Here is a 102676-nt window from a genome sequence, read left to right as displayed (position 1 = left end):
CTTTTTTTTTTTCCCCGCCCACCCCCCTTATATACTTTTTTCTTTCAACACTTTCCCCCCCCCGGTGGTTGTTCCTTTGTGTTCGACGGCATGCCGTCGAACCCCCCTGGGTAACGGGTGAGCGGCGCACTTCGACTGCGCCGCTCACCCGGGGTGCAGCGGAGTTGCGAGTCGAACTAGCAGATCACGAGGCTGACGGTGGAGTGCGCGCCGCAGCCCAGCAGGGACAGGCCGGAGGCGGAGGTGCTGCCGCCGCCACCGCTGCTGCTGCCGCCCGACGCCATCGCGTTGGAGGCGGCCTCGGGGGTCTCCAGGTCCTGCAGGTCGAGGATGAAGTCCATGGTGGTAACTCCTTGGTCGGGGGGACTGGATCGGGGTACTGCTACCGACCCGCGAGGGCCGGGGCTTTGAGGAACGGCAACATCGGGGTGCCGTTCGCGAGGGTGCCGAGCGCCAGGAGCACGCCCGCCCCACCGGTGTTCAGGTCCATCGACAACCGCCGGAGCTGGATGCCGGGGAACGCCAGTCCGCCCTGGTAGGGGATGGCGTGCCAGGAGAGCGAGGCGAGGTGCCGGTCGATCGCGCGCCGGGGCCCGCCGGTGTGCACGAGGGTGGCCAGCAGACCGGCCCGGCCCAGCATCAGCGCGGGCTGGATGACGAACTCGCCGGTCGTGGCGCTGAGCAGGTCCGGCAGCTTCTCCAGCACCGGCAGGTCCGGCTCGACCAGGCGGAACTCGTTGAGCACCAGGGCGATGCCCGCGCTGCCGGTGCCGACGTAGGGCAGGGTGCGGGCGGTGCCGTCCCGGACCTGCGTCGAGCCGTCCAACGCGATCATCGTCTCGGCCAGGTCGCGCTCCAGCGCCTTGACGCCCACGTCCAGCCAGTGCCGGTCGCCGGTGCGCTCGAACAGGCGCAGGAACAGCAGCGCGGGACCGGACCAGCCGTGGTCCAGGCCCGCGCGGGCCTTGTCACCGGGCGGCTCGACGTTCGCCAGCGCGGTGTCCAGGCGCTCGGCCAGCTCGAGCGCCTGCTCGGCGTAGGTCTCGTCGTCGCGCGTGCCGGCGAAGTGCAGCAGGTTGAGCGCGATGCCCGCGAGGCCGGAGCCGAGACCGTGGTCCTCGGTGTCGGGCACCATCGCGGCGTAGGAGCGGACCAACTCGCCCGCGAGGTCGTGGTGGCCGAACTCCTCCAGCACGTACGCGATGCCGTGGGCGCCGCTGAAGAAGCCGGGCTCCTTCGGCGGGTCGCGGCGCACGGCCTCCAGCAGCCACCGCTCGTGGTCGGGGAACCGGCCCTGACCCGTGACGTCCAGCGCGTGCAGCACGCCCGCCGCGCCGTAGCCGAAGGTGGCCCCGCCGGTCTCGAACTGCTCCACGTCACCGGGGAACAGCCGGTCGTCGCGCTGCGGGGTGGCGCTGGCCAGGATCGCCGCCGCGACCATCTTGAGCACCACCGGCAGCTCCGGCTCCGGCGCGTCCAGCGCGGTCGTGGGCGACTCGGTCGGCGGGTCGACGCGGCGCTCCATGCCGGCGAGGATCTTCGCGCAGTACTCGTCGGACAGGCCGAACCGGCGCCGGACGAAGTCGACGTGGGTCCGCAGCTTCACCGGCGCGAGTTCGAGGATGGTGATGAGCGGCAGGAAGACGTACAGGCGCAGCGCGGCGAGGGCGTGCTCGTCGATCTCGAAGCCGCTGCGGTCCGGCGGCGCCTGGAAGCCCGGCGAGCCGAGCGTGGGCTTCTTGTCCTCCTCGACGCGGAACGCCAGCTCGAAGTCGATCAGCGAGATGGAGTCGTCGTCGTCCACCAGGATGTTGAGCGGGTGGAGGTCGCAGAACACCAGGCCGCGGGCGTGCACGTCGCCGATGATCCGCTCGACGTCGGCGATGATCTTCAGCGCGCGCTCGGTGTAGGCGGCGACCGCCTCGTCGGAGACCTCGTGGTGGGTGAGCGGGTAGTGCTGCCCGAGCCACTGGCCGAGCGGGCGACCGGGCACTTCGGACATGGCCATGAACTCGTGCTCCCACGCCGTGAAGCGCTCGAACACCTCGGGCACGCCCGGGACGCCCGCGACCAGCTCCAGCATCTCGTGCTCGCGGTGCAGGCGGGCGACCGCGTCGACGTTCAGCCGGTCCAGGCCCGAGTGCGGCCTGGCCTCCTTGAGCACCACCCGCCGGTCGTCGGACTTGCGGATCGCCTCGTACACGCCGCCGCCGTTGGAGAAGTGCAGCGAGCGGAGCACCCGGTAGGGGAACTCGTCCGCGCTGCCCGCCCGGCGCACGGCCAGGTGCTCCTCCAGGCACGCCGGGATCTTCACCCACTCCGGTGTCCAGAAAGTCGGCTTGCGCTGGTCGGGCACGAGCGTGCCGTCCGGGCCCTCGATGGCCAGCACGCGCTTGCCGTCCTTCTCCAGCCACTGCTCGACGAACCCGCCGTAGCGGACGAACAACGGGCCGGCGCCGTAGCGGAGGTCGCTCAGGATGTAGGCGCCCGGCTGGCCCCGGAGAATGTCGGACAGCTCCCGCAGCGTCGACTCCAGTTGGGACTCGTCGGCCGGGTAGATCGTGATGAGCTTGCCGCTGCCTTCACGGGGCGCGTACTTCGAGTTGCGGGCCAGCACGATGGACCTGGTGCGCAGGTACTTGAACGGGATGCGGCGGGCCACCAGGTACTCGTAGGACTTCAGCAGGACCTCGCCCGCGTTCAGCACGGTCGCCGAGACGTGGATCTTCCAGCCCTGCTTCGGCAGGGGCACGTCCCGCGGGTAGGTGTGCCGCCAGATGTTGCGGTCGCCCTGCGACCACCCCTCCGGCAGCGCCGGCAGCACCTGCGAGAAATCGTCGTCGGCGGTTTCCGCGTGGCTTTGGACGTCGTAGAAGAGACGGTCCGCGAAGCAGTACGCCTCATAGCGGAGATCCACCGGATTTCGCCTCCTTGCAATTTCTTCGACCGGCATATTCCCGCACGACGACGCCGGTGAAGCCAATCCACCATTTCGGGGGGTGTCGTCGTCCGTACGAGCTAATGAGTTTTCCTCGGATTGACACTGCCGGTGGACTCAGGTTCGCAAGGTTCACCCGATCGTCATGTTTGAGCACTCGATGCAGCGGAAACGGCAGGCGAACAACACCTAAACGAAACGCGATCGTTCATCGGTTTGCGGCGTGGCGACCTGGGGTTTTCTTCTTTGTCCGCTGAATTGCGGGTTCGGTCACGGACCGTTGTCGCGTCGTGGTCTGCGACGTTCGGACGCGATTTTTGCTCCGATGAACCCGCAAAGTGGTGGGAAAGGGGCTTCGGCTTCACGTCGTGACCATTGTCGGTAGCCGTGTCCGTCGGGTTGAACCGCATCGTTCGGGGCAACCGCTGGGCCGTACGGGTGGTTCCGGGCGCGGACGGGGGTTGTGGCACGCTCCTGAGGTGTCCGCGAGACTCGTGCTGCCCGCCGTGCTGCTGGTCGCCGCCGCGACGGCGGGCGTCGGCGTGCTGGCGCGCGAGGTCTACCAGCGGCCCGCGGTCGTGCCGGACGACGAGGTCGTGGCGACCGCTTCGGGGTCGTCGGAGCCCGTGCCGCGCAGCGCGCAGCCGGGCAGCGGCACGGTGCGGCTCAGCGCCGACGCGGCGCAGCACCCGGACGGCGAACGCGTGCGCGAGGTGCTCCAGCAGTTCTTCGACGCCATCAACGACCACGACTACGAGCAGTGGGCCAAGACCGTGACCGCGCACCGGGTGGGCCAGACGCCGAAGTCGCGGTGGCTCTCGGACTACGAGAGCTCGCGCGACGGGTCGATCCTGGTGCACCGGGTGGAGTCGGTGTCACCGACCAGGCTGCGGGTGCTCATGACGTTCACCAGCACGCAGGACGTCGCCAAGGCGCCCGCCGACCTCCAGGCCGACTGCATCCACTGGCGCGTGGTCTACCCGTTGCAGGTGGACCGCGACGCGCTGCGGGTCGACCTCGGCACCGAGGGCTCCACGTCCCAGTTCACCGCCTGCTGACACGGCGGTGGGGTCGCCCCCCGACGGAACGACCCCACCCACACCGGTCCCGCCTACAGCGGGATGTTGCCGTGCGCGCCCCGCCCGGCGGGCGCCGCCGCCAGGGCCTCCGCGAGCTTGCGCCGCGTCCGCGTCGGCTCCACGACCTCGTCCACCACACCGATCGCGATCGCGCGGTCCACGCCGCCCGCGATCCGCTCGTGCTCCGCCACGAGCTCGGCGTGCAGCGCCTCCCGCTCCTCGTCCGGCACGGCGGCCAGCTTCTTGCGGTGCAGGATGCCGACCGCGGCCTTGGCGCCCATCACGGCCACCTCGGCGATCGGCCACGCGAACACCGCCGTGGCGCCCAGCGACCGCGAGTTCATCGCGATGTACGCGCCGCCGTACGACTTGCGGGTCACCAGCGTCACCCGCGGCACGACGGCCTCGCCGAACGCGTGCAGCAGCTTCGCGCCGCGCCGCACCACGCCGTCCCACTCCTGGCCGACGCCCGGCAGGTAGCCCGGCACGTCCACCAGCACCAGCAGCGGCACGCCGAACGCGTCGCACATGCGCACGAACCGCGCCGCCTTCTCCGCCGACAGCGAGTCCAGGCAGCCGCCCTTGCGGATCGGGTTGTTCGCGATCACGCCGACCGTGCGGCCACCGAGCCGGCCCAGACCGACCACGATGTTCGCCGCCCACTTCGCCTGCAGTTCCTCGAACGAGTCGTCGTCCAGGATCGCGCGCACCAGCGGCTTGACGTCGTAGGCCCGCTGCGGCTGCTCCGGCAGCAGCGCGCGCAGGTCGTCGCCGTCGGGCACCGAGTGCAGGTCGAACACGCCCGGCTGGGCGAACAGGCCGGTGAGCCGCCGCGCCCGCCGGTAGGCGTCCGGCTCGTCGTCGGCGACCACGTGCACGACGCCGGACTTGCGCCCGTGCGCCTCCGCGCCGCCCAGCCCGTCCATGTCGATCTGCTCGCCGGTCACCGACCGGACCACGTCCGGCCCGGTCACGAACACCTTGCCGGCCGGGGCCATGATCACCACGTCGGTCAGCGCCGGGCCGTACGCGCCGCCGCCCGCCGCCGGGCCGACCACCACGGAGATCTGCGGCACCCGACCGGACGCCCGGATCATCGCGGCGAACATCCGGCCCATGCCGTCCAGCGACTCCACGCCCTCCGGCAGCCGCGCGCCGCCGGAGTGCCAGACGCCGATCACCGGGGTGCGCTCGCGCACCGCGATGTCGATCGCCTCCACGATGTGCCCGCACCCCTCGGACCCCAACGCGCCGCCCATGCGCGTGGCGTCGCTGCAGTAGGCCACGACCTTCGCGCCGTTGATCCGACCGCGCACGGCGACCATGCCGCTGCCGTCGCGGGGCCGCAGCGGCGCGATCGACCCCGGGTCGAGCAGTTGCGCGAGCCGGACCTCCGGGTCGCGCGGGTCGGTCCCGCCGTCCGCCCCGGGGTCCACCGGTCGGGCCGCAAGGGCAGTCATCGCGAAGCTCCTCGTGAGACGTCGGGCCCGGAGTGCTCAGGCCTGGGTGAAGACGAGCGAGACGTTGTGCCCGCCGAACCCGAACGAGTTGTTGACCGCGGCGATCAGGTCGATCTTGCGCGGCTCGCCGGTGACGACCTCCAGCTGCACCTTCGGGTCCTGGTTCTCCAGGTTCAGCGTCGGCGGCACGATGCCGTCGCGGACCGACAGCAGCGTGGTGATCGCCTCCACCGCGCCCGAGGCGCCCAGCAGGTGGCCGTGGTTGCCCTTGGGCGCGGTCAGCACCGGGTGGTCTCCCACCGCCCGGCGCACGGCCTGCGGCTCGATCACGTCGCCCACCGGGGTGGACGTCGCGTGGCAGTTGACGTGGCCCACGTCGGCCGGGTCGACGCCCGCGGTGCGGATCGCCTTCGCGATGGCCCGGGACTGCCCGATGCCCTCCGGGTCGGCCGCGGTAATGTGGTGGCCGTCGGAGCTGGTGCCGATGCCCGCGAGCCTGCCGTAGATCCGGGCGCCGCGGGCGCGGGCGAAGTCCTCGCGCTCCAGCACCATGATCCCGGCGCCCTCGCCGAGCACGAACCCGTCCCGGTTGACGTCGAACGGGCGCGACGCGCGTTCCGGGTCGTCGTTGCGGGTGCTCATGGTCCGGGCCTGGATGAACCCGGCCATGGTGATGGTGGTGATGCACGCTTCCGCGCCACCGGCCACGACCACGTCCGCCTCGCCCGACTTCAGCATCCGGTACGCCCAGGCCAGCGCCTCGGCGCCGGACGCGCAGGCCGACACCGGCGCGTGCACGCCCGCGCGGGCCTTCAGGTCCAGGCCGACGTGCGCGGCCGGGCCGTTGGGCATGAGCATGGGCACGGTCAGCGGCGACACCTTGCGCAGGCCCGACGCCTCGATCAGGTCGTCCTGGTCGAGCAGCGTCATCGCGCCGCCGATGCCGGTGCCCACCACGACACCGAGCCGCTCGGGGTCGACGTCGTCGTCGCCGAAGCCCGCGTCCGCCCACGCCTGGCGGGCGGCGACCACCGCGACCTGCTCGCAGCGGTCCAGCCGGCGCGCCTCGACGCGCGGCAGCACGTCGGTCGGCTCGACCGCGAGCGGCGCGCCGATCTTCACCGGCAGGTCGAAGCGCTCCACGAAGTCGGCCGTCAGTGCGCGCACGCCGCTGCGGCCGGCCAGGAGGGCGTCCCAGGTGGAGGCGACATCGCCACCGAGCGGGGTGGTGGCACCCAGCCCGGTGACGACGACGTCGTTGCTACTGGTCATGCGTTGCTGGCGATGTAGTTCACCGCATCGCCCACGGTCTTGAGGTTGGCCAGCTCGTCGTCCGGGATCTTCACGCCGAACTTGTCCTCGGCCTGCACGGCGATCTCCACCATGGACAGCGAGTCGATGTCCAGGTCGTCCACAAAGGACTTGTCAGCCGTCACGTCGGCCGCCTCGACACCGGCGACCTCCTCGACGATCTCGGCGAGCCCCTTCTGGATGTCCTCGTTGCTCACTGAAAATCCCTTCCTTCTTGCTTCGCCGGCTGGGTCGTCCCACCGGAGTCTGGAATAGCGGTCACGGCAGCCGGACGACCTGTCCCGCGTAGGACAGGCCGGCCCCGAAGCCGACGAGCAGCGCCACGTCACCGCTGCGCACCTCTCCCGCCGCGCGCATGTGGTCCAGCGCGAGCGGGATCGAAGCGGACGAGGTGTTGCCGGAGTCCACGATGTCACGAGCGATCACCAGGTCTTCGCGCGCACCCTTGGCGTGCAGGCGCTTGGCGATGGCCTCGACGATCCGCAGGTTCGCCTGGTGCGGCACGAAGACGTCCACGTCGGACACCTGCAGGCCGGCCAGCTCGACCGCCTTGAGCGCGATCGGCGCGATCTGGGTGGTCGCCCAGCGGAAGACCGACTGGCCCTCCTGGAAGATGAACGACGCGCGGTCCTTGACGTGGATCATGTCCACCAGGTCGCCCGCGCTGCCCCACGACACCGGGCCGATGCCCGGCTCGTCGGCCGCGCCGACGACCGCCGCGCCCGCGCCGTCCGCGAAGATGATCGCGGTGGACCGGTCGTCGGCGTCGACCCAGTCGGTCAGCTTCTCCGCGCCGATCACCAGCACGTGCTTCGCCGTGCCCGCGCGGACCAGGTCGGAGGCCGTGCCGAGGGCGTAGCAGAACCCGGCGCACGCGGCGTTCAGGTCGAACGCGGCTGCGGCCTTGATCCCGATCCGGTCGGCGACCTGCGCCGCCGCGTTGGGGATCTGGGACGGCATGGTGCAGGTGGCCACGATGACCGCGCCGATGTCCGACGGCGACAGCCCGGCGTCGGCCACGGCCTTGGCGCCCGCCTCGACCGCCATGTCCACCAGCCGCTCGTCGGGCTTGGCGATCCGGCGGTTGACGATGCCGACCCGGTCCCGGATCCACTCGTCCGAGGTGTCCATGCGCAGGCTGAGGTCGTGGTTGCTGACGATCGTCTCGGGCTGGTAGCTGCCGAGGCCGAGGATGCGGGTGCCGATCGAGCCGGTGGGGACCGAGAAGGTGGTCACTCGGCCACCTCCGCCGGTGTCGCGGTGATCATCTCGACGACCTGGTCGAGCTGGTCGGGGGTCTTGAGGCCCAAGGTGGGTGTGCCCTTCAGTTCGCGCTTGGCCAGGCCGGTCAACGCGCCCGCCGGCGGCAGCTCCACCACCGCGGTCACGGCGCGCCCGGCCAGGGTTGCCTGGCAGGCGTCCCACCGCACGGGGCGGGTCACCTGGGAGATCAGTCGGCTCAGCACCTCGTCGCCGTCGGAGACCACGGCGCCGTCGGCGTTGGACAGCAGCGGCAGCCCGGGGTCCTTCGCCACGATCCCGGCGGCACGGGCGCGCAGCGCCTCCTCGGCGGGGGCCATGTAGTGGGTGTGGAACGCGCCCGCGACCTTCAGCGTGCGGATCTTCGCGCGGGCGGGCGGCTGCTCGACCAGCGCCTGCAGCGCCTCCAGCGGGCCGGCGGCCACGATCTGGCCCGCGCCGTTGCGGTTCGCGCCGACCAGGCCCAGCTCGTCCAGGCGGGCGAGGACCTCGTCCTCGTCGCCGCCGAGCACCGCGGCCATGCCGGTCGGCGTCAGGGCGCAGGCGGCGGCCATCTCGGCGCCGCGCACGGCGGCCAGCGCCACGGCGTCGTCGGTGCTCAGCACGCCCGCGATGGCGGCGGCGGCCAGCTCGCCGACGGAGTGGCCGCCGACGATCGTGTCGGCGGGCAGCTCGACGCGGCGGCGCAGCTCCTCGTAGGCCAGCAGGGCGAGCGCCACCACCAGCGGCTGGGTGACGGCGGTGTCCTTGATCTCGTCCGCGTCCGCCGTGGTGCCCAGCCGGGCCAGGTCGAGACCGGTCGCCTCGGACCACGCGGCGACGCGCTCGGCGGCACCCTCGACGTCGAGCCAGGGGGTGAGCATGCCGGGTGTCTGGGACCCCTGTCCGGGGGCGAGGAGCGCGATCACCCGCTCACTGAACACGGTCGCGGCGGTTTCCGGTGATGTCGCCACGGACGAAACCCGAGACCAAGCGTTGTAGGGTGTCTACAAATGTGACTCGGAGATGAACGTAGAACGACCTTGCGTGTTGTCGATGAGCCCCCAAACCGGACATGCGTCGTGCGTCACACCCGGTCGAGGTCACCACAACCCGCGGGCGCGGGCGAGCCGCCCCACGGACAACGCGACCCGCAGCACCAGGGCGTCACGGGGGTCGTTGGCGTTCCTCCCGGTGAGCTCGGTGGCCCGCTTGAGCCGGTAGCGGACGGTGTTCGGGTGCACGAACAGCTTGCGCGCGCACGCCTCCAGCACCCCGCCCACTTCGAGGAACGTGTCCACGGTCTCCAGCAGCGCGCCGCCCGCCTCCTCCAGCGGCCGGGCCACCCGGTCCACCAGCTGCCACTCCGCCTCCGGGTCGCCCGCCAGCGCCCGTTCCGGCAGCAGGTCCAGCGAGCGCACCGGCCGCGGCGCGCCGGGCCACCCCACCACCGCGCGCAGCCCGGACAGCGCGTCGCCGGCGCTGCGGTGCGCGTCGGCCAGGCTCGTCACGGTCGGCCCCGCCACCACCGGGCCGGGGCCGAACGCGTCGGACATCCGGACCAGCGACTCGCCCCGCTCCGTCTCGCCGCCCAGCACCACCACGAGCCGCGAGCCCTGCACGCTCAGCAGCACCGGCCGCCCGATCCGGGCCGCCCGGCTGCGCACCTCGAACACCACCGCGGGCGGGTCGTCCGACGGCGGGTTGCCCACCAGCACGGTCGCCTCCGCCGCCGGGTCCCAGCCCAGCGCGGTGGCCCGCGACAGCAGCGACTCCTCCGCGTCGCCACGCACGATGCCGTCCACGACCAGCGCCTCCAGCCGGGCGTCCCACGCGCCGCGCGCCTCGGCCGCCGCGGCGTAGGAGGTGGCCGCGGAGAACGCGATCTCCCGGCCGTACCGCAGCACGCCCTCGGTCAGCAACGCGCGCTCGGCCTCGCTCTCGGCCAGCCTCGGCAGCAGCTCCTCGAACAGCTCCAGCGCGATCCGCACCAGCTCCACGGTCTGCCGCAGGCTCACCCACCGCGAGATGTCCTTGGGCGCGGAGCGGAACGCCTCGGCGGTCAGCCGGATCGCCTGCTGCGGGTCGTGCAGCCAGGACACGAACCCGGCGACGCCGTTCTGGATCAGCAGCAGCACACCGGCCCGCTGGTCGGCGGGCATCCGCCGGAACCACGGCAGGCGCGCCTCCATCTCGGCCACGCTCGCGGCGGCCAGGTCGCCCGACGCCCGTTGCAGGGTCCGCAAGGTGGCCCGCGACAACGCGGTTGAGCTGGTCATACCGCACACGATCGCACGGGCGGCGGAGGCCGACACCAACGAGTGACTCATCCTGACGCTGCGCGCTGATCGTCCTACCGTCGGTGGCGTTCTGACCGGCTCGTTCGGGAGGGTGCCGTGCGCAGGTACATGTCAGTCGGACTGGTGGTCGCCACCGTGCTGGCGACGGTGGTCACGCCGTCGTTCGGGACGGCGCGCAGCGATCCGCTGGCGGAGTTCCACTCGCAGCCGCTCACCTGGTCGCCGTGCAAGCAGGCATTGGAGTGCGCCGAACTGGTCCTGCCGCTGGACTACGCCCGGCCGCAGGCGGACCGGATCTCGCTCGTGATCAGCCGGCGCAAGGCCGCCGACGCCGCGCGCAGGCGGGGCGTGCTGGTGCTCAACCCCGGCGGTCCGGGCGGCTCGGGCCTGGGCATGCCCGCGTTCCTGGCCAACAGCGAGGTGGCCCAGGTCTACGACCTGATCGGGTTCGACCCGCGCGGCGTCGGCGGCTCGACCGCCCTGACCTGCCGCACCGTGCCCGCGCTGGCCTCGCTCGACACCCGGCCGGCCGACTCGGAGTTCCCGAAGTGGGCCGCCGAGGCGCAGGCGGCCGAGGACGCGTGCCACCGCGCCGCCGGCGGCATCCGGCCGTTCATCAACACCGCGAACACCGCCCGGGACCTCGACGTGGTGCGCGCGGTGCTGGGCGAGGAGAAGATCAACTACCTGGGCTACTCGTACGGCACCTACCTCGGCGCGGTGTACGGCAGCCTGTTCCCCGCGCGGCTGGACCGCAGCGTGCTCGACTCGGCCGTGCACCCGGAGTGGATCTGGCGCGAGCAGTTCATGGAGCAGGCGGTGGCGTACCGGCGCAACGTCGAGGCGTGGGCGGAGTGGGCCGCGCGGCACCACGACCGGTTCGCGCTCGGCGCGACCGCCGCGGAGGTGCTGGGCACCGTCGAGGGCGTCGCGGCGTCCCTCGCGGTGAAACCGGTCGGCGAGTCGAACCGGACCCGCTTCGACTCGGCCGTCGGCGTCGGCGCGCGTTACCGTCCACTGTGGTCCGACCTGGCCGCGGTGGTGGCCCAGCTGCGCGCCGGCGAGCCGTCCGAGGCGGGCGCGCTGATGTCCGGCGAGGCGGACAAGGACCTGGTCTCCGGCGTGTTCAACACGGTCACGTGCGAGGTGGACTGGCCGACCGACCTGGAGACCTACTACGAGGACATGAGGGTCTTCCGCGACCGCTACCCGTACGGCTTCGGCGTGCTGCGGGCGGCGCCGACCACGTGCGCGTTCCGCCGGTTCACCCCGCCCGAGCCGGCGGTGGAGCTGAAGCGCGACGGTTACCCCGTCGGGGTGATCGTGCAGGCCGAGGGAGACACCCAGACGCAGTACGAGAGCGGGCCGGCGCTGGCCGAGCGGCTGCGGCACAACCTGGTCACCGTGCGGGACGAGGGCAAGCACGGCCTGTACGGCAGCGGCAACGCGTGCGTCGACCGCGTGGTCAACCGGTACCTGGTGCGGGGCGTGCTGCCCGGCAGCAGCACGTCGTGCCCCGGCGACCCGCGGCCGGACGTGGGCGCGCCGTCGTCGGCCCTGCACGTGAAGGCTTATTTGGACGGTCGCGGCCTGGCGGCGTGGTTCTGACACCGCGGCCCCACCACGCGAAAACGCCCGGCGCGAGAACCTCGCGCCGGGCGTTTCCCTCTCCCCGGTCCCCACCGGTGATTCCACTCTGGACTGCCGGCGCGGGAACCGCCACGCCAGTCACCCTTTCGTGCCACCACTTCAGGTTGCCGGGTGATGCCGGCTGAGAAACGATCCCGACAAGCGAGAAGCGAAGGAGGGCCGTCGTGGGCTCCCAGATCACCGATGGACTCGGGCAGGCGTGGGCGATGATCGCCACGTTCGTGCCGAAGCTCCTGGGCTTCCTGGTCGTGCTGCTGATCGGCTGGCTGATCGCCAAGGCCCTGGCGAAGGCCGTCGGGTTCCTGCTCAAGCGGGTCGGGTTCGACCGGCTCGTGGAGCGGTCGGGCCTGGGCGGGGCGATGTCGCGCTCGCCGATCGACGCGTCCAACCTGATCGTCAAGCTCGTCTACTACTTCGTGCTGCTGATCGCGTTGCAGCTCGCGTTCGGCGTGTTCGGCACCGGGAACGCGGTGAGCGCCCTGCTCAACGACGTGATCGCGTACCTGCCGCGCATCGTCGTGGCGATCGTGCTGGTGCTCGTGGCCGCCGCGATCGGCAAGGCCGTGCGCGGCCTGGTCACCGGCGCGCTGGGCGAGCGGCCGTACACCCGGGTGCTGGGCGGCATCACGTACGGCTTCATCGTCGCGCTGGGCGTCATCGCGGCGCTCAACCAGCTCGGCATCGCCGTCGCGGTGACCATGCCGGTGCTGATCGCGGTGCTGGCCACGGTCGGCGGCGTGATCGTGATCGGCGTCGGCGGCGGCCTGGTCCGGCCGATGCAGCAGCGCTGGGAGGGCTGGCTCAACCGGATCCAGGAGGAGTCGGCGCACATCACCCCGGCGCCGCGCCGGTCGCAGGAGCCCGTGACGGCCGCGGCGCGGGCCGCCCGCTCGGGCCCGGCGGACCCGCCGACCCCGCCCGCCGGGATGCCGATCCCGCCGCACATCGAAGGCCGCTGACCCCGTTCGTGCGGACAGGCCCCCGTCCGGCAGGTGCCGGGCGGGGGCCTGTCGCTGTCCGAGCGTTGAATTCAGGGGTCCCGAACGTAGGACTCACGGGTCCTGAGCGTTCGACTCACGCGTTCTGAACGTAGGACACGCGCGTTCTGGGAGTAGGACACGCGAGTTCCGGAGGGAGGACACGCGGGGGTCAGTGGAGTGCGCGCAGGACGTCGGCCCAGCTCACGTAGACGAAGCCGGTGGTCGGCAGGTCGCCCTCGGCCGGGGTGCGCTCGCCGTCGTGCACGACCAGCAGGCCCCGCGGGTAGGCCGGGCCGAGGTCGGCCGTGACGACCTGCGCGCCGTCGGAGTGCTCGACCGAGTCCACGCGCCGGCCCGCGCCCACGACGAACTCGCCCGCGTACCGGTTGCGGCCGGTCCGCTCGTAGGCCACGAACCGCGAGTCGCCCTGGCTGGACGCGATCAGGTACCCGTCGCCGATGGTCAGCCCCTCCGCGTCGGCCACCAGGTGCCGGCCGCCGAAGCCGGGGTCCGCGCCCGAGACGGCGCACTCCTCGGTCTCCGGGTCGTAGGTCTGCGGCACCCCGAACGACCGCACCTCGTCCACGAGCACGGGCGTGCCGAACCCGGTGGCCCGCAGCGGCACGCGCCAGATGCCGACGTCCTCCTGCGCCGCGTACAGCACGCCGTGCTCGGAGTCCACCACCATGCCCTCCAGCTGCGGGCCCTCACCCGGCTCGCCGCACGGCGTCCAGGAGGTGCCGTCGGGCAGCCGGAACGACGAGGGCAGGTCCAGCGTCGCCACCACCGACGTGCCGACCGAGCCGGACGGCCCGGCCGTGACGCGCAGCAGCGCCACCCTGGTCTCGTTGCGCCGGTTCGTCACGACCACGGGCGTGCGGCCGACGAACCCGGCCGCGAGCCCGTAGGCCGTGTGCTGGTCGTCCACCTCCTCCTCCGAGGAGGAGAAGACCGGCCGCGCGCCGGGGTCGGTCACGTCCCGCACGACCGCCGCGCCCGCCGCCGCGCCGCGCCCGTCCAGCTCGAACACCCGGATGCGGTCCCGGCCGCGGTCGCTGACGAACGCCAGGTCGCGCGTCCGGCCGCCGACGGGCACCCGGCTCAGCACGTCCACGTTGTTGAACCGGCCCGGCTTGGCGTCCGGCGTCGGCGCGGCGGGCGCCGGGTAGGTGCCCAGGGTGCGGCCGGCCAGGTCGAACGCGGCCAGCCCGCCCTCCTTCAGGGTGCCCAGCACGACGCTCTGCCGGGCCGAGCGCGGGTGCACCCAGATCGCCGGGTCGTCGGCGTCGGCGTTGGCCGGGGCCGCGGCGGGGTCGTCGACGAACGCGCGGGTCTGGGTGACCGGCACGACCTCGGCCGGACCGGGGGAGGAGGCGAGCAGCAGCGGCGCCACCGCGGCGGCCAGGAGCACGATTCGCATTCGGCGCAAGCTAGCGGCCGCCGGTGTACCGGGGCTGAAGTCGAGGTGACCACCGGTGCGCGGGGTTCTCGATTCTTGCCCTTTGTGCCGTTGATCACCCCGGGAACAGGCGGGCGCGCCATGATGTTCCGACGCGATGAGAGACATGCGCTCCGGGGCTCGGTGGAAATCCGAACCGGCGGTGACAGCCCGCGACCCGCCCACCAGGGCGGCTGACCCGGTGGAATTCCGGGGCCGACGGTGAAAGTCCGGATGGGAGGCGCGCGTGCCGTTGGCTTGCCATGCCCCGGGACGGCCTGTCGGGGATGGAGGACGCGGTGCACGTCTTGGTGGAGCAGGGCTTCACGGTCTTCGGCCAGAAGGTCTCCTGGGCCGAGTTCGTCGGGCAGGTCTTCGCGCTGGTGGTGGTGTACCTGGCGCAGAAGCGCACGCTGTGGACCTGGCCCGTGCAGCTGGTCTCGGTCACGCTGCTGTTCGTGGTCTACGTGTCCGCGCAGCTCGGCGGCACGGCGGCGCGGCAGGTGGTGATCGCGCTGATCACCCTCTACGGCTGGTGGGCGTGGACGCGGCGGCGCGACCCGGTGTTCGGCGTGGTCGTCCGCAAGGGCACCGCCAAGGAGCGGGTGGCCGTGGTGGTCGCGTTCGTCCTCGGCACGGTCGGCTTCGCGCTCGTGCTGGACGCGTTGAACGCCTCGTGGGCGCCGTGGCCGGACGCGGCGATCTTCGTCGGCACGGTGCTCGCGTTCACCCTCCAGGGGGTCGGCCTGGTCGAGTTCTGGCTGGTGTGGCTCGTGGTGGACGCGATCGGCGTGCCGCTGCAGATCCAGTCCGGCCTGTACTTCAGCGCCGCCGTCTACACCGTCTTCGCGGTGCTGGTGATCCGCGGCTGGATCGACTGGAACCGGGCCGCGAAGCAGAGCACGGCGCAGCTCGGCGCGGCCACGACCTGACCCGGCGCCGGCCCCTGCTCGGTCACACCGTGACTTGACGCCGCCCCTGCTCGCGCGGCCACGACCTGACCTGGCGTCGCCGCGCCGTGACTTGACGGCCGCGCCTGCCCGGCGCGGCCGCGACCGGGCCTAACGCCGTCCCTGCTCGGCCCTGGACAGCTCCTCCGCGAGCTGGTCCAGGGACTCGTCCACGGAGTCCGGCCGCTCCAGCACGTGGTGCAGGCTCTCCTGCATCACGCTGGTCAGCTCGTCGTAGTGCGGCGACGGGCGCCGGACCCGGGCGTCCAGCAGGCTGTCCCGCAGCGCGGGCGACACCAGGCCCGGCTCGTCGTACAGCGCCCGGAGGGTGGGCGCGAACCCGGCGCGCCGGGCCATCAGGCGCTGGTTGGCCTCGCCGGTGACGAATTCGATGAACTTGCGGGCGGTCTTCTGGTTCGCCGAGCACCGGGACACGGCCAGGTTCCAGCCGCCCAGCGCGCTCGGGCCGGGCAGCGCCACCGCGGCCCACTTGTCGGCGACCCGCGACTCGCCGCCGGCCAGCCGCGGCCCCGCGAACGGCCAGTTGCGCAGGAACAGCGCCCCGCCCGACTGGAACTCCTTCAGGGACGTGTTCTCGTCGTACTTGAGCGCCTCGCGCGGGATCCAGCCCTGCTCGATGCCCTCCGCCAACGCCCGCACGCCGGCCTTCGCCTCGGCGGAGTCCGGGTGCTCCAGGTCGCCGCCGTGCGCCCAGATGGCCTCGGCGGCGTTCACGGTCAGGCCCTCGTAGCGGCTGAGCTGGGCCACGTAGCCCTTGAGCCCGTACCGGGGCGCGACCTCGGTCGCCTGCCGCCTCAGCTCCTCCCACGTGGTCGGCGGCCGCAGCCCTTCGCGGTCGAGCACGTCCTTGCGGTAGTAGAGCAACCCGGCGTCGCTGCGCCACGGGACCGCCCACACCCCGCCGTCGGGCGAGGCCGCCGTCCGGACCGCCTCCCCCAGCATCCGCTCGACCCCGAACTCCGCCGGGTCGAGCGGGACGAGGTGCCCTGCGGCGCCGAACGCGGCCGTCCACACCACGTCCACGGCCATCACGTCGTAGCAGTCCGGGCCGCCGCTCGCGTCCTCCAGGTCCTGGGCGCGGGCGGTCAACTGGGCGCGGTGCCCGTCGGTGGTGGTCGGCATCTCCACGAACGACACGTCCTCGTGCCGGCTGGCGGTCGCGTTCCACCGCCGCACCAGCTCCCGCACCTGCTGGCCCTCGGTGGTGTCGCGGCCGTCCACGAAGGTGATCGGGCCCTCGCCCTCCTCCGCGTCGTCCACCACCGGGGTCGCGCAGGCCGCCAGCAGCACGAGCAGCGGCACCAGCACACGGATCACGTCACCCTCCCCACGCCGCGCGGGCCACGTCGTCCAGGGCCTCCCCCTGGCGCTGAGACGGCCCCGGAACGTTCCTGTCGACGATCTGGTGGCATGTGCCGCCGTGGGCCTCCGCGACGGCGTGGAGGGCCGTTGAGGGCGCGCACGCGCCGTCCGTGAAGCCGACCGCCACCACGTGGACGGGACCGGACATGGCCCGCGCGATCGCGGGGACCGGCGTCCGCGCCGCGAGCACCACGACGTGCACGCCGCGCGCGACGGCCTCCTCGGCCAGGCCCTCCGACAGCGGCAGGTCGGGGACCACCCGGTCCTCGGGGCCGGCCAGCAGCGCCACCTGCCGGAGGAACGTGTTCGCGTCCGCCGAGCCGTCGCCGACCAGGCCGATCACCCGCGCCCGGCTCGCGCGCTCCCACGCCGCGCGCACCGCCGTCGCGTCCGGCACGACCGGCAGCAGGCGCGGCCGCCCCGGGCGCACGCCCAGCCCGGGGTCGGCGCCGACGTTCCAGGCCACGTCCCGGAACCGCGCCCGCCGGAACTGCTCCTGGGCCTGGTCGGAGCGCAGGTACTCGAGGAACCGGTCCACGATCCGCTGCCGCCGCTCGTTGCGCGGCCGCTCCGGCCGCTCGATCTCCACGAACGGGTGGTTCAGCTGCAACGTGCCGTCGGCCGGGTACAGCACCCGGCAGCCTTCGGTGTCGGCCACCGCCTTCTCCGAGCCGACCACCGTCACGTCGCCCACGCACGGCTCGTCGGCGGTGGACGCGCGGGTGATCTCGTGCAGCCTGCGCGGCACGTCCGCCGCGTCCAGGTCCAGCCCGCCGAGCCTGCCGTGCGCCAGGGCCGCCGCGGCCAGCACCCCGACCCCCGAGGACGGGTCCACCGAGGCGTGCCGCCCGGAGTAGTCCCACCGGAAGTCGCCGTCCGGCGCGATCCGCCCGGCCAGCTCCTCCGACGCGCCCAGCACCACCGGCGACACCGCCACGCTGTCGCGCGGGCGCAGCCGCACGTCGGTGCGGTCCCGCAGGCGCGCCTCCACGGCGCGGACCTCGGCGTCGCTGTCCGGCAGCCACACGTGCGGCTCGGGGCCCACCGCGGTCAGGTCGCCCGTCGCCCAGCCCTGGCCGAGCGCCTGCGCGGCCCGCTGGTCGGTCGACGGCCCGCTGAAGACCAGCGCGTTCAGCTCCTTGCACTGCAGCTCGTTGTGCGGGCCGGTGGTGTCCTCGAACGCCAGCGCGAGCGAGCGGACGACCTCCTCCAGCTCGTCGGACACCAGCACGTTCAGCTGGACCGGGGGCGGGCAGGGCGGCACGGCGGCGGGCGCCGAGCCCGCCGCGTTCGTCACGCCGACCACCAGCAGCGGCAGCACCAGCAGCAGGGGCGCCAGGCGCGGCTTCGGGAGCCTCGGCCGCGGCGCGCGGTCGGGTGGCGCGGGCGGCGGGGGAGGGGCCGGCTCGGGCGCGGCGGCGTTCGGCAGGTGCAGCCAGGCGTGCCCGCGGACCTCCTTGACCTCCACGTCCACCCGGCGGAACGAGCCCGGGTCCATCGCCGGGTCGGGTTCCACCACGTCGGCGTAGAACCGGTCGGACACGATCAGCGCGAACAACCCCGTCGAGCGCTCCAGCGCGTCGCGCAGCGGCCGGGAGTCGAGCAGCCGGAACGCCAGCGTCACCGCCTCGCCGACCACGCCCTCGTCGTCGTGCTGCACCTCGCCCGCCGTGATGGCCATCCGCAGCCGCATCAGCGCGTCCTCGGTGCGGGTGGCGTTGTACCGGCGCAGCTCGCCGTGCAGGGCGTGCACCAGGCCGTCGGCCACCCGGCTCTTGGGCACGTCGGGCGGCACGAGCACCAGCACGCCGTCGCCCCGGTCCTCGTGGTAGGCCGCCGACCAGTCCAGCCCGCAGTCCTCGAACGCCGCCGCCAGCGCCGCGTACAGGCCGCGCCGGATCGCGCCCTGCGGGATGAGGGACCTCCGGCTGAACGCGGACACGTCCACGACCACGACCGTGCGGTGCACCGCGTGCTGCGGCTGCGGCCCCATCCGACCCCTCGTTGGAACGCCGGGTTTCTGCGTCAAGTCTATGGGGCGGATCACATCCCGCAGCGGGAACGCGCAGATTTCCGCTGGTCGGCCGCATTAGTGCGGAAACGCCCCGGGGCGGTCACACCACCGTGTGACCGCCCCGGGGTCCGCCGATCAGGCCAGGCCGGCGTCCGTGGTGGACGGGCCGGCCGCGCCGACGTCGTCGATCTTGTACTGCCGGGCGGCCTGCACGACCAGCGACTGCTGGACCTCGCCGCGCTTGGCCAGCGCCGCCAGCGTGGCGACCACGATCGACTCGGCGTCGACCAGGAAGTGCCGCCGCGCCGCCGGCCGGGTGTCGGAGAACCCGAACCCGTCCGTGCCCAGCGTGGTCATGTCCGTCGGCACGTACGGCCGGATCAGGTCCGGCACGGCGCTCATCCAGTCGGACACCGCCACCACCGGGCCCGCCGCGTCGGCCAGCGCCTGCGTCACGTACGGCACGCGCGGCTCCTGGTCGGGGTGCAGCAGGTTGTGCCGGTCGACCTCGACCGCCTCGCGCCGCAGCTCCGAGTACGACGTCGCGGACCACAGGTCGGCCTGCACGCCCCACTCCTCGGCCAGCATCTGCTGGGCCTTGACCGCCCACGGCATCGCCACGCCGGACGCGAGCAGCTGCGCCCGCGGCCCGCTCTGCGCCGGCGCCGACCGGTACCGGTACAGGCCCTTGAGCAGGCCCTCGACGTCCAGGTCCGCGGGCTCGGCCGGCTGCTGGTACGGCTCGTTGTAGACGGTGATGTAGTAGAAGATGTTCTCGGCGTTCTCGCCGTACATCCGCCGCAGGCCGTCCCGGACGATGTGCGCCACCTCGAACGACCACGCCGGGTCGTACGCCACCACCGCGGGGTTGGTGTGCGCGAGCAGCAGCGAGTGCCCGTCCGCGTGCTGGAGGCCCTCGCCGGTCAGCGTGGTCCGGCCGGCCGTCGCGCCCAGCACGAAACCGCGCGCCATCTGGTCCGCCGCCGCCCACAGGCCGTCGCCGGTGCGCTGGAACCCGAACATCGAGTAGAAGATGTAGATCGGGATCATCGGCTCGCCGTGCGTGGCGTAGGACGTGCCCGCCGCGGTGAACGACGCGGTCGAGCCGGCCTCGTTGATGCCCTCGTGCAGGATCTGGCCCTGCTCGCTCTCCTTGTAGGCGAGCATCAGCTGGGCGTCCACGGACGTGTACATCTGCCCGTTGGGGTTGTAGATCTTCTGCGCCGGGAACATCGAGTCCATGCCGAACGTGCGCGCCTCGTCCGGGATGATCGGCACGATCCGGCCGCCGATCTCCGGGTCCTTGGCCAGGTCGCGGACCAGCCGGACGAACGCCATCGTGGTGGCGACCTCCTGCTTGCCCGAGCCCTTGCGCACCACGTCGTAGACCTTGTCGCCGGGCAGCACCAGCGCCTTGGACTTGGTCCGCCGCTCCGGCACGAACCCGCCGAGCTGGCGGCGCCGCTCCAGCAGGTACTGGATCTCCGGGGCGTCCTTGCCGGGGTGGTAGTACGGCGGCAGGTACGGGTCGAGGTCCTTGTCCGCGATCGGGATGCGCAGGCTGTCCCGGAAGAGCTTCAGGTCCTCGTGGGTCATCTTCTTCATCTGGTGCGTGGCGTTGCGCGCCGCGAAGTGCGGGCCCAGGCCGTAGCCCTTGATGGTCTTGGCGAGGATGACCGTCGGCTGGCCGTGGTGCTCCACCGCCGCCTTGTACGCCGCGTAGACCTTGCGGTAGTCGTGGCCGCCGCGCTTGAGGTTCCACACCTCGTCGTCGGACATCGGCGCGACCAGCTCCTTCGTCCGCGGGTCGCGGCCGAAGAAGTGCTCCTTGACGTACGCGCCGTCATTGGCCTTGTACGTCTGGTAGTCGCCGTCCGGCGTGGTGTTCATCAGGTTGACCAGCGCGCCGTCGCGGTCGGCGTGCAGCAGCGCGTCCCACTCGCGGCCCCAGATGACCTTGATGACGTTCCAGCCCGCGCCGCGGAAGAACGCCTCCAGCTCCTGGATGATCTTGCCGTTGCCGCGCACCGGGCCGTCGAGGCGCTGCAGGTTGCAGTTGACCACGAAGGTGAGGTTGTCCAGCTGCTCGTTCGCCGCCACCTGGAGCAGGCCGCGCGACTCCGGCTCGTCCATCTCGCCGTCGCCGAGGAACGCCCACACGTGCTGGTCGGACGTGTCCTTGATGCCGCGGTCGTGCAGGTAGCGGTTGAACCGCGCCTGGTAGATCGCGTTCATCGGGCCGAGGCCCATGGAGACGGTCGGGAACTCCCAGAAGTCCGGCATCAGCCGCGGGTGCGGGTACGACGGCAGGCCGCCGCCCGGGCCGGCGTGCGAGAACTCCTGGCGGAAGCCGTCGAGCTGCTCGGCGGTCAACCGGCCCTCGAGGAACGCGCGGGCGTACACGCCGGGGGAGGCGTGGCCCTGGATGAAGACCTGGTCACCGCCGCCGGGGTGGTCCTTGCCCCGGAAGAAGTGGTTGAAGCCCACCTCGTAGAGGCTGGCCGACGACGCGTAGGTCGAGATGTGGCCGCCCACGCCGACGCCGGGCCGCTGCGCGCGGTGCACGGTCATCGCCGCGTTCCACCGGATCCAGGCCCGGTAGCGGCGCTCCACCTCCTCGTCGCCGGGGAACCACGGCTCGCGCTCGGTGGGGATGGTGTTGACGTAGTCCGTGCTGGTCAGCGAAGGGACACTGACGTGGCTCTCCCTGGCCCGCTCGAGCAGCCGCAGCATCAGGTAGCGGGCGCGCTGCTGCCCGCCGCCCTTGAGCGCGGCGTCGAACGACTCCAGCCACTCCGCGGTCTCCTCCGGGTCGATGTCGGGGAGGTGGGCGGCCAGACCGTCACGGATGACGCGTACCCGCTCGGGGGTGTTCTGCGGGGCCAAGGGATCTCCTCGTTCCGGGGTCTTCTCGACTCCCATCGTCGCCCGCCGGTCACGCTCCCGTCACCTCTACCGGTGAGTAATTCTGGATCGTGTCCCTCGCGCGCGCGAATAGGAGGTGTGTCGAGCTTGCCTCATGCCGTTCGGCGGCCGCACCGGGGGGTACCCGATGCGGCGTGTCTTGGCCGTTACGGTTGCGCGTGGCGGGGCTGACAGTGTTCGCTAGCCGCGACTGGTAGTGACATCGCGCGGCAGTCGTACCCGGCTGCCGCTCTTGTGTACTTGGAGGAGTGGAAGCCGTGGTCGCCGCGGAAGACGCCGGCAAGATCGGTGTCGCCGACAGGCTCGGGATCGACCCGGGCAGCGTGGTCCAGGAGATCGGCTGGGACGAGGACGTCGACGACGACCTCCGTGCCGCGATCGAGGAGCGGGTGGGCGGTGATCTGCTCGATGAGGACTCCGACGAAGTCGTGGACGTGGTCCTGCTCTGGTGGCGCGAGGAGGACGGCGACCTCGCCGACGCCCTGATCAACGCCACGACGGCGTTGGCCGACGACGGCGTGATTTGGGTGTTGACGCCCAAGACCGGCCGGGCCGGTCACGTCGAGCCGAGCGACATCGCCGAGGCCGTGTCCACCGCGGGGCTCGCCCAGACCTCCAACATCACGGTGAGCGCCGACTGGTCCGCGACCAGGCTCGTCTCCCCGAAGTCGGTCAAGACGAAGCGCTGACCACGACGGGCCGCCGACCGCCCATGCCCTAGGCTCGACGGCGGGCTCCCCGATCGGGTGGAGCCCGTTCTTCGGGTTGTCCGCGGTCAGCGGCGTACTGTGGAGGGTTGCATGGTCGAGGTCGGCGCTCAGGCCCCGGACTTCACGCTCAACGACTACAACAAGCAGCCCGTGACGCTCTCCTCGTTCCGCGGCGAGCGCAACGTGCTGCTGGTGTTCTACCCGTTCGCGTTCAGCGGCATCTGCACCGGCGAGCTGTGCCAGGTGCGCGACGAGCTGGCCGTGTACGAGGACGAGAACGTGCAGGTCATCGGTGTGTCCGTGGACACGCCGTTCAGCCTGAAGGCGTGGGCCGCCCAAGAGGGCTACCAGTTCCCGCTGCTGTCCGACTTCTGGCCGCACGGCGAGGTCGCCCGGACCTACGGCGTGTTCAACGAGCAGGCGGGCCTGGCCAACCGCGGCACGTTCCTGATCGACACCGCCGGCGTGGTCCGCTACGCCGAGGTGAACGCACCCGGCGAACCGCGCGACCAGGAAGCGTGGAAGAAGGCCGTGGCCGCCCTGGCCTGATACCTTCCCGGCGCCGGCCGTCCGCCGGCGCTTCGGGGGCGCGTAGCTCAGCGGAAGAGCACTCGGTTTACACCCGAGCGGTCGCAGGTTCGAATCCTGCCGCGCCCACTGCGCCGGTCCGGCGGTGCAACCCCGGACCCCGTCGGGGCGGTCGCCCCTGGCCCCCACGTCGTCGGGCTCCACTCCGGCGCTTCGCCCTGCGAACCCCGCCGGGGTGGCCTCCTCTGGTCCCGTCGTCCGCCGCCGGGCACGTGCCGATCAATCGGCGTGGAGCCGGCCGTCGCACGGCGAAAAATGGGATCGGTCGCCTCTCCCCGGACTGGGTGCTCGTTTTCCCGCGGGCATTGCGGCAGGCCTTCCGGGTCGGAATAGCGGCCCCGTCCCGTGGAATTCGTGCACTCTTTGGGGTGTTGGTGTGGCCAGTGCCACATAAATGCGGAAGTTCCCGCCGTCCGCGTTGCTAGCCTCGTCATTCGCGCTGGTCAGGGGGTGGGACGTGGGCTGGCGGTTCGCTCGTGGATTTGTGCCGGGGTGAGCGGTGGTCGCCTCGGTGGCATCGGTGTCCGGGATGCGGACCCAGGTCGTGGCAAGTGCCCGCGACGCCTTCGTCGCGGGGCGGGACATCCACTTGAGCGGCGTTCCGCCGGCCGGTCCCCTTTACGACCGGACCCGACCGGTCTTCGTCCAGTACCTCAACCCGGAGATCCTGCACTGCTACGGCTTCCCCCTTCGGCGCGGGCAACCGCAGTTGACCACCGAGCAGGCGTTGCACGCGACGCGCCTCGCCGTGCTGGCGACCGACGCGAACCTGGTCATGCCCGCCTCCTACCTGTTCGAGGTGCCGGGCATCCCGAGCCTCCTGGAGCGGCTGCGCGACCTGGTCGCGCTGCGCCAGGTCGCCTACTGCGCACCGACCCCGGACGTGATGCGGTACGGCGAGCGGAAGGCCGCCGAGTACCGCGCGGACCCGGAGAACCCGTACGTGACCCCGCTGTCCCTTGCCCTGGCCCGGGACCTGGTCTGGAGTCCTCGCGGGGCCGGCTCGACCGCCGACCACATCGCCTGCCGGTGGGACGCGGCCCTGGGCCGCGACGGGGAGCTGGGTCGACTGGCGTCGAGCCTGGCCAGGCACTGGCCACCGGGGCACCGGGAGCCGGAGGGCGAGCTGCGGGCCGTGCCCGAGAGGCTGGGGGAGCAGGCGTTCGTCACCCGGTTCGTCGCCCGGGCGATCCCGACCCGCCCGCACCCGGAGGAACTGGCGCGCATCGGCTGGTTCGTCTCCCGTGCCTACCTGTCGAGCTACCTGCACGACCTCGACGCCACCATCCTGCGCGACTTCCCCTTCGGCGGGCTGTCCTGCGGCGTGGAGCAGGACCCGGGCGTGTCCGCCGTGTCCGCGCGAGCCCTGGACCTCGCGCTCCACTGGCTCGGGTTGGCCGACTTCGTCCACGTCACCGCCTCGTGGGCCGAGTTGGTCCACCTGCGGTCCACCCCGGAGTTCGGCTCGATCGCCGTGGCGAGCCAGTCCCCGGATCGGATGGAAGGTCTGCGCCGGGCGGTGGTGCGCTCACGCGCTTTCCGGCCGGCCGAGGTGAAATCCCTGGCTCAGGCGGAGTCCGCCGTCCGAACCGCGGCGGACTCGCTGCACGCATGACCGGAACGGGAGATCGATGATCATTTCGGTGTACTGCTCGGGCTCCATCGCGAAGGGCGAGGGCGATGAGCGGAAGCTGTGCTGGACCGACCTGGAGCGCGAGCAGGTCCGGGAGGGCGCCCACCCGCTGGAGGTGGTGTTCCTGAACCCGGACGACCCGATCACCGATCCGACCAACGTGCTCGGGCAGTTCGGCCGGGACATGTACCAGGTGCTCACGGCGTCCGCGGTGGTCGTGGACGCGCGCGAGCGACGTGGCCTGGGCATCGGGGTGGAGATGGCCGCCGCCGCCTCGCTGCGGACGCCGGTGATCGTGGTGGCGCCGCGCAACTCGAAGTACCGCCGGGACCACCTGGAGTACCGGGGCGCCCGCGTCAGCGACTACGTGCACCCGCACGTCGCGTCGCTGGCCCTGGAGGTGGTGGACGACTTCACCGGGGCCGGTGAGGCGCTGGGCAGGCTCCCCGGCGCGCCGCGCGACCCGGTCGTGCCCCCGGCCTGGTTGCGGGCGTCGATAGACGAGTACCGGGCCAACGTGCTGGCGGGCGACCGGCCCATGCTGGACGCCCTGCACCGGCTCGGCGTCCACCGGTGACGGCGCACCGCGATGCGCCCTGACGTGGGGGAGAGCCGGGTCCGCGCGGTCGGGCCCGGCCTCCACATCGTGGAGAACCGGCCGTTGGAGCGGGTCCTGTTCGAACGCGGGCTGATCGGCCTGCCCTACCGGAGGGCCTGCTTCGCCGCCAGCCGGCTGTTCGTGGCCCACTTGGCCGACGAACTCGCCGACGCGGCGGAGCTGGTGATCCTGAGCAAGGGACTGGCCTACCAACTCGCCGCCGCGGCCGAGTCCGTCGAGATCAACCTGCCGACGAACCTCGTCGCCACCTCGCGGGTGGACGTCGCGGCGGACGACGCCAAGATCGACGTCTCCTACGCCCGGTTCGACGCGGGCAGGCCCTGCCTCGTCGTCGGTGACACCGTCGCGTCGGGCGCCACGGTGGTCGCGGCCCTCGAGGCGTACCGGCAGGTGCACCGCCTCGAACGGCTCTTCCTGCTGTCCTACGCGGGCAGCGCGGTCGGCGCCCGGCGCATCGCCGGGTTCTGCGCCCGGATCGGGGTCGAGTGCACGATCCTGTACGGCCTGGCCGTGTTCGGCCTGAGCGCGAACGGGTTCGACCTGTCGTTCAACCACCCCGACACCGTCACCGCGGACGTCTACCGGGAACGGGCCCGGCGGCTCTACGGCGACCGGCAGGTGTCGGGGGTCGGCTGGGACTTCGGGGCGCAGTTCATGGCGCCGGACAAGTACCGCGAGCTGTCGTGGCTGGAAGCACGCGCGCACGGCTTGTTGGACAGCCCGGAGTTCTCGTTCGCCCGCGAACCGGTCGACCTCGCCTCGCTCGCGCGCGAGTCAGCGGCGTTCGGCGACGTGGTGGACCTGCCCTGAGAGCGCCGCCAAGGCGGCGCGGACCACGCGCTCGACGCGGGCGGTCGCGTCCACTTCGACGTAGGGCCACCGTTCGGCGAAGGCCCGGGCGACGTCCGCGGCCCTCCGGGCGTGGGTCGACAACCGCGTCCGGGCCTCGTGCGCGGTGTCCTGGGCGCGCTCGTTGCGGCGGCGGATCCGGTCGATCGACACCGCCGCCGGCACGTGCAGCCCCAACCCGAGCACGTCCGCGCCCGGCAGTCCGGCGGCGTCGAGCACGGCGGGGATGGCCAGGCACTGCTCCACCGTCCGGGGGAACCCGTCGAAGACGAGGCCGGTGTGGCGACCGCGCCCGACCTCGCGCCGCACGATCCGGCAGTACAGCGCCACCGGCATCGTCTCGTCGCGGGACAGCCGGTCGGCGACGTCGCGCCCGATCTCGGTGTCCTCCTCGGCGGTGCGCCGCAGCACGTCGCCGCTCAGGAACTCCGCGCACCGCAGGCGCTCGGCCAGGTGCCGGACCACCGTGCTCTTGCCCGCTCCGGGAGCGCCGACGACGAACACGACCAGGGGCGCGGGGTCGGCTGATCGCACGGTGCCATCGAACCACCGGCGGGCGGTGAAGTCCGTCGCCTGATCAGGTGGCTGTGATCAAGGTGCGCCGGCCGGTCCCACGCCCGCACGGTGGGGTCGACCGCGATCCGGCGGACTTCCGGGCGGGCGTCGCGTGGCGCGGCCGGGTGCCGGTCCCGACGCCGTGCGCCGCACTGGGCCGGATGGTCCATTAGGGGCCGCTAACCCGGTCTCCCCCTGTGACATCCCCCTATGCCCGAGCCGAACCGGGACGTAGCGTCCTCCCATGTCGCCCAGGGTCGTCGCCGCCGTCGTCGGTGTCGCGTTCCTCCTGGCCGGGCTGCTCATCCTGCTCCTGCCGCTCACCACCGACTCCGCCGAAGGCGTCACGATCGCCTGCGGCAACGGTGTGGGCATGGGGTTCGACGCCGTGGCGGTCGAGGCGGAAGGCGCGGCGTTCGTGCGGATCTGCGAGCGGCTGCGGGGGCAGCGGTTGTGGTGGGGGATACCGGTCGGCGCGGTCGGGGCGGGGTTGTTGGTCGGGAGTGCGGTGCGCCGGTCGCCCCGGTAGCTACCTGTCGGTAGGTTCTAGCGCATGAGGTGGATGGTCTACGGCGCGTACGGCTTCACCGGCACGTTGGTCGCGGAACTGGCGGTGCGGCGGGGGCTTTCGCCCGTGCTCGCCGGGCGGGACGCGGCGAAGCTCCGCCCGCTGGCCGACCGGCTGGGGTTGGAGCACCGGGTCTTCGGGCTCCCGGACGCGGCACGGGCGCTCGCGGACGTGGACGTGGTGGCCCACTGCGCCGGGCCGTTCTCGGCCACCTCCGGGCCGATGGTGGACGCCTGCCTCCGGAGCGGCACGCACTACCTCGACATCACCGGGGAGATCGACGTCTTCGAGGCCGTGGCGCGCCGGCACGAGGACGCCGAGCGGGCCGGTGTGGTGCTGCTGCCCGGCGCGGGGTTCGACGTGGTGCCCACCGACTGCCTCGCGGCGATGCTGCACCGCGCCCTGCCGACGGCCACGCACCTCGACCTCGCGTTCGTCGTCCAGGGCGGAGCGAGCGCGGGCACGGCGCGGACGGCCGTCGAGGGGTCCGGGGGCGGCGGGCGGGTGCGGGTGGGCGGTGAGATCCGCGGCGTCCGGCTCGGCCACCGGCGGCGCACGGCGCACTTCCGCGACCGGCCGCGGGAGGTCGGGGCGATCCCGTGGGGCGACGTGAGCACCGCCTACCGGTCCACCGGCATCCCGAACGTCACCACGTTCACCACGATCCCCGGCGCGCTCGGCCGGCTCCAGCCGCTCACCGCGCCACTGCTGCGGGCCGCGCCCGTGCGCCGGCTGGCCGACGCCCTCGCCCGGCGCGTCGGCGGCCCGGACGACGCCACCAGGGCCAGGACGCGCTGCGAGGTGTTCGGCGAGGCGTGGGACGGCGAGGGCAACCGGGTCCGCGCCGCGCTCACCGGGCCGAACGCCTACGACCTCACGGCCGACTCCGTGGTCAAGGCGGTGCAACGCCTCGCCGACGCGACGCCGGGCGCGCACACGCCGTCCAGCGCCTTCGGAGCGGATTACGTCCGGGCGCTGGACGGCGTGGTGGTCAGCGAGCCGACAGCAGTGAGGTGACCTCCTGGGCCGCGCTGCCCGCCTCGAGCAGGTGGCGCAGCTCGTCCGGCAGCACGTCGCCGCGCTTCTGCACGGCCTGCGCGTACAGCCGCCCGGCCCGGTACGACGAGCGGACCAGGGGACCGGCCATGACGCCGGAGAACCCGATGCGCTCGGCGGTCTCCTTGTGCGTCACGAACTCCTCCGGCTTCACCCACCGCTCGACGGGGTGGTGCCGGGGCGAGGGCCGCAGGTACTGCGTGATGGTGATGATCTCGCAGCCCGCGTCGTGCAGGTCCTGCAGCGCCTCGGCGACCTCGTCCGGCGTCTCGCCCATGCCCAGGATCAGGTTGGACTTCGTCACCAGGCCGGCCTCGCGGGCCGCGGTCAGGACCTCCAGCGACCGCTCGTAGCGGAACCCGGGCCGGATCCGCTTGAAGATCCGCGGCACCGTCTCCAGGTTGTGCGCGAGCACCTCGGGCCGGGACGCGAACACCTCGGCCAGCTGCTCGGGCACCGCGTTGAAGTCGGGGATCAGCAGCTCGACGCCGGTGCCGGGGTTCATCGCGTGGATCTGGCGGACGGTCTCGGCGTACAGCCACGCGCCGCCGTCGGGCAGGTCGTCACGCGCCACCCCGGTCACGGTCGAGTACCGCAGACCCATGGCCTGCACCGACTCCGCCACGCGCCGCGGTTCGTCGCGGTCGAGGTCGGCGGGCTTGCCGGTGTCGATCTGGCAGAAGTCGCAGCGTCGGGTGCACTGCTCGCCACCGATCAGGAAGGTGGCCTCCCGGTCTTCCCAGCACTCGTAGATGTTGGGACAACCGGCCTCTTCACACACCGTGTGGAGGCCCTCGCGTTTGACCAGGCCCTTGAGCTCCCGGTACTCGGGGCCCATCTTCGCCTTGGTCTTGATCCACGAGGGCTTCTTCTCGATGGGCGTTTGGCTGTTGCGGACTTCCAGCCGCAGCAGCTTCCGACCTTCAGGTACGACGGTCACGACCTCAACCCTACGTCACGAGGGGTCCGGCGCGACGCCCGTCAGCTCGGCCGTCAAGTCCCACAACCGGTTGGCCGCGAGCTGGTCGCGGGAGGCCGGGGTGGAGCGCGCCGGGGCGGGGTGGCCGCGGGTCTCGCGGAACCCGTCCGGCCCGTAGTAGCCGCCCGGTTCGACGTCCGGCGAGGTGGCCGCGTAGAGCTGCGGCAACGCCCCGAGCGCGACCGGTTGCGAGAACAGGTCGCTGATCTTCGTGCCCAGGCCGAGCAGCGGGTTCCCCCTGGCCCGCGCCATGTTGGCGCTCAGCTCGGTGGCGGTCGCGCCGGGGTGGGCGGCGACCGACGTCACGTCCACGCCCGCGGCCCGCGTCCGCCGGTCCAGCTCCCGGGCGAACAGCAGGTTCGCCAGCTTGGACTGCCCGTACGCGGCCCACGCCGAGTACCGGCGCGCCTCGTAGTTCGGGTCGGCCAGGTCCACCCGGCCGATCCGGTGGAGCAGGCTCGACACGGTGACCACGCGCGCTCCCGGCCGGGTCCGCAGGGCGGGCATCAGCAGCCACGTCAGCGCCGCGTGGCCGAGGTGGTTGGTGCCGAACTGGGTCTCGAAGCCGTCGGCGGTGCGGCCCTTCGGCACCGCCATCACGCCCGCGTTGTTCACCAGCACGTCCAGCGCGTCACCGGTGCGCTCGCGCACCCGCGCGGCGGCCGCGCGGACCGACGCCAGGTCGGCCAGGTCCAGCGGCACGACCTCGGCCCGGCCGCCGGTGGCGAGCACCTGCTCCAAGGCCCGCCGGCCGCGTTCGGCGGACCGGCACGCGAGCAGCACGTGCGCGCCCTTCTCCGCCAGCACCTGCGCGGTCCGCAGGCCCAGGCCCGAGTTGGCCCCCGTGACCAGCGCGGTGCGCCCGCCCTGGTCGGGGATGTCGGCGGTGTCCCACTTGCGGGTGTTCCACTTCGGCATGCCCCACACCTAACCGGCGCTCAGGCGCTCTTGGCGAGCCCGCGGCGCCGGTCGGGCACGACGGCGGCCGGGCCGGAGCGCAGCAGGTTCGCGAACGCCGCGCCCACGCGGGTGATCTCCGCGGCCGGCTCGGACAGCTCCGCGAGGCCCGCGGTCAGCGCCAGCATCCGCTGCTCGCGCCCGATCGCCCCGGCGTCGGTCAGGTGCGCGTCGAGCACCGCGCGCAGCACCGGCTGCTCGGCGGCCAGGGCGCGCCAGGTGCGGGCCACGGTCTCGACGCGGTCGTCGTCGCTGTCGGCCAGGGCCGTGCCCAGGCGGCCGGTGAGCTGCTGCATCCAGCGGTAGTGCAGGGCCAGGAGCAGCTCGTCCCCGGTGGCGAACAGGTCGCGGTCGAACGTCAGGGGCGCGGCGGGGTCCGCCGCCGCGGCGTGGAGCACGGCGTCCAGAGCGTCGCGCCGCCGGTAGAAGTCGGTCCAACCCATGATCACGCCCTCCTCTCGTCGTGACCGGCGTCATACCCCAGGTCTGTCGCATACCGTCGGTATGGCCGATGAGACGAACATACCACGGGTACGTACCGTCGGTATGTCGTACGGTTGTGAACGTGGTGACAGTGCGGTCGAGGCGGTTGGACTACTCGGAGTCGACGAGGCGCGCCCTGGTGGACAGCGCCGTGGAGCTGTTCACCAAACGGGGGTACGCGGGCACGTCCCTGGACGAGGTGGCCAAGCGGGCCCGGCTCACCAAAGGCGCGCTGTACCACCACTTCAGCGGCAAGCAGGCGTTGTTCGAGGCCGCCTTCGACTCGGTCGAGACGAAGTTCATCGAGAAGCTCGGCGAGATCGTCAGCGCGCCCGGCGACCCGTGGGACACCGCCATCGCGGGCCTGCGCGCGTACGTCCGCGTCTGCCTGGAGCCCGCCTACCAGCGGATCGTGATCCACGAGGCCCCGGTGGTGATGGGCTGGGAGCGCTGGCGCGAGGCCGAGGAGCACTTCAGCTACGGCCTGCTGCGCTCCACGATCGAGGTGCTGGTCACCTCCGGCGAGCTGGAGCAGCTGCCGGTGGAGACGATGAGCAGGCTGCTGTTCGGCGCGCTGTCCGCCGGCGCGAGCACCATCGCGGGCTCGTCGGACCCGCGCAAGGCCAGCGCCGAGGTGGAGCGCACCATCGTGCGCGTCGTGGAAGGGCTCCGCGTGCGCGCCGACGCCCCCGCCGAGGAGCCCGCCGCCGACGACAGGCGATCCAGGTCACGGCGGCGGTGACGACGCTCGGATCGCGACGTCCCCACCCACCCGACTAGCGTCACCCGGGTGGAACTCCGCATCTTCACCGAGCCCCAGCAAGGGGCCTCCTACGACGACCTGCTGGCGGTGGCGCGCACCGCCGAGGCCGCGGGCTACGGCGCGTTCTTCCGCTCCGACCACTACCTCAAGATGGGCGGCGTGGACGGCCTGCCGGGCCCGACCGACGCCTGGATCACGCTCGCGGGCCTGGCCCGCGACACCGAGACCATCCGGCTCGGCACGCTGATGACCGCCGCCACGTTCCGCCACCCCGGCCCGCTGGCCATCTCCGTGGCGCAGGTGGACCAGATGTCCGGCGGACGGGTCGAGTTCGGCCTCGGCGCGGGCTGGTACGAGGCCGAGCACACCGCGTACGGGCTGCCGTTCCCGTCCACGGTCGAGCGCTTCGAGCGGTACGAGGAGCAGTTGGAGATCATCACCGGCCTGTGGAACACGCCGGTCGGCGAGACCTTCGACTTCACCGGCACGCACTACCGGCTGGCCGACTCGCCCGCGCTGCCCAAGCCCGCGCACAGGATCCCCGTGCTGGTCGGCGGCACCGGCCGCAAGCGCACGCCGGCGCTCGCCGCGCGGTTCGCGGACGAGTTCAACCTGCCGTTCCAGCCGGTGGACAGCGCCGTCGAGGTGCTCGCCCGGGTCGACGCGGCGTGCGCCGAGATCGGCCGCGACCCGGCCGAGATCACCCGGTCGGCGGCCCTCGTGGTGTGCGTCGGCCGCGACGACGCCGAGGTCGCCCGCCGGGCCGACGCCATCGGCCGCGAGGTGGACGAGCTGCGCCGCAACGGCCTGGCCGGCACGCCGGACGAGGTGGTCGACCGGCTCGGCTCGTGGCGCGAGAAGACCGGCATCGACCGCGTCTACCTCCAGGTGCTCGACCTCGCCGACCTCGACCACGTGGAGCTGGTCGCGGCCGCCGTCGCGCCGCAGCTCCGGGGCTGACCGGCCCGTCGCGGGGGTGGGCGGCCCGAGCGCCTGCCCACCCCCTACGACAGGCTCGCCCGGAACTCCCGCAGCACGACGGGCTCCAGCAGGGCCCGGCGGACCAGCCCCGCCAGCTCGCCGGCCCGGCCGGCCCACGGCTCGTCCACCTCCTCGACCAGCACGGCCGCGCTGCCCACCGAGCCGTCGTCCCGCCGCACGCCGAAGCCGACCGCGACCACGCCCGGCAGCGACCCGCCCGCGAACCCGACGCCCGCCACGCCCGGCGGCAGCGGGTGGCCGAGGTCGGCGTCGGCGCGTTCCAGGTGCGCGCGGGCGAGCGGCACGGCGGTCAACGCCCGGTGCGCCCGGTTCAGCCCCGCCGCCGTGCCCGTCCACGTGCCGCCGGCCCACGGACGCCGCCCCTCGGGGCTGCGCGGCACGTCGGGCAGCCGCCCGATCACCTCCAACTGCAACCGCGGGTCGTCGAGGTACCGTCGCACGTCCACCCGGCGGCCGAGCACCAGGCGCAGCACCTCGCCCAGGACCTCGGGCACGGGCAGCGTCGGCCACCGCGCCGCGGTCTCCCGGAGCGCCTGTTCGCCCAACCGGTGCCGCAGGAAGTCCGCCGCCGCGTGGTCGCCGTGCCGGACCGCGGCCGCGACCAGGTCGTCCAGCGTGACGGCGTGGTGCGGGTCGTCGGCGACGACGCCGTTGGTGGAGCGGATGCCCAACGCGCGTAACGACGCCTGGTGCGCGCCACCGCCCACGTCGAGGTGGTACCGCTCCCACTCGCCGACGCCGACCCGCTCCTCCGGCCGCGCCGCGCCCGCCTCGACGGCCCGCGCGTACGCGCCCAGGTGCACCACCGCCACCGCCGACGCCAACGGCTGCCGCTCGTCCGGCCGGTGCGCGACCCGCCCGCCGCGCCCGTCGTCCAGCACGGCCGCCACCTGCCGCCGGTGGGCGCGCAACCAGCCGAACCAGTCGTCCGGCCCGGCCGTCGCCGCGGCGGTCGCGGTGGGCGCCAGCGTGGCGGCCCCCGCCACGCCACAGGTGCGGAGCAGGTCTCGTCGGGTCAGGAGCACGACGACTCTCCCCTCTGGTCATCCGTGATTACGGAACCTAGAGAGGTCGGATGGGCTTGTCAGGAGCCGGACGGATCAGCCGCGCACGGCGAACGTCACCCCGGCCGCGACCGGCCCCGACCGGTCCAGCGTCCGCTCGGTCACCGGCAGGTCGCCGTTCAACGCGTCCACGACCGCCTCCCGGACCAGCGGCAGCACCTCGGCCACGGTCACGGCCCGGCCCAGCTCGTGCGACAACGACGCCACCCCGGCGTCCCGGATGCCGCACGGGATGATGTCGCCGAACGCGGACAGGTCGGCGTCGCAGTTGATCTCGAACCCGTGCATGGTGACGCCCCGCTGCACCCTGATCCCGATCGCCGCGACCTTGCGCTCGCCGCCCCGCTCGTCGGCCGGGATCCACACCCCGCTGCGGCCCTCGACGCGCCCCGTGCGCACGCCCAGCCGATCGCACACGTGGATCAGCGCCTGCTCCAGCCGGCGGACGTACTGCACGACGTCCAACGGCTCGGCCAGCCCCACGATCGGGTAGCCGACGAGCTGGCCCGGCCCGTGCCAGGTGATCTTGCCGCCCCGGTCCACGTCGATGACCGGCACGTCGCCGCCCCTCGGCCGCTCCTCCGGCGAGGTGCGCCGGCCGCAGGTGTAGACGGGCGGGTGCTCCAGCAGCAGCATCGTGTCGCCGATCGCGCCGTCCGCGCGGGCCTCGGCGAGCTCCCGTTGCAGGTCCCACGCGGCCAGGTAGTCGATGGTGCCCAGCTCGCGCACCTCGATCGGGTCCGTCGAGGTGCGGCAGGAAAGGTCAGGACTGCTCACGTCTCGACCCTACGCCCACGGGCAGCAACCCCAGGGCACGGGCGACGACGAGGCCGACGCCCACCACGGCGAGCACCGCGCCGAGCGTGTCGGTGAACCAGTGCATCTCCAGCACGACCCGGCTGGCCGCCGTGGCGAGCACCGCCGCGCACGCCAGCGCCACCGCGAGCCGCAGGCGCCGGCGCGCCATCCACGCGCACAGCACCACGCCGGTGAACGCGACCGCCGTGACCGCCGTGACGTGCCCGCTCGGGTAGGACCACTTCGGGAAGTCGATCGGCCGGACCCGCTGGTAGGCGTGCCGGGCGAACACCGTGGCCCAGCAGACCGCGAGCAGCGCCGCGCACCGCGCCACCACCGCGTCCCGGGCCAGGAACGCCCGCAACCCCAGCGACACCAACGCGATCGTGGCGAGCCCGGGGCTGAGCACGAAGCTCACCACCGCGGCCGAGTGCACGAACCCCGGCCCGAGGTCCACCGCCGCCTGGTGCAGCTCGCGGTCCAGCGCCGGCGGCCGGTGCCGGACGGTCAGGCCCAGCACCGCCGAGGCCAGCGCCAGCACGACGCCGACCAGCGCGATCACCGGCCGACGGCCGCCGCCACGGCGGCCTCCAGCGCCGGGTGGTGGAACCGGAAGCCGGCGCGTTCGAGCACCCGCGGCACCGCGCGCTGACCGGCGAGCAGACCTTCGTCCGCCATGTCGCCCAGCACCGCCCGCAACGCGAACGCGGGCGCGACCCACGGCGTCGGCCGGTGCAACGCGCGCCCGACCGTGCGGGTGAACTCGGCGTTGGTGACCGGGCTCGGCGCGGTCACGTTCACCGGGCCGGCCACGTCGTGCTCGACCACGAACCGGATGGCCGAGACCGCGTCGTCCAGCGAGATCCACGGCAGGTACTGGCGGCCGTCGCCCAGCCGCCCGCCGAGGAACGCCGAGAACAGCGGTCTGATCTTGCCGAACAGGCCGCCGGACGGGCTGATCACGAGGCCCGTGCGCAGCCGCGCCACCCGGGCGTGCCCCTCGGCGGACGCGGTCGCGGCCTCCCACCGGCGGCACAGCTCCGCCAGGAACCCGGCCCCGGACGGGCTCGTCTCGTCCACGACCTCGTCGCCGGTGTCGCCGTAGTAGCCGACGGCGCTCGAGTTGACCAGCACCGGGACGCCGTGCTCGGCCACGGCCGCGGCCAGCACCTCGGCCGGGACCGTGCGGCTGTCCAGCAGCACCTGCTTGCGCGCGTCGCTCCACCGCTTGTCCCCGACGCCCGCGCCGCACAGGTTCACCACCGCGTCCACGCCGTCGAACGTGCCGGCGTCGATCCGGCCGGCGGGCGGGTCCCAGCTCCGCTCGTCCGGCGCCGCGGCCGGCCGCCGGACGAGCCGCAGCACCTCGTGCCCGGCGCCGCGCAGCGCCACCACCAGACTGGTGCCGATCAAGCCCGACGATCCCGCGATGACAACCCGCATGGGTTGATCGTCTCGCAGCGGGGGCGCCGTTGCACAGCGGCGAACGTGTCACCCGCACCACGCGCGAAGGCCGCCCCCGGCGCACCGGGAGCGGCCTTCGCGGGTCGTGCCGTCAGAGACCCAGGTCGGCCTCGAACGCGCCCTCCTCCAGGCGGTTCTTCACCGTGGTGAGGAACCGGCCCGCGTCCGCGCCGTCGACCAGCCGGTGGTCGTAGGTCAGCGCCAGGTAGGCCATGGACCGGATGGCGATGGTGTCGTCGCCGTTCTCGTCCGTGATCACCACCGGCCGCTTCTTGACCACGCCCACGCCCAGGATGCCGACCTGCGGCTGCTGGATGATCGGCGTGTCGAACAGCGCGCCGTTGCTGCCCAGGTTGGTCAGCGAAAACGTGCCGCCGGTCAGCTCGTCCGGGGTCAGCTTGTTGGCCCGCGCCCGCGCCGCCAGGTCGCCGATCTTGTGCGACAGGCCGGCCAGGTTCAGGTCGCCCGCGTTCGCGATGACCGCGTTCAGCAGGCCGCGCTCGGTGTCGATCGCGATGCCCAGGTGCTCGGCGCCGTGGTACACGACCTCCTTCTTCTCCTCGTCGATCGAGGCGTTGAGCACCGGGTGCTGCTTGAGCGCCTCGACCGCCGCCTTGGCGAAGAACGGCAGGAACGTGAGCTTCGTGCCCTCGCGCTGCTCGAACGCCGCCTTGGCCTTGGCGCGCAGCCGGGCGATCTTGGTGACGTCCACCTCGAACACCTGGGTGAGCTGCGCCGAGACCTGGAGCGACTCGCGCGTGCGCTGGGCGACGATCTGGCGCAGCCGGGGCAGCTTCTGCACCGTGCCGCGCTTGCCGCTGGTGTCCGCCGGCGCGGTGGCGACCCGCTGGGCGGGCGCGGACGCGGGCGCGGCGGCGGCCGGCTTGGCCTCCTCCTGCTTCGGGGCCTTCGCGGCCTCGACGGCGGCCAGCACGTCCTGCTTGCGGATCCGGCCGCCGACGCCGGTGCCCTTGAGCGTGGACAGGTCGATGCCGTTCTCCGACGCGAGCTTGCGCACCAGCGGCGTCACGTACGGCGCGCCGTTGGACGACTCCTCGGCGGGCTTGGCCTGCTCCTGCTTCGGGGCCTCCTGCTTCGGGGCCTCGGGCGCGGGCGCTTCCTGCTTCGGCGCCTCCTGGGCCGGGGCTTCCTGGGCCGGGGCCTCGGCGGGCTTCGGGGCCTCCTGGGCCGGGGCCGGCGCGGGCTTGGGGGCCTCCTGGGCGGCCGGCGCGGGCGAGCCCGAGCCGATCACCGCGAGCTTGCCGCCGACCTCGACGGTCTCGTCCTCGCCGGCGGTGATCTCCAGCAGCGTGCCCGCCACCGGCGACGGGATCTCGGTGTCGACCTTGTCGGTGGACACCTCCAGCAGCGGCTCGTCGACCTCGACCGAGTCGCCGACGGCCTTCAGCCACCGGGTGACGGTGCCCTCGGTGACGCTCTCGCCCAGCGCGGGCATGGTCACCGGGGTGCCGTCGGCCGAGCCGCCGCCGGACTGCGCGGGAGCCTGGGCCGGGGCCGCCTCGGCCTGCGGGGCCGGTTCCGGTTCCGGCTCGGGCGCGGACCGGGGCTCCGGCTGCGCTTCCTCGGCGGGCGCGGTGGCCGCGCCCGTGGTCGAGTCGGACTCGTCGGAGGACCCGGAGCCCGAGCCGTCGCCGATGACGGCGAGTTCCGCGCCGACCTCGACGGTCTCGTCCTCCTGGGCGACGATCTTCTGGAGCACGCCCGCCGCGGGCGAGGGGATCTCGGTGTCGACCTTGTCGGTGGACACCTCCAGCAACGGCTCGTCGACCTCGACGCGGTCACCCTCCTGCTTCAACCAGCGGGTGACCGTGCCCTCGGTGACGCTCTCGCCGAGTGCGGGCATTTGGACGGAGAAGGCCATCGTTCGCTGACTCCTCGTGCGTAAGTCGGGGATCGGCTGACTGGGGTGCGACGGTCAGCCGTGCACGTGCAGCGGCTTGCCGGCCAAGGCGAGGAAGGCCTCGCCGAGGGCTTCTGTCTGGGTCGGGTGGGCGTGGATCAGCGGAGCCACGTCCTCGGGGTAAGCCTCCCAGCTGTAGATGAGCTGGGCCTCGCCGATCAGCTCGCCGACCCGCTCGCCCACCATCGTGACACCGACCACCGGGCCGTCGGGCGCCTTCACGAGCTTGACGCCGCCGGCGGTCTTCAGGATCTGGCTCTTGCCGTTGCCCGCGAGGTCGTAGACGAACGTCTCCGCGGAGCCGTACTTCTCCTTGGCCGCGGCCTCGGACAGGCCGACCGACGCGACCTCGGGCTTGCAGTAGGTCACGCGCGGGATGCCCGCCTCGTCGATGACCTTCGGGTTCAGCCCGGCGATGTCCTCGGCGACGAAGATGCCCTGCTGGAACCCGCGGTGCGCGAGCTGCAGGCCGGGCACGATGTCGCCGACCGCGTAGACGCCCGGCAGGTTGGTGCGCAGCCGCTCGTCGGTGACGACGAACCCGCGCTCCAGCGCGACGCCCGCCTCCTCGTAGCCGTGGCCCGCGGTGTTGGGGCCGCGGCCGACGGCGACCAGCAGCAGGTCGGCCTCCAGCACGTCGCCGGACTCCAGGGTCACGGACACGCCGGACTCGTCCTGGGTGGCGCCGGTGAACTTCACGCCGGTCTTGAACTTGATGCCCCGGCGGCGGAACGCGCGCTCCAGCTGCTTGGACGCGTACTCGTCCTCGGCCGGGACCAGGCGGGGCAGCGCCTCCACGATGGTGACGTCCGCGCCGAAGGAGGACCACACGCTGGCGAACTCGACCCCGATGACGCCGCCGCCCAGCACGACGACCTTCTCCGGGATGAAGTCCAGGTTGAGCGCCTGGTCGCTGGTGATGACCCGGCCGCCGATCTCCAGGCCGGGCAGGCTGCGCGCGTAGGAACCGGTCGCCAGCACCACGTTCTTGCCGGTGTAGCGCTGCCCGTCCACCTCGACCGCGTTCGGGCCGACGAACGTGCCCGCGCCCTCGACCAGGGTCACCTTGTTGGCCTTGACCAGGCCCTGCAAGCCCTTGTAGAGGCGGCTGACCACGCCGTCCTTGTACGAGTTGACGCCCGCGATGTCGATGCCCTCCAGCGAGGACTTCACGCCGAACTGGTCACCCTCGCGCGCGTTGTCCGCGACCTCCGCCGCGTGCAGCAGCGCCTTGGTGGGGATGCAGCCGCGGTGCAGGCACGTGCCCCCCAGCTTGTCCTTCTCGACCAGGATGACGGACAGGCCGAGCTCGGCCGCGCGGAACGCGCAGGCGTAGCCGCCCGAGCCGCCACCGAGGATCACAAGGTCGGCGGAGGTGTCGGTCACGGGTTCTCCCTGGAGAGCTTGATGCCTTACTCCGCGCGGGTGCGCGCGTGTGGTTGCCATCTTGTCACTACCGTGCGAACGCCGGCGACGCGGTGTCCTGTTCGGAGGATTTGGCCCCGCTTTCACACGCGCGCCGGCACCATGGTCGCCTGAGGTTCCGGCAGGAGGTGGCCCGGTGGGCCTGTTCGACCGTTTTCGCAGGAAGCAGCGGCCGGGTGTGCTGCGCACGGCCACGTCCACGGACACCGGCCACCTGGAGCAGTGGGCGGCCGCGCGCCGGGGCGTGGAGGCGTACGTCGAACCGAAGACGACCGTGACGGAGACCACGGTCGTGCTCGTCGCGCACGACGGCGAGTGGACCCGGCGGCGGATCGACGGCACGGAGGGCGCGAAGCGCCTGGCCAAGAAGCTGGGCATCCCGATCTACGACGCGGGCATCGTCGGCTACCCCAAGCGGATGCGCGAGTACTCGCGGCGCAAGAACCAGTCCTGAGCCCCGGCGCGCCCGGGCGGCGCGCCGTGTCCGCCCGGGCTGTCTCACTATGTGGTGGTCGGCGTCCGTCACGTGGGAAACGGGCGGTCGAGCCCGGCCCACAGCGTCGCCACCAGGGCGCGCGGCTCGGTGGGCCAGTCGGTGAAGAACCCGAGGAACGCGTGGTAGTGGCACGCGCCCAGCAGCAGTTCCGCCGCGGACCGCGGGTCCACCGCCGCCGGCAGCCTGCCCAGCGCGCGTTCGGCCTCCAGGTACCGCGCGAGCGTTTGCGGGACGGTCTGCGGCCCGGTGTCGCGCGCGTTCAGCGCCTCGCGGTGGGCGGCGAGCAACGCCGGTTCGGCGAAGAGCGACGCCGCGATCGGGAAGGTGTCGCGGTAGAAGGCCATCGCGGCGGCGGCGATGTCGGCCAACGTCTCGCGCACGTCGCCGACGCCGGGTTCCAGCGCGGCCAGCCGGGCCGGGAAGTCGCTCGGCGCGCGTTCCCGCAGCACGGCCAGGAACAGCTCGGTCTTGTCGGCGAAGTGCTTGTAGAGCGCCGCTTCCGAGAAGCCCGCCGCCTTGGCGATCTCCTTGGTGGTCGCGCGCGAGAGGCCCTTGGTGCGCAGGACGTGGGCCGCCGCGTCGAGCATGCGGTCGCGTGTGCTCATGGGGCTACCCTAGTGGTTAGTGAGTGCTCACCAACCGGAGGGCGGACGCATGAGGATCACGGTTCTCGGCGCGAGTGGCGGCACCGGGACGAGGGTGGTGGAGCTGGCGCGGGAGGCCGGGCACGAGGTCACCGCGATCGTGCGCGCGCCGAACGGCCGCGACACCGTGGCCGACGTGATGGACCCGGGTTCGCTCGGGCCGCACGTCGCCGGCGCGGACGCGGTGGTGTCGGCGATCGGGCCGCGGGCGGTGGGGCGGCCGACGTCCGTGCAGACCGACAGCACGCGGTCGGCGATCGCGGCGATGGGCGCGCACGGCGTGCGCCGGCTGGTCGTGGTCAGCAACAGCGGCATGGTGACCGAGGGTGACGACCCGGTCAGCCGCTACCTCGTGAAGCCCGTTCTGCGGCGGGTGTTCAGGCACCCGTGGGGTGACATGGCCCGGATGGAGGACGTCGTGCGGTCGAGCGGTCTGGAGTGGACGATCGTCCGCCCGCCGCGGCTGACCGACGGGCCGCGCACGGGCGCGTACCGCACGGCGGTCGGCGTGAACGTGCGCGGCGGCCGGACGGTGTCCCGGGCCGACCTGGCGGCGCTGGTGGTGCGCTGCCTGGCCGACCCGGGGACCGTGCGCCAGGTGATCAGCATCGCGGACTGATCGGCGTCGAGCGCCGACCGGGCCGCAGGGCGATCGGGGTGCCGGCCGGACCGCGAGGTGATCGGTGCGCCAGTCGGACCGCGGGGCGATCGGGCCGCCGCCCCGTCCGGGGGCGTTGCCCCGGTCCGGGTCGTGAACCGACCGGCGTCGTGAACCGACCGGCGTCGTGAACCGACCGGCGTCGAGGGAGCGGTCGGTGTCGGTCAGCCGTTGGCCGCGATGTCGGCCAGCACCGCGGCCATGGTGCGGACCGGGACGCCAGTGCCGCCCTTGGCGGTGTAGCCGTACGGGCCGCCCGAGTGGAACGCCGGACCCGCCACGTCGATGTGCGCCCAGGACACGCCCTCGGCCACGAACTCGCGCAGGAACACGCCCGCGGTGAGCATGCCGCCGAACCGGTGCCCCGCCACGTTCGCGATGTCGGCGACCCGCGAGTCGAGGTCGCCGCGCAGCTCCTCCGGCAGCGGCATGGCCCACGCCTGCTCGCCCACCGCGCGGCCGAGCGCGGCCACCCGGTCGCGGAACTCGTCGGTGCCCATGACGCCGGCGGTCCGCTTGCCCAGCGACACGACCTGCGCGCCGGTGAGCGTGGACGTCTCGATCAGGTAGTCGGGGTTGTCCTCGCAGGCGCGCACGATGGCGTCGGAGAGGATGAGCCGGCCCTCGGCGTCGGTGTTGAGCACCTCGACGGTCTTGCCGCCGTACATGGTCAGCACGTCGCCGGGCCGGTAGGCGGTGCCCGAGGGCATGTTCTCCGCCATCGGGGCCCACGCGGTGACCTCCAGCGGGAACTTCAGCTTCGCGGCGAGCACGACGGTGGCGATCACGGCCGCCGCGCCGCCCATGTCCGAGGTCATCTCGTCCATGCCGGCGGCGGGCTTGATGGAGATGCCGCCGGTGTCGAAGGTGATGCCCTTGCCGACGAGCGCGACCTTCTTGCCCGCCTTCGGGCCGCGGTAGGTGATGCGGACCAGGCGCGGCGGGCGGCTGGAACCGCCGCCGACGCCGAGGATGCCGCCGAAGCCCTGCTTGCGCAGCGCCTTCTCGTCCAGCACCTCGACCTCCAGCCCCTCGGCCTTGGCCAGGGCGGCGGCGCGATCGGCGAAGGACGCCGGGAACAGGTCGTTCGGCGGGGTGTTGACGAAGTCGCGGGTCGTGGTCACGGCCTCGGCGATCGCGGTCGACGCCTTGAGCGTGGCGCGGTGCGCCCGCACGGTGCCCTCGGCCGGCGCGACGAGGTCGACGCGCGCGACGGGGCCGTCGCCCTTGTTCGACTTGTAGGCGGTGAACGAGTACGCGCCCAGCACGGTGCCCTCGACGGCGGGGCCGAGGTGCAGGGCGGACAGCGTGGTCACGGCGCGCTTCCTGCCGCCCAGCGCGCGGGCGGCGGCGCCGGACGCGCGGCGCACCTGGTCCTCGGTGACCGTGCCGTCGGCGGCGGGCTTGCCGAGGCCGGCGGCGAGCACGACGCGGGCGGCGAGCTTGCCGAGCGTCGGCACGGTGACGACCTCGTCGGCCTTGCCCGTCGCGCCGACGGCGTCGAGCACCTCCAGCAGCGCGCCGTCGAACGCGGCGTTCACCGCCTCGGCGCCGGCGGCGAGGGCGAGGCCGTCCGGGCCTTGGATCGTGCCAACCACGACGGCGTCGGCGGCGGTGGTGCTCAGGTCACTGTCGGTGATGGCCAACTTCGGCGCGGTCACTGCGGCTCCTTGACGGGTCCTCCCGGCGCTTCCTGGGCGTGCGGCGGGATGAGGGTGGATCGTGACGAATGCTAAAGGTCTCGTTCACACCCATGTCGGCCGCACCTTCGATAGCAATGAGTAACAATTAACACGAATGGGGGTCAACCGGCCGGGCGTTCGCGGTCACCCGGTTGATCTGGGACTGTGTACCGGTGAAAATCACGCCCCGTGCGGGGGCCGTGGTGCTCGCTCTCGGCGCGACCCTGGGGGCCGGTGTGTTCACCGGATTCGGCCCCGCCGCGGCCGTCGCGGGCCCCTGGTTCCTCCCCGGTCTGCTCCTGGCCTCGGTCGCCGCGCTGTGCTGCGCGTTCTCCACCGCCGACCAGCACCGCGCCTACCCGGACGCCCAAGGCGGCTACGCCTACATCCGCAACCAGCTCGGCCCGTGGCCGGCGCGGATCGGCGGGAGCGCCCACCTGGTCGGCCGGGCCGGCATGGCGGCGGCGGTGGCCGGCGTGTTCGGTTCCTACGTGTTCCCGGAGCAGCGCGTGGCGGCGGCGGTGGCCCTGCTCGTGGTGACGGCGGGGCTCGGCGCGGCCGGCGTCAGGTGGGGCACGCGGCTCAGCGCGGCGGCGCTCGCCGTGGTGCTCGGGGTGCTGCTGCTGGTGGTGCTGGTGTGCTTCTCGGTCGCGCCGCCGGAGGGCAACCCGGTCGCGGCGGGGGAGTCGCCCGGGTTCGAGGGCCTGATGGCCGCGTCGTCGCTGCTGTTCGCCGTCTTCCTGGGGTTCGAGCGGGTGACCGCGCCCCACGACGGCGACCGGGTGTTCCCGTCCCGCGTGCTGCACTTCGCGGTGCCGGCGACGATCGGCGTGGTGCTGGTGGTGGCCGTCGCGGTCGGCGCGGCGCTGCTGCGTCAGCTCGGGCCGGCGCGGTTGGCGCTGTCGCCCGCGCCGCTGCGGGACGCGCTGGTGGCGGCCGACGGGCAGTGGCTGCTGCCGGTGCTCGCGGTCGGCGCGGCGGTGGCGGCGGTGTCGTCGCTGTGCTTCGTGCTCGCGTCGGCGCGGCGGACGCTGGTCGGCATGACCGAGACGGGTGACCTGCCGCCGATCCGGGCCGGCTGGCCGCTGGAGGTCGCGGGCGCGGGACTGGCCGTGCTGGGCGTGGTGGCGCTGCCGCCGTCGACCGCGTTGGCGGTGGGCGCGTGCGGCACGGCGTTCTACTACGGGTTCACGAACGCCTCGGCGCGCGTGCTGCTCCAGGACGACCGGACGTGGTCGATGCGGACGGCGTGCCTGGGCCTGGGGCTGTCGGTGTTGCTGGCGATGAGCGCGCCCTCGACGGCCCTCGTCGTGACCGGGGCGGGGGTCGCGCTGGGTACCGGGTTGCTCGCGCTGGGTCGAGTGCGGCACGCCGTCGGCTGATCCGTCCGGATGGTCGGATGTCCGAGCATCGGGACAGCGATTTTCCGACGTCCCAGTGGCGGCTATCGTGCTGCCATGACGACCGCGTTGCCTTTCACCCGGACCCCCAACCCGCAGCCGGCGACCCCGGAGCGCGTTGCGGAGGTACTCGCCAAGCCGGGCTTCGGGCAGCACTTCACCGACCACATGGTGACGATCCGCTGGAGCCAGGAGCGGGGATGGCACGACGCCGCCGTCGAGCCCTACCACCCGCTGGAGCTGGACCCGGCGGCCATGGTGCTGCACTACGGCCAAGCGATCTTCGAAGGGCTCAAGGCGTACCGCCAGCCCGACGGCTCGATCGCGTCCTTCCGCCCCTCGGCGAACGCCGAGCGCTTCCGCGCGTCGGCCCGCCGGCTCGCCATGCCCGAGCTGCCCGACGAGCTGTTCCTGGGGTCGATCCGGGAGCTGCTCGCGGTGGACGGGCGGTGGGTGCCGTCCATCCCGGAGGAGTCGCTGTACCTGCGGCCGTTCCTCTACGCGACCGAGAAGGGCCTCGGCGTGCGGCCGGCGAAGGAGTACCTGTACGTGCTCATCGCCTCGCCTGCCGGGTCGTACTTCGCCGGCGGGTTGAAGCCGGTGACGGTGTGGCTGTCCACGGAGTACGTGCGGGCGGCCCCGGGCGGCACGGGCGCGGCGAAGTTCGCGGGCAACTACGCGGCGTCGCTGGTGGCGCAGGCGCAGGCCGCCGAGCAGGGCTGCGACCAGGTCGTGTGGCTGGACGCGGTGGAGCGGCGGTGGGTCGAGGAGATGGGCGGGATGAACCTGTTCTTCGTCCTCGGGTCGGGTGAGGACGTGCGGGTGGTGACGCCGGAGCTGTCGGGCGCGCTGCTGCCGGGGATCACCCGGGACTCGCTGCTGCGGCTGGCGGCCGACTTCGGGTACGCGGTCGAGGAGCGGCGGTTCTCCACGGAGGAGTGGGAGAAGAAGGCCGAGTCCGGGGAGCTGACCGAGGTGTTCGCCTGCGGCACGGCGGCGGTGATCACGCCGGTGGGGTACGTGAAGCACGCGGAGGGCGAGTTCTCGGTGGCCGGCGGTCGGACCGGTGACGTGACCATGCGGCTGCGCAACCACCTGACCGGCATCCAGCAGGGCCAGGTCCCCGACCCGCACGGCTGGATGACCAAAATCGACTAACCCGGCGTGTCCTACCTCCAAAACGCGCGTGTCCTACGTTCAGAACGCGCGTGTCCTACGTTCAGAACGCGTGTGTCCTACGTTCAGAACGCGTGAGTCGTACGTTGGGAGCGCGTGAGTCCTACGTTCAGGGACGGTGAGTTCAGCGCTCGGGTCCGGCTCGATTTGACATGGGGCCCTTACGGGTACCAGGGGCAGGCCAAAGCCGGCAGGCCCGGCGGGGAAAAGCGTCCCGCCAGGCCTGCCGGCTTCGTCCAGCCTAAGGCACCCGAACCCATGTCAAATCGAGCCTCGGTGGTGGTGTGGCGGGTCCGTTGTGGGTGGGTTGAGTGGTGGGCGTTGTGGGGTGGTCATAGTGCGGTGATGGCCAGGACGGTGACGGTTGCCGTTTCGCAGGCTGCGCCCAGGACGTCGCCGGTGATTCCGCCGAACCGGTTCCTGGTGTGGCGCACGAGGAGCAGGACGAGGGCGGCGGCGACGGTGATGGCGATCGGGCCCTTCAGCGGGTGGATGAAGTAGGCGGCGGCGGCCAGGGTGGTCCACCAGGTCACGGCCAGCCACGGGGGTTGGGTGCCGGCGACCAGTGCGCCCAGGCCCTCCGGGCGGGCGGCCGGGACGCCGCGCAGGCAGCACAGCACGAAGGCGGCACGGCCGGCGGTCAGGGCCAGGACGACGGCGGCCGGGGGGACGGTCGGGAACGCGGCGGCCTCCGTTCCCAGGACGACGATCAGGGCCACGACCGCGAACGGGCCGGCGCCGCCGTCCTTCATCACGGCCAGGGCGCGTTCCGGGGGGCCGTAGCAGCCCAGGCCGTCGGCGGTGTCGGCCAGGCCGTCCAGGTGCATGCCGCGGGTCGCCAGGGCGAGGAAGCCGACGGTCAGGAAGCCGGCCGGGAGGTCCGGCAGCGGGGCCAGCAGGAGGACCGCGGCGGCCACGCCCAGCAGCACGCCGACGAACGGGGCGAAGGCGATGGCCCGCCGTGCCGCCCGCGCGTCGACTTCGTCGGAGCCGACGCGGACGGGCAGCACGGTCAGCCACGACAGCGCCAGCCGCATCAGGCCGGTCCGGAGACGCCCGCGCTGTCGAAGGTCGCCATCTCGGCCAGGACGCGGGTCGCCATGACGACGAGCGGCAGGGCCGCCACCGCGCCGGAGCCCTCGCCGAGGCGCATGTCGAACTCCAGCAACGGCTCCAGGCTCAGGTGGCCGAGCGCCAGGGCGTGCGCGGGCTCGACGGAGCGGTGGCCCGCGACCCACCAGTCACGCGCGCCGGGCGCGAGTTCCTCGGCGACCACGGCGGCCGCGCCGGTGACCACGCCGTCCAGGATGACCGGGGTCTTGCGCACGGCGGCCTGGGCGAGGAACCCGGCCATGGCGGCGATGTCCGCGCCGGAGGAGGTGGCGAGCAGCGCCACCGGGTCGCTGATCACGGGCCGCGCGCGGCGCAGGGCGTCGCGGATCGCGGCGGTCTTGCGCATCCAGCCCCGGTCGTCGATGCCGGTGCCCCGGCCGACCACGGCCACCGGCTCGGAGCCCGTGAGCGCGGCGATCAGGACCGCGGCGGGGGTGGTGTTGCCGATGCCCATGTCGCCCGCGATGAGCAGGTCGGCCCCGCCGTCGACCTCGTCGTCCACGAGCTTGCGGCCGATCTCGACGGCACGCTCGGCCTCGTCGCGGGTCAGGGCGTCCTCGCGGTCGATGGACCCGGAACCCCGGCGCACCTTGTGGTCGCCGACCGGCGTGTCCGAGTCGACGGCGACGTCCACCACGCGCACCGTCGCGCCCGCCACGTTCGCCAGCACGTTCACGGCCGCGCCGCCCGCCAGGAAGTTCGCCACCATCTGGCCGGTGACCTCGGGCGGGTAGGCGGAGACGCCGTGCTGGGCGACGCCGTGGTCGCCCGCGAAGACGACCACGCGGGGCCGGGTGAAGGGACGCGGTGGGCACTCGCCCTGGCAGGCGGCCACCCACGCGCCCAGCTCCTCCAGCCTGCCCAGCGAGCCCAGCGGCTTGGTCAGCACCGCGTGCCGGGCCAGCGCCTCGGCGCGCACGCCGTCGCTCGGCGGCTCGACGGACGGGAACTCGATGGTCACCGACTACCTCCGGCTTCGCGCAGTCGCAGTGGGATTCCGGCGACGACCAGCAGCACCTCGTCGCAGACCTCGGCCAGCCGCGCGTTGAGCGAGCCGAGGTGATCGCGGAAGAGCCTGCCAGAGTGCGTGCTGGGCACGACGCCCAGGCCGACCTCCGCGGACACCAGGACCAACCGGGCGCGGGTGTGCGCGACCGCCTGCACCAGCGCCGCGCACTCGGCCTCCACCTGCACGATGCCGTGGCCCTCCCACGCGCCCGCGTCGTCCAGCACGCCGTTCAGCCACGTGGCCACGTCGTCCACCAGGATCGGCGGGTCGGTCTCGCGGGTGGCGGTGAGCAGGGCGATCAGGTCGTTCGGCGCGGGGGCCTCGACGGTGGTCCACGTGACGGGGCGGCGGGCCACGTGCCGGGCGATCCGCAGCTCCCAGTCGGCGTCGTCGGGGTAGCGCCGCGCGGTCGCGACGTAGGTCACGACGTCGTCGGTGAGCAGCCCCTCGGCGTGCGCGGACTTCCCCGAACGCGCGCCGCCCAGCACCAGTGTCCGACGCGTCACACCGCACCCCATCTGTTCCACAAGGACATAGCCTGACCGGGAACGTTACCGCGCGGCGCACATCGGAGGAGGCCGTCATGGAGTACCGGTGGCGGTACCAGGACGAGCAGGGGCACGAGGTGGACGGCCCGTCGGTCGCGTTCCCCGACCAGTCGGCGGCGGAGGACTGGTTCGGCGTCGAGTGGGAGGGGTTGCGGGAGCGGGGCGTCGCGCAGGTGACGTTGCTGCGCAACGAGTCCGAGGTCTACGGCCCGATGTCCCTCGCCCCGGCCGAGTAGCCGGGACGAGGGCGCTGCCCGGTCAGCCCAGGCCGGCCGCCGCGCGCCGCCGCAGCTCCGGCAGCTTGTCGCCGAGCAGCGCGTGGAACCTCTCCGCGGCGTCCGCGGTCAGCGCCAGGGTCGCCACGCGGTCGAACGACACCTCGAACTCGCCGTCGGCGTTGATCTGCGGCTCGAACTCCGCCTCGTGGTCGACCCTGACGTAGGTCGAGAACTCAACGCTGCTCATGGTGCGTCTCGCTTCCTGTGGTGTTGGCAAGGGCCGGGAGGCCGCCCAGAGTAAGGTGGCAATGCCGTCTTTGGTGCGAACGAACGGGTGAAAGTCGGCATTGCCGTCTTCTTTCACCCGAACGAGTGTCCCCAGGTCACGGGCCTGGCGTACGGCAGACTCGTCGCCATGACGGAACAGGTCGACTCGTTCGACGCGCGGCTGGAGTTCGCCAAGCTGGCGCGCCGGCTCCGCGCCGACGCCGGGCTGGAGCCCGGACAGGCGGAGGCGGAGCTGATCGCGGCGGTCGGCGGCTACGCCTCGGTGCTGTCCAAGATCGAGACGGCCCGGATCGCGCCCAAACCCGCCCACGTGACGTGGATGCTCGCCCGCTACCGACCCGAGCGGGCCGACGCGGACCGCCTCGTCTCGCTCGCCGACGCCGCCGGCACCCGCGCCCAACCCGTCGTCGCCGGAGTGCAATCGAGGGAATACCTCGTGCGCGAACGTCGTGCCGACCAGATGTGGGTCGTCTACAACGAGATCCCCGGATCGCTCCAGACGTACGAGTTCGCCTTCGCCACGCTGGCGAAGTCGCCGCTCGTGGACCCCGCCGACGTGGAGGCGCTGGCCCGGGACCGGGCCGACCGGGGCACGCGGATCTTCCGACCGGACGGCCCCGAGGTCTGGATCGTGCTCGGCGAAGCGGCGCTCGACCGGATGGACGGCGGGCCGGACGTGGCCACCCGCGAGATCGAACGCCTCGTGGCCGTGTCCGAGCTGCCGCAGGTCCGACTCCGGATCATCCCCAGCTCCACGGGGGCCGTGACGGGGCTGAGCAACCCCTTCACGCTGCTGCACACCAGACCGGACGAGTGGCTCGCCTTCGTGGGGCACATCGCGCGGAACGACTACGTCAAGAAGGACGTCAGCCGCTTCCGGCTCGTCTTCGACGACGCCTGGGACGCGGCCGTCTCGGAAGGCCAGTCCAGGGAGATACTGGAGGCTCGGATCGCCGACCTCGGCCAACGCTAGGAGAGCAGGGATCATGCCAACCCGAGCGGGTTACCGGTGGCGCACGAGCAGCTACACCAACGGCGGCAACGACCCCCAGTGCGTGGAGTGCGGCTTCGAGCCGACCGGCACCCGGGTCGCGGTGGGGGACACCAAGGACCGCGGGCCGGTGTTGGTCTTCTCGGCACGCGCCTTCTCGGCGTTCGTCAGCGGCCTGCGGGGCGCGTGACGAGCGCGGGCGAGGCACCCCCGCGGAGGTGCCTCGCCCGCGAGCGGGTCACGGGGTGACGGTGAACCGCGGGTCGGTCTCCACGACGCCCTCGAGCACGTCGTCGATCTTCTTCATCAGGTCCGCGTCCAGCTTCACGCCGGCCGCCTTCACGTTCTCGTGCACCTGCTCCGGGCGGGACGCGCCGATGATCGCGCTGGCCACGTTCGGGTTCTGCAGGGTCCACGCGACGGCGAGCTGCGCGAGGGACAGCCCGGCCTCCTCGGCCAGCGGCTTGAGCTGCTGGACCTTGGTCAGCACCTCGTCGCGCAGGAAGCGCTGGATGAACTTCGCGCCGTTCTCGTCGGTCGCCCGCGAGCCCTCCGGCACCGGCTGCCCCGGCAGGTACTTGCCGGTCAGCACGCCCTGGGCGATGGGGGACCAGACGATCTGGCTGATGCCCTCGCGCTCCGAGGTCGGCACGACCTGCGACTCGATGACGCGCCACAGCATCGAGTACTGCGGCTGGTTGGAGATGAACGGCACGTTCAGCTCCCGCGCGAGCGCCGCGCCGCGGGCGATCTGGTCGGCGTTCCACTCCGAGACGCCGATGTAGAGCACCTTGCCCTGCCGCACGAGGTCGGCGAAGGCGAGCATCGTCTCCTCCAGCGGCACCGACTTGTCGTAGCGGTGGGCCTGGTAGAGGTCCACGTAGTCGGTCTGCAGGCGCTTGAGCGAGCCGTTGATCGACTCCATGATGTGCTTGCGGCCGAGGCCCTTGTCGTTGGGGCCGCCGGGGCCGGTCGGCCAGAAGACCTTGGTGAAGATCTCCAGCGACTCGCGGCGCCGGCCGGCCAGGGCACGGCCCAGCACCGACTCGGCCTTGGTGTTGGCGTAGACGTCGGCAGTGTCGAACGTCGTGATGCCCGCGTCGAGCGCGGCCCGGACGCAGGCCGTCGCCTGGTCCTCCTCGACCTGGGAACCGTGGGTGAGCCAGTTGCCGTACGAGATCTCGCTGATGTTCAGGCCACTGCGGCCGAGGCGTCGGAACTCCATGCCGCCAGCCTAGTGGCAGGTCGTTCGGGTAGCTAATGAACTGTCGGGTGAGCGCCCGGCGGACGCCCGCCCGACCCGTCAGACCTGGTCGCCGGGGTTGACCCGCGGCTTGGGCACGCGCAGCCGGCGCAGCTGGCTGGCGCGGATGAACGAGTACCAGCCGATGGACAGGCCCCGGGTGGTGTCGTTCGGGAACTTCAGCCGCACGCGCCGGGTCACCAGCCGGCCGAGCACGAAGCCCTCCACGATCATCGCCAGCAGCATGAACGTGGTCAGCAGCGTCGCGTACTGCTGCACGGCCGGCATCGGCACGAGCAGCGCCACGAACACCAGGATGGCCAGCGGCATGAACAGGCCCATGAGGTTGCGCCGCGAGTCGACCACGTCGCGGATGTAGGCCTTCACCGGGCCGCGGTCACGGGGCAGCAGGTACTTGTCCTCGCCCGCCATCATCCGCTTGCGGCGCTCGACCGCCGCGGCGCGGCGCTCCTCCTTGGACACCTTGTTCCCGCGCGCCCGCTTCAACGCCTCGCGCTGCGTGCGCGGCGGCGGGGGCACGGGGCCGCGCCGCTTGCCCTCGGCCTCGCGCCGCTTCGGCGTGGGCCGCCCCTTGCCGGGGGTGCGCGACGGGTCGCCCGGGGTCACCTCCGCGGGAGCGTCCTCGGCGGTGGTCTCGGCGGCTTCGTCGGCGTTGCGGCGCAGGAACCTCACCACACCAGAGTAGGAGATGCCCCGATAAGTACTGTTCGGGAGGTGCGAGTTGTGATTGCGCCGGACTGCTTCGGCGGAACGCTGACCGCGCGGGAGGTCGCCGAGGCCGTGGCCGAGGGCTGGCGACGCACCGCGCCCGACGACGAACTCCACCTGCGGCCGCTGGCCGACGGCGGTCCGGGGTTCGTGGACGTCCTGCACGCCGCCCTGGGCGGTGTGCGCCACGCGACGACCGTGACCGGGCCGCTGGGCACGCCGGTCGAGGCGCTGTGGCTGGAGCACGACGGCACCGCCTACGTCGAGTCCGCCCAGGCGTGCGGCCTGCACCTCGTGCCGCCGGACCGGCGGGCGGTCGCCGCCGAGACCGCGACGACCCGGGGCGTCGGCGAGCTGCTCAACGCGGCGGGCGACGCCGGCGTGCACACGATCGTGGTGGGCCTGGGCGGTTCGGGCACCACCGACGGCGGCGCGGGGCTGCGGGAGTCCGCACGGCCCGTGACGGCCCGGCTCGTCGCCGCCGCCGACGTGGAGAACCCGCTCCTGGGCCCGCACGGCGCGGCGCGCACGTTCGGGCCGCAGAAGGGCGCGTCACCCGAGGCGGTGGAGCGGTTGGAGGCCCGGCTGGCCGCGATGGGGGAGCTGGCCGAGGTCCGCGACCGGCCCGGCGCGGGCGCGGCGGGCGGGCTCGGCGCGGCCCTGATGGCGTGGGGCGCGACGGTGACCTCCGGCGCGGGGCTCGTCCGCACGCTCACCCGGTTGGATGATGCGCTGGACCGCGCCGACCTGGCCGTGACCGGCGAGGGCAGCTTCGACTGGCAGTCGCTGCGCGGGAAGCTGGTGACCGCCGTGGCGGGCGGCGCGGCGGAGCGCGGCGTGCCGTGCGTGGTGCTCGCGGGCCAGGTCACGGTGGGTCGGCGCGAGGCCGCGGCGGCGGGCGTGCAGGAGTCGTACGCGGTGGCCGAGCACGCCGGTTCGGTCGAGCGCAGCCTGTCGGACCCGGCCGGCACACTGGCGGATCTCGCCGCGCACGTGGCGAGGCACTGGTCACACCCCCGTCACTGACGTCTGTGCGACCATGGGGGCAGGAACAAAGCGGGTGCTTCCCGTGTTGCCCGGAATAGATGCCCGCAAAGGACCTCTGAGGGAGAGCCATGACGACCGCTCAGGACGCTGTCACCGAGACTCCTGACGCCCCGCCCACCCACGGCGTGACGCTGACCGACGCGGCGGCCGTGAAGGCCAAGGCGCTGCTCGACCAGGAGGGGCGCGACGACATGCACCTGCGCATCGCCGTCCAGCCCGGTGGTTGCGCGGGGCTGCGTTACCAGCTGTTCTTCGACGAGCGCACGCTCGACGGTGACGCGCTGCGCGACTTCGGCGGCCTGAAGGTGGCCGTGGACCGCATGAGCGCGCCGTACGTCGAGGGCGCGGTGATCGACTTCGTCGACACGATCGAGAAGCAGGGTTTCACCATCGACAACCCGAACGCCGGCGGCTCCTGCGCCTGCGGCGACTCGTTCCACTGATCGACCGCTGGAACGGCAGTTCGCCGAAGGGGCCCCGCCACGTGGCGGGGCCCCTTCGGCGTTTCCGGTCGGAGGTGGCGCGCGGTCAGACGTACAGCTCCAGGTCGGCGACCTGGGCGTAGTGGGCGTCGTCCACGTGCCACGGCCGGGCGGCGTCCGGCTCGGGTGAGGTCGTGGCCCCGCCGCGCAGCTCGCGCGGCAGGTCGGTGCAGTCCTCGATCAGTTCGGCCAACGTGTCCGCCTCGGTGTTCGTCACACCGGCGACCGTATGCGGGCCGAGGTCTTGACAAAAGCCCTACCGGGCGGTAGTACCGCCCGGTAGGGCTCATCTCACGCGTGCGCGGCCACCGGCACGGGCGGCGGGGCGGCCGCCGAACGGGCCGTCGCCCGGCCGACCGCCAGGGCCACCCCCACGCCCAGGACGGTCGACACGCCGCCGGCGGTCCCGACCCACCGCAGGCCGAGCCCGCTGGTCAGCACCAGCCCGCCCAGCACCGGGCCGAGCGCCGCGGCCACGTTGAACGCGGAGATGTTCACCGAGGCGACCAGCCCGGCCGCCGAACCCGCCTGCCCCATCAGGTAGGTGTGGATCAGCGGACCGGCGGTGAACGCGCTCGCCCCCAGCACGAACACGCTCACCGCGGCCGCCACCTTGCTCTCCAGCAGCAGCCCCTGGGCGAGCAGCACGACGCCGAGCACGGCCAGCGGGACGGGCAGCACGCGGGCGATGCGGTGCGGCGGCACCTTGCCGGCCAGCGTGCTGCCGACCAGCGTCCCCAGGCCGTACACGAGCAGCACGCCGGTGACCCAGCCCGGCGCGAACCCGCTCACCTCGCGCAGCGCGGGCGCGACGTAGGTGAACGCGGTGATCAGGCCGGTGAACGACAGCACGGTCGTGGCCAGGCCCAGCAGGACGGTGCGCCGGCCGAACGCGAACAGGCTGGCCCGCACCCCGGGGTCCGGCTCGTGCGCGACCTTCGGCGTGCCGAGCACGACCCCGGCCAGCCCGATCGCGGTGAGGGCGCTGACCAGCACGAACGACGCCCGCCAGCCGTAGTTCTGGCCGATGAGCGTGCCGAGCGGGATGCCCAGGATGGTGGACAGCGCGACGCCGTTGACGACCTTGGCGATGGCCGCGGTCTGCCTCTCCGGCGGCACGGACGCGACGGCGACCTGCGAGGCCACCGCGAAGAACAGGCCCTGCGCCAGCGCGGCCACCACGCGCGCGGCCATGAGCAGGGTGTAGTCGGTGGCGAGGGCGCTGCCCAGCGAAGCCAGCAGGGCGAGCGCCATGACGGAGATCAGGAGCGTGCGGCGCGCGACGCGCCCGGTCAGCACGGTGAGCACCGGACCGCCCAGGGCGACGGCGACGGCGTACGCGGTCACGAGCAGGCCCGCGGTCGGCACGTCCACGCCCAGGTCGGCCGCCACCTCGGGCAGCACGCCGACGATGATGAACTCGGAGGTCCCGACGGCGAAGGCGCTGAGCATCAGGATGAAGGCGATCACGCCGACGACGCTAAAGTGTGACACTGACGTCAGGGTCAAGGTTGCGTGATCGACCGCTCTTTTCGGCGGAGGTGGGAATACGTGCGGATCGGTGAACTCGCCGAGAGGACCGGCGCGACCGTGCGCATGCTGCGCTACTACGACCAGCAGGGGCTGCTCACGCCCCAACGCACCGAGTCGCGCTACCGCGTCTACGACGAATCCGACGTGGAACGCGTGCGCAGCGTCCGCTGCCTCATCAACTCGGGCCTGAACGTGCGCCTGGTGCGCCTGGTGCTCGCGCACGCGTTCGACCAGGACGTGCAGCTGCCCGAGGACGAGGCGGGCTGCGTGCCGCTGCTGCGGATGCTGAACGACGAGCTGACCTCGATCGAGGAGCGCATCGACCAGCTCACCCGCAGCAAGGACCACCTGACCAGGCTCGTCGGCGACGTGACCCGCATCCTGCGGGACAAGAGCGGCGAAGGGCCCCCGGCGGACGTGCCGGAGGCCCCTCGCGACGCCGGGGTCAGAGCTTGACCGGGTAGTGCGGCTCCGGCACCACCGGGCGGATCCGGCCCTCCACGAAGATCCCGTGCCAGATCATGAACACCAGCAGCGCCCAGATCCGCCGGCTGTTGTCCGCGACGCCCGACCGGTGCTCCTCGATGACCCGCAGCACGGCCGTCTTGTCCAGGTAGCGGTCGGTCTGCGACTGGCGCACGTGGTCCACGGCCCAGTCGTGCATCTCGTCCTTCAGCCAGTGCCGGATCGGCACCGGGAAGCCCAGCTTGCGCCGGTTCAGCACGTGCGCGGGCACGATGTCGCGGATCGCCCGGCGCAGCGCGTGCTTGGTCGTCTCCTTGGTGAGCTTCAGCTCCGACGGCACCTGCGACGCGATCCGGAACACCTCGGGGTCCAGGAACGGCACCCGCAGCTCCAGCGAGTTCGCCATGGTCATCTTGTCGGCCTTGACCAGGATGTCGCCGCGCAGCCAGGTGAACAGGTCCACGTGCTGCATCCGCGTCACCGGGTCCCAGCCCTCGGACTGGCGGTAGACGTGCGCGGTCACGTCCTTGTGCGACACGTTCGGGTTGTACGTGCGCAGCACCTGCCGCAGCTGGTCGTCCATGAAGATCCGGGCGTTGCCGTAGTAGCGCTCCTCCAGCGTGAGCGCGCCCCGGCGCAGCAGGTCCTTGCCCCGCACGCCCTGCGGGATCTTCGTCGACACCTTGCCCATCGCCTTGCGCAGCGCGCCCGGCACCTTCTCGAACGGCGCCAGCGACAGCGGCTCGCGGTAGATCGTGTAGCCGCCGAACAGCTCGTCCGCGCCCTCACCCGACAGGACGACCTTCACGTGCTCGCGCGCCTCGCGGGCGATGAACCACAGCGGCACCAGCGCCGGGTCCGCCACCGGGTCGTCCAGGTACCACGTGATCAGCGGCAGCGCGTCCATCATCTCCTGCGCCGTCACCGCCCTGACCACGTGCTTCACCCCGATCGCGGCGGCCGACTCGGCGGCCACGTCGATCTCGGAGTAGCCCTGCCGCTCGAACCCGGTGGTGAACGTGATCAGGTCCGGGTTGTGCTCCTTGGCCAGCGCCGCGACCACGGTCGAGTCGATGCCGCCGGACAGGAACGAGCCGACCGTCACGTCCGCCCGCATGTGCTTGGCCACCGAGTCGCGCAACGCCTCGGTGATCTCGTCGTAGAGCCGGTTCTCGTCCGCGTCGCCGCGCACCGCGCGCGGCCGGAACGTGGCCGGGAAGTACCGCTCGACCACGGGCCTGCCGCCCGGCTTGAGCGTGAACGACGTGCCCGACTCGATCCGGTGGACCTCGGTCTGCAACGACTCGGGCTCCGGCACGTACTGCAGGATCAGGTAGTGCTGGAGCGCCTTCTCGTCCACCTCCGGCCGGATGCCGAGGGCCGGCGCCAGCTCCAGCACCGACTTCTTCTCGCTGGAGAACGCCACGCCGCCCGGCCCGGCCGCGTAGTACAGCGGCTTGATGCCGAACGGGTCGCGCGCGCCGAACAGCACCCGGCGGGCCTTGTCCCAGATCAGGAACGCGAACATGCCGCGCAGCTTCGCCACCGCGGACGGGCCCCAGTAGTGGTAGGCCGCCACGATCGTCTCGGTGTCGCCGTCGGTGGCGAACACCGCGCCGAACTGCCTGGTCAGCTCCGCGCGCAGCTCCACGTAGTTGTAGATCTCGCCGTTGAACAGGATCGCGTACCGACCCTGCTGGTCGTGCGGCCCCCAGTGCAGGGGCTGGTGGGAGTGCTCGATGTCGATGATGGACAGGCGGTTGAAGCCGAAGACGGCCTCACCGCCCTGCCAGGTGCCGCTCTCGTCGGGGCCGCGGTGGCGCATGCAGCGCAATGCCCCCGCCACCGCCGAGCGCGCCCGCTCGGCCTCGTTCTCGCCAGGGCAAACCAGTCCTACCAGGCCGCACACGCCGTAAACACCCTTCGTGTCGTGTGGAGAAGACTCCAGTATGCCGGGGGCCCGGTGTGTGACCGAAACTGCACCGCGCAGGGGCAGCCCCCGGCGGGTGACGTGCCATGCGCTGGGTTACGCTCCCGCATGATCCGGCATGGCGCGTAACCGCGCCCTTGCCTGCGAGCTTTGAGTACGAGGAGGCGGCGAGCAGTGGGCCTGAAGGAGGGCACCAGGGCAGCCCGGCTGGCCAAGGTCGGCGGGCTGGTCGGCCTGGTCGGCGTCGGGGCCACGGGTTGCTCCACGGAAGAGGTGCTGCGCTTCGGCTGGCCGGTGGCCGTGACGCCGCAGGCCGAGGCGATGCGCGAGCTGTGGACCTGGTCGGTCGTCGCGGCGCTCGTGGTCGGCGTGATCGTGTGGGGTCTGATCCTCTGGTCGGTCGCGTTCCACCGCAAGAAGAGCGAGGAGCTGCCCCGCCAGGTCGCCTACAACCTGCCGCTGGAGCTCGTGCTGCTGGTCGTCCCGACGATCATCGTGGCGGTGCTGTTCTACTTCACCGCGGTGACGCAGAACTACGTCACCGACAAGTCCGAGGACCCCGACGTCACGGTCGACGTGATCGGGTTCCAGTGGAACTGGGAGTTCCAGTACCCGCAGTACAAGACCGAGGCCGCCGACCTGCCGGTGAGCACCGTCGGCACGTCCGGCGAGATCCCGCTGCTGGTCGTGCCGCAGGGCAAGTCGATCCGCTTCAACCTGCGGTCGACCGACGTCATCCACTCGTTCTTCGTGCCGGAGTTCCACTTCAAGCGGGACGTCTTCCCGCAGCCGGAGAAGAACAACCAGGACAACTCGTTCCAGATCGACCAGATCGACCGGACCGGGTCGTTCGTGGGCCGCTGCGCCGAGCTGTGCGGCACCTACCACGCGGTGATGAACTTCGAGGTCAGGGCGCTGGAGCCGGCCGACTTCGACCGGTACATCCAGTTGCGGCAGGAGACCAACCCGGACACCGCCCAGCCGTACACCGCGGCCGAGGCGCTGACCGAGCTGAACTGCGGCGAGCTGTGCACGCCGTACGCCGTGACCACCAAGCCCTTCGACACCGACCGGACCGTCCGCGAGGCGTCGTCCGACGGTGGGAAGTAGGAGGACGCCGCGATGAAGGTCGAAGCGCGCATTTTTGACTTGGTGATGGCGTTCTCGTTCCTGATGTCCGTCGTGTACGGCTACTGGACCTGGGCGGACACCGGCCACGTCGAGCCGACCGGCACGGTCGCGCTCGCGCTGACCGGCGGGCTGGCGCTGATCGTCGGCACGTACTTCCGGTTCGTGGCCCGGCGCATCGAGGTGCGGCCCGAGGACAACGCGGACGCCGAGGTCAGCGACGGCGCGGGCGAGCTGGGCTTCTTCAGCCCCGGCAGCTACTGGCCGATCGGCCTGGCCGCCGCGGCCGCGACGGCCGGCGTGGCCCTGGCGTTCTGGCACATCTGGCTGCTCGTGATCGCCATCGCGCTGGTGCTGATCGCCGTCGGCGGCCTGGTGTTCGAGTACCACACCGGCCCGAACCACGACTGAGCACGCAGACTCGATACAGGGGGGCCACCCGGAAGGTGGCCCCCCTTTCGTGTGTTCCGACTACGCGGTCAGGCGGCGTTCGAGGTCTGGTAGCTGTCCACGTACTCCTGTCCGGACAGTTCCAGGATCCGGTAGACGATCTCGTCGGTGACCGAGCGCAGCACCGGCAGCGACTCGTGCAGGCCCGCGTAGCGGTCGAAGCGCAGCGGCTCGCCGAACCGGACGGTCACCGGGCGCACGCGCGGCAACCTGCGGTCCACCGGCTGCACCTGGTCGGTGCCGATGAGCCCGACCGGGACGACCGGCGCGCCTGACTCGAGCGCCATGCGCGCCACGCCCGTGCGACCCCGGTGCAGGCGGCCGTCCAGCGAGCGCGTGCCCTCCGGGTAGATGGCGAACGCCCCGCCGCGGTCCAGGATCTCCTTGGCGGTGTCCAGGGACGCCCTGGCGGCCCGGCCGACGCCGCGGCGCACGGGGACGTGGCCCAGGGAGCCGAAGAAGTAGCGGGAGAGCGCGCCCTTCACGCCCTTGCCGTCGAAGTACTCGGCCTTGGCCAGGAACGAGACCCGGCGGGGCACCACCATCGGGATGACGATGCTGTCGATGAACGACAGGTGGTTCGGCGCGAGGATCACCGGACCGCGGGCGGGCACGTTCTCCAGTCCTTCGACCGTCGGCCGGTAGACCAGCCGTGCCGTGGGCGCCACCACTCGCTTCATCACCGTGTAGAGCATGGTGACAGCATGACCTGCCGCTGTTGCGCGGCGGTGAAAAGGTGGTCGTAGTCTCGGCCGGGTCCGTCACGCCGGGTGTTCGGCGCACGGTCGGGCGACGCCCTCGGCGGGTCCACTCTCGACCGTCCGGGCGCCGGGACGGCCGCCGCGTGCCGACGCGCGTCACCCGGAGGCGTGCACCCGGACCCGCGAGGCGGACTTCACGGACCCGACCACCGGGCCGGTGGGCCACGGCTCCGTGCCGGACGGTCGCCACGTCGTGACGGGCCGTGCGTCAGGCGTCGGCGAGGGCCGTCTTCAGCTCCGACGACCGCGCCACCCAGCGCCGCAGCAGGTCCGCCGCCGCGCCGGAGTCGACCGCCTCCGCGACCTCGCCCAGCGCGCCCGCGAGGTCCGCGTGCAGGTCGGCCGAGAGCCCGCGGTGCGCGGCCACCACGCCCGCCGCGTTCAGCAGCACCGCGTCCCGCACCGGGCCCGGCTTCCCCGCCACCAGGTCGCGCACGACCTCGGCGTTCACCGCGGCGTCGCCGCCCTTGAGGTCGTCCGCCGAGGCCGGCGCGATGCCCAGCGCCGACGGGTCGATCCGGTCGGTCCGCACCTCGCCGCCGTCCGCGATCCACACCGACGTCGTGGTGGTCGTGGTGATCTCGTCCATCCCGTCGTCACCGCGCACGACCAGCATCGTGTTGCCGCGCCGCGCGAAGACGCCCGCGATGAGCGGCGCGAACGCCACCCGCGCGCACCCGACCAACCCGACCTTCGGCTGCGCCGGGTTGGTCAGCGGGCCGAGCAGGTTGAACGACGTGGGGATGCCGATCTCGCGCCGCGGCGCGCCCGCGTGCCGGAAGCCGGGGTGGAACACCGGCGCGAAGCAGAAGCCGATGCCCAGCTCCTCGACCGTCTGCTGCACCCCGAGCGGCGGCAGGTCGATGGCCACGCCCAGCGCTTCCAGGACGTCCGCCGTGCCGCACTTGGACGACGCGGCGCGGTTGCCGTGCTTGACCACCGGCACGCCCGCGGCGGACGCGACGACCGCCGCCATGGTCGAGATGTTCACCGAGCCGGAGCTGTCACCGCCGGTGCCCACGATGTCCGCCGCACGCCCCTCCACGGTGAACCGCCGGGCGTGCCGCAGCATCATGGACGCGATGCCGTCGACCTCCTCCGGCGTCTCGCCCTTGGCGCGCAGCGCCACCGCGAAGGCGGCGATCTGGGCCGGGGTCGCCGCGCCGGACATCACTTGGTCCATCGCCCACGCGGTGTCGTCCTCGGACAGGTCGACCCGGTCGACGAGCTGGTTCAGCAGTAACGGCCAGGTGCGCTCCACGGCGTCATCAGCCCCGGACGACGGGCAACGACGTCGAGCGCAGCACCTCGGCCACGGTCTCGGCGGCGGCCAGCGGGTCGAGCGGGTGCACCAGCACCGCGTCCGCCTGCGACCACGTCGCGAGCCACCGGTCGTCCTTGCGGCGGACGGCCACCACGATCGGGGGGCAGTCGGTGATCTCGTTCTTGAGCTGGCGGGACAGGCCCATGCCGCCGGTCGGCTGCGCCTCGCCGTCCAGGATGGCCAGGTCGACGCCGCCGTTGTCCATCTCGTACAGGACGTCGGCGATCGCGCCCACCTCGACGTACTCGACGCGGCCCAGGTCGGGCGCGGGACGGCGACCCACCGCAGTGATGATCGTCTCACGCACCTCGGGGCGGTGGCTGAACACCAGGATCCTGGTCGTCTGCGTGCTCATCGGCGCGGTCCTCCGGCGGGTCGGGGTGCCAGGTGACGCTGATGTTATCCGCCTGGCGCGCCGCGACCTGAAGCGCGTCCCACCCGATCCAGTCGCCGCCCAGCCGCTGGGCCAGCCCGGCCATCCGGGCCCGCTCCTGCGCGCAGCCCAGCGCGTCGAGCCGCTGCACCCGCAACGCGTGCCAGCGACCGTCGTGACGCAGCTCCCAGCCGTCCGCCGCGAGCAGCTCCCGGGCGCGTTCGACCTGGTCAGGGGGTAGTTCCAGGTGGTGGCGCAGCACCGCGGGCTCCTCGGGCCGCCAGCGCGGCGACCGGGCCAGCGCGGCCGAGTCGGCCTCGGCGATGTCGAACGCCTCCACCACCACCGCGAGCCCCGGTGAATCGATCTCCAGTGCGGGTACACCCCGCCGCGCCCGGCGATCACGCCACCGGCTCAACAACCCCATGACCGTCCTCACCGTGCGTGTGACCCAGATGACCTGCGTACGTGCCCCGGACCCGATGGGCGGGACGAAAACCTGCAAGCAATAATGCGTCGTGTGACAACGGCAGCGCCCTCAATCGGCCAGCGCGTGCACTCGCTGAACCGCCCGAACATGGTCAGCGTCGGCACGATCGTCTGGCTGTCCAGTGAGCTCATGTTCTTCGCGGGGCTCTTCGCCATGTTCTTCACGGTGAAGGCCCAGAACGAAGGGCACTGGCCACCAGAGCCGACCCACCTGAACGTGCCCTACGCGCTGTTCTTCACGATCATCCTGGTGGCTTCCTCGTTCACGTGCCAGTGGGGCGTGTTCGCCGCCGAGCGGGGTGACGTGTTCGGTCTGCGTCGCTGGTACCTCGTGACGCTGATCATGGGCGCGATCTTCGTGGCGGGTCAGGCCGGTGAGTACGTCACCCTCGTGAACGAGGGCACGACGATCCCCAGCTCGGCTTACGGCACGGTGTTCTTCCTGACGACCGGCTTCCACGGCCTGCACGTGATCGGTGGTCTGATCGCGTTCGGCTACCTGCTGGTCCGCACGAAGCTGAGCAAGTTCACGCCCGCGCAGGCGACCTCCGCGATCGTCGTGTCGTACTACTGGCACTTCGTCGACGTCGTCTGGATCGGCTTGTTCGCCGTCATCTACATCGTGCCCTGACCAGCTCGAACCCCGAACTCACACCAGCAAGGGTTGCCGCACACATGACCACCAACACCACACGGGCCCGGAAGCGCAGCACCAAGCTGCGCAGGCGGATCTCGGGCCTGCTCGCGCTGGGCTTCGCGCTGCTGGCCGCGGGCTTCCTGTTCAGCGCCCTCGCGCCGCAGCCGCAGACCGCGCAGGCGCAGGACGACCCGGCGCAGGTGCGACTGGGCGAGCAGCTCTACAACAACACCTGCATCAGCTGCCACGGCAAGAACCTCGACGGCGTCGAGGACCGCGGCCCGAGCCTGATCGGCGTCGGCGAGGCCGCCGTCTACTTCCAGGTCTCCTCCGGCCGCATGCCGATGGCCCGCCAGGAGGCGCAGGCGCAGCGCAAGCCCGCCAAGTTCACGCCGGAGGAGGTGGACGCGATCGGCGCGTTCATCCAGTCCCGCGGCGGCGGCCCGCAGACCCCCGAGGAGCGCGGTGAGGCGCTGCGCGGCGAGGACCCGGCCCGCGGCGGCGAGCTGTTCCGGCTCAACTGCTCGGCGTGCCACAACTTCACCGGTCGCGGCGGGGCGCTGTCGTCCGGCAAGTTCGCGCCCGAGCTGGACGGCGTGACCGAGGAGCAGCTCTACACCGCGATGCTCACGGGCCCGCAGAACATGCCGAAGTTCTCCGACCGGCAGCTCACGCCGGAGGAGAAGAAGGACATCATCGCTTACATCAAGTCGGTGACCGACGGGAACAACAACCCCGGCGGCGCCCCCCTCGGCGGCCTCGGGCCGGTATCGGAGGGTCTGATCGCGTTCATCGTGGGGATCGCCGCACTCATCGGCGTGACCCTCTGGATCGGAGCCAAGGCATGAGCGGCGTGAAGCCGAACGAGCTGCCCGACGAGGCCGAACTCGCCGGGATGAGCCGGGACGAGCTGGTCAAGCTCGGTGGCCGGTTGGACGGCGTGGAGCTCGTCCACTACGAGGACCGGTGGCCGGTCAAGGGCACCCGCGCGGAGAAGCGCGCCGAGCGCCTGGTGGCGCTGTGGTTCGCCATCGCGGCGGTGTCGGGCCTCGCGTTCCTGGTGGCGTTCATCTGGTGGCCGTGGAAGTACGAGGCGCCGAACAGCGGCGGCGACCACTTCCTCTACAGCCTCTACACGCCGGTCATCGGCTTCACCCTGGGCCTGTCGATCCTCGGCCTCGGTGTCGGCGCGCTGCTGTACACGAAGAAGTTCATCCCGGAGGAGCTGGCCGTCCAGCAGCGCCACGACGGCGGGTCGGCCGAGGTGGACAAGGCCACGATCCTCGCGCAGCTCGCCGACGCGGGCGAGCGCTCCACGATCGGCCGCCGGTCGCTCATCAAGCGGACCGCGGGCCTGGGCGCGGGCGTGTTCGGCCTCGGCGTGCTGGCGGTGCCGCTCGGCGGCCTGATCAAGAACCCGTGGGCGGACAGCGACTCGAAGGACTCGCTGTGGCACACCGCGTGGAAGTCCGAGAACGGCGAGAAGGTCTACCTGCGCCGGCACACGGGCGACTTCCACGAGGTCGCGCTGATCCGCCCGGAGGACCTGGACGCCGGCGGTTTCGAAACGGTGTTCCCGTTCCGCGAGTCGGAGCGCGACGACGAAGAAGCCCTGGTCCACGCGTTGAAGCGGGCCGACAGCCCGGTCATGCTCATCCGCCTGCGCCCCGGCCAGTCGGTGGTCAAGCGCGCCGGCCAGGAGGACTTCAACTACGGCGACTTCTACGCGTACTCGAAGATCTGCACCCACCTGGGCTGCCCGACCTCGCTGTACGAGCAGCAGACCGGTCTGCTGCTGTGCCCGTGCCACCAGTCGCAGTTCGACGTCTTCCACTACGGCAAGCCCCGGTTCGGCCCCGCGACCCGCGCCCTGCCGCAGCTTCCGATCACGGTGGACGAGGACGGATACTTGATTGCCCGCGGGGACTTCATCGAGGCCGTGGGTCCGGCGTTCTGGGAGCGTAAGTCATGAGCGGCATCACCACGCCGACGAAGCGGCAGGGCGCCGGCGCCCGCGTGGCGGGTGGCGCCGCCAAGTGGGCCGACGACCGGTTCCACATGGCTTCCGGCGTGCGGAAGCAGTTGAACAAGGTCTTCCCGACGCACTGGTCGTTCCTGCTCGGCGAGATCGCGCTGTACAGCTTCATCGTCCTGCTGCTGTCGGGCACCTACCTGGCGCTGTTCTTCGACCCCTCGATGGAGGAGGTCGTCTACAACGGCAGCTTCGTGAACCTCCAGGGCATCGAGATGTCCCGGGCGTTCGAGTCCACCCTGCACATCTCGTTCGAGGTGCGCGGCGGCCTGTTCGTGCGCCAGGTCCACCACTGGTCGGCGCTGCTGTTCATGGGCGCGATCGTCGTGCACATGTTCCGGATCTTCTTCACGGGCGCGTTCCGCCGCCCGCGTGAGATCAACTGGGTCATCGGCGTCGTGCTGTTCATGCTGGGCGCGATCGAGGGCTTCCTCGGCTACTCGCTGCCCGACGACCTGCTGTCCGGCACCGGCCTGCGGGTGATGGCGGCGCTGCTGATCTCGTTCCCGGTGGTCGGCACGTGGATCAACTGGCTGGCGTTCGGCGGCGAGTTCCCGGGCACGGAGATCATCCCGCGGCTCTACACGCTGCACATCCTGGTCATCCCGGGCATCATCCTGGCGCTGATCGCGGTGCACCTGGGCGTGGTCTGGTACCAGAAGCACACGCAGTTCCCGGGCGTGGGCCGCAAGGAGACCAACGTCGTCGGCGTGCGCATCATGCCGGTGTTCGCGGCCAAGGGCGGCGGGTTCTTCGCGGTGGTCGTCGCCGTCACGGCGATCATGGGCGGCATCTTCCAGATCAACCCGATCTGGAACTTCGGCCCGTACAACGCGGCGCAGGTGTCGGCGGGCGTGCAGCCCGACTGGTACATGGGCTGGACGGACGGCCTGATCCGCCTGTGGCCCGCGTGGGAGCTGTACCTGGGCAACTACACGGTGCCCGCGCCGTTCCTGCCGTTCCTCCTGGGCCTGCCGCTGCTGACCGGCATCGCGGCGGTGTACCCGTGGATCGAGCGCAAGCTGACCAAGGACTACGCGCACCACAACCTGCTGCAGCGCCCGCGTGACGTGCCGGTCCGGACGTCGCTGGGTGTCATGGCGATCTCGTACTTCATGGTGTTGCTGCTCTCGGGCGGCAACGACATCATCGCGATGAAGTTCGACATCTCGCTGAACGCGATGACGTGGATGGGCCGCATCGGCATGCTGATCGTGCCGCCGGTGGCGTACTTCATCACCTACCGGATCTGCATCGGCTTGCAGCGGGCGGACCGCGAGGTGCTGGAGCACGGCGTGGAGACGGGCATCATCAAGCGCCTGCCGCACGGCGAGTTCATCGAGGTCCACCAGCCGCTGGGCCCGGTGGACGAGCACGGCCACCCGCTGCCGCTGGCCTACCAGGGCGCGTCGGTGCCGAAGAAGATGAACAAGCTGGGGTCGGCCGGGCACCCGGTGCCGGGCAGCTTCCTGACCCCGGACCCGCCGGAGGAGACCGCCGCCCTGGCCCGTGCGCGGGCGGAGCGGGGCGTCTCGGCGGACGCCCTGAGCGCGGAGAACAAGTCCGCGGGCGAGCTGGCCGGGAAGCCGGCTCAGCCGGAGGACTGACCGTTCGACGGAAGGCCCCCGCACCGGGTTGCCGGTGACGGGGGCCTTTTGTCGTGTCGGGTTCGTGGCGTCGGGACACAAGGTGAGGTGACCGGCCGGCCCTACCGTGCTCGCGCCCGGCTGCACCCTGCGCTGCTCGCCGGGCCTGCTCCACCGGGCCGCGCGCTTCCCGCGCCGCCGTGACCTGCTCGCGCTTCGCCGGCCGACTTCGGCCCGGTCGCACTTCGGCCCGGCCGCACTCCTGCGCCGCTCGCCGGGCCTTCCCGCAGTTCGCCCGGTCGCGTCGCGCCCCAACGGGCGGCTCAGCCGCACCCCGGCCGGGCCGCCGTTCGCCGCGGCCGCGCTGCGCCCGCCCATGCTTCGCAGGGGTCCCCGCCCAGGGGAGCCCTGGTTTTATCCTGCCGGCCAGGTCCGACAAAAACGGGTGGTCGGCGGGTCATCCGATCAGGCGTCTTCGAGACCGATGGCGAATGCCGCGTCGGTGTCGCGCTTGGAGTACGACCGGAACGAGATGTGGGTGTCCGTGTTCAGCACGCCGGGCACCTTGGAGATGTGGCCGGGCACCAGGTCGGCCAGGTCCTCGTGCCGCGCGACCTTGACCAGGGCGATCAGGTCGACGTCACCGGCGCACGAGTAGACCTCGGTCACGCCCTCGATGTCGGCGATCGCCTGCGCCGCGTCCGGGATGCTCTCGGCGGCGGCCTGGATCAGCACGATCGCGGTGATCACAGCGGTCCTCCACAAGTCGTCGGGGTCTCGACCGCGCTCATGCTAGTGGCCCGCCACCCGGTACTGGTCCCGACCGGCCTCGGCGCGCGCCACCCACTCCCGCCACGCCCCGGCGGCGGACGCGGGGGAGGTCCAGGGGCGGTCGCAGTGGACGAGCCGCGTGCCCGGCCGGTCGATCCACCGCAGCACCACGCCGACCTCCTCGGCGGGCGCGCCGAGCAGCGGACCCTCGCCGGGGACGACCGTCTCGGCCGACGCCACCAGCGCGTCCACCACCGGCATCGGCCGCGTGCCCCGGCGCGCCACCCCGGCCGACGCCAGCCGCCCGTGCCGCACCACGGCGAACTCCCACCCGCCGTCCCCGTCCGGCCGGGCGGCCACCACCTCGGGCAACGCGGCCAGCCCCGCCAGCCGCTGCGCCCGGTCCAGCGAGCGGACCAGGGACGACATGCGGTCGCGGCGGGCGGCGGCGTCCTCGAACCGGTGCGCCTCGGCGAGCGCGTCGATCTGGGCCGTCAGCCCCCGCAGCGGTGTGGCGTCGACGCCCGAGACGAGCCGCCGGAACGCGTCGGCGGCGGGGGAGTACTCGTCCACCGACTGCCGTCCCGCGCACGGGGCCTTGCACCGGCCCAGCTCGAACAGCGCGCACGGCGTGGCGGAGGCGTTGCGCGCCGGGATCCGGATCGAGCACGCCCGCAGCGGCACGGCCTCCAGCACCGCCTCCAGGGCGGTCTCGGCCAGCCGCCGCGACCGGAACGGCCCGAGCGCGCCCGCGCGCGGCGTGCGGACCACGGAGAGGCGCGGGAACGCCTCCTCCGTGAGCACGAGCCACCACGCCTGCCCCTGGTTCTTCGACCGGCGGTTGTAGGCGGGCTTGTGCGCGGTCAGCAGCCGCAGCTCCCGCACCTCGGCCTCCAGCGAGTGCGCGCACTCCACCGCGTCCACCCGCACGGCCAGCGCCACCATCTCCCGCAGCCGCCGCCTGCCCTCGCTCGCGGTGAAGTACTGCCGCACCCGCCGCCGCAGGTCCGACGCCGTGCCGACGTACAGCACCTCCTCCGACGGCCCGCGGAAGAGGTACACGCCCGGGGTGGACGGCAGGTGCGCGGCGAGCGTGCGCTTGCGGCGCTGGGCGGGCGTGACCTCGGGCAGGTAGGCGACCAGCTCCTCCAGCGAGTGCACGCCGACCGAGCCGACGCGTTCCAGCAGGTGGTGCAGCACCTCGACGGTCGCGCGCGCGTCGATCAGCGCCCGGTGGTTCGGCCGCACGGAGACGCCGAACAGCTGGGCCAGCGCCGACAGCCGGCAGCTCGGGGCCTCGTCCCGGCTGAGCACCCGCCGGGCCAGCTTCACCGTGCACACGACCGTCGGCTTGGGCCACGTGTACCCGAGGCGGGCGCAGGCGGCCTTGATGAAGCCGACGTCGAACCCGGAGTTGTGCGCCACGAGCACCGCGCCGGCGGCGAACTCGAGGAACGCGGGCAGCACGGTGCCGAGCCGGGGCGCGCCGGTCACCATGAGCTGGGTGATCCCGGTCAGGGCCACGACCTGCGGCGGGATGCCCCGCTCGGGGTCGACGAGGGTGCCGAACTCGCCGATCACCTGCCCGCCGCGCACCTTCACGGCCCCGATCTCGGTGATCGCGTCCTCGTCGGCCCGGGCGCCGGTGGTCTCCAGGTCGAACACGACGAACGTGGTCTCGCGCAGCGGGGTGCCCAGTTCGTCGAACGTGAGCTGAGTAGTCATCGCGGCGCACGGTAGCCCGGACCACCGACAGTCCCGGATCACGACGGGGGAGGCGTCCCGTGCCGGCACAGCTAGCCTGTACGGGTGCAGGACCCCACCGAACCCGCGGCCGGCGCCGACGACCTGGAGCCCGACCAGGCCGTCGAGTCCACTGTGGACTGGGGCGCGCTGCCCGAGCCGCTGCGCGCGCGGCTCGCCGAGCTGAGCGCGGACGCGTTGGGGGACCTGGCGAAGGTCGACATCCCGCAGTCGCTGCGCGCGGTGGCGCGGTTCGCGCCCACCAAGCGCGCCCGGCTGGGCGGGCCGGCGCTCCTGGGCGGGCTGAAGTCGTCCTCGAACTTCCGCGCGGCCGTGGTGGAGTGGCTGCGCCGCAACCGGCCCGCCGTGCTGGAGGTGACCTCGCCCGACCCGGTGGCGGCGGGCGCGGCCGCGATCCTGCAGGGCGAGGAGGTCGCGGCGCACTTCATCGAGCTGGTCGGCAGGCGCGCGGCGGACGCGGCGCTGCGGTCCGAGCGGGACCTGGCCGTGCAGCGCGCCGAGCGGCTGGAGGTGGAGCTGGAACGCCTCAAGGCGGAGCGGGCCGAGGCGGGCGGCGCGGTGGACAAGATCCGCCAGGAGGCCGAGGCCGAGCTGGAACGGCTCCGCAAGCGGTTGCGGGAGCAGGGCGTGCGGCTGCGCGAGGCCAAGGACCGGGCCGAGTCGGCGGCGGCCGAGGTGGAACGGGTGCGTGCCGAGGCGGACGCCGCGCTGCGCCGGTTGACCGCCGAACGGGACCGCGAACGCGAACGCGCCGAGACCGAGCGCGCCAAGGCGCAGCGCGCCGAGTCGGACGCCGAGGTCGCCCGCCAGTCGGCCAAGGAGGCGCGCCAGGCCGACGAGGTGCGGTTGGCGCTGCTCGTGGACACGCTCGACGGCGCGGTGAACGGCCTGCGCCGGGAGTTGGCGCTGGGCGGCGCGGGGCCGCGGCCCGCGGACCTGGTGCGCGGCGCGAGCGCGGCGCAGGGCGCGGTCGGCCGGGTGGAGGATCCGGCGGCGCTGGACCGGCTGCTGGCGCTGCCCGCCGTTCACTTGATCGTGGACGGCTACAACGTCACCAAGACCGGCTACCCGGAACTGTCGCTGTCGGACCAGCGCGACCGGCTGGTGCACCAGTTGGCGGTGCTGGCCGCGCGCACCGGCGCGGAGGTCACGCTCGTGTTCGACGGCGCGGGCGTGGTGGCCGTGCCGACGTCGGCGCCGCGCGGGGTCCGGGTGTTGTTCAGCGATCCCGGCGTGCTCGCCGACGACGTGATCCGGGCGTTGGTGACGGCCGAGCCGGAGGGCCGTCCGGTCGTCGTGGTGACGTCCGATCGGGCGGTGGCGGACTCCGTCCGCCGGCGGGGCGCGCACCCGGTGCCGTCCGCGGTGCTCCTGGCCCGCTTGATCCGCGTGTGACACAGATCGTGTTTTTAACACCACCTGTGGTCACACGAGCAGGTCACAGCTCGACCGATCGTGAACTTTCGGATCCCTGACGGGAATTCCTTGCCCCGCTAGTGGACGAAGCACCTCACTTTTCGTAACCTAGCCGAGATCTCGCGGCGGGCAGTGGTCCATCCTGGGCCGCGACGCGGGTTCACCGCCGAATCGGCCTGTCGGGGAGCCGAGCCGGAACACTCGCCAAGCAGTGCTCCAGTCGGGTCGCGTCACGCGCTCGACCGGTAGGCGGTTCAGACGAAGGAGACACACGCGACTGTGGCGTCGCAACGACTCAAGCGCGGCCTGCGCGGGGCGATGGCGGCCACGGCGGTGGCCGCTGCCGCGGTGGGCGTCCAGCCCGTACCCGCCGGAGCCCAGCCGAACACCCCCGCGAACGCCTCCGAGGCGCTGAAGAAGTACAACGAGCTGGCCGAGCAGGCCACGAAGCTCAACGAGGAGCTCCTGCGCGCCGAAGAGCAGCGCGACGCCAACCAGGCGGAGCTCGACAAGGCCAACGCCGACCTGGCGCAGGCGACCCAGGCGGGCGACCAGGCCAAGGCCGACGAGGAGACCTTCCGGGTCCAGGTCGACAAGCTGACCGAGGCGTCGTTCGAGGGCGCGCGGTTCAACCAGCTGTCGGCGCTGCTGGTGTCCGACTCCCAGCAGGACTTCCTGAACCGCATGTCGGCGCTGGGCGTGCTCGCGTCGGACAACAACGAGGCGCTGGTGCGGCTCTCCGGCGCGGTCGACGCCGCCGAGGACGCGCGGCAGAAGGCGGCCGACGCCCAGAGCCGCGCGCAGGCCGCGACCGACGAGGCGAACCGGATCGCCGAGGACATCCGCAAGCGCCAGACCGAGCTGCAGGGCCAGATCACCGAGGTCCGCAACCAGCTCAACCAGCTCACCGCGCAGGAGCGCAACACGCTGAGCAGCGTCGGCGAGCGCGTCACCACCACCAACGTGCCCGCGGGCGCCGCCGGTATCGCGCTGCAGTTCGCGCTGGAGCAGCAGGGCGACATGTACCTGTACGGCGCGACCGGCCCGGACCGCTGGGACTGCTCCGGCCTGACGTCGAAGGCCTACGCCTACGCCGGCGTGACCATCCCGCGCACCTCCGGCGGCCAGGCGGGCGCCGGCCGCCCGATCAGCCGCGGCGAGGTCGGCCCCGGCGACCTGATCATCTACAACGGCGGCAACCACGTGGCCATGGCGGTGGACAACGCGCGCGTCGTGCACGCGTCCACCGACGGCGTGCCGGTCAAGGTCGTGCCGCTGGAGAGCCCCGGCTCCATCTACGCGATGCGCCGCATCGCGGGCTGACACGCGTCGTCCGGCAGGGCCATCCTGGACGGGGTCCGACCCCGACCGGGGCGGCCCTGCCGACGACTGGGGAGGCCCGTGAGCCGCGTTCGGGTGGTGCTGGCCGCGTTGGTGGCGGTGACCTTCCTCGCCGGGCTGGTCACGGCCGTGGCCCCGGCGACCCCGAACGGGCCTTCGGCGTCGGCGCACCCCGCGGCCACCTCGCGCGCGGACGCGGTCCGGTCGCTGCTCGACCGCCGGGCGCGGGCCGTGCTGGAGCGCGACGAGGCGGCGTTCACCGCGGACCTCGACCCGTCGGCCGACGCCGCGTTCCGGCAGCGGCAGCGCGACCTGTTCCACAACCTCGCCGAGGTGCCGCTGGCCGGCTGGGCCTACGGGCTGGCCGGCGAGACCGACGTCTCGGCGCTGGACCTGCCCGCCGCGGACGAGGTGTGGGCTCCCGGCGTGCGGCTGTCGTACCGGCTGCGGGGCGTGGACGCGGAGCCGAGCGGCCAGGACCTGGCCTACCTGTTCACCCGGCGCGGCGACCGCTGGTACCTGCACTCCGACACCGCGCTGGAGCCGCTGGGCAAGCGCACCTGGCGCGGGCCGTGGGACTTCGGGCCGTGCCGGGTGCTGACCGGCGCGGGCGGGTTCGTGCTGAGCCACCCCGGCGGCGAGGCGCTGGCCGCCCGCGTGCTCGCGGAGCTGGACGGCGCGGTCGCGGCGGTGACCGAGGTGTGGGGGCCGGCGTGGTCGCGGCAGGTGGCCGTGCTGGTCCCGGCGAGCCCGGACGAGATGGTGGCGCTGGTCGGGCCGGGCTTCGCCACCGGGTCGATCGCCGGCGTCGCGGTGGCCGACCGGGTGGACCGGGGGACGCGCACCGCCCGCGGCCAGCGCGTGGTGCTGAACCCGGGGAGCGCCGGCGCGTTGTCGCCGTTGGCGTTGCGGGTGCTGTTGCGGCACGAGATCACGCACGTCGCCGCGCGGGGGGAGACCGTGGACGGCGCGCCGATGTGGGTGCTGGAGGGGTTCGCGGACTACGTGGGGTACCGGCGCAGCGACGTGCCGTTGGCCAAGGGCGCGCCGCTGCTGGCCGCGCGGGTGCGGGAAGGGCTGCCGTCGGCGTTGCCGTCGGACGCCGACTTCCGCGGCGGCGCGATGGAGCTGGCCTACCAGCAGGCGTGGTCGCTGAACCTGTACCTGGCGTCGTGGCTGGGGGAGCCGGGGCTGGTGGCGCTGTACCGGCGGCTGGCGCGGGTTCGGGCGTCCGAAGTGGACTCCGTGCTGCTGGAGGTCACCGGGCGGGACACCGCGGCGCTCGTGCGCGGGTGGCAGGAGTTCCTGCGGCGGTCGTTCCCGTAACGTGGTCGCGTGCGTCGGACCCTGTTGGTGACCAATGACTTCCCGCCACGGCCCGGCGGCATCCAGTCCTACCTGCACGCGCTGGCCGTGCGGCTGCCCGAGTTGGTGGTGTACGCGCCGTCCTGGGAGTCGCCCGCCGGCTCGCACCCGGAGTTCGACGCGGTGCAGCCGTTCGAGGTGGTGCGGCACCCCGGGACGTTGATGCTGCCGACCCCGGACGTCGTGCGCCGTGCGGCGGACATCCTGCGCGGAGCGCGCTGCGACGCCGTGTGGTTCGGGGCGGCGGCCCCGCTGGCGTTGATGACGTCACGGCTGCGTGCCGCCGGGGCCTCGCGGGTGGTGGCGTCCACGCACGGGCACGAGGTCGGGTGGTCCATGCTGCCGGGCGCGCGGCAGGCGTTGCGGCGCATCGGGTCGGACGCCGACGTGGTGACGTTCGTGAGCCGGTACACGCGGTCGCGGTTCGCGGCGGCGTTCGGTCCGCTGGCGGCGTTGGAGCACCTGCCGTCCGGGGTGGACACGTCGGTGTTCGCGCCGTCGGCCGCGGCGCGGGAGCAGATGCGCGCCCGGTACGGGCTGGGCGACCGGCCGGTGGTGGTGTGCGTGTCGCGGCTCGTGCCGCGCAAGGGGCAGGACGTGCTGGTGCGGGCGTTGCCGGAGATCCGGCGGCGGGTGCCGGGCGCGGCGTTGCTGCTCGTGGGCGGTGGGCCGTACCGGCGGACCGTGGCGCGGCTCGCGGAGTCGGTCGGCGTGGCGGACCACGTGGTGCTGACCGGGTCCGTGCCGTGGGAGGAGCTGCCCGCGCACTACAACGCCGGTGACGTGTTCGCGATGCCGTGCCGGACGCGGGGGCGGGGGTTGGACGTCGAGGGCCTGGGCATCGTGTACCTGGAGGCGTCGGCCACCGGGCTGCCCGTCGTGGCGGGGCGTTCGGGCGGAGCGCCGGAGACCGTGCGGGACGGCGTGACGGGGCGCGTGGTGGACGGGCGGGAGGTGTCGGAGGTGGCCGAGGCCGTGGCCGGGCTGCTCGCCGACCCCGGCGCCGCCGCGAAGATGGGCGCGGCGGGCCGTGAGTGGGTCACCGCGAACTGGCGCTGGGACGACCTGGCCGACCGCCTGGCCACCCTGATCAACGCCCCCGCGTGAGTCGTCCCCCCAACCCCCGCGTGTCCTACGTTCAGAACGCGCGTGTCCTACGTTCGGAACGCGAGAGTCCTACGTTCGGAACACCCGAGTTCAACGTTCAGGTCGGGTGGTCGTCGCCGGGCGCGTGTTCCGAGCGTTGAATTCGGGTGTCCTGAACGTAGGACACACGCGACGCGAACGTAGGACACACGCGTTCTGGAGGTTGGACTCACGGGGGGTCGGTGGGGAGGGACTGGTGGACGGCGGCCAGTTCGGCGCGGGCGGACTGCTCGGTGACGCGCAGGCCCAGGCGGGTGGTCAGGGTGACCGCCTGGGTGGCGAGGGACTTGGCCTCGTCCAGCTGCCCCAGCAGCCGGCGCACGCCGGCCAGGCCCACCAGGGCACGCGCCTCGCCCGGCAGGTAGCCGATCCGGCGCGCCTTGGTCAACGCCTGCTGGAACTGCTCGTCGGCCGTGCGCAGGGAGCCCAGGCCCCGGTTCGCCGAGGCCATCACCACCAACACGTTGGTGGTGATCCGCTGGTCGCCGTCCTCGCGCAGCTCGGCCAACGCCCGGTCGGCCAGGTCCAGAGCCTCGGCGTACTCGCCGAGGTCGACCCGCACGGACGCCGTGCTCTCCAACGCCCGCGCGGCGGCCTCGCGGAACCCCGCCTCGGTCGCCCGCCGCAACGCCTCGGACAGGTGGTCGAGCGCGCGCTGCGGCTCGCCCATCAGCTGTGACGCCACGCCCAACAGGGTCAGCGCGGTGACCTCGCCGCCCCGCAGCCCGTGCGCCACGCTGATCGCCAGCGCCTCCCCGAGCAGGTCCACCGCCTCGGCCAGCTCGCCGCTCTCGATCGCCAGCACGCCCAACCCGGTCAGCACACCCGTCTCGCCCGCCCGCGACCCGCCGGACTCCCGCTTCAGCGCCAGGCACGTCTCCAGGTCGTTGCGCGCCGACGCCAGGTCACCGGACTCCAGCCGCACGACACCGAGGTTCCCGCGCACCTCCGCCTCCGACTCCAGGTCGCCGGACAGCCGGTGCAGCTCCACGGCCCGCGTGTAGTGCGCGACGGACGTCCCGAAGTCGCCCAGCCGCCAGTGCAGCGTCCCCAGGTTCTGGTGCATCGCCGCCTCGCCCGCCACGTCCCGCTGCTCGTGCGCGGCGTCCAGCCCGTACCGCGCGGTCGACAGCCACTCGGTCACGTGCCTGCCGATCCACAGGTAGCCGCGCAGCCCGTCCGCCAGCCGCCACGACACCGCGGCCGGGCCGCGCTCGGCGGCGGACCGGATCGCCGCGGTCAGGTTGGCCCGCTCCGCGTCCAGCCACGCCCGCGCCTGCGCCGCCGTCCCGATCCTCGGCAGCCGCACCGCCCGCCCGGCCGGCGCGGGCAGCCGCATCAGGTCCGGGTACAGCAGTTCGGCGCAGTGGTCCACCGCCCGCACGTAGAACTCCAGCAGCCGCACGCGCGCCGCGCCCACGTCCTCGCCGCCCGCCTCCGCCCGTTCGGCGGCGAACCGCGCCAGCTCCTCGTGGAACGCGTACCGGTCGCCGTCCGCGCCCACGAGCCGTGCCGCGACCAGCTCGCCCAGCAGCGCGGCCGCTTCCGACACGGTCAGGTCGGCCGCGTTCGCCGCCGCCTCGGCCGTGAAGTCCGGCCCCGGCGCGACGCTCAACAGCGCGAACAACCGCCGCGCGCCCGGCGTGAGCGCGGCGTGGGCCAGGTCGAGCGGGTGCCGGTCGCCGAGCCGTTCCAGGTACCGCTCCACGGAACCGGGACCCACCCCCGCCGCCGCGACGCCCAACGTCAACGGCAGGTGCCCGCACCGCCGCGCCAGCTCCTCCGCCGCCCGCCCGGACCGGCGCAGCAGCGCCACCGACTCGTGCGGCTCGAACACGTCCAGCCCGACCCGACGCGCGCCGTCCACGGCGATCAGCCCCCGCAGGTCGTCCCGGCTCGTCACCAGCACCGGGCAGCTCGCCGCGCCGGGCAGCAGCGGGCGCACCTGGTCCGGCGCGGCCGCGTTGTCCAGCACCAGCAGCATCCGCCTGCCCGACAGCAACGACCGGAACAGGCCGCTCTGCTCGTCGGAGTCCACCGGGATCTGCTCCGGCGGCACGCCCAGCGCGCGCAGGAACCGGGTCAGCACCTCGACCACCGGCGTGGCCGGGCCGGACGCGTACCCGCGCAGGTCCACGTACAGCCGCCCGTCCGGGAACCGGTCCTTGAGCCGGTGCGCCACGTGCACCGCCAACGCGGTCTTGCCCACCCCCGGCCCGCCGGTCAGCGCCACGATCGGCACCGCGGTGCGCGGCTCGTCCGGCGCGATCAGCCGGGTGATCCGGTCGACCGGATCGTCGCGGCCGACGAACCCCGGCACGTCCGGCGGCAGCTGGTCCGGCACGTCCGGGTCGTCCCGCTCGGGCGGCGCGGCCAGGCTCGGGTCGCCGACCAGGATCGCCTGGTGCAGCTCGCGCAGCGCCGCGCCGGGCTCGATGCCGAGCTGCTCGTCCAGCAGCCGCGCGGCCGTCCGGAACGCCTCCAGCGCCTCGGCCTGCCTGCTGCCCCGGTACAGCGCCACCATGAGCTGGGCCCAGAACCGCTCGCGCAGCGGGTGGTCCGTGGTGAGCGTCCGCAGCACCGGCACCAGCCGCTCGTGGTTGCCCAGCGCCAGCTCGACGTCGTTGCGCTCCTCGTGCGCCACCAGCAGCCGCTCGGCCAGCCGCGGCACCTCCTCGTCGCGCAACACCTCCGACGGCACGTCCGACAGCGCCGGGCCGCGCCACAGGCCCAACGCCTCGGCGTACAGCTCGGCCGCGTCGCCCGGGTGACCGGACCGCGCGGCCTGCCGCGCCAGGCCCGCGGTGGTGGTGAACCGGTGCACGTCCACCCGCTCCGGCGGCACGACGAGCCGGTAGCCGTCCGAAGTGGTCCGGATCAACGACGGGTCGCCCAGCAGCTGCCGCAACCGCATGACGTAGGTCTGCAACGTGCCGCGGGTGCGTGCCGGCGGGTCGTCGCCCCACAGGAACGACACCAGCTCGCCAATTGAGACAACACGTCCCGCGCGCAGCGCCAGGGCGGCCAGCAACGCCCGGTGCTTACCCGCCCGCACCGGCACCCGTTGACCCTGTATGCGCACTTCAAGTGGACCGAGAAGGCCGAACCACGGCCCAGCGCCCATCCGTTTGCGTCCCCTCGTTCGCCCTCCCGCCGCACAGCCTAGGGCGGGCGCTGACGGCAGGAGTCATCGCCGCGTCAGCGATACGACAGCGCGCTCGGGCACTCTGTGAAGCGTCCCGGTTGGGGGACCGGGACAACAAAACTTCTCGGGTCCGCGTCAGCGGATACGCGATCACTGGGGGTCGAGTGGCCCGCACCCGCTGGGTGCGGGCCACTCGTCTGTGCTGATTGCCGCTGCTCCGCAGACGGCGGCGAGGCCGCGGGTGGGGTGGGGTCAGCTCGTGTAGATGGCTTCGATGTCCTGCTTGTAGGTGCTCGCCACGACGGCGCGGCGGAGTTTCAGGCTGGGGGTCATCTCGCCGCCCGCCTCGGTGAAGTCGACCGGCAGGATGCGGAACTTCTTGATCGCCTCCGCCTTGGACACCGCCTGGTTGGCCTCGTCCACGGCGGCCTGGATCTCGCCGCGCAGGGTCTCGTCCTCGACCAGCTCCGCCACCGTCGCCGACGCCGGCTTGCCGTTCTGCTCCTTCCAGGCGGGGAAGAACTCGGGGTCGATGGTGATCAGCGCGCCGATGAACGGCTGCGCGTCGCCGACCACCATGCACTGGCTGATCAGCGGGTGGGCGCGCAGGCGGTCCTCCAGCACGGCGGGCGAGACGTTCTTGCCGCCGGCCGTGACGATGATCTCCTTCTTGCGGCCGGTGATCTTCAGGAAGCCGTCGTCGTCGAGTTCGCCCAGGTCACCGGTGTGGAACCAGCCGTCCTCCAGCGCCTCCGACGTGGCCTGCTCGTTGTTCCAGTAGCTGCGGAACACGATGTCGCCCTTGATCAGGATCTCGCCGTCCTCGGCGATGCGGATCGCGGTGCCGACGACCGGCCGGCCGACCGTGCCCACCCGGAACGCCGCCGCGGTGTTCACGCAGGCCGCGGCGCTGGTCTCGGTGAGGCCGTAGCCCTCCAGCACGGGCACGCCGATGCCGCGGAAGAAGTGCGCCAGCCGCTCGCCGAGCGGCGCGCCGCCCGACACCGCGTTGGTGCACCGGCCGCCCAGCGCCGCCTGGAGCTTGCTGTAGACGAGCTTGGCGAACAGCGCGTGCTTGAGCTTGAGCCCGAGCCCCGGGCCGCCCGCGTCCAGCGCCTGGCTGTAGGCCACCGCGGTCGCCTCGGCCGCGTCGAAGATCTTGCCCTTGCCCGCCGCGTGCGCCTTCTGCTTCGCGCCGTTGTAGACCTTCTCGAACACGCGCGGCACGGCCACCACGAACGTGGGGCGGAACGACTGGAGGTCGTCCACCAGGTTCTTCACGTCGGCGGTGTGGCCCATGGTGACCCGCGTGTAGACGCCGCACACCGACAGCGCGCGGGCCAGGATGTGCGCCAGCGGCAGGAACACCAGCAGCGAGTTGCCGGCCTGCATGAGCTGCGGGAACGCGGTGATCCCGCCGCGCACCTCGGACAGCAGGTTGCGGTGGGTCAGCTCGCAGCCCTTGGGGCGGCCGGTGGTGCCGGAGGTGTAGACGATGGTCGCCGTGTCGTCCGCGCCGACCGTCTTGCGCCGGGCGCGCGCGTCGTCGTCGGACACCGACGCGCCCAGCGCGGTCAGCTCGTCGATCGCGCCCGCCGCGTCGCCGGACGGACCGTCGATCTGCCACACGTGCCGGACCTCGGGCAGGCCCGCCACGACGGAGTCGACCGTGGCGCGGTGCTCGGAGGTCTCCACGAACACGGCCTTGGCCGAGGAGTCGGACAGGATCCACTCGACCTGCTCGGCCGAGGAGGTCTCGTAGATCGGCACCACGACGCCGCCCGCGTGCCAGATGGCGAAGTCCAGCAGCGTCCACTCGTAGCGGGTCTTGGACATCAGGCCCACCCGCTCGCCGGGCTGGAGCCCCGCCGCGACCAGACCCTTGGCGACCGCGAGGACCTGCGCGGCGAAGTCGCGGGCGGTGACGTCGACCCATGTCCCGTCCACGCGACGGCGGAAGCTGACGGCGTTGCCGAAGCGCTCCGCGTTCGCCCACACCATGTCGGTGAGGTTCTCCTCGGCAGCCACAGTGGCGGTGGCGGGGACGCTGAACTCGCGCACGTCGACCTCCGGACGTTGTTTGTTACCGGTGGGGAAACCTAGCCTGTGATTCCGGCGATACACCAGGCCGGCCCCTGGTTCCGTAATCGTGTCGTGGCACTCTTCCCTCCCGTGCCCAGTGTCGACGTCGTGGACGAGACCTTCCTCGCAGTGCCGCCCGCGGTGGTCGCGGCCGCCTTCGCGCCGCCCGCCGCGTGGGCGCGGTTCTGGCCGGACCTCACCCTCGAGGTATACGCCGATCGGGGCACTGAGGGGTTGCGCTGGACGGTCGGCGGCGCGCTCGTCGGAACGATGGAGGTGTGGCTGGAGCCGGTCCTGGACGGCACCCTGCTGCATTACTTCCTGCGTGCCGACTTGCCGGCCGGTGCGTCCGACCGGCGGGTGCGGCGCGAGGTCCGCCGACGCCAGTTGGCCGCCAAGGAGGTGTCGCTCGGCATAAAAATGATCTTGGAAGGCGGCCGGGCACCCGGGGTGGCGCCGCCGCTGCCGTAGATTTGGGACTCGTGCGGGTTCACGTCGTCTCGGATGTCCACGGCAACGCGGAGGCGCTGGCCCGCGCGGGCGACGGCGCGGACGCGCTGGTCGTGCTCGGCGACCTGGTCGACTTCGTCGACTACTACGACCACGGCAAGGGGATCCTCGGCCGGGTGTTCGGCGCGGAGAAGGTCGAGGTGTTCGCCCGGCTGCGGCGCGGCCGGTTCGGGCCGGAGACGGTCCGCTACATGCGGTCGCTGTGGGAGAGCCTGGACAACGCCGCGGACGTCGTCCAAGAGGCGATCATGGAGCAGTACACCGCGCTGTTCGCGGTGATGAGCGCGCCCACCTACGCCACGCCGGGCAACGTGGACAGCCCCGAGCTGTGGCCGCTGTTCGCCCGCGACGGCGTGCACGTGCTGGACGGGCAGGTGGCCGAGATCGGCGGCCTGAGGTTCGGCTTCGCGGGCGGCGCGCTGCTGCACCCCGGCCACGTGCCGAACAGGCGGGGTCCGTGGCGGCCCTACCTGCGCACGGAGGAGGAGTTCGGCGCGGCGCTGGCCGGCCTGGGCGAGGTGGACGTGCTGTGCACGCACGTGCCGCCCGCGGTGGCCGAGCTGACCTACGACGTGGTCGCCCGCCGCCCCGAGCTGGGTTCCACGTCGTTGCTGAAGGTGATCGAGCGCGACCGGCCCCGCTGGTCGGTGTTCGGGCACGTGCACCAGCCGATGGCGCGCCGGGTGCGGGTCGGCTGGACGGAGTGCGTCAACGTCGGCCACTTCCAGCGCACCGGCACGCCCCACGTGTTGCGCTGGTGAGCCGAACCACCGGGTAGCCTCCCCGGCATGGCCGACGAGTCCACCCAGTCCATCGTCATCGACGCGACGCCCGAGGAGATCGCGGCGGTCATCGCCGACTTCGACGCCTACCCCGAGTGGGCCAACGGGGTGAAGCGCGCCGAGGTGCTGGAGACCGGGGCGGACGGCCGCGCGACCCAGGTCAAGTTCAACATCGACCAGGGTCCGATCAAGGACGAGTACGTGCTCGCCTACGACGAGTGGTCGCCGAGCCGGATCTCGTGGCACCTGGTCCGGGGCCAGATGCAGAAGTCGCAGGAGGGCAGCTACGCGCTGTCGCCGCGGGGCGGCTCGACCGAGGTCACCTACACCCTGTCGGTGCAGCTCGTCGTGCCCATGATCGGCCTGTTCCGCCGCAAGGCCGAGAAGATGATCATGGACACCGCGCTCAAGGAGCTGAAGCGACGGGTGGAAAACCGGGTGGACAACGCTGGATGAGCGCCCGACTGCTGCTCTTCACGGGCAAGGGCGGGGTCGGCAAGACGACCTTGGCCGCCGCCACCGCCACCGCGCTCGCCGCCGGTGGCCGCAAGGCGCTGGTCGTGTCCACCGATCCCGCGCACTCGCTCGGTGACGCGTTCGGCGTGCCGCTGCCCGCGCACCCGACCGAGGTCGAGGGCGGTCTGCACGCGGCCCAGGTCGATCCGCGCGCGCTCGTCGACGACGCCTGGCGCGACCTGCGCGGCCACCTGCGGACCGTGCTCGCCGGCGCGGGCGTGGACGAGCTGGACGCCGAGGAGCTGACCGTCCTGCCCGGCGTCGAGGAGCTGCTGGCGCTGTCGGAGGTGCGGCGGCTGGCGAGCGGCGGGCCGTGGGACGTCGTGGTCGTGGACTGCGGCCCGACCGCCGAGACGCTGCGCCTGCTCGCGCTGCCCGAGGCGTTCGCGTCCTACCTGGAACGGCTCTTCCCCACCCACCGCCGGGTGGTGCGCGGGCTGCTGGCCGGCGTCGCCGGCAGCGGCTCGGTCGAGCGGTGGGACGCGACCGCCGACGCGCTCGGCCGGCTCGCGGAGGACCTGGCGCAGCTGCGCGACCTGCTGACCTCGCCCGCGACCAGCGTGCGGCTCGTGCTGACCCCCGAGCGGGTGGTCGCGGCGGAGACCAGGCGGACCGTGACGGCGCTCGCGCTCCAGGGCATCCGGGTCGACGGCGTGGTGGCCAACCGGGTCGTGCCCGACCCCGGCGACGACCCCGGACCGGCGGCCGCGTGGCTGCGCACCCGCCGGGCCGAGCAGGACGCCGTGCTGGCCGGGCTGGCCGACCTCGGGCCGGTCGCCGCGGTGGGGCACCGGGCCGCCGAGCCCGTCGGCACGGCCGCGTTGCTGGACCTCGCCGAGGGCCTCTACGAGGGGCGCGACCCGCTGGCCGGCGACGCCGCCGACGAACCGCTGCTGTCGGTCGAGCGGACCGGCGAGCTGGAGTACACGCTGCGCCTCGCGCTGCCGGTCGGCGACTCGTCGCTGGACCTGGCGCGGGTGGGCGACGACCTGGCCGTCACCGTGGACGGCAGGCGCCGGCTCGTCGCGCTGCCGTCGCTGCTCAGGCGCTGCCTGGTGACCGGCGCGGAGCTGGACGACACCGGGTTGGCGGTGCGGTTCGCCCCCGACCCCGAGCTGTGGATGCGGTGAGGCACGTGGACCCCAAGCTCGCCGAGGAACTGCGCCTGCTGCTCGACGCGGCCGCCGAGCGGGCGCAGCCGTGGCTGCACCGGGTGGCCGCCGCCGAGGGCGACCACGACACCAGGGCGTGCGGCTGGTGCCCGTTGTGCAACGCGGTGGCGCTGGCCCGCGGCGACCGGTCGGAGCTGGCCGCGAAGGCCGCCGAGCACGTCGCCGGGTTGATCGCGGTGCTGCGGGCGGCGCTGGCCGAGCCCGCGCCGGGTCCGTCCGCCGGCGCGGGAACCGCGGGTGCGGGAACTGCGGGTGCGGGAACGTCCGATCCGGGCACGTCCGGGGTGGACGGCGAGCCCGGCAGACCCGCGAAGCCCAGGGTGCAGCACATACCCGTGGTGCGGCGGTCGCAGTGCTGACTGTCGGCGTCGACGTCGGCGGGACGAGCGTCCGGGCGGGGGTGGTCGACGGCGACGGCGCGGTGCTCGACACGGCCCGCGCGGCGACGCCCAGCGGCGAGGAGGCGCTGGAGGAGGCCATCGGCACGGCCGTGGCCGAGCTGGCGGCCCGGCACCGCGTCGCGGCCGTCGGCCTGGCCGTGGCCGGGTTCGTGGCCTCCGACCGGCGGACCGTGCGGTTCGCGCCGCACCTGGCGTGGCGGCAGGCCCCGGTGGCCGAGCGGATCTCCCGACGCGTCGGCATGCCCGTGGTGCTGGAGCACGACGCGAACGCGGCCGCGCTGGGCGAGCACCGGTTCGGCGCGGCGCGGGGCGCGCGGATCGCCGCGCTGGTCGCCATCGGCACCGGGATCGGCGGCGCGCTGCTGATCGACGGCCGGGTGTTCCGCGGCGCGCACGGCGTGGCCCCGGAGCTGGGCCACCTGCGGCTCGTGCCGGACGGCCGGCCGTGCCCGTGCGGCAAGAGCGGGTGCTGGGAGCGGTACTGCAGCGGCACGGCGCTGAGCACCACGGCGGTCGAGCTGCTGGCCCGCTACCCCGGCCAGTCGACCGTGCTGGCGCGGGAGGCGCTGGGCGACTCGCGGGCGGTGACGGGGCGTCGGGTGGCGGGCGCGGCGCGTGACGGCGACCCGCTGGCGCAACGCGCGATGGCGGACCTGGCGCGGTGGCTGGGGGAGGGGTTGGCGCTGGTCGCCGACGTGTACGACCCCGAGGTCGTGGTGATCGGCGGTGGCGTGTCGGAGTCCGCGCCGTTGTTCCTGGACGACGCCCGGGAGCGCTACGCGGCCGTGGTGACCGGCGCCGGGCACCGGCCGTTGGCCCGCATCCGGACCGCCCAGCTCGGCGACGACGCGGGGATCGTGGGCGTGGCGACCCTGGCCCGGGACGTGGCCGAGCGCACAGCGCGCAACGGCCGTCACCGTTGACCTTCCGCAACGCGTAGCATCGCGGGATGCGCACCTCCGGCGCCGTGGAGCCCCGATGAGGACCGGCGCGGCAACCGGGCACGTCGGCTACTTCCACGAAACCGCCTTCTACGCCAGTGACGACGACTTCAGGTCGATCGTGCTGCCGTTCGTGGACGACGGCGTGGCGGCGGGCGAGCCGGTGGTCGTGGCGTGCCGGCCGGACAACGAGCGCCTGGTCCGCGAGGCGGTGGCCGACCCGTCGGGCGTCGTGTTCCTGGCCGGCGCCGACCAGTACGACCGGCCCACCGAGGCCATCGTGGCGTACCGGAAGCTGTTCGCGGAGTACGCGGGCGTGGCGCAGATCCGGGTGGTGGGCGACGTGCCGCACCCCGGCGTCGGCGCGTCGTGGGACTGGTGGTCGCGGTACGAGGCGGCGGTGAACGACGTGTTCGACGAGTTCCCGCTGTGGGGGCTGTGCCCGTACGACCTGCGGACCACGCCGGCCCGGGTGCTGGCGGACGTGGCGCGCACGCACCCGCACGTGGCCGGAACGGACGGGTCGCACCTGGCGAACCCGCGTTTCCGCACGTCGTGGGCGTTGCCGACGGCCGGGCCGACGGCGTTCGAGGCCGGGCTGCCCGCGGTCGAGCTGACCGACCCCACGCCCGCCGAGGCGCGGCGGGCGGTGACGGCGGCGTGCGGCGCGGCGCGGCTGAGCCACGACGAGGTGGACGACATCGTGTACGCGGCGAGCGAGGCCGTGACCAACGCGCAGTGCCACGGGCGGCCGCCCGTGCGGCTGCGGGCGTGGGCGGGGCCGTCGCACGTGCTGGTGGCCGTGACGGACCGGGGTGAGGGGCCGTCGTCGCCGTTGGCGGGCCTGGTGCCGACCGACCGCACCACCACGGCCGGCGTGGGCCTCTGGCTGACCCACCGGACGTGCCGCGACGTGATCATGACCCGCGACCCCGAGGGCTACACGATCCGCCTGCTGATCGGCTCCTAACCCCGCGTGTCCTACGTTCCGAACGCGCGTGTCCTACCTCCAGAACGCGTGAGTCCTACGTTCGGAACGCGTGAGTCCTACGTTCAGGCACCCCGAGTTCAACGCTCAGGACACGCAGCCGCCCGGCCGTGGACGTCGCGAGTGTTGAACTCGGGTGTTCTGAACGTAGGACTCACGCGACGCGAACGTAGGACTCACGCGACCTGAACGTAGGACACGCGTGACGCGAACGTAGGACACGCGCGTTCTGGAGGTAGGACACGCGCGGGGGTTAGAGGACGGCGCCGTCGTCCCAGCCCGAGTCCGGTGGTGGGGTGTTGCGCATGCGCAGGATCAGCCACGCCGCGCCGGCGCACATCACGACCAGGGCCAACGGCGTGCCCACCGCGCCGGTCAGGCCGAACAGGCCCGGGAACAGCAGCACCACCACGCCCAGCAGGATCAGCACCAGCGCCGCGATCGTGCCCGGCCGCAACGCGGGCAGCGGCGGCGGGTCCGGCGGCACGTAGTGGTCGTCCGGGTCGTCGGGGTACGAGTCCGGGTCGTCGTCGGCCGTGGCGACGGCGGGTTGGCCCTCGGGGCGCACGGGACGCGCGGGCTCCGCCTCGTCGGCGTCGTCCGGCTCGACCGCGTCGGGCCAGCTCTGCCTGCCCACGCCTTCGCGTTCCAGACCCGCCACGATCTCGGCGAAGGCCGCGTCCACGCCCTCCGGGCCGTCGGTCGAGTCGCGTCGGGAGTTCATCGGCGTGCTCCAGCCCTCCGGGTCGTGAAGGCCAATCCTCTGCCAGTGCCATCGTCGCACGACGCCGCTGTGTTGCGGGTTACGGCAGCCGGTGGACCTTGGGACCGTACCGCTTCCGCGCGGGTCTTCGTTGTGTCTTGCGCCATCGGATCCGTAGGCTGACGGCGGGGATCAAGCACGTCGAGGAGGCGCTCCCAGCGGTGCTCTACTGGTTGATGAAACACATCTTTCTCGGGCCGCTCCTGAAGCTGTTCTTCCGACCGCGGATCATCGAGGGCGCGGAGAACATCCCCAAGGAGGGCGGGGCCATCCTGGCGAGCAACCATCTCGCGGTCTCCGACTCGTTCTTCCTCCCGCTGAAGCTGTCGCGGCGGGTCACCTTCCCGGCCAAGATCGAGTACTTCACGGGCAAGGGCCTGAAGGGCAGGCTCCAGCGCTGGTTCTTCTCCGGCGTCGGCCAGGTGCCGATCGACCGGTCCAGCGCGTCGGCGGCCCAGGGCGCGCTCGACACCGGCGTGCGGATCGTGCGCGAGGGCAAGCTGCTCGGCATCTACCCCGAGGGCACCCGGTCGCCCGACGGCCGCCTCTACAAGGGCAAGGTCGGCGTCGCGTGGATCGCGCTGGAGTCCGGCGCGCCGGTCATCCCGGTCGCGATGTTCGGCACGGACAAGGCCAACCCCATCGGCTCGAAGATGTGGCGGCCCTACCCGATCCGGATCAAGATCGGCAAGCCGCTGGACTTCTCCCGGTATGCGGGCCTGTCCGGCGACCGGTTCGTGCTGCGGTCCATCACCGACGAGATCATGTACGCCCTGATGGAGCTGTCCGGCCAGGAGTACGTCGACGTCTACGCGGCCAAGGCCAAGGAGGCGCAGGGCGACGGCGGGCAGCCGCCCGAGGCGGACCGGCTGCCCGAGGCGAAGGCGAGCTGACCGAGACCCCCTAGGCTGACGGGGTGCGGTTCTTCTACGACTGTGAGTTCATCGAGGACGGGGTCACCATCGACCTCGTCTCCATCGGGGTGGTCGACGAGGAAGGCCGCGAGTTCTACGCCGTCTCCACCGAGTTCGACCCGGCCAAGGCCGGTCCGTGGGTGCGCGCGAACGTGCTGAACCAGCTGCCGCCGCCCGCCGACCGGGCCTGGCGCAGCCGGGAGCGGATCCGCGCCGACCTGCTGGACTTCCTCGGCGGCCCCAAGGCCAACCGGGACGACATCGAGCTGTGGGCGTGGTTCGCGGCCTACGACCACGTGGCGCTGGCGCAGCTGTGGGGCCCGATGCCCGCGCTGCCGCGCTGCCTGCCCCGGTTCACCCGCGACCTGCGCCAGCGCTGGGAGGACGTGGGCAAACCCCGCCTGCCGCAGGCCCCCGCGGACGCGCACGACGCGCTGGCCGACGCGCGGCACAACCTCGCGCGGTGGAAGGTGATCGAGACCGAACGGCTGCGGCGGGGTTTCGCGGTCCGGTAGGTGGACCCTCGCTTGCTGCACCGATCCAGGGCGTGTCAGTCTTGGGTGACCCTCGCCACGAGAAGAGATTGGCTAAGCAAATGCGCATTGGTGTGCTCACCGGCGGTGGCGACTGCCCCGGCCTCAACGCGGTCATCCGCGGTGTGGTCCGCAAGGGCATCGAGACCCACGGCTGGGAGATCGTGGGCTTCCGCAACGGGTGGCAGGGGCCGGTCGAGAACCTGACCAAGCCGATCGGCCTCGACGACGTGGAGGACATCCTCACCAGGGGTGGCACCATCCTCGGCTCGTCGCGCACCAACCCGTACAAGATCGACGGCGGTGTCGACCGCATCCGCGAGACGCTCGCGGCGAACAAGGTCGACGCGCTGATCGCGATCGGCGGCGAGGACACCCTCGGCGTCGCCAAGCGGCTCACCGACGACGGCATCGGCGTCGTGGGCGTGCCGAAGACCATCGACAACGACCTGGGCGCGACCGACTACACCTTCGGCTTCGACACCGCCGTGCACATCGCCACCGAGGCGATCGACCGGCTGCGCACGACCGCCGAGTCGCACCACCGCGCGCTGGTGGTCGAGGTCATGGGCCGCCACGCGGGCTGGATCGCGCTGCACTCCGGCCTGGCCGGCGGCGCGAACGTGATCCTCGTCCCCGAGCGGAAGTTCAGCGTCGACAAGGTCGTGGAGTGGGTGGAGCGGCGCTTCGAGCGCCAGTTCGCCCCGATCATCGTCGTGGCCGAGGGCGCGATGCCCGAGGGCGGCGCGGAGGTGCTGCACTCCGGCGAGAAGGACGCGTTCGGCCACGTCCGGCTGGGCGGCATCGGCACCTGGCTGGCCGAGGAGATCGCCGAGCGGACCGGCAAGGAGTCCCGCGCGGTCGTGCTGGGCCACGTGCAGCGCGGCGGCATCCCGACCGCCTACGACCGCGTGCTCGCCACCCGGTTCGGCCTGCACGCCGTGGACGCGGTCGCCGAGGGCGACTTCGGCGTCATGGTCGCGCTGCGCGGCACCGACATCGTCCGGGTCAAGCTGTCCGAGGCGACCGCGGAGCTGAAGACCGTCCCGCTGGAGCGCTACGAGGAGGCCGAGGTCTTCTTCGGCTGATCCCGCCGCGCGCCGGATCGACGAGCGCCCCCGGACCGGTTCGGTCCGGGGGCGCTTCGCGTCGGAGGCGGGGCGGTGGGAAGTGGCCGGTCGTCGGTGGAGCGGGGCGGGGCCGGGCGAGGCGGCCGGGCGAACCGGGGCGGGGAGGCGGCCGGTGGCAGCGGGGCGAGGCCGGGCGAGGCGGCCGGTGGAGCGGACCGGGGCCGGGGGAGGCGGCCGGTGGAGCCGGGCACGCGGGTGGTCAGCGGTCGGTGAACGCGCCCAGGTGCAGGTAGGCGGCGAAGGTGCCCAGCCAGTGCTCGGCGTAGTAGCCGTGCCCGAACACGTGCCCCAGACCGGCCTCCCGGTGCACGTCGGCGGCGGTGCGGGCCAGGTCGGCGTAGCGGTGCCCGGCGGGCAGCGCGTCGGCGACGGCGCGCCACTGCCAGGCCCGCGACAGCGCGAGGCCCACCAGGTGCGAGCCGTGGGGGTCGGTGGGGTCGTCCACGGGCACCGGCTCGCGCAGCACCTTCCAGCGCGCGTCCTCCAGGTTCGGCAGGAACGCCTCGAACCAGGCGGTGAACGCCCCGGCCGGCAGCACCCGCCGCACCAGGTCGGCCTCGGTCAGCGCGGGCGAGAGGAAGTCCGCCGCGTCCGGCTCGAACCCGCCGTAGCCGGCGTCCTCCCGGTGCCACCGCAACGCGGCCTCCGCGCACGCCCCGGCCAGCTCCTCGTCGCCCACGGCCCGCGCCGCGTCGAGCACCAGCCCGGTCGCGAACGCCGTGTTGCCGTGCGTGCCGGTCCGGACCGGCAGCCGCGCGCCCGCCACCTTGGCGAGATACCGGTCACGCAGCACCGCGCTCAACGGCCGCAGCGCCGCCGCCCACGGCGCGTCCCAGGTGCGGAGTTCCGCATCGAGCACCAGCAGCCACGCCCACCCGTACGGGCGCTCCCAGAAGCCCCCGTTGGGCCCGTCGAAGAACGCCGCCTCGACCCGGGCGTGCTCCTCGGTGATCAGCGAGTCCAGCGCCCGGCGGGCGTCGTCCGCGCCCCCGATCCCGGGCCGCAGGCGCAGCAGGCGGACCGCCAACCAGGTCTGATGCACGCACGAGTGCCAGTCGAACGACCCGGCGAAGATCGGGTGCAGCACCCGCTGCGGCACCAGGTCGGCGTCGCCGGTCACCACGTGCGACCAGTGCGCCGGGTAGTCCCGCCGGAGGTTGTCCACCGCGGTCCGCAGGAGCCTGGCCGCCGTGTCATCGTCCAATCGGGTGTCCGGCATGGTCCACATCATGCACACGTGGACCCGCGTCCGTCTCTCCATGTGGGCAGCTATCTTTAACGTGTGAACTGGACCGTGGACGTGCCCGTGGACACGCTTCCCGAGCTTCCGCCCCTGCCACCCGAGCTGCGCGACCGCCTGGACGACGCGTTGAGCCGCCCGGCCGCGCAGCAGCCGGAGTGGCCCGACGCCGAGCAGGTGCGCAAGGTGCGGACCGTGCTCGAGAGCGTGCCGCCGATCACCGTGCCGGCCGAGATCGACCGGCTGCGCGACAACCTGGCCGAGGTCGCCCGCGGCGAGGCGTTCCTGCTGCAGGGCGGCGACTGCGCGGAGACGTTCGCGGACAACACCGAGCCGCACATCCGCGCGAACGTCCGGACCCTGCTGCAGATGGCCGTCGTGCTCACCTACGGCGCGAGCCTGCCGGTGGTGAAGATCGGCCGCATCGCGGGCCAGTACGCCAAGCCGCGCTCGTCGGGCATCGACGCGCTCGGCCTGCCGTCCTACCGCGGCGACATCGTGAACTCGCTGGTCGCGACGCCCGAGGCCCGTGTGCCGGACCCGTCCCGGATGATCCGCGCCTACGCCAACGCGGGCGCGGCGATGAACCTGCTGCGGGCCATGACCACGGCCGGCATGGCCGACCTGCACCGGCTGCACGACTGGAACAAGGACTTCGTCCGCCAGTCCCCCGCCGGCGAGCGGTACGAGGCCCTGGCCGGCGAGATCGACCGCGGCCTGCGGTTCATGTCGGCGTGCGGCGTGAACGACGCGTCGCTGCACACGACCGAGATCTTCGCCTCGCACGAGGCGCTGCTGCTCGACTACGAGCGGGCCCTGCTGCGCCTGGACACGAGCGGCGACCAGCCCAGGCTGTACGACCTGTCGTCGCACTTCCTGTGGATCGGCGAGCGCACCCGGCAGCTCGACGGCGCGCACATCGCGTTCGCCGAGCTGCTGTCCAACCCGATCGGGTTGAAGATCGGCCCGTCGACCACGCCGGAGATGGCCGTCGAGTACGTCGAGCGGCTCGACCCGCACAACCAGCCCGGCCGGTTGACGCTGATCAGCCGCATGGGCAACGGCAAGGTGCGCGACGTGCTGCCCCCGATCGTGGAGAAGGTCACCGCCTCCGGCCACCAGGTCATCTGGCAGTGCGACCCGATGCACGGCAACACGCACGAGTCGTCCACCGGCTACAAGACCCGGCACTTCGACCGGATCGTGGACGAGGTGCAGGGCTTCTTCGAGGTGCACCGGCGGCTGGGCACCCACCCCGGCGGCATCCACATCGAGCTGACCGGCGAGGACGTCACCGAGTGCCTGGGCGGCGCGCAGGAGATCTCCGACCTCGACCTGGCGGGCCGCTACGAGACCGCCTGCGACCCGCGGCTGAACACGCAGCAGTCGCTGGAGCTGGCGTTCCTGGTCGCGGAGATGCTGCGCAGCTGACCCGGACCCGATCGACGACGTGGCCCCCGACTCGCCGAGTCGGGGGCCACTGCGGTTCCGGGGTCGCGTGGCCCGGGGCCTTGCCGCCCCGGGCCGCCCGGCCTACACCCCGATGATGGTGATCTTGGTGTCCTTCGGCACGCGCTCGCCGGCCCGCACCGACTGGTTCACCACGCGGGCCCGGTCGCGGTTGTTGAACTGGACGTCGACCTTCAGGCCGGCCTCCTCCAGGATCTTCTTCGCCTCCTTGACCGTCTTGCCCTCGACGTGCGGCACGGTCACCCCCTCGGGGGCCACGAAGACGGTCACCCGGCGGTTCGTCGGCGGCAGGTTCGTGCCCGCCGGCGGGTCGGTGCGGACGACCTTGCCGCCCTCGACCTTGTCCGACGGCTCCGGCGTGCCCTCGACCGGCTCGAACCCGGCCGCGCTCAGCTCGGCGAACGCCTCGTCCTTCGACTTGCCGATCACGCTCGGCACCGGCTTGGGCTCGGGGCCCTTGCTCAGCACGATCGTCACTGCGGAACCGATCGGCACGGGCGTGCCGGGCGCGGGCTTGAGCGTCACCACCTTGCCCTTGGGCACGCGGTCGCTGAACGCGTCCTCGGCGGGGTTGAGCTGCGGCTTCAGCCCGACCGAGGTGATCTCCCGCTCGGCCGCGGCGACCTCGACCCCGGCGTTGACCTGCGGCACGACCGGCTTGCCCGCGGACACCACGAGCCGCACCAGGTCACCGCGGGTCGCCTCGGTGCCGGCGGGCGGGTCGGTGCTGATCACCTGGCCGCTGGGCACGGTGTCGCTGTTCTCGGTGCGCAGCGTCTTCTTCAGCGACGCCTCGTCCAGCAGCGCGGTGGCCGTGGCCTCGTCCTTGCCGACCAGGTCCGGCACGGTGGTAACCCGGCCGACCACCAGCCACCAGCTCGTGACGCCGATGATGACCGCGACCACCGCGACGACGCTGATCCACGTGATGAACTGCCGCTTGCTGCGCGCCCGCATCTCCTCGTAGAGCTGTTCGGGCGTCTTCTTCTTCGGCGGCCTCTTGGGGCGCGGACGGCCCGGCGGGGGCGGCTGCGGCCCGACCGGCTGGGGCTCCGGCGGGGCGATCAGCGCCGCCCTGGGGATCGCCCGGGTGCCCTGCGGGCCGGTGGGCGGCGGCACGAGCGGGTTGGGGCGGTGCACCGGCACGGTGGGCTCGGCGAACGGCACGCCCGCGCCCACCCGCACCGGCTCGACCCGCACCGTCCGCTCGGCCGGCCCGACCGGCGCGGGCACGTGCTCCGTGGCCTCCTCGGCGGGCGCGGCGGGCGCGGCGACGGCCTGCGGCGCGGCGGCGGGCACCGGCACGTCCACCAGCGCCAGGCCCAGCTTCGCCCGCGCGGTCTCCACCTCGGACAGGAACGACTCGGCGTCCGCGGGCCGCAGGAACGGCTCCTTGCGGGTCGCCCGCCGCACCAGCTCCGCCACCTCGGCGGGCACGTCCGGCACCGGCGGCACCTCGTCGTTCACGTGCCGGTAGGCCACCGAGATGGCGTTGTCGCCCACGTACGGCGGCGCGCCAGTCAGCATCTCGTACAGCAGCACGCCCGCCGAGTACACGTCGCTGCGCGCGTCCGTGGTCCCCGTGGTGACCTGCTCGGGGGAGAGGTAGGCGACCGTGCCCAGGATCATGGTGTCGCTGGTCACACCGGCCGTGGACACGGCGCGGACCAGGCCGAAGTCGGCGACCTTCACCGTGCCGTTCGGGCCGATGAGCACGTTCTCCGGCTTCACGTCCCGGTGCACGAGGTCGGCCCGGTGCGCCGCGGCGAGCGGCGAGAGGACCTTCTCCAGCACGGTGAGCGCCAACGCCACGTCGAGCTTGCCGCGCGCGGTGAGCAGGTCCCGCAGCGTGCCGCCGTCGACCAGCTCCATGACCAGGTAGACCCGGTCCTCGTCCACGCCCTGGTCGTGCACCTGCACCACGCCCGGGTGGTGCAGCTTCGCCGCCGCCCGCGCCTCGCGCTCGAACCGCGCCACGAACTGCGGGTCGGCGGAGAACCTGGGGTCCATGACCTTGATGGCCACGGTGCGCTCCAGGCGGGTGTCCACACCTCGGTACACGGTGGACATGCCGCCCCGCGCCACCAGGGCGCCGACCCGGTAGCGTTGTTCGAGCAGCCCGCCGATCACGTTCGTCGCCGACCTTTCCACAGCCGTGGATCGTACGGTGGGTGGTGCCGACCGATGCTGTGCGCTGGAGCATCCCACGCGCGCGTGTGGGATCCGTGTCAAAGTCGAGCGGAACGGTGGGTGTCCGCAAGCCGACCCGCGGGTGTACCGCCACCACCCGGTTGGCGCAGGGCATCGCGCACGTCGTTGTGGCATCGTGACGCACGTGAGTGCGATTCCTGCCGCTGCGGATGTGCTGGCTCCCGACCTGGAGGTCCTGCCCCTCCCCGAGGTCGCCGAGCGTCTTGGCCTGCCGATCAACCGAGTCCACCAGTTGCTGCGCGACGGTCAGCTGCTCGCCGAGCGCCGTGACGGTGTCCTCGTCGTCCCCGCCCAGTTCCTCGCCGCCGGAGGCGTGGTGAAGGGGCTGCCCGGCACCATCACGGTGCTGCGCGACTCCGGCTTCTCGACCGAAGAGATCCTGCGGTGGTTGTTCACCGAGGACGAGACCCTGCCCGGCACGCCCATCGAGGCGTTGCGCGGCGACCGCGGCCGTGAGGTGAAGCGGCGGGCACAGGCCCTGGGCTTCTGACGGAAGCGCACCACCCCGACGACCGACCACGTCCGGGCGGCTCCTCCGAGCGGGGGAGTCGTCCGGACGTCGTGTTCCCGGGCGCTCAGCGACCGGTGAGCCGGGCGATCAACGCGCGGGCGAAACCGGGCCCGGCGACGGCCAGCCGCCGCGAGGTGGGCACGACCACCCGCCGGTCCAGCACCCGGTAGTCGGCCGCGGCGATCTCGTCCAGGATCCCCCGGTAGAGGACGAGCGCGGTCCGGACGCACGGCCGCGACACGGGCCGCAGCATCGGCACGCCCACCTCGGCCTCCCGGTACTCGGCCAGCGCGTGCGCCAGCAGGTGCCGCAGCGCCCGCCGCACCCGCTGGTCGGACCGCCCCGTCCGCCGGCACCACACCAGCAGCTCGCGGTCGACGCCGTGGGCCGCCAGCACGTCCAGCGGCAGGTAGAGCCGGCCCCGGTCCAGGTCCTCGCCGACGTCGCGCAGGAAGTTCGTCAGCTGGAACGCCCGGCCCAGCGCGGCAGCCGCCGGCTCGGCCCGCTCCCGCGGCCCCACCGTCCCGAAGACGGGCAGCATCTGCAGCCCGATGACCTCGGCGGACCCGTGCATGTACCGCTCCAGCGCCGGGAAGTCCGGGTACGACGTGACCGTCAGGTCCATCCGCATGGACGCCAGGAAGTCGGTGAACAACGCCTGGTCGAGGCGGTGGCGCCGCGCGGTGTCCGCCAGGGCCGCGAGCACGGGGTGGCCCGTCCGGCGTCCCGCCAGCTCGTCGCGGAGCCGCGCTTCCAGCGCGTCCAGCTCGCCCGCGGGGTCGGGCGACGTGCCGCTGTCCACGATGTCGTCGGCCAACCGGGCGAAGCCGTACAGGGCGTGCACGGAGGGCCGCTGCGCGGGCGTGAGCAGGCGCGTGGCGAGGAAGAACGTGCGACCGTGCCGGGCGTTCAGCTCGCGGCAGCGGGCGTACGCCGCGGCCAGGTCCGTCACGCGTACCTGCTGGACAGCCGCAACGGGTCCGGCCTGGTCAGGGACACGCACGCGAGCGCGGACACCGCCGCGACGAACACCAGATAGGCCCACGAGTACAGCGCCGTGTCGCCGTTGGGGAACGTCACCAGCAGCAGCCAGGTGGAGAAGAACACCGCCGCCTTCAACCCGGTCGTGGTCCACGGCAGCGCCGCCGCCATCACCAGCGGCCAGCTGAAGTACCAGGGCAGCGTGGCCGGGGAGAGCAGCGCCACGGCCAGCATGGTGATCGCGGCCCGGCGCATCGCCTCGGGGCCGCCGTCCTGCGCGGCCCGCCACTGCCGCCACGCGATGAAGACCAGCAGCACCGAGCCGAGGCCGCGGGCGACGGTCATGAACCAGCCCGGCTCGACCCGGACGAACGCGCTGACCACGGTGTGCGCGAAGTCGCCGACCGCGCTGGGCAGCGACAGCCAGTTCACGATCGTGGAGGACGAGCTGAGCGCCGGGATCCAGCCCAGGTCCAGGCCCGACACGAAGGTGGTCGCGGCGAACACCGCGAGGAACGTGACCACGCCGCCCGCGATGGCCTTGCCGAGCTGCGTCGTGCGGGACCCGTCCAGCCTGCGGGCCCACACCAGCACCAGGAACGGCAGCGCGACCACGGCCGTGGCCTTCACCGCGAACGCCAGCGTGACCACGGCGATGCCGAGCACGTGCCTGCGGTCGAGCACCAGGAGCACCCCGGCCGCGAGCAGGCCCACCATCAGCAGGTCGTTGTGCGCGCCGCCGATGAGGTGCACGAGCATCAGCGGGTTCGCCACGGCCACCCACAGCGCGGTCGCGGGCCGCCCGCCGAGGTGGCGGGTCAGGCCGGGCAGCGCCCAGCACAGCAGCACCAGGCCGACCGCCAGCACCATCCGCATGATCACCACGCCGCCGATGACGCTGCCGCCCGTGGCCCACACCACGCCCTCGGCCAGCATCAGGAACAGCGGCCCGTACGGCGCGGGGGTGTTCTGCCAGACCCAGCTCACGTTGTCCGACAGCGGGCTCTGGAGCACCGCGGGGCCGACCGAGTAGGGGTCCAGGCCGTTGAGCGCGATCTGGCCCTGCGCGAGGTAGCTGTAGATGTCCTTGCTGAACAGCGGCGGCGCGAACAGCAGCGGCAGCGTCCAGGCCACGATCGCGGTGAGCACGGCGGCGCTGCCGACGTGGCCGTTGCGCACCATCCGGCCGAGCCGGGTCCACGACCAGATCACCATGCCGAGGCCGAGGTAGAGCACGGCGGTGGCGAGGTCGTGGCCGTGGCCGTACCGGATGAAGCTCAGCGTGGTGTCGGCCAGCAGCGGGTCGTGCTTGAGTATCGCGCCCGCGCCGGTGCCGCCGAGGGCGAGCAGCATGACGCCGCCGACGCCGAGCAGGATCGTGCGGATCGGGATGCCGCCGGGGTCCGGCCGGTCCACCGGGCCGCCGTCCCGAACCCGGGTAGCCGACGACCGCACCGGCTCGACAGGTGCGGCGCTCGATCGTGGGAAGGACGGGGTCGCGGCCATCGCGGCAACATCGTCGCACAAGGTCCGGACGCGCCGGCACGTGATAGCGCTGTCTGGTGACAGGCTCGTAACACCAGGAGGGATCTTCGCACGCGCGTGTCACTCGGGGGAGTGACCACATGGAGTATTCGACGGCGGCGGCCCGGTCGGTCCCACCTGCGCCGCACGCCGCCGGAGCCGCCGGAGCCGTCGCACGCCGCCGGAGCCGCCGGAGCCGCCGGAACCGTCGCACGTCGCCGGAGCCGCCGGACGCCGACGCCGGGCAGCCGCGCCCTGGGCGGCGCGCCGCCGCGCCGCCGGGTCGTCGTGGTGCGCCGCCGGGTTGCCGTGGTGCGCCGCCGGGTTGCCGTGGTGCGCCGCTGGCCGGGCTCGTGGCGGCGTGACGCCGGCCGGCCCGTCTCGTGGTGGCGCGCTGCCGCGGCCGGGCTCGCGGGTGGCGCGGTGCCGGATGCAGCCGGGCGGTGAGGGAGTGGTGGCGTGGTCAGCGCCCGGTGCGCGCCCACCGGGTCGTGACCGGGCGTCGCGACCTCGTCGCGGTGGTCCCCGTGATCCGCTGGGCGGCCAACCGGCCCGAGATCAGCACCGGCGGCACGCCCACGCCCGGCGTGGTGCCGCAGCCCGCCAGCACCGCGTTGTCGAGCACGAGGTTGCGCGGCCGGAACGGGCCGGTCTGGGCGAACGTGTGCGCGGCCGAGAACGGGGTGCCCGCGGCCAGGCCGCGCTCGGCCCAGTCCCGGGGCGTGACCAGCTGCTCGACCTCGATCGCCGAGCCGAACCCGGTCAGGCCCCGCGCCTCCAGCACGCCCACCAGCTCGTCGCGGTAGGCCGGGCCGACGCGGTCCCAGTCGATCGGGCCGGTGCGCAGGTTCGGCGCGGGCGCCAGCACGAACATGCCCTGGCCGGGCGGCGCGGTGACCAGCAGCGACGGGTCGCTCATCAGCGTGCCGCGGCGGGTCAGCTCGTCGAACGTCCGGTCCCAGGCCCGGCCGAAGAACAGGGTGTGGTGCGCCAGCTCCGGCCACGTCCGGTCCACGCCCGCGTGCAGCACGACCGCCGACGGCGACCAGGTGATCGGCAGCGGCCGGCGCGGGCGGTGCCCCAGCAGGCGGTACGCCATCGGCAGGTCCGGGGTGAGCACGACCGCGTCGCACGGGATGCGCTCGCCGTGCGCGGTGCGCACCGCCGTGACCCGGCCGCCGATGCGCTCCAGCCACGCCACCGGCGTCTGGAACCGCAGGTCGGCCCCCGCGTCCCGGGCGGCGGCGGCCATCGCGTCCGGCAGCGCCCGCATCCCGCCTTCGGGGTGGTGCACGCCCGCGATCGTGTCCATGTACGCGATCACGGCGTAGGCGGCGAGGGCCTTGCGCGGCGGCACGCCCGCGTACAGCGACTGGAACGAGAACACCCGGCGCAGGCGTTCGTCGCGCAGGAATCGCGCCACCGCGGGCCCGAGCCGGCCGAACCCGCGCAGCGCGGCCAGCTTCGCCAGCTCCGGCGTGAGCAGGGACAGCGGCGAGTCGAAGTTCGCGCCGATGAACCGCTCGCGCTCCACCCGGTACAGCTCGGTCAGCCAGCGGCGCAGCGCCCGGTAGCCCGCGGCCTCGCGCGGGCCGGCGAACCGGCGCACCTCGGCCTCCATCGCCTCGGCGTCGGAGTGCACGTCCAGCGTGCTGCCGTCGGCGAAGCGGGCCCGGTAGGCGGGGTGCAACTGCCGCAGCTCCAGCCGGTCGCGCAGCGAGTCGCCGACCGCGGCCAGCGCCTCGTGCACCAGCTCCGGCATGGTCAGCACGGTCGGCCCGGTGTCGAAGCGGTAGCCGCCCAGGTCGAGCCGGCCCGCCCGACCGCCGGGCACGGCGTCGCGCTCGACCACGGTGACCCGGCGACCCGCGCCGAGCAGGTGCAACGCGGCGGACAACCCCGCCAACCCCGCGCCGACCACGACGACGTGGTCCGTGCGGCCGGTGACCGTGCGCATCGTCAGTAGGTCCGTTTCGTGGCGCTGACCGCCAGCTCGGCCAGTCGTTCACCGGCGGGTTCGGCGACCGGGGCGCGTTCCAGCGCGAGCAGCGCGGAGGCGGTCAGCTCGGCGATCCGCTCCTCGACCGCGTCCACCGCGCCGACCTCGCGCAGCCGCGCGCGCACCTCGTCCACCATGGCGACGTCCAGGTCGGGTTTGCCCAGCGCCTCGTGCAGCACGTCCGCGCCGAACCGCATGCCGAGCGCGACCAGCAGCGTGCGCTTGCCCTCGCGCAGGTCGTCGCCCGCGGGCTTGCCGGTCACCGCCGGGTCGCCGAACACGCCGAGCAGGTCGTCGCGCAGCTGGAACGCCACGCCGATGTCGGTGCCGAACGAGCGCAGGCCGTCCACCAGCTCGGGTGACGCGCCGCCGATCGCCGCGCCCATGTGCAGCGGCCGTTCGACGGTGTAGGCGGCGGTCTTGAGCCGGTCGATGCGCAGCGCGGCGTCCGGCGAGCTGTCGCCGCGCGCCTGGGTCAGCACGTCGAGGTACTGGCCGGCGAGCATCTCGGTGCGCATGTCGCGCCACGGCAGGCTCAGCCGCTGCAACGCGTCGGTGGGCAGGCCGGCGGCGAACAGCATGTCGTCCGCCCAGGCCAGCGCCACGTCGCCGATCAGCACCGAGGCGGCCAGGCCGAACCGCTCCGCCTCGCCGAGCCAGCCCTCGCGGCGGTGCCTGCGGGCGAACCGGACGTGCACGGTCGGCATGCCGCGCCGGGTCTCCGAGGCGTCCATCAGGTCGTCGTGCACCAGCGCGCACGCCTGGATCAGCTCCAGCGAGCTGACCGCGGTGAGCACCGCGCCGGCCAGCTCGCCCTCGGGGTCGCCGCCCGCGGCGCGCCAGCCCCACCACGCGAACGTGGGCCGGATCCGCTTGCCGCCGCCGAGGACGAAGTCGGCCAGGGCGTCCACGGCGCTGGTGAAGTTCTCCTCCATGCGCTCACCCAGCGCCCGGCGGTCGGCGAGATAACCTGCCAACGCTTCGTCGACGTGCTTGGGCAGTTCGAGGTCCAACGGGTGGGGCGGCACCCGTCTATGGTCACCTCTGTCCCTTCGGGATGCCCAACCGGGGGGCTGGTCCCATCCAGTGAAAGGCGTCTCCCACGGTCCGGACGTGCCTCTAGGCTGGGAGGCATGACGTCGGTGGTCGAGCGCCTGCGCACGGGGTCCCCCGTGTTCTCCGTCGAGTTCTTCCCGCCGCGCGACGAGGCGGACGAGACCGTGCTCTGGCGGGCGATCCGGGAGCTGGAGCCCCTCGACCCGGCGTTCGTGTCCATCACCTACGGCGCGGGCGGGTCGACGCGCGACCGGACCATCCGGACCACCGGCCGGGTCGCGCAGGAGACCACGCTGCTGCCGATGGCGCACCTCACCCTGGTCAACCACTCGGTGGCCGAGCTGCGCAACGTGATCGGCTGGTACGCGGCCGTCGGTGTGCGCAACATCCTGGCCGTGCGGGGCGACCCGCCCGGCGACCCGAACGGCGAGTGGGTGGCGCACCCGCAGGGCCTGACCTACGCCGAGGAACTCGTCCGGCTGTGCCGCGAGCTGGGCGACTTCTGCGTCGGCGTGGCCGCGTCGCCGTACGGGCACCCGCGGTCGACGGACCTGGACGAGGACACCCGGTACCTGGTCCGCAAGCTGCGGGCGGGGGCGGACTTCGCGATCGCCCAGCTGTTCTTCGAGCCGGAGGACTTCCTGCGGCTGCGCGACCGGGTGGCCGCGCAGGGCTGCGAGACCGTGCTGATCCCCGGCCTGATGCCGCTGACCACGCCCCGGACGCTGGCCAAGACGGTGGAGCTGTCGGGCGCGTCGGTGCCGCCCTCGGTGGCGCGCCGCCTCGACCCGTACGCCGACGACCCGGCGGGCTTCCGCGCGGCGGGCATCGACCTGGTGACCGAGGTGGGGGAGCGGCTGCTCGCCGAGGGCGTGCCGTGCCTGCACTTCTACACGTTCAACCGGTCGAAGGCGACGCGCGAGATCGTCGGCCGGCTGAACCTGGTGCCCGCCCGCGCCTGACCCGCCCGCACCGGGTGCGCCTGATCACCCGGACGTGGCGGGCCGCCGGGTCGGCCTGGTCGCCGCGTACGCCGGCCCATCGGGCGCGCCGTGTGCGCCGGACCGCCGGGCGCGGTGGCCGGCGCGTCAGCGGCGGAGCGCCGCCGGCAGGTCGTGGTCGACGCGATGGCCGCCATCCTCCGCGACCCCCGGGTCAGGACACCCGGCTGCGGCGGTGGGCGACGATCGCCAGCACCACCACGATCAGCGCCGCCCCGCCGGTCAGCCCGGCCACCAGCATCGTCCAGCCGAAGTACGACACCGAGTTCGCGCCCGCGTACCGGACCGTCGCGGTCAACATCGACGCCTGGCCGGGCTTCGGGGACCACGCGATGGTCGCGTCGTCCTCCTCTCGCCCGTTCGTGTCCACGATTTCACCCGGAAAGCTGATCTTCACCTGGATGTCCGCCCGCTCCGGCGGCACCTGGGTCAGGTCCACCGACCCCGACAACGTCACCAGGTCGCCGGACCTGCGGAACGCGAGCTGGTACCGGCTGGACGACGCGCTCGTCGCCGTCGACAGCGCCCGCACCTCGTCGAACGTCAACCCGGTGAACGACAGCTGCGTGCCGACGTAGTCGTCCACCTTGTACGGCTTCGTGCTGACCCGACTGGCCAGGTCCTCGGGCACCTTGAGCTGCGGACCGGGGTCGTTGTCCTTGGTCGGCGGCGTGGCGGCGACGATCTCGCCGGACACGCGGTCGTCGGTGGACAGCGCCATCGCGGCGTGCAGCCGGACGCACCCCGTCAGCGACAGCAGCGCGACGAGGAGGACCGGCAGGAGGAGCGCGGAGGCCCTGGACACCCGGTCATAGTGCCGGCCGCGGTCAAAAGTTGACCATCGGGACACGATCGTGAGCCTCGCTAAATACCTGTTGGGGGGACAAGGGCCGGAGGTAACGTGCGGCGCATGGCAACCTCCTCCGCCGGCGTGCACGGCATCAGCAACCAGTTCGTGGCCGACTACGCGGCGGCGGACCCGCTGACCGCGACGTTCATCGGCAAGCCCGGCCACGACGACGAGCTGACCGACTACTCGCCGGAGGGCCACGCCGCCCGCAAGCAGCTGGCCGTGGCCGCGCTCGCCGCCGTCACCGCGGCCGAGCCCGCGGACAAGTCGGAGGCCGACGCCAAGGCCGTGTTCCTGGAGCGGGTCGGGCTGGAGGTCGAGCTGCACGAGGCCGGCCAGATGGAGGGCGCGCTCAACGTCATCGCGAGCCCCGTGCAGTCGCTGCGCGAGGTCTTCGACCAGATGCCCACCGAGACCGCCGACGACTGGGCCGTGATCGCCAAGCGGCTCACCGCCGTGCCGGACGCGGTGGCGAACCTGCGCGCGGGCCTCGCCTACGCCGCCGACAAGGGGTGCGTGGCGGCGTTGCGGCAGGTCAGCCGGGTCGCCGAGCAGTGCGACACGTGGTCGGGCCGGGCCGGCGGGAAGTCGTTCTTCGCCGGGCTGATCGCGGACGCGCCGGTGGACGGCGCGCTGCGCACCGAGCTGGAGGCGGGCGCGAAGGCCGCCTCCGAGGCGTACGGCGACCTGGCCGTGTTCCTGCGCGACGACCTCGCGCCCAAGGCGCCGGAGAAGGACGCGGTCGGCGAGGACGTCTACCGGCTGTGGTCGCGGTTCTTCACCGGCTCCCGGCTCGACCTGGCCGAGGCCTACGAGTGGGGCTGGGCCGAGTTCACCCGCATCGAGACCGAGATGAAGCAGGTCGCGAACCGGATCAAACCGGGCGCGACCCTCGCCGAGGCCGCCGCCGCGCTGGACGCCGACCCGCGCTACCTGGTGCACGGCAAGGACGGCCTGCGGTCGTGGATGCAGGACCTGTCCGACAAGGCCCTGCTGGACGTCCGGGGCGTGCACTTCGACCTGCCGGACGAGCTGATGAAGCTGGAGTGCCGCATCGCGCCGCCCGGCGGCGGCGTCGGCGCGTACTACAACGGCCCCACCCCGGACTTCTCCCGGCCCGGCCGCATGTGGTGGTCCGTGCCGGACGACAAGGAGGAGTTCCCCACCTGGCGCGAGGTGTCGACCGTCTACCACGAGGGCGTGCCCGGCCACCACCTCCAGGTCGCCACGGCCGTCTACCAGGCGGAGAAGCTCAACGAGTTCCAGCGGCTGCTGTGCTGGGTGTCCGGCCACGGCGAGGGCTGGGCGCTGTACGCGGAGCGGCTGATGCGCGAGCTGGGCTACCTGGAGGACGACGGCGACCTGCTCGGCATGCTGGACGCGCACCTCTTCCGCGCCGCCCGCGTGATCATCGACATCGGCATGCACCTGGAGCTGGAGATCCCCAAGGGCACCGGCTTCCACGAGGGCGAGCGGTGGACGCCGGAGCTGGGCCTGGAGTTCATGCTCACCCGGACGATCACCGACCCGGCCCACGTGCGCGACGAGATCGACCGCTACCTGGGCTGGCCGGGGCAGGCCCCGTCGTACAAGCTGGGGGAGCGGCTGTGGCTGGCGGCCCGCGAGGACGCCCGGGCGCGGCACGGTGACGCGTTCGACCTCAAGGCGTTCCACCGGGACGCGCTGGAGATGGGCGCGATGGGGCTGGACACGCTGCGTGAGAGGCTTTCGGAGATCTGATTCGATCCGGTGACCTCGGCTCACCCGGCCTCACGCCGAGGTCACCGGATTGGGTGTTGGATCGCGGTGCGGACGACCGGCAGGGGGGACCTGATGACCAGACGTGCGACGCGTGCCGTGCTCGGCGCGGCACTGGCCGCTTCGCTGCTGCTCGGCGGGTCGCCGGCGCTCGCGCAGGCGGAACCGCTGGGCGACCAGGCCCAGTGGCGCATCCGGCAGGAGATCGTCGACCAGGCGCTGCGCCAGGTCGGTCAGCGCGAGGGCAACGGCAACTACTACCCGCCGCAGTACCAGGTCGAGGGCCAGGGCGTGCTGCGCCCGGCCGAGTGGTGCGGCGTGTTCGTCAACTGGGCGTGGACGACCGCCGGCGTGCCGGACCGGCCGTCGATGCGCCCGGCCCCCGGCGCGCCCGTGCTCGACCAGGGGCACTGGGCGACGTACTGGCAGAAGTGGGGCAAGGCCAACGGCCGGTGGAAGGACATCGCGGAGCGCGACGTCGCGCCGGGCGACGCGGTGGTCTACGGCAACTACCCGGACATGCACGCGCACGTCGGGCTGGTCGTCGAGGTGCGGTACGACCGGACCGGGCGCAAGGCCACCCACGTGCGGACGGTCGAGGGGAACTTCGACGACCGGGTCGTGTACTCCAAGCTGCGCAAGATCGAGGGGCTGAACGCGGGCAAGTACCTGCAGGCGACGGGCTTCGTCTCGCCGTTCTGACCGGTTGCGCCCCGGTTCGAGGGCTGGGCGCGGTGAAGACCGGAAGCGTTCAAAAGCTTCTCAAAGCGTCCTCGCCGGACGGGCAGATCAGCAGGATGGACAACCCCGCCTGGATCTTTCGTTGGGTTGTGGGTCCGGTGTCCGTGTCATCCCGCCGACC

At 73.0% G+C, this 102676-nt stretch carries 96 protein-coding genes, 1 tRNA gene, 1 pseudogene and 1 riboswitch; of the genes and pseudogenes, 49 read left to right on the top strand and 49 right to left on the bottom strand.

Annotation, left to right across the window (positions count from 1 at the left end):
- Positions 1-176: 176 nt before the first annotated feature.
- Both ACWEFJ_RS27365 and lanKC read right to left on the bottom strand, forming a co-directional pair.
- The gene (locus ACWEFJ_RS27365) at positions 177-341 is read right to left on the bottom strand and encodes a SapB/AmfS family lanthipeptide (RefSeq protein ID WP_378097873.1); all 165 of its coding nucleotides are present in this window, start codon (positions 339-341) and stop codon (positions 177-179) included.
- 41 nt (positions 342-382) lie between these two features.
- On the bottom strand, positions 383-2917 hold the full coding sequence (gene lanKC, locus ACWEFJ_RS27360) for a class III lanthionine synthetase LanKC (protein ID WP_449715454.1): 2535 nt from the start codon (positions 2915-2917) through the stop codon (positions 383-385).
- A gap of 500 nt (positions 2918-3417) precedes the next feature.
- Between lanKC and ACWEFJ_RS27355 the strand changes: the two genes are divergently transcribed.
- A complete protein-coding gene (locus tag ACWEFJ_RS27355) occupies positions 3418-3996 on the top strand; it encodes a hypothetical protein (RefSeq protein ID WP_449715453.1) in 579 nt (192 codons plus the stop codon).
- Positions 3997-4049: 53 nt separating this feature from the next.
- Here the strand turns inward: ACWEFJ_RS27355 and ACWEFJ_RS27350 are convergent, their stop codons facing one another.
- The 6 genes from ACWEFJ_RS27350 to ACWEFJ_RS27325 all read right to left on the bottom strand — a co-directional run bounded on the left by ACWEFJ_RS27350 (position 4050) and on the right by ACWEFJ_RS27325 (position 10306).
- Positions 4050-5477 carry an acyl-CoA carboxylase subunit beta gene (locus ACWEFJ_RS27350; RefSeq protein WP_378097864.1) on the bottom strand — a complete coding sequence of 476 codons (1428 nt, stop codon included), beginning with the start codon at positions 5475-5477 and terminating at the stop codon, positions 4050-4052.
- A 36-nt stretch (positions 5478-5513) separates the two neighbouring features.
- On the bottom strand, positions 5514-6749 hold the full coding sequence (locus ACWEFJ_RS27345; RefSeq protein WP_449715452.1) for a beta-ketoacyl-[acyl-carrier-protein] synthase family protein: 1236 nt from the start codon (positions 6747-6749) through the stop codon (positions 5514-5516).
- Complete coding sequence (locus tag ACWEFJ_RS27340; RefSeq protein WP_053720023.1) at positions 6746-6985, bottom strand: acyl carrier protein; 240 nt, start codon at positions 6983-6985, stop codon at positions 6746-6748. Before ACWEFJ_RS27340 ends, ACWEFJ_RS27345 begins: the two co-directional genes overlap by 4 nt.
- Positions 6986-7046: 61 nt before the next feature.
- Positions 7047-8024 (bottom strand): beta-ketoacyl-ACP synthase III, encoded by a 978-nt coding sequence (locus ACWEFJ_RS27335; protein WP_378096739.1) that lies wholly within the window; start codon positions 8022-8024, stop codon positions 7047-7049.
- Positions 8021-8971, bottom strand: a complete 951-nt coding sequence (locus tag ACWEFJ_RS27330; protein ID WP_449715451.1) for an ACP S-malonyltransferase — start codon at positions 8969-8971, stop codon at positions 8021-8023. Before ACWEFJ_RS27330 ends, ACWEFJ_RS27335 begins: the two co-directional genes overlap by 4 nt.
- A 159-nt stretch (positions 8972-9130) precedes the next feature.
- The gene (locus ACWEFJ_RS27325) at positions 9131-10306 is read right to left on the bottom strand and encodes a PucR family transcriptional regulator (protein ID WP_378096733.1); all 1176 of its coding nucleotides are present in this window, start codon (positions 10304-10306) and stop codon (positions 9131-9133) included.
- 129 nt (positions 10307-10435) lie between these two features.
- On the opposite strand from ACWEFJ_RS27325, the gene ACWEFJ_RS27320 reads away from it, so the two are divergent.
- The gene (locus ACWEFJ_RS27320) at positions 10436-11935 is read left to right on the top strand and encodes an alpha/beta fold hydrolase (protein ID WP_378096730.1); all 1500 of its coding nucleotides are present in this window, start codon (positions 10436-10438) and stop codon (positions 11933-11935) included.
- A 206-nt stretch (positions 11936-12141) separates the two neighbouring features.
- A complete protein-coding gene (locus ACWEFJ_RS27315; RefSeq protein WP_449715450.1) occupies positions 12142-12936 on the top strand; it encodes a membrane protein in 795 nt (264 codons plus the stop codon).
- Between the two features lie 190 nt (positions 12937-13126).
- Here ACWEFJ_RS27315 and ACWEFJ_RS27310 read toward each other — a convergent pair whose 3' ends face one another.
- Entirely contained in the window at positions 13127-14377 is a 1251-nt protein-coding gene (locus ACWEFJ_RS27310; RefSeq protein WP_449715449.1) for a phytase, read from the bottom strand.
- Between the two features lie 144 nt (positions 14378-14521).
- A riboswitch (FMN riboswitch) is annotated at positions 14522-14645 on the top strand.
- 49 nt (positions 14646-14694) lie between these two features.
- Between ACWEFJ_RS27310 and pnuC the strand changes: the two genes are divergently transcribed.
- Positions 14695-15327, top strand: a complete 633-nt coding sequence (gene pnuC / locus ACWEFJ_RS27305; RefSeq protein WP_378096722.1) for a nicotinamide riboside transporter PnuC — start codon at positions 14695-14697, stop codon at positions 15325-15327.
- A gap of 129 nt (positions 15328-15456) precedes the next feature.
- Here the strand turns inward: pnuC and ACWEFJ_RS27300 are convergent, their stop codons facing one another.
- The 3 genes from ACWEFJ_RS27300 to aceE all read right to left on the bottom strand — a co-directional run bounded on the left by ACWEFJ_RS27300 (position 15457) and on the right by aceE (position 21664).
- Positions 15457-16683 carry an extracellular solute-binding protein gene (locus ACWEFJ_RS27300; protein WP_449715448.1) on the bottom strand — a complete coding sequence of 409 codons (1227 nt, stop codon included), beginning with the start codon at positions 16681-16683 and terminating at the stop codon, positions 15457-15459.
- Position 16684: 1 nt separating this feature from the next.
- On the bottom strand, positions 16685-18721 hold the full coding sequence (locus ACWEFJ_RS27295) for a substrate-binding domain-containing protein (RefSeq protein ID WP_449715447.1): 2037 nt from the start codon (positions 18719-18721) through the stop codon (positions 16685-16687).
- 156 nt (positions 18722-18877) lie between these two features.
- Positions 18878-21664 carry a pyruvate dehydrogenase (acetyl-transferring), homodimeric type gene (gene aceE / locus ACWEFJ_RS27290; RefSeq protein ID WP_449715446.1) on the bottom strand — a complete coding sequence of 929 codons (2787 nt, stop codon included), beginning with the start codon at positions 21662-21664 and terminating at the stop codon, positions 18878-18880.
- Between the two features lie 260 nt (positions 21665-21924).
- On the opposite strand from aceE, the gene ACWEFJ_RS27285 reads away from it, so the two are divergent.
- The 6 genes from ACWEFJ_RS27285 (at position 21925) to ACWEFJ_RS27260 (ending at position 26027) form a co-directional block, all read left to right on the top strand.
- Entirely contained in the window at positions 21925-22356 is a 432-nt protein-coding gene (locus ACWEFJ_RS27285) for a DUF3052 domain-containing protein (RefSeq protein ID WP_378093752.1), read from the top strand.
- 111 nt (positions 22357-22467) lie between these two features.
- Positions 22468-22926 carry a peroxiredoxin gene (locus ACWEFJ_RS27280; protein WP_378093754.1) on the top strand — a complete coding sequence of 153 codons (459 nt, stop codon included), beginning with the start codon at positions 22468-22470 and terminating at the stop codon, positions 22924-22926.
- Between the two features lie 36 nt (positions 22927-22962).
- Positions 22963-23034, top strand: a tRNA-Val gene (locus ACWEFJ_RS27275).
- A 475-nt stretch (positions 23035-23509) separates the two neighbouring features.
- Positions 23510-24580, top strand: coding sequence for a hypothetical protein (locus ACWEFJ_RS27270; RefSeq protein ID WP_449715445.1), 1071 nt, complete (start codon positions 23510-23512; stop codon positions 24578-24580).
- Positions 24581-24596: 16 nt separating this feature from the next.
- Positions 24597-25175, top strand: a complete 579-nt coding sequence (locus ACWEFJ_RS27265) for a hypothetical protein (RefSeq protein ID WP_449715444.1) — start codon at positions 24597-24599, stop codon at positions 25173-25175.
- 12 nt (positions 25176-25187) lie between these two features.
- Positions 25188-26027, top strand: a complete 840-nt coding sequence (locus ACWEFJ_RS27260; protein WP_449715443.1) for a hypothetical protein — start codon at positions 25188-25190, stop codon at positions 26025-26027.
- On the opposite strand, the gene ACWEFJ_RS27255 is transcribed toward ACWEFJ_RS27260, so the two are convergent.
- A complete protein-coding gene (locus ACWEFJ_RS27255) occupies positions 25992-26600 on the bottom strand; it encodes a nucleoside monophosphate kinase (RefSeq protein WP_378093762.1) in 609 nt (202 codons plus the stop codon). The genes ACWEFJ_RS27260 and ACWEFJ_RS27255 overlap by 36 nt on opposite strands.
- Positions 26601-26865: 265 nt before the next feature.
- Here ACWEFJ_RS27255 and ACWEFJ_RS27250 point away from each other — a divergent pair, with 265 nt between their 5' ends.
- Complete coding sequence (locus ACWEFJ_RS27250) at positions 26866-27150, top strand: hypothetical protein (RefSeq protein WP_378093764.1); 285 nt, start codon at positions 26866-26868, stop codon at positions 27148-27150.
- A gap of 24 nt (positions 27151-27174) precedes the next feature.
- The gene (locus tag ACWEFJ_RS27245) at positions 27175-28206 is read left to right on the top strand and encodes a saccharopine dehydrogenase family protein (protein ID WP_449715442.1); all 1032 of its coding nucleotides are present in this window, start codon (positions 27175-27177) and stop codon (positions 28204-28206) included.
- Here the strand turns inward: ACWEFJ_RS27245 and lipA are convergent.
- Genes lipA through ACWEFJ_RS27230 form a run of 3 tightly spaced genes read right to left on the bottom strand, consistent with a single transcriptional unit; the run spans position 28181 to position 30624 of the window.
- The gene (lipA, locus tag ACWEFJ_RS27240) at positions 28181-29185 is read right to left on the bottom strand and encodes a lipoyl synthase (protein ID WP_378093768.1); all 1005 of its coding nucleotides are present in this window, start codon (positions 29183-29185) and stop codon (positions 28181-28183) included. The two genes, ACWEFJ_RS27245 and lipA, sit on opposite strands and share 26 nt — an antisense overlap.
- A 15-nt stretch (positions 29186-29200) precedes the next feature.
- Entirely contained in the window at positions 29201-30142 is a 942-nt protein-coding gene (locus ACWEFJ_RS27235) for an oxidoreductase (RefSeq protein WP_449715441.1), read from the bottom strand.
- A gap of 20 nt (positions 30143-30162) precedes the next feature.
- Positions 30163-30624 (bottom strand): hypothetical protein, encoded by a 462-nt coding sequence (locus tag ACWEFJ_RS27230; protein ID WP_378093772.1) that lies wholly within the window; start codon positions 30622-30624, stop codon positions 30163-30165.
- Positions 30625-30755: 131 nt separating this feature from the next.
- Between ACWEFJ_RS27230 and ACWEFJ_RS27225 the strand changes: the two genes are divergently transcribed.
- Both ACWEFJ_RS27225 and ACWEFJ_RS27220 read left to right on the top strand, forming a co-directional pair.
- Entirely contained in the window at positions 30756-31406 is a 651-nt protein-coding gene (locus ACWEFJ_RS27225; protein ID WP_378093800.1) for a TetR/AcrR family transcriptional regulator, read from the top strand.
- A gap of 48 nt (positions 31407-31454) precedes the next feature.
- Positions 31455-32387 (top strand): LLM class F420-dependent oxidoreductase, encoded by a 933-nt coding sequence (locus ACWEFJ_RS27220; protein WP_378093774.1) that lies wholly within the window; start codon positions 31455-31457, stop codon positions 32385-32387.
- Between the two features lie 44 nt (positions 32388-32431).
- Here the strand turns inward: ACWEFJ_RS27220 and ACWEFJ_RS27215 are convergent, their stop codons facing one another.
- The 6 genes from ACWEFJ_RS27215 to lpdA all read right to left on the bottom strand — a co-directional run bounded on the left by ACWEFJ_RS27215 (position 32432) and on the right by lpdA (position 39062).
- A complete protein-coding gene (locus tag ACWEFJ_RS27215) occupies positions 32432-33454 on the bottom strand; it encodes a serine hydrolase (RefSeq protein ID WP_449715440.1) in 1023 nt (340 codons plus the stop codon).
- Positions 33455-33529: 75 nt separating this feature from the next.
- On the bottom strand, positions 33530-34270 hold the full coding sequence (lipB, locus tag ACWEFJ_RS27210; RefSeq protein ID WP_378093778.1) for a lipoyl(octanoyl) transferase LipB: 741 nt from the start codon (positions 34268-34270) through the stop codon (positions 33530-33532).
- Positions 34257-34853, bottom strand: a complete 597-nt coding sequence (locus ACWEFJ_RS27205) for a phosphatase PAP2 family protein (protein WP_378093780.1) — start codon at positions 34851-34853, stop codon at positions 34257-34259. Before ACWEFJ_RS27205 ends, lipB begins: the two co-directional genes overlap by 14 nt.
- The gene (locus ACWEFJ_RS27200) at positions 34850-35734 is read right to left on the bottom strand and encodes a TIGR01777 family oxidoreductase (protein ID WP_449715439.1); all 885 of its coding nucleotides are present in this window, start codon (positions 35732-35734) and stop codon (positions 34850-34852) included. Before ACWEFJ_RS27200 ends, ACWEFJ_RS27205 begins: the two co-directional genes overlap by 4 nt.
- Positions 35735-35846: 112 nt before the next feature.
- Positions 35847-37637 carry a 2-oxoglutarate dehydrogenase, E2 component, dihydrolipoamide succinyltransferase gene (gene sucB, locus ACWEFJ_RS27195; protein WP_449715438.1) on the bottom strand — a complete coding sequence of 597 codons (1791 nt, stop codon included), beginning with the start codon at positions 37635-37637 and terminating at the stop codon, positions 35847-35849.
- Between the two features lie 54 nt (positions 37638-37691).
- The gene (gene lpdA / locus ACWEFJ_RS27190) at positions 37692-39062 is read right to left on the bottom strand and encodes a dihydrolipoyl dehydrogenase (RefSeq protein WP_378093786.1); all 1371 of its coding nucleotides are present in this window, start codon (positions 39060-39062) and stop codon (positions 37692-37694) included.
- 175 nt (positions 39063-39237) lie between these two features.
- Between lpdA and ACWEFJ_RS27185 the strand changes: the two genes are divergently transcribed.
- Positions 39238-39555 (top strand): oxidoreductase, encoded by a 318-nt coding sequence (locus ACWEFJ_RS27185; protein ID WP_378093788.1) that lies wholly within the window; start codon positions 39238-39240, stop codon positions 39553-39555.
- A 68-nt stretch (positions 39556-39623) separates the two neighbouring features.
- On the opposite strand, the gene ACWEFJ_RS27180 is transcribed toward ACWEFJ_RS27185, so the two are convergent.
- The gene (locus ACWEFJ_RS27180; protein WP_378093790.1) at positions 39624-40202 is read right to left on the bottom strand and encodes a TetR/AcrR family transcriptional regulator; all 579 of its coding nucleotides are present in this window, start codon (positions 40200-40202) and stop codon (positions 39624-39626) included.
- Positions 40203-40251: 49 nt separating this feature from the next.
- Here ACWEFJ_RS27180 and ACWEFJ_RS27175 point away from each other — a divergent pair, with 49 nt between their 5' ends.
- Entirely contained in the window at positions 40252-40860 is a 609-nt protein-coding gene (locus ACWEFJ_RS27175) for an NAD(P)-dependent oxidoreductase (protein WP_449715437.1), read from the top strand.
- A gap of 203 nt (positions 40861-41063) precedes the next feature.
- Here ACWEFJ_RS27175 and ACWEFJ_RS27170 read toward each other — a convergent pair whose 3' ends face one another.
- Positions 41064-42560 carry a leucyl aminopeptidase gene (locus ACWEFJ_RS27170; RefSeq protein ID WP_378093794.1) on the bottom strand — a complete coding sequence of 499 codons (1497 nt, stop codon included), beginning with the start codon at positions 42558-42560 and terminating at the stop codon, positions 41064-41066.
- Positions 42561-42754: 194 nt separating this feature from the next.
- Between ACWEFJ_RS27170 and ACWEFJ_RS27165 the strand changes: the two genes are divergently transcribed.
- Positions 42755-43963 carry an APC family permease gene (locus tag ACWEFJ_RS27165; protein WP_378093796.1) on the top strand — a complete coding sequence of 403 codons (1209 nt, stop codon included), beginning with the start codon at positions 42755-42757 and terminating at the stop codon, positions 43961-43963.
- A 75-nt stretch (positions 43964-44038) separates the two neighbouring features.
- On the top strand, positions 44039-45139 hold the full coding sequence (locus ACWEFJ_RS27160; RefSeq protein ID WP_378093798.1) for a branched-chain amino acid aminotransferase: 1101 nt from the start codon (positions 44039-44041) through the stop codon (positions 45137-45139).
- 350 nt (positions 45140-45489) lie between these two features.
- On the opposite strand, the gene ACWEFJ_RS27155 is transcribed toward ACWEFJ_RS27160, so the two are convergent.
- The 3 genes from ACWEFJ_RS27155 to cobU are packed head-to-tail and all read right to left on the bottom strand — an operon-like array spanning position 45490 to position 47785.
- The gene (locus tag ACWEFJ_RS27155; RefSeq protein WP_449715436.1) at positions 45490-46194 is read right to left on the bottom strand and encodes an adenosylcobinamide-GDP ribazoletransferase; all 705 of its coding nucleotides are present in this window, start codon (positions 46192-46194) and stop codon (positions 45490-45492) included.
- Entirely contained in the window at positions 46194-47231 is a 1038-nt protein-coding gene (gene cobT / locus ACWEFJ_RS27150; RefSeq protein WP_449715435.1) for a nicotinate-nucleotide--dimethylbenzimidazole phosphoribosyltransferase, read from the bottom strand. The genes ACWEFJ_RS27155 and cobT overlap by 1 nt, the downstream gene beginning before the upstream one ends.
- Positions 47228-47785: a bifunctional adenosylcobinamide kinase/adenosylcobinamide-phosphate guanylyltransferase gene (gene cobU / locus ACWEFJ_RS27145; protein ID WP_378097659.1), complete on the bottom strand. Its 558-nt coding sequence runs from the start codon at positions 47783-47785 to the stop codon at positions 47228-47230. The genes cobT and cobU overlap by 4 nt, the downstream gene beginning before the upstream one ends.
- A gap of 77 nt (positions 47786-47862) precedes the next feature.
- Between cobU and ACWEFJ_RS27140 the strand changes: the two genes are divergently transcribed.
- Positions 47863-48063, top strand: a complete 201-nt coding sequence (locus tag ACWEFJ_RS27140) for a hypothetical protein (RefSeq protein ID WP_378097662.1) — start codon at positions 47863-47865, stop codon at positions 48061-48063.
- A 22-nt stretch (positions 48064-48085) separates the two neighbouring features.
- Here the strand turns inward: ACWEFJ_RS27140 and ACWEFJ_RS27135 are convergent, their stop codons facing one another.
- A complete protein-coding gene (locus ACWEFJ_RS27135; RefSeq protein WP_378097665.1) occupies positions 48086-48292 on the bottom strand; it encodes a hypothetical protein in 207 nt (68 codons plus the stop codon).
- Between the two features lie 168 nt (positions 48293-48460).
- Between ACWEFJ_RS27135 and ACWEFJ_RS27130 the strand changes: the two genes are divergently transcribed.
- Complete coding sequence (locus tag ACWEFJ_RS27130) at positions 48461-49306, top strand: DUF5753 domain-containing protein (protein WP_449715434.1); 846 nt, start codon at positions 48461-48463, stop codon at positions 49304-49306.
- 13 nt (positions 49307-49319) lie between these two features.
- Positions 49320-49514 (top strand): DUF397 domain-containing protein, encoded by a 195-nt coding sequence (locus ACWEFJ_RS27125; RefSeq protein WP_378097670.1) that lies wholly within the window; start codon positions 49320-49322, stop codon positions 49512-49514.
- A 48-nt stretch (positions 49515-49562) separates the two neighbouring features.
- Here the strand turns inward: ACWEFJ_RS27125 and ACWEFJ_RS27120 are convergent, their stop codons facing one another.
- Positions 49563-50549 carry an aldo/keto reductase family protein gene (locus ACWEFJ_RS27120; RefSeq protein ID WP_449715433.1) on the bottom strand — a complete coding sequence of 329 codons (987 nt, stop codon included), beginning with the start codon at positions 50547-50549 and terminating at the stop codon, positions 49563-49565.
- 78 nt (positions 50550-50627) lie between these two features.
- On the bottom strand, positions 50628-51260 hold the full coding sequence (locus ACWEFJ_RS27115) for a DUF3043 domain-containing protein (protein WP_449715432.1): 633 nt from the start codon (positions 51258-51260) through the stop codon (positions 50628-50630).
- Between the two features lie 42 nt (positions 51261-51302).
- Between ACWEFJ_RS27115 and ACWEFJ_RS27110 the strand changes: the two genes are divergently transcribed.
- Together ACWEFJ_RS27110 and ACWEFJ_RS27105 are read left to right on the top strand one after the other, a co-directional pair.
- The gene (locus ACWEFJ_RS27110) at positions 51303-52322 is read left to right on the top strand and encodes a glycerate kinase family protein (RefSeq protein ID WP_378097678.1); all 1020 of its coding nucleotides are present in this window, start codon (positions 51303-51305) and stop codon (positions 52320-52322) included.
- 89 nt (positions 52323-52411) lie between these two features.
- Positions 52412-52786: a HesB/IscA family protein gene (locus ACWEFJ_RS27105; protein ID WP_378097680.1), complete on the top strand. Its 375-nt coding sequence runs from the start codon at positions 52412-52414 to the stop codon at positions 52784-52786.
- A gap of 85 nt (positions 52787-52871) precedes the next feature.
- Here the strand turns inward: ACWEFJ_RS27105 and ACWEFJ_RS27100 are convergent, their stop codons facing one another.
- Both ACWEFJ_RS27100 and ACWEFJ_RS27095 read right to left on the bottom strand, forming a co-directional pair.
- The gene (locus ACWEFJ_RS27100; RefSeq protein ID WP_378089386.1) at positions 52872-53042 is read right to left on the bottom strand and encodes a hypothetical protein; all 171 of its coding nucleotides are present in this window, start codon (positions 53040-53042) and stop codon (positions 52872-52874) included.
- 74 nt (positions 53043-53116) lie between these two features.
- Entirely contained in the window at positions 53117-54295 is a 1179-nt protein-coding gene (locus tag ACWEFJ_RS27095) for an MFS transporter (RefSeq protein ID WP_378089384.1), read from the bottom strand.
- Positions 54296-54376: 81 nt separating this feature from the next.
- Here ACWEFJ_RS27095 and ACWEFJ_RS27090 point away from each other — a divergent pair, with 81 nt between their 5' ends.
- The gene (locus ACWEFJ_RS27090; RefSeq protein WP_378089382.1) at positions 54377-54814 is read left to right on the top strand and encodes a MerR family transcriptional regulator; all 438 of its coding nucleotides are present in this window, start codon (positions 54377-54379) and stop codon (positions 54812-54814) included.
- Here ACWEFJ_RS27090 and asnB read toward each other — a convergent pair.
- The gene (gene asnB, locus ACWEFJ_RS27085; RefSeq protein WP_378089380.1) at positions 54804-56732 is read right to left on the bottom strand and encodes an asparagine synthase (glutamine-hydrolyzing); all 1929 of its coding nucleotides are present in this window, start codon (positions 56730-56732) and stop codon (positions 54804-54806) included. The two genes, ACWEFJ_RS27090 and asnB, sit on opposite strands and share 11 nt — an antisense overlap.
- A 195-nt stretch (positions 56733-56927) precedes the next feature.
- Here asnB and ctaC point away from each other — a divergent pair, with 195 nt between their 5' ends.
- On the top strand, positions 56928-57863 hold the full coding sequence (gene ctaC / locus ACWEFJ_RS27080) for an aa3-type cytochrome oxidase subunit II (RefSeq protein WP_378089378.1): 936 nt from the start codon (positions 56928-56930) through the stop codon (positions 57861-57863).
- 12 nt (positions 57864-57875) lie between these two features.
- The gene (locus ACWEFJ_RS27075) at positions 57876-58292 is read left to right on the top strand and encodes a cytochrome c oxidase subunit 4 (RefSeq protein ID WP_378089376.1); all 417 of its coding nucleotides are present in this window, start codon (positions 57876-57878) and stop codon (positions 58290-58292) included.
- Between the two features lie 68 nt (positions 58293-58360).
- Here the strand turns inward: ACWEFJ_RS27075 and ACWEFJ_RS27070 are convergent, their stop codons facing one another.
- The 4 genes and pseudogenes from ACWEFJ_RS27070 to ACWEFJ_RS27055 all read right to left on the bottom strand — a co-directional run.
- On the bottom strand, positions 58361-59026 hold the full coding sequence (locus ACWEFJ_RS27070; protein ID WP_449715431.1) for a lysophospholipid acyltransferase family protein: 666 nt from the start codon (positions 59024-59026) through the stop codon (positions 58361-58363).
- Between the two features lie 274 nt (positions 59027-59300).
- Positions 59301-60353: an anthranilate phosphoribosyltransferase gene (gene trpD, locus ACWEFJ_RS27065; RefSeq protein ID WP_378089373.1), complete on the bottom strand. Its 1053-nt coding sequence runs from the start codon at positions 60351-60353 to the stop codon at positions 59301-59303.
- Between the two features lie 7 nt (positions 60354-60360).
- Complete coding sequence (locus ACWEFJ_RS27060) at positions 60361-60771, bottom strand: hypothetical protein (RefSeq protein WP_378089371.1); 411 nt, start codon at positions 60769-60771, stop codon at positions 60361-60363.
- Between the two features lie 64 nt (positions 60772-60835).
- Positions 60836-61216: pseudogene (locus ACWEFJ_RS27055) on the bottom strand (hypothetical protein); the annotation flags it as partial.
- 84 nt (positions 61217-61300) lie between these two features.
- On the opposite strand from ACWEFJ_RS27055, the gene ctaE reads away from it, so the two are divergent.
- From ctaE to qcrB, 4 genes are read left to right on the top strand one after another with little or no spacing between them, the layout of a single operon-like run.
- Positions 61301-61909: an aa3-type cytochrome oxidase subunit III gene (ctaE, locus tag ACWEFJ_RS27050; RefSeq protein ID WP_378089369.1), complete on the top strand. Its 609-nt coding sequence runs from the start codon at positions 61301-61303 to the stop codon at positions 61907-61909.
- A gap of 44 nt (positions 61910-61953) precedes the next feature.
- Positions 61954-62763, top strand: coding sequence for a cytochrome bc1 complex diheme cytochrome c subunit (qcrC, locus tag ACWEFJ_RS27045; RefSeq protein WP_366199969.1), 810 nt, complete (start codon positions 61954-61956; stop codon positions 62761-62763).
- Positions 62760-63887: a cytochrome bc1 complex Rieske iron-sulfur subunit gene (gene qcrA / locus ACWEFJ_RS27040; protein ID WP_378089367.1), complete on the top strand. Its 1128-nt coding sequence runs from the start codon at positions 62760-62762 to the stop codon at positions 63885-63887. The genes qcrC and qcrA overlap by 4 nt, the downstream gene beginning before the upstream one ends.
- Positions 63884-65554, top strand: coding sequence for a cytochrome bc1 complex cytochrome b subunit (gene qcrB, locus ACWEFJ_RS27035; protein WP_378089365.1), 1671 nt, complete (start codon positions 63884-63886; stop codon positions 65552-65554). The genes qcrA and qcrB overlap by 4 nt, the downstream gene beginning before the upstream one ends.
- Before the next feature lie 444 nt (positions 65555-65998).
- On the opposite strand, the gene ACWEFJ_RS27030 is transcribed toward qcrB, so the two are convergent.
- Together ACWEFJ_RS27030 and ACWEFJ_RS27025 are read right to left on the bottom strand one after the other, a co-directional pair.
- Positions 65999-66283, bottom strand: a complete 285-nt coding sequence (locus ACWEFJ_RS27030; RefSeq protein ID WP_158840431.1) for an Lrp/AsnC family transcriptional regulator — start codon at positions 66281-66283, stop codon at positions 65999-66001.
- 42 nt (positions 66284-66325) lie between these two features.
- Positions 66326-68029, bottom strand: a complete 1704-nt coding sequence (locus tag ACWEFJ_RS27025) for a DEDD exonuclease domain-containing protein (protein ID WP_378089363.1) — start codon at positions 68027-68029, stop codon at positions 66326-66328.
- 84 nt (positions 68030-68113) lie between these two features.
- On the opposite strand from ACWEFJ_RS27025, the gene ACWEFJ_RS27020 reads away from it, so the two are divergent.
- From ACWEFJ_RS27020 to ACWEFJ_RS27005, 4 genes are all read left to right on the top strand, one after another.
- Entirely contained in the window at positions 68114-69463 is a 1350-nt protein-coding gene (locus ACWEFJ_RS27020; protein ID WP_378089362.1) for an NYN domain-containing protein, read from the top strand.
- 300 nt (positions 69464-69763) lie between these two features.
- The gene (locus tag ACWEFJ_RS27015) at positions 69764-70807 is read left to right on the top strand and encodes a C40 family peptidase (RefSeq protein ID WP_378089360.1); all 1044 of its coding nucleotides are present in this window, start codon (positions 69764-69766) and stop codon (positions 70805-70807) included.
- Between the two features lie 78 nt (positions 70808-70885).
- On the top strand, positions 70886-72151 hold the full coding sequence (locus ACWEFJ_RS27010) for a basic secretory protein-like protein (RefSeq protein WP_449715430.1): 1266 nt from the start codon (positions 70886-70888) through the stop codon (positions 72149-72151).
- 9 nt (positions 72152-72160) lie between these two features.
- A complete protein-coding gene (locus ACWEFJ_RS27005) occupies positions 72161-73297 on the top strand; it encodes a glycosyltransferase family 4 protein (protein ID WP_378089356.1) in 1137 nt (378 codons plus the stop codon).
- A 208-nt stretch (positions 73298-73505) separates the two neighbouring features.
- On the opposite strand, the gene ACWEFJ_RS27000 is transcribed toward ACWEFJ_RS27005, so the two are convergent.
- Both ACWEFJ_RS27000 and ACWEFJ_RS26995 read right to left on the bottom strand, forming a co-directional pair.
- A complete protein-coding gene (locus tag ACWEFJ_RS27000; RefSeq protein ID WP_449715429.1) occupies positions 73506-76391 on the bottom strand; it encodes a BTAD domain-containing putative transcriptional regulator in 2886 nt (961 codons plus the stop codon).
- Between the two features lie 342 nt (positions 76392-76733).
- Entirely contained in the window at positions 76734-78542 is a 1809-nt protein-coding gene (locus tag ACWEFJ_RS26995; RefSeq protein WP_378089352.1) for an AMP-dependent synthetase/ligase, read from the bottom strand.
- Between the two features lie 111 nt (positions 78543-78653).
- Between ACWEFJ_RS26995 and ACWEFJ_RS26990 the strand changes: the two genes are divergently transcribed.
- From ACWEFJ_RS26990 to ACWEFJ_RS26960, 7 genes are read left to right on the top strand one after another with little or no spacing between them, the layout of a single operon-like run.
- Positions 78654-79034 carry a polyketide cyclase / dehydrase and lipid transport gene (locus ACWEFJ_RS26990; RefSeq protein ID WP_449715428.1) on the top strand — a complete coding sequence of 127 codons (381 nt, stop codon included), beginning with the start codon at positions 78654-78656 and terminating at the stop codon, positions 79032-79034.
- An 11-nt stretch (positions 79035-79045) separates the two neighbouring features.
- On the top strand, positions 79046-79834 hold the full coding sequence (locus tag ACWEFJ_RS26985; RefSeq protein ID WP_378089348.1) for a metallophosphoesterase family protein: 789 nt from the start codon (positions 79046-79048) through the stop codon (positions 79832-79834).
- A 27-nt stretch (positions 79835-79861) separates the two neighbouring features.
- Positions 79862-80311 carry an SRPBCC family protein gene (locus tag ACWEFJ_RS26980; RefSeq protein ID WP_378089346.1) on the top strand — a complete coding sequence of 150 codons (450 nt, stop codon included), beginning with the start codon at positions 79862-79864 and terminating at the stop codon, positions 80309-80311.
- Positions 80308-81501 carry an ArsA family ATPase gene (locus ACWEFJ_RS26975; protein WP_449715427.1) on the top strand — a complete coding sequence of 398 codons (1194 nt, stop codon included), beginning with the start codon at positions 80308-80310 and terminating at the stop codon, positions 81499-81501. Before ACWEFJ_RS26980 ends, ACWEFJ_RS26975 begins: the two co-directional genes overlap by 4 nt.
- A 5-nt stretch (positions 81502-81506) precedes the next feature.
- A complete protein-coding gene (locus ACWEFJ_RS26970) occupies positions 81507-81902 on the top strand; it encodes a hypothetical protein (protein WP_449715426.1) in 396 nt (131 codons plus the stop codon).
- A complete protein-coding gene (locus ACWEFJ_RS26965) occupies positions 81896-82867 on the top strand; it encodes an ROK family glucokinase (RefSeq protein WP_378089341.1) in 972 nt (323 codons plus the stop codon). The genes ACWEFJ_RS26970 and ACWEFJ_RS26965 overlap by 7 nt, the downstream gene beginning before the upstream one ends.
- 55 nt (positions 82868-82922) lie before the next feature.
- Complete coding sequence (locus ACWEFJ_RS26960) at positions 82923-83855, top strand: anti-sigma factor RsbA family regulatory protein (RefSeq protein ID WP_449715425.1); 933 nt, start codon at positions 82923-82925, stop codon at positions 83853-83855.
- 271 nt (positions 83856-84126) lie between these two features.
- On the opposite strand, the gene ACWEFJ_RS26955 is transcribed toward ACWEFJ_RS26960, so the two are convergent.
- A complete protein-coding gene (locus ACWEFJ_RS26955; protein ID WP_378089337.1) occupies positions 84127-84597 on the bottom strand; it encodes a hypothetical protein in 471 nt (156 codons plus the stop codon).
- A 200-nt stretch (positions 84598-84797) separates the two neighbouring features.
- On the opposite strand from ACWEFJ_RS26955, the gene ACWEFJ_RS26950 reads away from it, so the two are divergent.
- From ACWEFJ_RS26950 to ACWEFJ_RS26940, 3 genes are all read left to right on the top strand, one after another.
- On the top strand, positions 84798-85529 hold the full coding sequence (locus tag ACWEFJ_RS26950; RefSeq protein ID WP_378089335.1) for a lysophospholipid acyltransferase family protein: 732 nt from the start codon (positions 84798-84800) through the stop codon (positions 85527-85529).
- A gap of 23 nt (positions 85530-85552) precedes the next feature.
- Positions 85553-86065 carry a polyadenylate-specific 3'-exoribonuclease AS gene (locus ACWEFJ_RS26945; protein ID WP_378089333.1) on the top strand — a complete coding sequence of 171 codons (513 nt, stop codon included), beginning with the start codon at positions 85553-85555 and terminating at the stop codon, positions 86063-86065.
- An 80-nt stretch (positions 86066-86145) separates the two neighbouring features.
- On the top strand, positions 86146-87171 hold the full coding sequence (locus tag ACWEFJ_RS26940; protein ID WP_378089331.1) for a 6-phosphofructokinase: 1026 nt from the start codon (positions 86146-86148) through the stop codon (positions 87169-87171).
- Between the two features lie 241 nt (positions 87172-87412).
- On the opposite strand, the gene ACWEFJ_RS26935 is transcribed toward ACWEFJ_RS26940, so the two are convergent.
- Positions 87413-88432 carry a DUF2891 domain-containing protein gene (locus tag ACWEFJ_RS26935; protein WP_449715424.1) on the bottom strand — a complete coding sequence of 340 codons (1020 nt, stop codon included), beginning with the start codon at positions 88430-88432 and terminating at the stop codon, positions 87413-87415.
- Between the two features lie 63 nt (positions 88433-88495).
- Between ACWEFJ_RS26935 and ACWEFJ_RS26930 the strand changes: the two genes are divergently transcribed.
- Entirely contained in the window at positions 88496-89884 is a 1389-nt protein-coding gene (locus ACWEFJ_RS26930) for a class II 3-deoxy-7-phosphoheptulonate synthase (protein ID WP_378089327.1), read from the top strand.
- A gap of 102 nt (positions 89885-89986) precedes the next feature.
- Here the strand turns inward: ACWEFJ_RS26930 and ACWEFJ_RS26925 are convergent, their stop codons facing one another.
- Positions 89987-92074, bottom strand: coding sequence for a PASTA domain-containing protein (locus ACWEFJ_RS26925; protein ID WP_449715423.1), 2088 nt, complete (start codon positions 92072-92074; stop codon positions 89987-89989).
- A 184-nt stretch (positions 92075-92258) separates the two neighbouring features.
- Here ACWEFJ_RS26925 and ACWEFJ_RS26920 point away from each other — a divergent pair, with 184 nt between their 5' ends.
- The gene (locus tag ACWEFJ_RS26920) at positions 92259-92624 is read left to right on the top strand and encodes an Rv2175c family DNA-binding protein (protein ID WP_233820415.1); all 366 of its coding nucleotides are present in this window, start codon (positions 92259-92261) and stop codon (positions 92622-92624) included.
- 85 nt (positions 92625-92709) lie between these two features.
- Here ACWEFJ_RS26920 and ACWEFJ_RS26915 read toward each other — a convergent pair whose 3' ends face one another.
- From ACWEFJ_RS26915 to ACWEFJ_RS26900, 4 genes are all read right to left on the bottom strand, one after another.
- Positions 92710-93597 (bottom strand): phytoene/squalene synthase family protein, encoded by an 888-nt coding sequence (locus ACWEFJ_RS26915; RefSeq protein WP_449715422.1) that lies wholly within the window; start codon positions 93595-93597, stop codon positions 92710-92712.
- On the bottom strand, positions 93594-95042 hold the full coding sequence (gene mptB, locus ACWEFJ_RS26910) for a polyprenol phosphomannose-dependent alpha 1,6 mannosyltransferase MptB (protein WP_449715421.1): 1449 nt from the start codon (positions 95040-95042) through the stop codon (positions 93594-93596). The genes ACWEFJ_RS26915 and mptB overlap by 4 nt, the downstream gene beginning before the upstream one ends.
- 571 nt (positions 95043-95613) lie before the next feature.
- The gene (crtI, locus tag ACWEFJ_RS26905; RefSeq protein WP_449715420.1) at positions 95614-97107 is read right to left on the bottom strand and encodes a phytoene desaturase family protein; all 1494 of its coding nucleotides are present in this window, start codon (positions 97105-97107) and stop codon (positions 95614-95616) included.
- Positions 97108-97109: 2 nt separating this feature from the next.
- The gene (locus ACWEFJ_RS26900; protein WP_449715419.1) at positions 97110-98177 is read right to left on the bottom strand and encodes a polyprenyl synthetase family protein; all 1068 of its coding nucleotides are present in this window, start codon (positions 98175-98177) and stop codon (positions 97110-97112) included.
- Between the two features lie 105 nt (positions 98178-98282).
- On the opposite strand from ACWEFJ_RS26900, the gene ACWEFJ_RS26895 reads away from it, so the two are divergent.
- Positions 98283-99167, top strand: a complete 885-nt coding sequence (locus ACWEFJ_RS26895; RefSeq protein WP_378089315.1) for a methylenetetrahydrofolate reductase — start codon at positions 98283-98285, stop codon at positions 99165-99167.
- A 193-nt stretch (positions 99168-99360) separates the two neighbouring features.
- Here ACWEFJ_RS26895 and ACWEFJ_RS26890 read toward each other — a convergent pair whose 3' ends face one another.
- Positions 99361-100011, bottom strand: coding sequence for a DUF3153 domain-containing protein (locus ACWEFJ_RS26890; protein ID WP_378089313.1), 651 nt, complete (start codon positions 100009-100011; stop codon positions 99361-99363).
- A gap of 105 nt (positions 100012-100116) precedes the next feature.
- On the opposite strand from ACWEFJ_RS26890, the gene ACWEFJ_RS26885 reads away from it, so the two are divergent.
- On the top strand, positions 100117-101796 hold the full coding sequence (locus ACWEFJ_RS26885; RefSeq protein WP_449715418.1) for a DUF885 domain-containing protein: 1680 nt from the start codon (positions 100117-100119) through the stop codon (positions 101794-101796).
- Between the two features lie 93 nt (positions 101797-101889).
- Positions 101890-102516 (top strand): CHAP domain-containing protein, encoded by a 627-nt coding sequence (locus ACWEFJ_RS26880; protein ID WP_378089309.1) that lies wholly within the window; start codon positions 101890-101892, stop codon positions 102514-102516.
- Positions 102517-102676: the final 160 nt, after the last annotated feature.

Source organism: Actinosynnema sp. NPDC004786, from assembly GCF_053601135.1.
Note: the sequence above shows the minus strand (reverse complement) of the source record. Positions and strands in the feature narration are given on the sequence as shown.

Excerpts from the sequence above, each read along its gene's own strand:
- ACWEFJ_RS26880 (WP_378089309.1), top strand. The coding sequence starts at position 101,890 with ATGACCAGACGTGCGACGCGTGCCGTGCTCGGCGCGGCACTGGCCGCT.
- sucB (WP_449715438.1), bottom strand. The coding sequence starts at position 37,637 with ATGGCCTTCTCCGTCCAAATGCCCGCACTCGGCGAGAGCGTCACCGAG.
- ACWEFJ_RS26955 (WP_378089337.1), bottom strand. The coding sequence starts at position 84,597 with ATGAACTCCCGACGCGACTCGACCGACGGCCCGGAGGGCGTGGACGCG.
- ACWEFJ_RS27365 (WP_378097873.1), bottom strand. The coding sequence starts at position 341 with ATGGACTTCATCCTCGACCTGCAGGACCTGGAGACCCCCGAGGCCGCC.
- ACWEFJ_RS27250 (WP_378093764.1), top strand. The coding sequence starts at position 26,866 with ATGTCGCCCAGGGTCGTCGCCGCCGTCGTCGGTGTCGCGTTCCTCCTG.
- ACWEFJ_RS26975 (WP_449715427.1), top strand. The coding sequence starts at position 80,308 with ATGAGCGCCCGACTGCTGCTCTTCACGGGCAAGGGCGGGGTCGGCAAG.
- ACWEFJ_RS27120 (WP_449715433.1), bottom strand. The coding sequence starts at position 50,549 with ATGGAGTTCCGACGCCTCGGCCGCAGTGGCCTGAACATCAGCGAGATC.
- ACWEFJ_RS26885 (WP_449715418.1), top strand. The coding sequence starts at position 100,117 with ATGGCAACCTCCTCCGCCGGCGTGCACGGCATCAGCAACCAGTTCGTG.
- ctaE (WP_378089369.1), top strand. The coding sequence starts at position 61,301 with ATGCGTCGTGTGACAACGGCAGCGCCCTCAATCGGCCAGCGCGTGCAC.
- ACWEFJ_RS27105 (WP_378097680.1), top strand. The coding sequence starts at position 52,412 with ATGACGACCGCTCAGGACGCTGTCACCGAGACTCCTGACGCCCCGCCC.
- ACWEFJ_RS27140 (WP_378097662.1), top strand. The coding sequence starts at position 47,863 with ATGGAGTACCGGTGGCGGTACCAGGACGAGCAGGGGCACGAGGTGGAC.
- ACWEFJ_RS27265 (WP_449715444.1), top strand. The coding sequence starts at position 24,597 with ATGATCATTTCGGTGTACTGCTCGGGCTCCATCGCGAAGGGCGAGGGC.
- ACWEFJ_RS27295 (WP_449715447.1), bottom strand. The coding sequence starts at position 18,721 with ATGGGGCCGCAGCCGCAGCACGCGGTGCACCGCACGGTCGTGGTCGTG.
- ACWEFJ_RS27060 (WP_378089371.1), bottom strand. The coding sequence starts at position 60,771 with ATGAGCACGCAGACGACCAGGATCCTGGTGTTCAGCCACCGCCCCGAG.
- crtI (WP_449715420.1), bottom strand. The coding sequence starts at position 97,107 with ATGCGCACGGTCACCGGCCGCACGGACCACGTCGTCGTGGTCGGCGCG.
- ACWEFJ_RS26980 (WP_378089346.1), top strand. The coding sequence starts at position 79,862 with ATGGCCGACGAGTCCACCCAGTCCATCGTCATCGACGCGACGCCCGAG.
- ACWEFJ_RS27235 (WP_449715441.1), bottom strand. The coding sequence starts at position 30,142 with ATGCCGAAGTGGAACACCCGCAAGTGGGACACCGCCGACATCCCCGAC.
- ACWEFJ_RS27260 (WP_449715443.1), top strand. The coding sequence starts at position 25,188 with ATGCGCCCTGACGTGGGGGAGAGCCGGGTCCGCGCGGTCGGGCCCGGC.
- ACWEFJ_RS27325 (WP_378096733.1), bottom strand. The coding sequence starts at position 10,306 with ATGACCAGCTCAACCGCGTTGTCGCGGGCCACCTTGCGGACCCTGCAA.
- ACWEFJ_RS27245 (WP_449715442.1), top strand. The coding sequence starts at position 27,175 with ATGAGGTGGATGGTCTACGGCGCGTACGGCTTCACCGGCACGTTGGTC.
- ACWEFJ_RS27125 (WP_378097670.1), top strand. The coding sequence starts at position 49,320 with ATGCCAACCCGAGCGGGTTACCGGTGGCGCACGAGCAGCTACACCAAC.
- ACWEFJ_RS27280 (WP_378093754.1), top strand. The coding sequence starts at position 22,468 with ATGGTCGAGGTCGGCGCTCAGGCCCCGGACTTCACGCTCAACGACTAC.
- ACWEFJ_RS27350 (WP_378097864.1), bottom strand. The coding sequence starts at position 5,477 with ATGACTGCCCTTGCGGCCCGACCGGTGGACCCCGGGGCGGACGGCGGG.
- ACWEFJ_RS27160 (WP_378093798.1), top strand. The coding sequence starts at position 44,039 with ATGACGACCGCGTTGCCTTTCACCCGGACCCCCAACCCGCAGCCGGCG.
- ACWEFJ_RS27180 (WP_378093790.1), bottom strand. The coding sequence starts at position 40,202 with ATGAGCACACGCGACCGCATGCTCGACGCGGCGGCCCACGTCCTGCGC.
- ACWEFJ_RS27175 (WP_449715437.1), top strand. The coding sequence starts at position 40,252 with ATGAGGATCACGGTTCTCGGCGCGAGTGGCGGCACCGGGACGAGGGTG.
- qcrA (WP_378089367.1), top strand. The coding sequence starts at position 62,760 with ATGAGCGGCGTGAAGCCGAACGAGCTGCCCGACGAGGCCGAACTCGCC.
- ACWEFJ_RS27310 (WP_449715449.1), bottom strand. The coding sequence starts at position 14,377 with ATGCGAATCGTGCTCCTGGCCGCCGCGGTGGCGCCGCTGCTGCTCGCC.
- ACWEFJ_RS27200 (WP_449715439.1), bottom strand. The coding sequence starts at position 35,734 with ATGCGGGTTGTCATCGCGGGATCGTCGGGCTTGATCGGCACCAGTCTG.
- ACWEFJ_RS27230 (WP_378093772.1), bottom strand. The coding sequence starts at position 30,624 with ATGGGTTGGACCGACTTCTACCGGCGGCGCGACGCTCTGGACGCCGTG.
- ACWEFJ_RS27070 (WP_449715431.1), bottom strand. The coding sequence starts at position 59,026 with ATGCTCTACACGGTGATGAAGCGAGTGGTGGCGCCCACGGCACGGCTG.
- ACWEFJ_RS26935 (WP_449715424.1), bottom strand. The coding sequence starts at position 88,432 with ATGCCGGACACCCGATTGGACGATGACACGGCGGCCAGGCTCCTGCGG.
- ACWEFJ_RS26960 (WP_449715425.1), top strand. The coding sequence starts at position 82,923 with ATGAGGACCGGCGCGGCAACCGGGCACGTCGGCTACTTCCACGAAACC.
- ACWEFJ_RS26940 (WP_378089331.1), top strand. The coding sequence starts at position 86,146 with ATGCGCATTGGTGTGCTCACCGGCGGTGGCGACTGCCCCGGCCTCAAC.
- qcrC (WP_366199969.1), top strand. The coding sequence starts at position 61,954 with ATGACCACCAACACCACACGGGCCCGGAAGCGCAGCACCAAGCTGCGC.
- ACWEFJ_RS27075 (WP_378089376.1), top strand. The coding sequence starts at position 57,876 with ATGAAGGTCGAAGCGCGCATTTTTGACTTGGTGATGGCGTTCTCGTTC.
- ACWEFJ_RS27135 (WP_378097665.1), bottom strand. The coding sequence starts at position 48,292 with ATGAGCAGCGTTGAGTTCTCGACCTACGTCAGGGTCGACCACGAGGCG.
- ACWEFJ_RS27155 (WP_449715436.1), bottom strand. The coding sequence starts at position 46,194 with ATGCGGCTGGCGCTGTCGTGGCTGACCGTGCTGCCCGTCCGCGTCGGC.
- aceE (WP_449715446.1), bottom strand. The coding sequence starts at position 21,664 with ATGGGAGTCGAGAAGACCCCGGAACGAGGAGATCCCTTGGCCCCGCAG.
- ACWEFJ_RS26895 (WP_378089315.1), top strand. The coding sequence starts at position 98,283 with ATGACGTCGGTGGTCGAGCGCCTGCGCACGGGGTCCCCCGTGTTCTCC.
- ACWEFJ_RS27320 (WP_378096730.1), top strand. The coding sequence starts at position 10,436 with ATGTCAGTCGGACTGGTGGTCGCCACCGTGCTGGCGACGGTGGTCACG.
- ACWEFJ_RS27130 (WP_449715434.1), top strand. The coding sequence starts at position 48,461 with ATGACGGAACAGGTCGACTCGTTCGACGCGCGGCTGGAGTTCGCCAAG.
- ACWEFJ_RS27025 (WP_378089363.1), bottom strand. The coding sequence starts at position 68,029 with ATGACTACTCAGCTCACGTTCGACGAACTGGGCACCCCGCTGCGCGAG.
- qcrB (WP_378089365.1), top strand. The coding sequence starts at position 63,884 with ATGAGCGGCATCACCACGCCGACGAAGCGGCAGGGCGCCGGCGCCCGC.
- ACWEFJ_RS27345 (WP_449715452.1), bottom strand. The coding sequence starts at position 6,749 with ATGACCAGTAGCAACGACGTCGTCGTCACCGGGCTGGGTGCCACCACC.